This is a genomic window from Nocardia sp. NPDC058114, from assembly GCF_042884695.1.
Taxonomy (GTDB): Bacteria; Actinomycetota; Actinomycetes; order Mycobacteriales; family Mycobacteriaceae; genus Nocardia.
In genome coordinates this window covers 57,672-147,300 of record NZ_JBHVTK010000012.1, presented here as the reverse complement: position 1 = coordinate 147,300, position 89,629 = coordinate 57,672, and the positions used below count along the sequence as shown (strand labels likewise).

The window sequence follows — 89,629 nt, the reverse complement described above, 5'->3', positions numbered from 1 at the left end:
GGCGGCCCGGCCGCGGACCGGCCACTTCGTGGCCGTCCCTCCCTAGGGGTCGGGAGTGCGGTGGCTGGGTTGGGTGGGTTGTTGAAGACGGGGACGGGCTGGGTGTGGGCGGTGGGTTGTTGAAGAGGGGGACGGTTGGGTGTGGGCGGTGGGTTGTTGAGGAGGGGGACTGGCTGGGTGTGGGCGGTGGGTTGTTGAAGACGGGGGCGGGCTGGGTGTGAGGTGTGGTTGGTGGGGAGGGGGACTGGTTGGGTGTGGGCGGTGGGTTGTTGGGGAGGGGGACTGGCTGGGTGTGAGGTGTGGCCGGTGGGGAGGGGACTGGCTGGGTGTGGGGTGTGGGGAATGCGGTGGGTGGCTCGTAATAGTCGTTTGCGGGGCGGGTAATCAACGAGACGGTTGCCACGTGGGGACTTCGCTGCCGGGATCGGCGTGGGCGGCTACCGTCTATACATGACTGGACCGGCGCCCCTTGACCTTGCTTCGATCCGACGCGCACCGAAGGCCTTGCTGCATGATCACCTCGATGGTGGTCTGCGGCCCTCGACGGTGCTAGAGCTGGCCGCTGATTGCGGTTATGACGAATTACCCGCTGCCGACGCCGAGAGTTTGGGGGCGTGGTTTCGTGACGCCGCCGACAGCGGATCGCTCGAGCGGTATCTGGAGACGTTCGCGCACACGGTCGCGGTGATGCAGACCCCGGAGGGGCTGCGCAGGGTGGCGCGGGAGTGCGCGATCGACCTCGCCGCTGACGGAGTGGTGTACGCGGAGGTGCGGTTCGCGCCCGAGCAGCACCTCGAAAAGGGCCTCACGCTCGACGAGGTGGTCGAGCACACCCTCGCGGGGTTCCGGGAGGGCGAGGCGATCGCGGCGGAACAGGGCAACGTCGTTCGGGTGACGTGTCTGCTCACGGCGATGCGGCACGCGGCGAGGTCGCGGGAGATCGCGGAGCTGACCGTGCGGTTCCGGGATGCCGGGGTGGGCGGGTTCGACATCGCGGGCGCCGAGGCGGGATTTCCTCCCACCCGGCACCTGGACGCGTTCGAGTATCTGCGAGCCAATCACGCGCACTTCACGATTCACGCGGGTGAGGCGTTCGGCCTGCCGTCGATTCACGAGGCGCTGGCGTTCTGTGGCTGCGATCGGCTGGGCCACGGAGTGCGCATCACCGACGACATCAGCGTCCCGGGCGACATCGAGGACGCCCAGCTCGGCCTGGTCGCGAACTACGTGCGCGATATGCGGGTGCCGCTGGAACTGTGTCCCTCGTCGAATGTGCAGACCGGCGCGGTGCCCTCGCTGGACAAGCATCCGTTCGACCTGCTGGCCCGCCTGCGCTTCCGGGTCACCGTCAACACCGACAACCGCCTGATGAGCGACACCTCCATGAGCGAGGAGATGCTCAAGCTGGTCGACACCTTCGGCTACGGCTGGAGCGACCTGGAACGCTTCACCATCAACGCCATGAAGTCGGCCTTCATCCCGTTCCCGGACCGGCTGAAGATCATCGACGAAGTCATCAAGCCGGGTTACGCGGTCCTGCTCGGTTGAGATGAATCAGGGGTGGCACCGTATCGGCGCCACCCCTGATCTGTCGAGAACTACTCGCTGACGAGTCGCGCTTCGAACGCACGCTGCAAGTCGCGGAACTGCTGGGCCTCCGACGCGTACGGCGGGTTCGGCGCCATCCGGTTCGGATCCGGGTTGAGCAGGTACGAGACGTACCAGCCCAGCGGGTTCGACTGTGCGAGAGCCGTTTCCACGCTGTCGTCATCGGCGTAGTCGGCCGCGTCGCTGAACAGTTCGACCGCGAGGTCGAGCTGTTCGATATCGACCGCCTCCGGTCCCTCGGCCAGATCGTCGACCAGACCGGTGAGCACGTAGACGTTCTCGTCGGTCACCTCGACCTCGAGCGAACCGTCCACCGCCGCGGTCTGCACCTCGGCGTAGGTCGACACCCGCGACAGCTCGTGCTCGTGATCGTCGGCCAGGTAGCGGGCCAGTGCGCGCTCGGAACCGAAGACGGTGATGGTGCTGCCGTCACCGAGGAAGATCGGCTCGTCGTCGAGGTAGCAGCGCAGGGTGAACTGCTCGCCGTCGGAGGTGACGATCTTGACGGGGTCGATGCCGACCTCGTCCCAGAAGGATTCCTCTTCGTCCTCGTCGGCCGCGGAGAGGTCGACGTTCTCGAATTCTTCCTCCTCCTCGGCGGCATCGTCGGCGTCGACCTCGTTCTCCTCGGCCGCCAGCAGCTCCGCCTCGGCGACGGCCACCGCGGCCGCGTCGACGTCGGGTGTGCTGACGACGCTGTCGATCGCGTCGAGCACGTCGTCCCAGCCCTTGACGATCGCGGCACCGACCTGGTCCCACAGCTCTTCACCGTCGCGGCCGACGAATGTGCTCGCCCCGCTGGCCAGCGCACCGAGCACCGGGTTGTTGCCGAAGAACTTGGTCACCACGTCGAGCTCGCACACCTCGGCGATATTGCGCACCATCGCCAGGGTGTCCTCGAGTTCGCCGACGACGTCGACGTCCGGGTCGCCCGCCGCCAGTTCCGGCACGGAGACCAGATCGAAGCTGAAATTCTCCTCCGGCTCCAGCTCAGCGGCCGAAAGTCCGGCGATGACCGCCCAGGACGGGTGGTCGACGAGGTCGTTGTCGGAGTTGGTGCGGATGAACGCCGCCAGCTCCGCAACGGACTCGAATCCGTAGAGGTCGTCCTCGTGACCGAGGAACGCCTCCCACTCGTCGTCACCGTCGCGCCAGCGCGGTGCCCACAGGGTGACGAGATCGCCATCGGTCAGACCGAGCTCGATCGGGACGATGTCTCCAGAAGCCATGACGCGAAGCCTAGCTAGCTCGAGCGCCGGGCACTATCCGGCCCGGGTGCTAATTGCCCGTCGGGCTGTGCACTCGGGCCGGCGAGCGATTCGTTCAGTGTCGCAATGATGTTGGAACGTGCCTCACCGGCGGTCTCGGTGGCCTGTTTGCAGGCCGACAGGATGAGTGCGGCGGCCTCGGTGGGCGCCAGCGTGGTGATGGCTTCGTCCAGCGTCAGGGCGACGAGGGCGCCGTCGCTGTTCACCTCGGCGGTGACCAGCCCGTCCTCGGTGGTGAACCGCCCGTTGACCTGCTTCAACCCGTACAGCGCGGCCTCGAGCGCCTCGAGTTTTCCGGTGACGCCCGCGACCAGGGCATCCATTTCCGCACTCACAGTGGCCTCATCCAACTCGTCTGACCGGTGTCGGCGTCGTCGATGCGATCGAGCTCGTCGACCGCCTGACGCCGGGTGGGCAGGTTCATCTTGTCGAGCAGTTCGTCGGGGATCTGCGCCTGCTCGCTGTAGACCTCGCGCAGGCGAGCCGCGGCGGCGATGGTCGAGCGCCGGGTCAGGCGCAGGATCTCGTCGGCCAGCGCCTGTGCGCCGAACTGGTATTCACTGCGTTCGAACTTGAGCGCGATCGGCAGACCCATGCTGGTCGCGCGGACCGAGATCGTGCCGGAGCGGTTGGTGCTGACCGCGGACTCCACATTGGGGACCTCGGGGATCGGCGTGCCGCTCATTCGGTAGGCCTGTAGAAGCCGTAGAACTCCATGCCACTGTTCTCCGTTCGGATGGAACTGATCGAAACCGGATCGCCCGCCTCGACGAGCTGCCCGTTGCCGACGACCATGGCGACATGGCCGTCCCACACCGCCAGATCGCCCGGCATCAGGTCACCGGGGGATACCTGAGGATTGCCGATGTGCTGTTCCTGCGCCAGCCGTGGCAGTTCGACCCCGGCCTCGCCGTAGGCGTACTTGGTGAGCCCGCTGCAGTCGATGCCCGACTGGGGGTCGTTGCCGCCCCAGACGTACGGGGTGCCGACGGCGCCGATGGCCGAGCGGACCGCGGTCGCGGCCTTCTCGTTGGGCGCCTCGACGGTGCTGCCGTCGGGCAGGGTGATCTTGACGCCGGTACCGGACCCTGTCGACGAACCGGCCGATGACCCCGTCGATCCGCCCGTGCCCGCGGAGGTCCCACCCGTGGTGGTCGACTTCGAGGAGCTGCTGCTGCTGTTGCTGCCGCCCATCGCTGTCGACAGGCCGGAACCCATGGCGCTGAGCACTGTGCTGCCGGTGCTCGCCGCGGTCGAGAGCAGGCCGGAACTCGAGGCCGAGGACACGAGGTTGCTCGCGCCGGAGGAGACGCTCGCCAGCGACGTGCTCGACGGCGCGGGGGTGAGCTCCTGGATCGCGGAGGTCTGGGTGCCGAGTTCGTCCTGTACCCGGCCGACGACGCCCATGCCCTGACCGATGTGATCGATCGCCGAGCTCACCACGGCGGTCAGACCGGCCGGGGTGCCCAGGGTGGGGCTGAGCGCGGACACTTGCGACAGGAACGAGTTGACGATTCCGTCGAGCTCTTTCTGACCGGTCTCCACATAGGCGGCGGCCTGGTCGACGACGGTCGCCATCTCGGTGCCGTTGTCGCTCAGAGTCGCCGAGGAGGTCTGTACGCGCAGCGCCTTCGCGGTGGCCGCGTCGACGGCCTGGCCGTCCCACGCGGTGTTCACGTTGTTGATGCTGTTGCGGCCCTGTTGATAGATCTGGTCGAGGTTGGTCGAGGTCGAGCGCAAGCCGTCGGATGCGCCGCCGGTGCCGAGTACGCCGGTGCCGAAGCTCGACAGCAGATCGAGGAGGGGCTGAGCCAGGCCGCTGAGGTCGATCATGCTTCGGTACCGATGTCGCCCGCGGCGGCGCTGAGCCCGGCCGCGTTGTTCAGGTCGGTCTCGACGAGGGTGGTCGCGGCGCTGGCGGTGGCCACCCCCATGCTCCCCATGACCGCCGACAGCTGGGCGATCGACGCCACGTGACCGGCGTGCGCGGCGGAGTAAGCGGCGGTGAAATCGCCGCCGATGAGACCCATGATGGGGCCGAGCAGGGTGGGGTCGGAGGCAACCGAACCAGCCGCCGCCGTGGCCAGTTCCGTGGCCATCACCTCAGCAGCTGCGCTGTACGCGACGATGCCTTCGGCATCGGCCGACATTTTTTTCGTCATCGAACTTCCCCCAATCCTCGAGTTCCCGGGCAGAGTACGTCACTCAGTATCTTGGACGCACCGACGCCGCATTCGGTTCCCTACTACCGCGAAAATTTCCCCAGCGGTCGTAGGCGCGAAGCGCCAAGCGACCCTATCGTCTTTTCATGCGCACCGACACCGTCGATCATCCACTCGCCGCGGCCCTGCTCAGCACCATGCGGGACGCCCGGACCGACAACGCCACTTTCCGCAATGCTCTGGCCGATCTCACCGGCATCCTCATGTACGAGGCGCTGCGCGACGCGCCGGTGGTGCGCGAGCCCATCGACACGCCGGTCGCGGTCACCGAGGGCGTCCGTTTGGCGGCGCCCCCACTGCTCGTGCCGGTGCTGCGCGCCGGGCTCGGCATGGTCTACGCCGCAGCCGAACTCGTGCCCGAAGCCCGCGTCGGGTTCGTCGGCATCGCCCGCGACGAGCAGACCCACGAGCCGGTGCCGTACCTCGAGTCGCTGCCCGCCGACCTCACCGGCCTGCCCGTCTTCGTCCTCGATCCGATGCTGGCGACCGGCGGTTCCATGCGCCACACGATCGAACTGCTCGCCGCCCGCGGCGCGACCGACATCACCGCCATCTGCGTCGTCTCGGCACCCGAAGGCGTTGCCGCCCTCGCGGCCTCGGGCCTCCCGGTCCGCCTGATCACCGCCGCCATCGACGAGAAACTCAACGAGAACGCCTACATCGTCCCCGGCCTCGGCGACGCGGGCGACCGCCAGTTCGGCCCCCGCTGAACTATTGCTCGCCCGCTGTCAGCGACCGGCAGAACGTGGTGAGCTGGGAGAGGCGCTGGGCGGTGAGCTGTTTCGCGTCGTTCAGGTCGTCTCGGTCGGCGACCGGGGCGAATACCTCCAGGTAGCACTTGAGTTTGGGTTCGGTGCCCGAAGGGCGCACGACGATGCGGAAGTCGTCGGCGTCGAAGATCAGTGCGTCGGTGCGGAGCCGGCCGCGGACCTGCGCCTGGTCGGTGAATTTCACCGGGGTGCCTGCGATGTCGCTGGGTGGGTTCGCGCGCAGGGCGGCGACCAGCACGCTCGCGGCGGCCTGGTCGGGCAGGCGCAGGGATACCTGCCCGCCCGCGTGCAGGCCGAATTCGACAGCGTAGGAGTCGAGTTCGCCTTGCAGCGTGGTGCCCTGAGCCTTCAGTAGGGCGACGAGGTCGGCGGCGGCCACCGCGGCCGAGATGCCGTCCTTGTCGCGGACCTTGGCGGGGTCGACGCAGTGCCCGATGGCCTCCTCGTAGGCGTAGACGAGTCCGTCGCCCGCCCTGGCCAGCCATTTGAAGCCGGTGAGGGTCTCGGCGTAGCGGGCCGAGCGCGCGGCGGCCAGCTTCGACAGCAGGCGTGAGGACACGATGGTCGTGGCGACCAGCGGGTCGGTGGGGTGCGTGCGCAGCACGTAGTCGGCCAGCAGTACACCGGTTTCGTCGCCGCGCAGCATGTGCCAACCATCCGGGCCGGGCACTCCGAGCGCGCACCGATCGGCATCGGGATCGAGGGCGATCGCCACGTCGGCATCGACCCGCTCGGCCAGCGCGAGCAACAGATCGGCGGCGCCCGGCTCTTCCGGATTGGGGAAGGAGACGGTGGGGAAGTCGGGGTCGGGGGCGAACTGCTCCTCGACCACCCGCACATCGGTGAACCCGGCCGCGGCCAGTGCGCGCACCGCGAGTTCACCGCCGACCCCGTGCAGCGCGGTCAGCGCGATCCGCACATCCGCCCGTTCGCCGGGACCGCCGAGCAGCCGGGGCAATTCCGCGACCCGCTCGAGATAGCGATCGACCAGATCGGCACCGGAGGTCGAAACAGCTTCCCGTGCAACAGGTTCGACAACCGCCTCGATGCGCTTCTCGATCTCGCTGTCGGCGGGCGCGATCAATTGCGACCCGCCGTCGAGGTACACCTTGTAACCGTTGTCGGCAGGCGGATTGTGCGAGGCGGTGATCTGCACCCCCGCCACCGCACCCAGCTCACGCACCGCGAACGCCACCACCGGAGTCGGCACCGGGTCCGGCAGCACCGTGACGGGAAAGCCTGCGGCAGTGAAGATCTCAGCGGTCGCCGTGGCGAACTCCGCCGACCCGTGCCGCGCGTCCCGCCCGACCACCACGGCGCCACCGCCGAGGCAACGTTCGCGCAGCCAGTCGGCCAGCCCGGCGGTGGCCCGTGACACCGTCGTCACGTTCATCCCGTCCGGGCCCTCACGCAACGGTCCACGCAGGCCGGCGGTCCCGAAGCGCAGCATCTACACGCGCTCCAGAATGCCGCGCAGCAGCTTGCCCAGCCGGGGCGCCGCGGCTTGCCCCTCGGCCAGCACCTCCGCGTGCGAAAGATGTTCGCCGGTAACGCCCGCGGCCAGATTGGTGACCAGCGAGATGCCGAGCACCTTAGCGCCCAGTGAACGCGCCTCGATCGCCTCGAGCACCGTCGACATACCGACCAGGTCGGCGCCGATGGTCGCGAGCATGCGGATCTCGGCAGGCGTCTCGTACTGCGGACCGATGAGCCCGGCGTACACACCCTCGGTCAGACTCGGGTCGATTTCCCGTGTCAGCGCCCGCAATTCGGGATCCCAGGCATCGACCAGGTCGACGAATCGCGCGCCTAGCAGCGGGGTGCGCGCGGTGAGGTTGATGTGGTCGGCGATCAGCACCGGCTCACCCACCCGCAGGCCCGCCCTGAGCCCACCCGCGGCATTGGTGAGCAGCACGATCTCGGCGCCCGCCGCGATCGCCGCGGTCACCGGGTGCACCACCTGCTGCGGTGTGTAGCCCTCGTACAGGTGCTGGCGGCCCATCAGCAGCAGCACGTTGTTGTCGTTCACGGTGACCGAATGCACCGTGCCGCCGTGCCCCTGCGCACTGGGTTTGCCGAAGCCGGGTAACTCCGTCATGGGGATCGAGGCGCGCGGCGCGCCGATCTCGGCTGCTGCCTCCTGCCACCCCGATCCCAGCACCACGGCCACGCGATGACGCGGCACTCCCGTACGTTCGGCAATCGCCGCAGCGGCCTGTTCGGCAGTCATGGGCTGAGTTTATTGGAGCGCTGGCGCTCTCGAGTTCGCGGCCACGGGTGTCCCGACGATCAGGTGCCGTTGCTTGCTCCTTCGTCGCCTACGCAACGGCACCTGATCGTCGGGACGGCCGCGAACCGCCGCTGCGCGGCGGACCCTCCTCGAGGTCGGGTCGTGCGGGGCCGGGAAGGTTCCTACCCGCGAGTAGGACAGGGTTCAGGTGCGGGCTATTCTCCCCTGCATGCCGTATTTGGAGCGCTCTGGTGATGTTTTCGTCCTGTACCTCGGCAACGAGGGTGAGACAGACAACGAGAACCGTTTCTCGCCGGACTGGATCGATGCCTTCCACGCCGCACTCGACGAGGTCGAGGCGTCCGAGGGTGCGGCCGCGCTGGTCACCGTCGCGACCGGTAAGTACTACAGCAACGGTCTCGACACCGATTACGTCTTCGGCAACCTGGACAAGATCCACGGCTACCTCGACCGGGTGCACTCGCTCTACACCCGCCTGCTGACCTTCCCGATGCCCACGATCGCCGCAGTCAACGGCCACGCGTTCGGCGCGGGCGCCATGCTGGCCACCTCCCACGATTTCCGCGTGATGCGCGGTGACCGCGGCTTCTGGTCGCTACCCGAGGTGCATCTGGGCATGCCGTTCACGATCGGCATGAACGGCTTGCTGAAGGGTCGCCTGAGCAACCAGGTGTGCGTCCAGGCGATGACCACCGGGCACCGTTTCGGTGCCGACGAGGCCATCGCCGCCGGCATCGCCGATGCCAAGGCCGACGCCGACGAGGTGCTGCCCGCCGCGATCGCCCGCGCCGCCGCGCTCACCAGCCTGCGCAAGCCGATCACCCCGATCATCAAGACCGCGCTGCACGCCGAGACGCTCGCCGCGCTGGCCACGCCGGTCACCCCGGAGAACCTTCCCTTCGGCAACTGACCTCGCTCGCCGGTGCGCCGCTGTCGGGCACTGATGCAAGACTGGGGGTATGGCACCCTCGCGCACCGGCGAACTCACAGCCACCGCCTCCGACGCCGCGATTGTCGCTGCCTCGGACGAGCTGATCGGGCTCTCGCACGCGATTCACGCCGAACCGGAGCTGGCCTTCGCCGAAACGCGTAGCGTCGCGAAGGTCCTCGCGCCGCTGGTCGAGCGCGGATTCGCCGTCACGACGGGCGTCGCCGGGCTGTCGACGGCGTTTCGCGCGGTGTACGGCAGTGGCCCGCTCACCGTCGGCATCTGCGCCGAATACGACGCGCTGCCCGAGATCGGGCACGCCTGCGGGCACAACATCATCGCCGCGTCCGCTGTCGGCGCGGCCATCGGGCTGGCCACCGTGGCCGACGCGCTCGGCCTGACCGTGGTGGTGCTCGGTACGCCCGCGGAGGAGAGCGGCGGCGGCAAGGTGCTCATGCTGGAAGCGGGCGCCTTCGACGACATCGCGATGGCGATGATGGTCCACCCTGGGCCTGCCGACATCGTCGGCGCGCGCTCACTGGCATTGGCCGACCTCGCCATCGTCTTCCACGGCCGCGAGGCGCATGCCAGCGCCGCGCCCGAACTGGGCCGCAACGCCGGCGACGCGGTGACCCTGACCCAGGTTGCTGTCGGCTTGCTACGTCAGCATTTGCGACCCGGCCAGCAGCTGCACGGTATAGTGTCCGACGGTGGCGTAGCCCCCAACATCGTGCCCGGACGCGCGGAGTTGCTGTACTACCTCCGCGCGGCGGATTCCGGCTCCCTCGACGACCTGATGCGGCGAGCGAAGGCGTGTTTCGAAGCGGGCGCCCTGGCGACCGGCTGCACCCACGACATACGGACGCTCGCGCCCACCTATACCGAGCTCACCCCCGATCCGGTTCTTTCCGCTGCCTACCGCGCGCAGATCACCGGACTGGGACGGGTGCCGATCGCGCCCGAGTTCGAGGTGTTGCGGCCGCTCGGGAGCACCGACATGGGCAACGTCACCAACGTCGTCCCCGGTATCCACCCGGTGATCGGCATCGACGCGGGCGGTGCGGCAACCCACCAGCCCGCGTTCGCCGCCGCCGCGGTGAACGCCTCGGCGGACCGGGCGGTGCTCGACGGCGCGCTGGCGCTGGCGCGTACCGCTGTCGCTATCGCGGGCGATGAAGTACACAGGGACAGGTTGTTGCAACGGCTGATCGAACGACAGGAGGACATTCGGTGACCATTTCCGGCCATCCGGGCACCGCACGCGCAGGCTCCGACGCGCTATCGATGGGTGTGGGTACCCACTCGATGGCGCGCGAGACCGCAGCGTGTCCGACCACGCCGGACACCGAACCAACTCTGATGTCGGGAACCGAGATCGTTGACGCATGGCTGGCCGAGCACACCGGCGACCTGGTGCAATGGCGCAGACATATCCACGCCAACCCCGAGTTGTCGCGGGCGGAGTTCACCACCACCGAGTTCGTATCGGGCTGGCTCACCAAGGCCGGGCTGACCTGGGAGGTGCTGCCGGGCGGCACCGGGTTGATCTGCGACTTCGGCCCCACCGATCGGCCGCGGATCGCCTTGCGCGCCGACATGGACGCGCTGCCGATGCAGGAGTTCACCGGTCTGACCTTCGCCTCGACGGTGCCCGGCGTGTCGCATGCCTGCGGGCACGACGCGCACACCACGGTGCTGCTCGGTGCCGGTCTCGCGCTGGCCGAGGCACAGGACAAGCTGCCGGTCGGGGTGCGGTTGGTGTTCCAGCCCGCCGAGGAAGTGATGCCCGGTGGTGCGCTCGATGTGGTCGCGGCCGGTGGGATGACCGGGGTCGACCGGGTCTTCGCGCTGCACTGCGATCCGCGTCTGGAGGTCGGCAAGGTCGGGGTGCGGACCGGGGCCATCACGTCGGCGGCCGACACGGTCGAGTTGGTGCTCGATTCGCCCGGTGGGCATACCTCGCGCCCGCATCTGACCAGCGACCTGGTCTACGCGATCGGCACCGTCATCACGGGGTTGCCCGGATTGCTGAGCCGCCGCGTCGATCCTCGAACCAGCACGATCATGGTCTGGGGTGCGGTGAGCGCGGGCAAGGCGCCCAACGCGATTCCGCAGACGGGCATGCTCACGGGCACCGTGCGTACCGGTGATCACGCCACCTGGCTGCTGCTGGAACCGCTGGTCCGCGAGATCGTCGACGGGTTGCTCGCGCCGACGGGCGTGCGCTACCAGCTCAACTACAAGCGTGGTGTGCCGCCGGTGGTCAACGATCCGACGTCGGCACTGATGTTCGAGAACGCGATCCTGGGGATGGGCGAGGACGCGTTGGCCGACACCCCGCAGTCGGGCGGCGGCGAGGACTTCTCCTGGTACCTGGAGGAAGTGCCCGGCGCGATGGCCAGGCTGGGTGTCTGGTCCGGCGTCGGCGAACAGCTGGACCTGCACCAGCCGACCTTCGACATCGACGAGCGCGCTTTGGCCGTGGGTGTTCGGACGTTGACGAACATCGTCCTGCAGGCATAGCAGTACGGGCCGACCCAGTCGGCTCACGACCGCCGGCCGCCGACACGACGTCAGCGGTCGGCGGGTCCGGCTTTACTATTCGGGGCGGCGGAACAGCTCAGGCGCCGGGCCCGACGTTCTTGCTGTTGCGGGTGCGCAGGGCGTGGACGTAGTCCTCTGGGGCGCCTGCCTTTTCGGCCGCGTCGGCGATGACGCCGATGTAGCGGGCCGAGGGGAGGCCGCCTTCGTAGGCGTCCAGGACGTAGAGCCAGGCCAGGCGGGACTCGCCCTGGGTGCCGGTGACCCGGATCCGGATCTTCTTGTGGATGCCGAAGTCGGAGCCCTCCCAGCGGTCGAGGCTGTCCTCGTCCTCGGGGGAGACGTCGTAGAGCACGACGAACACCCGGGAGCCGGGATCCTCGACGACGGTGGCCAACGGCCCTTCCCAGCCGATGTCGTCACCGGCGAAGGTCAGGCGCCAACCCTCCAGCCACCCGGTCCCGGACATGGGCGAATGCGGGCAGCGTTCCAGCATCTGCGTCGAGTCCATGTTGGACCCGTAGGCGGCATAGATCGGCACCATCGAACTGTAGCCAATAACCACGGTGGAATTCCTGTCTCCCACCCAGATCGGCTGACGGTCACACTTGCCGGTGGTGCCGAACGTGGCACAGAACACGCGCACCGTTGTTCACCGATCCGACCCGGGCACGTCACAGAGCACCTGAAATGATGGGGCGACAGCACGGACGAGCCCTCACAAGGGGCAGGTCCGATCAGGCGAGCACAAGGAGCGTGACTGGTGGCACGGATTGCGATCATCGGCGGTGGACCGGCCGGATACGAGGCGGCGCTGGTAGCCGCTCAGCACGGGGCCACGGTGACCCTGGTCGACGCCGACGGTATCGGTGGCGCCTGTGTGCTGTGGGATTGCGTGCCGTCGAAAACCTTCATCGCCTCGACGGGCCTGCGCACCGACCTGCGTCGCGCGCGCGACCTCGGCATCAATATCGATGCCGATCAGGCCAAGGTGCATCTGCCCGAGGTGAACGCGCGCGTCAAGGCGCTCGCGCTGGCACAGTCCTCCGATATCCGCGCCAAATTGCAGGCCGCGGGTGTGCAACTACTTCCTGGCTATGGCGAATTGGTCGGGCCCGCACCGGGTTTGGCCCATCGCGTGCGCGCGAACCTGGCCGACGGGAGCTCCGAGGAGTTCGAGGCCGAGGTCGTGTTGATCGCGACCGGCGCGAGCCCGCGGGTGCTCCCCGGCGCCGAGCCCGACGGTGAGCGGATCCTGAACTGGCGCCAGCTCTACGACCTGCCGGAACTGCCCGAGACGCTGGTCGTCGTCGGATCCGGTGTCACCGGCGCCGAATTCGTGTCCGCCTACACCGAGATGGGTGTGCGGGTGAAGCTCGTGTCGAGCCGCGACCGCGTGCTGCCCGGCGAGGACGCCGACGCTGCCCTCGTGCTCGAGGAAGCCCTCGCCGAACGCGGCGTCGAGCTGGTCAAGCACGCTCGCGCCGACGCGGTGGAGCGCACCGCCGACGGCATCGTGGTGAAGCTGTCCGACGGCCGTACCGTCACCGGTTCGCACGCCCTGATGACCGTCGGTTCCACCCCGAACACCGAGAACCTGGGCCTGGACCGGGTCGGTATCGAACTCGACCGCGGCGGATACCTTCGTGTCGACCGGGTTTCGCGCACGTCGGTGCCCGGCATCTACGCCGCGGGCGACTGCACGGGTCTGCTGCCGCTGGCTTCGGTGGCCGCCATGCAGGGCCGGATCGCGATGTATCACTCGCTCGGCGAGGGGGTGAGCCCGATCAGGCTGAAGACGGTGGCCTCGGCGGTGTTCACCCGCCCGGAGATCGCGACCGTCGGTGTCAGCCAGACCGCCATCGACAACGGTGAGGTCCCCGCGCGCACAGTGATGTTGCCGCTCAACACCAATCCGCGCGCGAAGATGTCGGGGCTGCGGCGCGGCTTCGTCAAGATCTTCTGCCGCCCGGCGACCGGTGTGGTGATCGGCGGTGTGGTGGTCGCGCCGATCGCGTCGGAGCTGATCCTGCCGATCGCGCTGGCGGTACAGAACAATCTGACGGTCACCGATCTCGCGCAGACGTTCTCGGTGTACCCCTCGCTCACCGGCTCGCTCACCGAAGCCGGACGTTTGCTGATGCGCCACGACGACCTCGACTGAGCCCCTGACACCGTATTGTGAAACGAATCACAATGCGTTTCAGGTTTCGAATTGTGTTGTTCGCCAACGGCGCTCGTCGCTTCCGGGCAACCGCCACACCAGGTGTTTGCGCAGGCGGAACCGGGTGAAAGCGAAACCTGGTGCTGCGTTGCCTGTCCCGCGCTCATGTGGTTGACTCACCGCCGAGGCGCGATCAGTTGTGATCGCGTGGTGGAGCAGTGGGGGATTCCCTCCGGGAAAGGGATTACGAAAAGTGAAGCATCGTAAGCCGAGTCGGGCGCAGCGAGCGATGGCAAGCACGTCGTTGCCTTTGGCCGCCGCGGCAGCCGTGGCAACCCTCCTCGCGGCTCCGGCCGGCGCGGTCCCCAGTGACCAGCCGACCACGCCCGCGACTCCGGCTCCTGCGCAGCCGGGCCAGCCTTCGGGCGAAGTAGAAGCTCCGGAGACCCCGGAAACGGAAACCCCGGAGAACGTCAAGCCGGGTCAGACGAAGCCGGGCGAGACCAAGCCCACGCCGGCCCAGCCGGGTGTCACCAGCCCCGCGCCCGGTCAGCCGGAGCAGGGCACCCCCGCCAAGCCGACGCCGAGCCAGCCGGGTGTCACCAGCCCCCGTGTCGCGCCGCTGCCGGTCCCCGGTCAGGCGCAGCCTGCGGTCCAGCCGGAGCGCGCGGGCGCGACGCCCGACCAGCCGGGCACCACCAAGCCGGAGACGGGCACCACGCCGAGCCAGCCGGGCGCCACGCCGGGCCAGCAGCAGACGCAGCCCACCGTGCCGTCCGATCAGGGCACCGGGACCGGCACCCAGGCCGAGGTCGAGTCTCCGGACACCCTCGTCCAGGAGCCGAAGGAGCCGGCCTGGCAGGCGCCGCGCCTGGCCAACGCGCCCGCCGCGCCCGTCGTCGAGATGGAGGGCCCGCGTCAGGAAATCGGCGTCACCGTCGACGGTGCCGGAATCCTGGCGAACACCCACCACTACAACAACGCCTCGGGCTACGTCGGCACGGTCGGCTACCGGACGCCGGGTGGCGGTTTCGGTGACGCCGGTATCTCGGTGGAGTACGTCGGCGCGAACGAGGTCAAGGTCACCACCTTCAACGGTGGCGACGGCCGCAGCGACAACACCACCGTGACGGTGCTCGACACCACGCAGGCCAACCTGGCCAAGGCCGCGGTGGAGAACTGGATCAAGGCGCAGCCGGGCGGCAACGCCGCGCTCGATGCGGCCGCGAAGGCTACACTGCCCGTGCCGGGGGAGCTGCTTCAGACGGTGAACGTCGCGGGTGTGAACACCCAGTGGGGTGGCTCGATCCAGTACTGACACGCAGTTTGTCGTGTGGGGCGGTCGCCTTCGACCGCCCCACACGTGTGTCCCGGGAAAGGATTGGACTTGGGCACCGAGGGCGACGAGAACGAACGCGGCGATCGACAACGAGCGGCCGCGGATTTCGGCTCTCCCGTAGGAGATTTCGGGCCGCCGGTCGATGACGCCGGCTTCGGTGGGCCCGTTCCCGCCACGCCTCCGCCCGCGCCGTCCGGGGTTCCGGAGCGGGGTTGGCGACCGGCCGAACCGCCTGTCGGCGCACCGCCCGGCCCGTTCGGTCCGCCGGCCGGTGCGCCCGCGCCGGGTCCGTTCGGTGGGCCTGTCGCCGGTCAGCCGCCCGTTGCTCCGCCGCCTGCCGGTCCGTTCGCCGGCTCGGTGCCGCCCGGTCCGCCCGCGCGGCTCTCGGCTCCGCCTTCGGGGTCCACGCCGACAGATCAAGGCTCGGCGCCGGGCAGCGGTCAAGCGCCGCCTCGGTTGCCCGACGGTCGCCGTTCCGCGCCGACTTCGGTCTTCGGTGACGCGGTAGCGACGCCGCCGCCCGCTCGTCCGGGTCCCCCCGCGCCGTTCGGCGGACCCACTCCCGGTGGTCCGCCCGCTGCCGACCCGACTGTGCGTTTCGGTGGTGAGCCGCCGCGCGGTGAGAGTTCGGTCTTCGGCGACTCGGTCTTCGGTGATTCCGTGCCGGTGACGTCCGGTCGCGAACTCACCGAGGTGATCCGTCGCGGTCGCCCCGGCCCCAAAGATCCTGCGCCGCAGCCGCCGTCACGCGAGAGCGGGCCCGCCGCGGACACCGTGCGGCCGCCCGAGGGCTCCCGCACTCCGCTGGTTCCCGACAAGCCGAGGCCCGCCGCCGACAAGGCGTGGTGGGACAACCCCGACGATGACGGCGGGATTCCCAAGCCGCCATCCGAACCCGGCCTGTCGTGGGCCGACGACCCGATCGCGCGCCGTCTCGCGCCGAAGACGCCGGCTACCCCGGCGCCGGTGGAGACGGAACCCGACAACAAGCGCCTGCGCTGGATCATCGGCGGTGTGGCCGCGGCGGTTCTGCTCGTGGTGGCGCTGGTCCTGACGATCGGGCTGGTCAAGCGTGGTGGCGGCGCCGATCCCGGTGTCACGGCCGCGCCGGTTCCCTCGGTCGCGTCGGGCACCGAGTGCCAGTCCGTCGCCGAACAGTCGGTGACCGTCGGCAACGGACCGGGCGACACCAGCACCGGTGCCAGGGCCATCCTCGGCTTCCAGTACGCCTTCTACACCGACCGCTCCGGGGCGAAGGTGCGTGAGTTCGTGGCGCCCGACGCCGAGAACATCTCACCTGCCGAGACCATCCAGCAGGCGATCGACGGTCAGATCCCCGCGGGCACCACTCACTGCGTGAAGATGCGCGAAACCAGCGCTGGCCGCTACGACGTCGAACTGCGCGAAATGCACCCCGATGGCTCGGCCGTGGTCTACAAGCAGGAGATCATCACCACGAACACCGACGGAAAGTGGCAGGTCAAGTCCATCACCGCTCGGTAGCGTCTCATTGTATGAGACAACAATTTCATATTCTGGTGGGCGATATGCAATCGTAGGATGATTGCTTCTCTCGGCGTCCCCGGAGGTTCCCATGTCGCTGACAATTCCAGCATTGGCGGGCAAGCTCGCCGGTCTACAGAGCTCGGCGATCAGGGATCTGCTCAAACTCACCGCCCGCGACGACATCATCAGCCTCGCGGGCGGGCTGCCCGACGCCGCCCTGATGCCGCGCGAACGCATCGCCCTCGCCGCCGAGACCGCGCTGCGTGACCCCGCCGTGCTCCAGTACACGGAGTCGTCCGGCTGGCCTGCGCTGCGCGAGGTGATCGCGGCCCGGGAATCGGCCGAGATCGGCCGCGCAGTTCCCGTCGACGAAGTCTTCATCACCCACGGCTCGCAGCAAGCGCTCTCGCTCCTGGCCGAAGTGCTCCTCGATCCCGGTGCCCTCGTCATCGTCGAAGACCCCGCGTATGTCGGTGCGCTGCAAGTGTTTCGAGCCGCGGGTGCCCGAATCGTCGCCGTTCCCTTGGATTCCGACGGCATGCGCCTCGACATCCTCGAAGACCTGCTGGCCGCGGGCGAACGCCCTGCGCTCGTCCACACCGTCTCGAACTTCCACAACCCCGGCGGCGTCACCCTCGCGCCGCAACGCCGCCGCCGGCTCGCGGAACTCGCTGAGGCGCACGGCTTCTGGGTCATCGAAGACGACCCTTACGGCGAACTGTGGTTCGACCAGCCCGCCCCCGCACCGGTGGCCTCGTACTCGCCTCAGGTGATCCGCCTCTCCAGCGTCTCCAAGATCCTGTCTCCCGCCCTGCGCGTCGGCTGGATGATCGCCCCCGAAAGAGTCTCGCGCGCAGTGGAACTCCTCAAACAAGGCGCCGACCTCTGCGGCTCCTCGCTCACCCAGCAGATCACCACCGACCTGCTGACCGACACCACCTGGCTGGCAGCCCACATCGATGCGATCCGCGCCACCTACGGCACCCGAGCCCGCGCCCTGACCACCGCCCTGCGCACCACCTTCGCCGACCGCCTCCACTGCACCGACCCCACCGGCGGCATGTTCATCTGGGCCGAATTCACCGACAACACCAACACCGCCACCCTCCTCCCCACCGCCCTGGACTCCGGCGTCGCCTACGTCCCCGGCGCAGCCTTCGCCGTCTCCAACACCGCCGACAACTCCCTGCGCCTGTGCTTCACCACCTCCGACGAGGCCACCCTGACCGAAGCGGTCGACAGACTGTCGTCGGCGATCGGCTAGCGACCGGCGCGCTGCTCAGACCCAGTTGTAGGTGCGTTCTACGGCCTTGTTCCAGTCGGCGTAGCGGTGGGTGCGTTCCTCTTCGGACATGGAAGGGGTCCAGGTCTGGTCGGCTATCCAGTTGGCTCGGAGGTCTTCGAGGTCGGACCAGTAGCCCACGGCCAGGCCGGCGGCGTAGGCGGCGCCGAGGGCGGTGGTTTCGCGGACTACGGGGCGGACTACGGGGACGTCGAGGATGTCGGCTTGGAATTGCATGAGGAGGTTGTTGCCGGTCATGCCGCCGTCGACCTTGAGGGTGGTGAGTTCCAGGTCGAGGTGTTGGGCGGCGGCGTCGGCGCGCATGGCGTCTACAACCTCGCGGGTTTGGAAGGCGGTGGATTCCAGTGCCGCCCTGGCCAAGTGGGCCTTGGTGACGAAGCGGGTCAGGCCCGCGATGACGCCGCGGGCGTCGGGGCGCCAGCGGGGGGCGAACAGGCCGGAGAAGGCGGGGACGAAGTGGGCGCCACCGTTGTCGTCGACGCTGCGGGCCAGGGGTTCCACTTCTTCGGCGGAGGAGATGATGCCGAGATTGTCGCGCAGCCATTGGACCAGCGAGCCCGTGACGGCGATCGAGCCTTCGAGCGCGTACACCGCCGGCGTGTCACCGAGTTGGTAGCAGGCGGTGGTGAGCAGGCCGTGCTTGCTGAACACCGGCGTGGTGCCGGTGTTGAGCAACATGAAATTGCCCGTGCCGTAGGTGTTCTTGGCCTCGCCGGGGGACAGGCACGCTTGGCCGAAGGTGGCCGCCTGCTGGTCGCCGAGAATGCCGGCGACCGGAATGCCCTCGAACGGCCCGGAGGTGATGTCGGCGTAGACCTCCGACGAGCTGCGGATCTGCGGGAGCAGCGACATCGGAATGCCGAAATCCGCGCAGATCTGTGGATCCCATTGCAGGGTGCGAAGATCCATCAGCATGGTGCGTGAGGCGTTGGTGACATCGGTGAGGTGTTCACCGGTCAGCTTCCACAGCACCCAGCTGTCCATGGTGCCGAAACACAGGTCGCCTGCCTCGGCGCGCGCCCGCACGCCGTCGACATTGTCGAGGATCCAGCGCAGTTTCGGCCCGGCGAAATAGGTCGACAGCGGCAGACCGGTGCGGTCCGCATAGCGTTGCGGCCCTTGATCACCCGCGAGCTCGGTGCACAGCTGATCGGTGCGCGTGTCCTGCCACACGATCGCGTTGTACACGGGATCGCCGGTCGTCCGATCCCACACCACGGTGGTCTCACGCTGATTGGTGATGCCGACCGCGGCCAGATCCCCGGCCGAACACCGGCTGGTGCCCAGCGCCGCACCGAGCACCGACTCGGTATTGCGCCATACCTCCGCCGGATCGTGCTCCACCCAGCCGGGCTTGGGAAAGATCTGCCGATGCTCGCGCTGCGCGGTTCCGACGATCCGACCCTGCCGATCGAAGATGATGCACCGACTCGAAGTCGTGCCCTGATCGATGGCAGCCACATAGCGACGCATTGATGCAGGTTACCGAAAGTGGAGCCGGCGACCGCAAGATTTGTGGTCGGCGACGAATTTCGGACCCACGCCTCGCCGCGCACGTCCCCAGCGACGAGTGCGGACTACGTTTAGCCTGTACGCAGCGGCGCCGGGAACGCGGCGTTTGCCCCAACTGTCGGCTGGGACCGGCCGGAATCGGTCGGCGGCGAGGAGTCGAGCATGTCGCAGACACCGGAGTTTCCGTTCCTGCACCCGGGAGAGTTGGTTGCGGGCGGGAAAAGGGATCGGCTCGGACCCGGCGATCTGGGGCCGGAACATCGGCGGACCGCCTGGGAACGGCTGGGCAAGGATCAGTTCGACGTCCTGGTGGTCGGCGGCGGCGTCGTGGGCGCCGGTATCGCGCTCGATGCCGCGACACGGGGGCTGTCGGTCGCGCTGGTCGAGGCCCGCGATCTCGCGTCGGGCACGTCGAGCCGCTCGTCCAAGATGTTCCACGGTGGCCTGCGCTACCTCGAACAGCTCGAATTCGGCCTGGTCAGGGAAGCGCTGAAGGAACGTGAGCTGGCGTTGTCGACGCTCGCGCCGCACCTGGTGAAGCCGCTGCGGTTCCTCTATCCGCTGACCCACCGCGTGTGGGAGCGGCCCTACGTTGCCGCGGGCCTGACCCTGTACGACACCATGGGTGGCTCGAAATCCGTTCCAGGACAGCATCATCTGACCCGGCACGGCGCGATGCGGCTCGCCCCCGGCCTGCGCCGGGACTCGATGATCGGCGGGGTCACCTACTACGACACCGTCGTCGACGACGCCCGCCACACCATGACGGTTGCCCGCACCGCCGCGCACTACGGCGCGGTCATCCGCACCTCCACGCAGGTCGTCGGATTCCTGCGCGAAGCCGACCGGGTCGTGGGGGTGAAGCTGCGCGACACCGAGGACGGGCGTACCGGCGAGGCGCGGGCGAATGTGGTGATCAACGCGACCGGCGTGTGGACCGATGAGGTGCAGAGTCTGTCGCGGCAACGCGGCCGATTCCATGTGCGCGCGTCCAAAGGTGTGCACATCGTGGTGCCGCGCGACCGCATCGTCAGCGATGCCGCGATCATCCTGCGCACCACCACCTCGGTGCTGTTCATCATCCCGTGGGGCGCGCACTGGATCGTCGGCACCACCGACACCGACTGGAATCTCGACCTCGCCCATCCCGCGGCGACCAAGGCCGATATCGACTACCTGCTCGACCGGGTCAACGAGGTGCTGATCACCCCGCTCACGCACGCCGATATCGACGGCGTCTACGCGGGCCTGCGCCCACTGCTGGCGGGGGAGAACGACGACACGTCCAAGCTCTCGCGCGAGCACGCTGTGGCCAGGGTCGCGCCCGGACTGGTGAGCATCGCGGGCGGCAAGTACACCACCTACCGGGTGATGGCGGCGGACGCGATGGACGAAGCCGCACAAGATATTCCGGCGCGCGTCTCGCCGTCGATCACCGAGAAGGTGGCGCTGCTCGGCGCCGACGGCTACTTCGCGCTGGTCAACCAGACCGTGCAGCTCGCCGAGCACTACGGCGTCCACCCGTACCGGATGACGCACCTGCTCGACCGCTACGGCTCGCTGGTCGACGAGGTGCTCGCGATGGCAGCGGGCAAACCCGAACTCCTGCAACCGATTACCGACGCACCGGCCTACCTCCAGGTCGAGGCGGTCTACGCCGCGGCCGCGGAAGGCGCGCTGCACCTCGACGACATCCTGGCCCGTCGCACCCGCATCTCGATCGAGTATTCCGATCGCGGCGCGAACTGCGCCGAGCAGGTCGCCCACCTCGTGGCACCCGTTCTCGGTTGGGACTCCGACGATATCGACCGCGAGGTGTCCACCTACCAGGCGCGCGTACGGGCCGAGATCGAATCGCAGACCCAACCCGACGACACGTCGGCCGACGCGTTGCGGGCCGCCGCTCCGGAACCGCGTCCGCAGTTGCTGGAACCGGTGCCGCAGGACCGCTGAGCCATCAGACCGGGGCGCTGCGGGCTGTGAGCACACACGGGCGAGGTGATCTCACGGGCTCGGCTGGCAGCGTGGGCAGAAGTAGATGCCGCGTTCGCGTTGAGTGATGCGGTCACCGGGGTCGTCTTCGCCGAGTAACTGGGAAGCGATCGGGGTGCCGCAGCGGGGGCAGGAACGGCGAGTGCGGCCGTAGACCATGGCGCGCCAAGGTGGTTGGTGTGCGGCTTTGCCGAGAACACGGTGAGCTTCGTCGACGAGCGCTACGAGATCGGGGATGTCGCCGACCGGGGTAACGGGGTGGACCCTGCGCAGGAAACAGATCTCGCTGCGGTAGATGTTGCCGATGCCTGCCAGATTGCGCTGGTCGAGCAGGGCGAGACCGACGGCGCGACGCGGGTACTCGGTGAGCCTGCGCAACGCCTCCGCCGCATCCCAATCCTGGCCGAGGAGATCGGGGCCGAGGTGGTCGATGACCGTGTGTTCGTCGGCGCGCAGCAGCACCTGAACCTTGCCGAGCGAGAAGCCGACGGCCTCGACCTCGTCGTTGGCGAGCACCACTCGCGCGGTGACCGCGGGTTTGGTCCAGCGCTGGCCGCGGTGGAACACCCGCCACACACCTTCCATCTTCAGATGGGTGTGGATGCTCACGCGGTCGGTGCGGATGAACAGGTGCTTGCCGTAGCTGACGACCTCCTCGACACGTTCGCCGACCAGATCCACGGTGGCGTACCGCGGAACCCGGAAATCGCTGCGGGTGAGCGTTTTACCGGCCAACGCCGTACGTAGGCGCTGTGCGGCGCGGAAGACGGTATCGCCCTCGGGCATTCGGCTACACCTGCCTGCGCAGCCGCAGACCGCTCGGGGTCATCGAGAAACCGGCTTCGATCAGGACTTCGGCGAAGAGGTTGCCGTGCACAGTGTCTCCGTTGATCTTGTCGATCACCAAGCTGTCGACCCGGCGATCGCGCACCAGCCCGGCCAGCGCGAACGCTGCCGCCCGGCGCAGGCCGACGTCCTCGGTGAAACTGAGCAGAGTTTTGCCGCCGCGCTCGGAGTAGAGCACCAGTTCGCCACCGACCAGAACCACCAACGCGCCCGCTTTGCGACCGGGCCGATGACCGCCCTCGGCGTCGCCCTTCGGCCACGGTAGCGCGGCGCCGTAGGGGTTGGCGGGGTCGCATGCCGCGAGGGCGAGCGCGACGCCCGCTCTGGTGGTGTCACGGTCGGTGTCGAACGAGCGCAGACGGTCGACGGTGTCGGTGGTGGAGAACTGGGCGCCGCCGAGCGTGTCGACGAAATAGCCGCGCCTGCACCGGCCGCGATCCTCGAACTCGGTGAGCACCCGGTACATCAGCTGGAAACCGCCGGATATCCCTTCGTTCTGCACCGAACCGCGAGTGAGCACGCCGTAGCGTTCGATCAGTTGATCGGCGGTGGCATGGGCGCGAACGGTGTTGTCCTGCACGCGTTCGGGCAGGATCGACCAGCGTCCCGCCAGTGTGGGCGGACCGGACCGGGTCGGCATCGCCGGTCGCGGCAGATACGCGCGGCCCCGGGGCGAGCGGCGCGGGGTGCGGTGCGCGGTGGTGGCGCGGGCGGTGCCGGACAGCAGGGCGCGCACCGGGGCGAAGGTGTCACCGGAGACATAGCCCGCCCAAACCAGCTGCCACAGAGCCTCCCCGGCGGCTTTGTCGTCGAGCAGGCCCGCGGAGTCGGCGAGTTGGCGAAAGAAATAGGCGCCGCCGCCGCGCAAGGTGGATGGCAGTTGCTGGACACGGTTCGCGGCGACGGGATCGGGTGCGTCGAGATCGACCGCCGGCCACGGTTCCAGATTCGCGCCGAGTGCGGCCAGGAGACCGAGCTGGAGGTCGGTGGGGTCGATCTCGTCGGCGGGAGGCAGGGTGAAGGGTGCCTGGTCGGCCAGGTGCAGGGCGACCCACCCGTCGCGGGCGGTGATCGCGCCGTGGCCCGACCACACCACCTCGCCGGTCGCCATCAGCTCGTCCAGCATGGCGGGTGAGTAGTCGCGCACTCGGGTGGGCAGAATCAGCGATTCCCAGGCCGAGGCCGGGATCGGTACGCCCGCAAGCTGTTCCACCACTGTCGCCACGCCGTCGACACCGCGTAGCTCGCCGGATCCGACGTGTTGCCAGGACGGCAGGAACCGAGCGAACGCGGCGGTGGACACCGGCTCGACCTCGTGCCGCGCGGCAGCCAGTGAACGGCGGCGCAATCGGCGAAGGACCTGGGCGTCACACCACTCGCCACCAGCAGTGTCCGGCGTGAATTCACCTTCCACCACGCGTTTCTCGGCGAGCAATCGGTGCAGCGCCGTCACGGCGACGGCCGTTCCGAGGCCGAAGCGGTCGGCGACCGCGGTGGTGGTGAACGGTGCGTGGGTGCGCGCGTAGCGCCCGACGAGGTCGCCGAGCGGATCGGGGACCGGTTCGATGAACGCCGCGGGTACTCCGATCGGCAAGGGCACTCCGAGCGCGTCCCGCAGCCGAGCGGCATCCTCCACCGCCACCCACCAGGTACGACCTGCGAACGAAACTTCCAGCGCCCGCCGCGAATCCCGCAGTTCCGCGAACCACGCCGGTGCATCGGAATCGGCGAGCAGGTTGCCGCGGGCAGAATCGAGTCCCTCATCCGGCGTGCTGTGTGCGGGTTCGTCGGGTGAGTGGGTGCCGGTGTCCATCGCTTCGGCGTGGCGCGCGGCGGACGCGGTGCCGGGGCGGGGAACGCAGCGTGCTGCGGCTTCGGTGGGCGTGAGGGGACCGAGGAGACGGAGCAGGTCGGCCAGACCTTCAGCGTCGCGGGCCAGGCGCTCGGGGGCGAGGCGTTGGAGTTCTTGCTCGGTCAGGGTGATGACGGCGGGGTCGAGGAGTTCGCGCAGCTCGACGCGGCCGAGGAGTTCGGCGAGCAGGCTGGAGTCCAAAGCCAGCGCGGCTGCCCGGCGTTCGGCCAGTGGGCTGTCGCCGTCGTAGAGGAATTGCCCGATGTAGGAGAACAGCAGGGCGCCGGCGAAGGGCGACGGGCTCGCGGTCTCGACCTCGATCAGGCGGATCTCGCGGCGGGCCACCTTGGTGAGCAGGTCGCGCAGGGCGGGCAGGTCGTATACGTCGCGCAGACATTCGCGGACGGTCTCCAGCAGGATCGGGAACTGCGGGAATTTGCGTGCCACGTCCAGCAATTGGGCCGAGCGCTGCCGCTGCTGCCACAGCGGTGCGCGCTTGCCGGGGTCGCGGCGCGGCAGGAGCAGCGCTCTGGCGGCGCATTCGCGGAAGCGGGATGCGAAAAGGGCGGAGCCGCCCACCTGTTCGGTGACGATGTCGTCGATCTCGTCGGGTTCGAAGGCGAACAGTTCGGCGCCGGGCGGTTGGTCGGTCGTATCGGGCAGGCGCACCACGATGCCGTCGTCGGAGGCGGTCGGGGCGGCATCGATACCGAACTGTTCCTGCAGACGCGCCCCCACCGCCAGCGCCCACGGTGCGTGCACCGGGGTGCCGAAGGGCGAGTGCAGCACCAGGCGCCAGTCGCCGAGTTCGTCGCGGAACCGTTCCACGACCAGGGTCCGATCGGTCGGCAATTGGCCGGTGGCACTGCGCTGTTCCTCGAGCAGGCCGACCAGGTTGGCTGTCGCGTTCTGATCGAGTCCGGCGGTGCGCACCAACTGCGCGAGCCGTACCGCGGGCTTGCTCCGCTCGGCGGGTGTCTTCGTCCTCCTCGCGGTGGCGGTCTGCCCGTCGGCGGCTCCGGTGGGGCCGTCGACGCCGGTCGTCGCAGTACGCCCCGCCTTCTTCGAGCCCCGGGTTGTCGTGGTGGGTTCGGTCAGCGGGCCGGGAACTCCCGGCATGGCGTCGGCCGAGGTGAGCACCGCACCGGAGCCCATGTCGGCCACGATCCGGGACAACTCGTCGGCTGGTACCTGACCGGCCGTGCGAACGAATTCACCCAGCGCGGCGCCCAATTCGGCGGGACGGCCCAATCCGTCACCGTGCCAGAACGGCAACCGGCCGGGCAGTCCGAACGCCGGTGACACCAGGACCCGATCGAAGGTGATCTCCTCGATCCGCCAACTGGTCGCACCGAGCGCGAACACATCGCCCACGCGCGACTCGTAGACCATCTCCTCGTCGAGTTCACCCACCCGCGAAGCCTTTTCGCCCACCATGAACACCGCGAACATCCCACGGTCGGGGATCGCGCCACCGGAGGTCACCGCCAGGCGCTGGGCGCCGGGACGGCCGGTGATGGTGCCCGCGTCGCGGTCCCACACCACGCGCGGACGTAGTTCGGCGAACTCGTCGGACGGATAGCGTCCGGCCAGCAGGTCGAGCACCGATTCGTAGGCCGAGCGGGGCAGGTTCGCGTAGCTGCCGGTGGAACGGACGAGATCGAACCAGGCGTCGACATCGATGGGTTCGAGCGCGCAGGCCGCCACCGTCTGCTGGGCGAGGATATCGAGCGGGTGCGCGGGGATCTGGAGCTTCTCGATCTCACCGGTGAGCATGCGCTGGGCGGCGACGGTGCAGTGGATCACGTCGGTGCGGTGTTTGGGGAACAGCACGCCCCGCGAGATCTCACCCACCTGGTGCCCGGCCCGCCCGACCCGTTGCAGCCCACTGGCCACCGAGGGCGGCGCCTCCACCTGGACCACCAGGTCCACCGCGCCCATATCGATGCCGAGCTCGAGGCTGCTGGTGGCCACCACGCAGCGCAGCCGACCGGTCTTGAGGTCGTCCTCGATGATGGCGCGCTGTTCCTTGCTGACCGACCCGTGATGGGCGCGCGCCAACAGGTGCTCGGCCCCGTGGATCACCTCGGTGGACGGCCCGAGCTGGGCGGGTGGCTTGTGCTCGGTCTCCACCGGCTCGCCGAGGCGGGCGGCATAGGTCTCGTTGAGCCGCGCCGTGAGCCGTTCGGCGAGCCGCCGGGAGTTGGCGAACACGATCGAGGACCGATGCTCGAGCACCAGGTCGACGATGGCCTCGTCGACATGCGGCCAGATCGAACCCGGCTGATCGGAGTCGCCGCCCGGATCGGTCATATCGGCCACCGGCACCCGCACCGACAGGTCGAAGGTCTTCGGTGCGGGCGGCCGCACAATGGTGATCGGCGCGTTGCCGACCAGGAATCGCCCGACCTCCTCGGGCGGGCGCACCGTCGCCGACAACCCGATTCGTTGCGCGGGCTTGTCGGTGAGTTGATCCAGCCGGGCCAGCGACAAGGCCAGGTGCGCACCACGCTTCGACCCGGCGATGGCGTGCACTTCGTCGACGATCACCGTGTTGACCTCGGCCAGCGTCTCGCGCGCGGCCGAGGTCAACAGCAAGAACAACGACTCGGGGGTCGTGATCAGAATGTCCGGTGGGGTGCGCAACATCGCCCGGCGCTGGGCGGGCGGGGTGTCACCGGAGCGCACCCCCACCGAGATATCCGGTGGGTCGAGCCCCAGCCGTTTCGCCGTCTGCGTGACTCCTACCAGGGGTGCCCGTAGATTGCGTTCCACATCCACAGCCAGCGCCTTCAACGGCGACACGTAGAGCACCGACGTGCCCCGGGACGCTCCCGGCTCGGGTGGGTCCCGGTGAGCCAGCTGATCGATGGCCCACAGGAACGCGGACAGAGTCTTGCCCGATCCCGTCGGCGCGATCACCAGTGTGTTCTCGCCCGCAGCGATCGCATCCCACGCGCCGAGCTGGGCCGACGTCGCGCCGGGGAAGGCGCCGTCGAACCACTGTGCCGTCGCGGGGGAGAACCGATCCATAGCACCAAGTGTGCACCGACCCACCGACAACTTCGTCGCCGTCATGCACCCCGACCAGCGCGAACACGCCGATGACCGGGGAGGGGCCCAGCCCGGGTTGTGGCGTGGATCGCATTCGTCGCTACCCTCGACTCTCGTGCAAACGGTGCTGAGAGTCGACCTTGTCGGCCATGGCCTTACCGAGGCGGTACGTAAGGCGCGATTTCCTGTCGATGAACCCCTTGACGAGTCGGGGCGGGCCGCGGTGCGTGCCTGCGTGCCGCTCGATGAAGCGTTGGTGCGGACAGGGCCGGAGCGGCGGGTTCGCGAGACGGCGGAGGAATTGGGCCTGGTCGGCGAACAGGACGTGCGATTACGGGACCTCGATGCCGGGTCGTGGCGGGGCAGTGAGATGGGCAAACTCGCTCAGGACCAGTTGTTCGCCTGGCTCACCGACCCCGAATTCCGCGGGCACGGTGGGGAATCCATCACCGATCTGGTCGAGCGGGTGCGCTTCTGGCTGGCCGAGATCGCCTCGTCGGGTCGTAACACCGTGGCGGTGACGCACCCCGCCGTGGTGCGCGCCGCGCTGCTCGTGGTGCTCGACGCACCGGCGAAGTCGTTCTGGCGCATGGATGTTCCGCCCGCGAGCGTCACCCGGCTGCACTACCGGGGGAACTGGACCCTGCGACTCGGCAACGGATAACGAAGAAGGCCCCGGAGTCGAAACTCCGGGGCCTTCTTCGTAGTAGCGGGAACAGGATTTGAACCTGCGACCTCTGGGTTATGAGCCCAGCGAGCTACCGAGCTGCTCCATCCCGCGTTGCAAATACCACTTTACACGGGGTGGGGTGGAAGGCGAAATCGCTGGCCTGATCAGCCGAAATGGATGCCTTGCGCGAGCGGGAGTTCGGTGGAGTAGTTGACGGTGTTGGTGGCCCGGCGCATGTAGGCCTTCCAGGAGTCGGAGCCCGACTCCCGGCCGCCGCCGGTGTTCTTCTCCCCGCCGAACGCGCCGCCGATCTCCGCGCCCGATGTCCCGATGTTGACATTGGCGATGCCGCAGTCGGAACCGGCGAGAAACTGTTCGGCCTCGCGCTGGTCGAGAGTGAAGATCGACGAGGAAAGTCCCTGGGTCACACCGTTGTTCAAGGCGATGGCTTCGTCGAGTTCGTCGTAGGTCAGCACGTACAGAATCGGCGCGAAGGTTTCCTCGCGCACGAGTTCGGTCTGCGCGGGCATGCGGACGAGGGCGGGCCGCACGTAGTAGGCGTCGGGTCCGAGCGTCTCGACGCGCTCACCGCCGCAGATGATGTCGCCGCCCTCGGCCACCGACCCGACCAGCGCCTTCTGCATCCCGGCGAAGGCGCGCTCGTTGATCAGCGGCCCGACCAGGATGCCGTCGTCGAGTGGATTGCCCACGGGCAGTTGGCCGTACGCCGCGGCGAGCCGTTCGACCAGCTGGTCGGCGATCGAACGATGCGCGATCAACCGTCGCAGACTCGTACACCGCTGGCCTGCTGTCCCCGCCGCGGAGAAGACGATGCCACGCACCGCCAGTTCCAGATCGGCACTCGGCGCGACGATCGCGGCGTTGTTTCCACCCAGCTCGAGCAGGCATCGACCGAAACGCCCGGCCACCCGCGGGGCGACGGTGGCGCCCATCCGCACCGAGCCCGTCGCGCTCACCAGGGCGACCCGGCCATCGTCGACCAACGCCGAGCCGACGGTCGCGTCCCCTTGGATCAGCTGGTGCACTTCGGGATCCGCGCCCACATCCACCGCCGCGCGACGCAGCAGCGTGTGGCAGGCCAGCGCCGTCAACGGTGTGGTCTCCGACGGCTTCCAGACCACCGTGTCGCCGCACACCAGGGCGATCGCGGTATTCCAAGCCCACACCGCGACAGGGAAATTGAACGCCGAGATCACCCCGACTACGCCGAGTGGATGCCATGTCTCCATGAGGCGATGGCCGGGACGTTCGGAAGGCATGGTGGCGCCGTAGAGTTGGCGCGAGAGCCCGATCGCGAACTCGCAGACGTCGATCATCTCCTGCACTTCGCCCAGCGCCTCGGGGCCGATCTTGCCCGCCTCCAGGGTCACCAGCTCCGCCAGCTCGTCCTGATGGGTCACCAGCAACTGGGCCAGCCTGCGCACCAGGCCCGCTCGCACCGGCGCGGGGACCGTGCGCCAGGCCTCGAACGCGGTTGCGGCGCGGCCGATCGCGGCGTCCACGTCGGCGGGGGCGTCGACGGCCAGCGGCAACAGGACACCGCCGGAGATCGGCGTGCGCGCCAGCAGCGGGCCGGGCTCCGGCACCGCGGCGCCGAGGCCGTGCAGGAGCGCCCTGGCTCGCAGCGAGAGCTGCTCGGAGAAGTTCACGGTCTGGGTCATCGGTACTCTGCTCACCTTCTGCTGTTTGGTACGACTCACGGAAAAGTTCGGGAGAATTCGGTGGGGAACGGAAAGAAGTTTTCCCCGCGCGAGCCCCACGCTGCGTTAGCCTTCGCTGATGGCGGATACACCGGCTCGACCCCAGCTCGATGACATCGATCGACTATTGATCAAAGAACTGATGGCAGACGGCCGCGCCACATTGTCGAATCTGGCGGAGAAGGCCAGTCTCTCGGTCTCCGCGGTGCAATCGCGGGTGCGCAGGCTCGAAGCGCGCGGCGTGATCCGCGGATACGCGGCGCAGGTGGACCCCGAAGCGCTCGGGCACTTGTTGTCGGCGTTCGTCGCGATCACTCCTCTCGACCCGTCCCAGCCCGATGACGCGCCCGCCTTGCTGCAGCACATCCCCGGCATCGAGGGGTGCCACTCGGTAGCGGGCGAGGAGAGCTACGTCCTGCTGGTTCGGGTGGCCTCGCCTCGGCATCTGGAACATCTGCTGCAGGAGATCAGGGCCACGGCAAATGTGCACACCCGCAGCACCATCATCCTGCAGACATTCTATGACAGGTAGTGATCTTCCGTAATTTGATTCGTGATTCCGTAGAACTTCCGTAAATATTTGCGTATCGTCGGTTTCATGACCATCGAACTGGAGCGCCCTGGCGCGGCGGTCATCCCCGCCGACCGGGTCCACGAAATCCTGTCCTCGCACATCCTCGCGGACGGTTTCGAGCTTGTGCTCGACCTACACGAATCGCGCGGTCGCACGCTCGTCGACGAACGTGACGGCACCAGCTATCTCGACATGTTCGGCTTCTTCGCCTCCAACGCGCTGGGAATGAATCATCCCGCGCTGGCCGGCGACGAGAGCTTTCTCGCCGAGCTGGCCAACGCCGCACTGAACAAGCCGAGCAACTCCGATATCTATACCGTCGAGATGGCCCGCTTCGTCGACACCTTCGCCCGCGTGCTCGGTGATCCGCGCCTGCCGCACCTGTTCTTCGTCGACGGTGGTGCGCTCGCGGTGGAGAACGCGCTGAAAGTCGCTTTCGACTGGAAGAGCAGGCACAACGAATCGCACGGTCGCGCACCGGAACTCGGTACCAAGGTGCTGCACCTGACCGGCGCCTTCCACGGGCGCAGCGGTTATACGTTGTCGCTCACCAACACCGACCCGGTCAAGACCGCGCGATTCCCGAAATTCGATTGGCCGCGCATCGACACACCGCACACTTTCGCGGGCCCCGACATCGCCGCCCTCGAAACGCGGGCGCTGGCCCAGGCCGAACAGGCCTTCGCCGACAACCCGCACGACATCGCCTGCTTCATCGCCGAACCGATCCAGGGCGAAGGCGGTGACCGTCATCTGCGGCCGGAATTCCTCGCCGCCATGCAGCGGCTGTGCCACGCCAACGACGCGCTGTTCATCCTCGACGAGGTGCAGACCGGCGTCGGCCTGACCGGAACCACCTGGGCCTTCCAGCAATTGGATGTCGCGCCCGATGTGGTGGCCTTCGGCAAGAAGACCCAGATCTGCGGAATCATGGCGGGCGGCCGGGTCGACGAGGTGGTCGACAATGTCTTCCGGGTGAGCTCACGGCTCAACTCCACCTGGGGCGGCAACCTCACCGACATGGTGCGCACCCGGCGCATTCTCGAAGTGCTGGAACGGGATCGGCTGATCGAGGGCGTGGCACCGCTCGGCGCGTTCCTGCTCGACCGGCTCGGCAAGCTGGCCGCCGCGCACCCGGACGTGGTCAGCGAGGCGCGTGGGCGTGGGCTGATGTGCGCGGTGACGCTGGCGACGCCGCAGCTGCGTGACCGGGTGGTGACGGAACTGCGCGAACGTGAGCATGTGCTGCTGCTCGGCACGGGGGAGCGCGGCATCCGCTTCCGTCCGCCGCTGACGGTCACCGAGGACGAGCTGCGTCAGGCCGTCGACGCGCTGGACGCGGTACTCACGCGAGAACACGGGTAACTCGTCGGGCACCGGCTGACTTGACCGACATCTCACCGCCAGCCGCGTAACCGAGCCTCCCCGCGCCTCAATCCGGCCGAGATACGCGGGGAGGCGGAACAGTCAGTCCGAGTGCGCCCGCGACGAAACGGTGGACCGAGGCCAGACCGGCGGCCAGTGCCTCGTCCTCGCCGGGACGAGCCCAGCCGGTGACCGCCGCGGTGGCGTCGGGGCCGGGCGTCACGCCGATCTCAGCGACCATCTCGGCCGTCGTCGGAACGCAGACCGCCCAGGAGAAGTGCGACTCGTCCGCCCACTGCGCCGACCGGGCGGCCACGTAGCCGGGATCGGTGATGCCGCCGTCGGCCAGCGCGGGTCGGTCGTCGATGCGCTCGTCGGCGCGCAGCGCGCGCAGATACCAGGACCCTGCGTTGATCTCGATCGGTTCCACGCGAGCAGCCTAGTGTTCGACCGCTGGGCCACGGCCGCCGACCGCTGCCGAAGCCGCACGCGGGCGGCGGCTCCGGACACGGGCCCAGGTGTCGTCGGCCGAGCCGGAATCAGGCTGTGCGGAGGGTGCCGCCACCGAGCAGGGAGTGAACCGCGGTGCGGCCGATGTCGAGCGCGCGGGTGAGCAGGTCGGTGTCGCGGGCCGCGCTGTCGATGGCGGGGGAACCGGCGGGTGGGTGGACTTGGAGGACATGATCGCCGAGGCCGTCGAGGTAGCTGTCCTCCATCGCCTGCTGACCCGGCCGCTTGCTCCACGCCCGGAACGCACCGGGCGCGATGGCACGCATGTAGCCGCCGCCGACCACCCGGTGCAGCAGGGGCGCGGGCGGGCGGACTTCATCGGTCCGGCGGGTGCGCAGGACCAGGGCGTGGGTGGTGCCCGCGGCCACGGCGGTGCGGATCGGGACGGTTTCGGTGAGGCCGCCGTCGAAGTAGCTGCCACCCGCGAGGGCGACCGGTGGTCCAGCCAGCAGCGGAAGGCCCGCAGAGGCCCGCAGCGCCGTCATGAGGCTCTGTTTGTCGGTGATGTAGGGCCCGAGGTCCACCGACTGCCCGGTGCGGATATCGGTCGCGATGGGGTGGAAGGTGGTGGGGTTGGCCAGAATCGCGGGGAAGTCCATCGGTTCGATGCCGTCGTACACGCGATGCACGAGATAGTGCAGATCGAACACGGGGCGACCGCGGAAGATGCGTACCGGATCGACCACACGGCGCATGATCGCCGGATCGGTCCACGACCGCATCCCCGTCGCCGCGCGCCCGCACAGCAACCAGGCGCCGTTGATCGCCCCGGCCGACGTGCCGTACACGGCGTCGAACACCTTCGCCAGGCCCAGCTCCTCGAGCGCCTGCACCATGCCGCTGGAATACACACCGCGGCTGCCACCGCCCTCGATCACCAGCGCGAGACGATTGCCGTCAGTACGGCTACCGGTTTCCCGGCGAGCCTGGATGACCTCGGCCACCGTTGCCGAACCCGGCGTCGAGAGCGGGTCCAGATCGGTGTGCGCAGTACTGGTCACCCGACCCACGATACGACAGAAGCAGGCCACCCAGCCGGGCGAGACGCATGATCTTCCGCGCCCGTTCACCGATCCGTCTCCGCGGTGCCGGACACGAATCCGTCAGCGCGGTTCCTCGCGGCCGCTCGGCGAACGACAACGGGCGCCGGTCCGTGGAGACCGACGCCCGTTGTGGACAGCTAGCTGTTGTCTACTTGATCTCCGCCAGGACCGTGCCCTGGGTGATCGCCGCACCCGCAGCGACGGCGAGCCCGGTGACGACACCGGCCTTGTGCGCGTTGACCGGGTTCTCCATCTTCATGGCCTCGAGCACCGCGATCAGGTCACCCGCCTCGACGGTCTGGCCCTCTTCGACCGCGACCTTCACGACGGTGCCCTGCATCGGCGCGGTGACCGCGTCACCCGACGCGGCACCGGCACCGGCGCCGCCACGCTTGCGCGCCTTCGGCTTCTTGCGCACCACACCGTTGCCCGCCGAACCGGCCGCACCGCCACCGAGGGTGAACTGACCGGGCAGCGACACCTCGACGCGACGTCCGCCGACCTCGACGACAACCTTCTGCCGGGGCAGATCGTCGTCGTCATCGTCGGACACGCCACCGGCGGTGTACGGCTCGACGGTGTTCTTCCACTCGTTCTCGATCCACTTGGTGTAGATGTCGAACTTCTCGCCGTCGCCGATGAAGGCCGGATCCTCGATGACCGCGCGGTGGAACGGGATCACCGTCGCCAGACCCTCGACCTCGAACTCGGCCAGCGCGCGGCGGGCACGCTGCAGCGCCTGCTCACGGTTCTCGCCGGTGACGATCAGCTTGGCCAGCATCGAGTCGAACTGACCGCCGATGACGCTGCCCTGGACCACACCGGAGTCGACGCGCACACCGGGGCCGGTGGGCTCGCGGTAGACGTTCACCGGGCCGGGAGCGGGCAGGAAGCCGCGACCGGCGTCCTCACCGTTGATCCGGAACTCGAACGAGTGGCCACGCGGGGTGGGGTCTTCCTTGATCGACAGTTCCTCGCCGTTGGCGATCGCGAACTGCTGACGCACCAGGTCGATGCCCGCGGTCTCCTCGGTGACCGGGTGCTCCACCTGCAGGCGGGTGTTCACCTCGAGGAACGACACGGTCTCGCCCTGCACCAGGTACTCCACGGTGCCCGCACCGTAGTAGCCCGCCTCGCGGCAGATGCGCTTGGCCGACTCGTGGATCGCGGCGCGCACCTTGTCGGACAGGAACGGCGCGGGCGCCTCCTCGACGAGCTTCTGGAACCGGCGCTGCAGCGAGCAGTCGCGGGTACCGGCGACGACCACGTTGCCGTGCTGGTCGGCGATGACCTGGGCTTCGACGTGGCGGGCCTTGTCGAGGTACTGCTCGACGAAGCATTCGCCGCGACCGAAGGCGGCGATGGCCTCACGGGTCGCCGACTCGAACAGCTCGGGGATCTCCTCGATGGTGTGGGCGACCTTCATGCCGCGGCCACCGCCACCGAACGCGGCCTTGATGGCCACCGGGACGCCGTATTCCTTGGCGAACGCGACGACCTCGTCGGCGTTCTTGACCGGGTCCTTGGTGCCCGCGGCCATCGGCGCCTTCGCCTTCTCGGCGATGTGGCGCGCGGTGACCTTGTCACCGAGGTCGCGGATGGACTGCGGCGACGGGCCGATCCAGATCAGCCCGGCGTCGATGACGGCCTGGGCGAAGTCGGCGTTCTCGGAGAGGAAACCGTAACCGGGGTGGATCGCGTCGGCGCCGGACTTGGCCGCCGCGTCGAGGATCTTGTCGAACACGAGGTACGACTCGGCAGAGGTCTGACCGCCGAGGGCGAACGCCTCGTCGGCGAGCTTCACGAAGGGAGCGTCGGCATCGGGCTCGGCGTACACCGCGACGCTGGTGATTCCCGCGTCCTTGGCAGCCCGGATCACGCGAACCGCGATCTCGCCGCGGTTAGCTACGAGTACCTTCGTGATCCGTGCGCTGGCATGGCTGGGCACTGAGCCTCCTGTGTGCAATCTTTGGTCGCGTCGGGGAACGGGTCGCCGGTTAGGCCCCGTGCCCGGTATCGACAACTTTCGTCTCGGGCGAGTGTAGGCAGTGTGCCAACCCTGCTCGAACTCGGCTAGCCCTACTGTCGAGTAGGTCGCAGGTCACACTACGCGGCGTCCAGTGATGTGAACATGTTTCAAATGATCCGATTCGCGACACCTGGTTCGGTGCCCGTGACGATCGGTACCCGCACCGAGTTGCCCCATTCGATCCACGATCCGTCGTAATTGCGCACCGACCTGCGGCCGAGCAGGAAGGTCAGGACGAACCAGGTGTGGCTGGACCGCTCGCCCACCCCGCTGTAGACAACCAGGTCGTCGGCGGGAAGCGTGCCGTAGACCTCGTCCAGGTCGGCGCGGGAGCGGAAGCGGCCGTCGATCGTGGCGGCCTCGGTCCACGGGATGTTCACCGCCGTCGGCACGTGCCCGCCGCGCAGGGCGGCGTACTCCTGGTTGCGCGGTTTGTCCTCGAGCTCGCCGGAGTACTCCTGCGCCGAGCGCACATCGACGAGGGGTTCGCCGAGTCTGGCGAGTACGTCCTCGCGGAACGCGCGGGCGGTCGTGTCGTCGCGCGTGACCTCGGGGTAGTCGCTGGGCGTGGGGTAGGGCTGGTCGAATGTGGTGTCGCGTTCCTCGGAGATCCAGGCGTCGCGGCCGCCGTCGAGCAGGCGCACGTCCTCGTGGCCGAACAGGGTGAAGATCCAGGCGGTGTGCGCGGCCTGGGCGTTGCCGCGGTCGCCGTAGATCACGATCGTGTCGTCGCGCTCGATGCCCTTGGCGCGCATCAGCTCGGTGAAGCGCTTGCCGTCGACATAATCGCGGGTCACCGGGTCGCTCAGGTCGCCGCGCCAGTCGATCTTGACCGCGCCTGGGACATGGCCGATGTCATAGAGCAGGATGTCATCGTTGGACTCGATGATTCGTAAACCACGCACGCCGATGTTTGCGGACAGCCATTCTGTGGTTACCAATCGATGCGGGACTGCGTAGGAACCGAAGGCGGGGTGCGGATCCGGGGCGACGGGCACGGTGTGGTCCTTCACGCGAGTTGGGTGGGTGCGACCACTGTGTGGTCGCAGCCGATGGTAAGTGTGTGGTGGCACATCACGAATCGACACAATGGGCGAATAAAGCGCACGGATGTCCGATAAAGTCTCTGGAGAGGAGGGGTGAGCTATGTCCGATTCTTGGCCGCGACGGCGACTGCTCGCGATCCTACGTGGCGCCACCGAGCCCCTCGATGCCCAGGAACTGGCCCGCATCACCGGACAGCACGTCACCACCGTCCGATTCCACCTCGACGTCCTCACCCGCGAATCGCTGGTTCGCCAGTTCCAGCAACCGCCACGCGGCCGCGGCCGCCCGCGCATCGGCTATCGCGCGGTGCAGCGCTCGGTGGGATATCAGGAGCTCGCGCAGGTACTGGCAGACCATCTCGGCCCCGATCCGATCGCCCGTTCCGCCGCCGCCGTGGCCGCTGGTCGCGCCTGGGGTGCCCGGATGGACATCGGCACCCAGCCGGTGGAAACCCTCGCCGACGCCAGGGACATCACCATGTCGCTGATGTCGGAGCTCGGGTTCGCACCCGAGAAGGAACCCGCCGGTGAGACCTCCGAGCACGTCCAGATCAACCTGACGGCCTGCCCGCTGCGGGAACTGGCCCGCTCACACGCCGAAGTGGTGTGCGGCGTGCACATGGGGCTCATGCGGGAGGTTCTCGAACGCAACGGCGCCCGCGGCCGGGTGGACGTGCAGCTGCACCCCTTCGTCGAGCCCGAGCTGTGTACGGCCCGGCTCGATCTGACGATGACCGCGCCCGACCGCACCCCGGCCGTGGAGCCGGGGGATGAGCACGTGATCGCGCCGTCAGTCCCGCGGATCCCGCCACAGTTGCGTGACACCGACACCGACGTCTTCGAGCAGCCGGCGCAACAGCGGTAGTCCGATCCCGATGACGCTGGACGGATCGCCTTCGATCCGGTCGACGAACCAGCCGCCCAGCCCGTCCAGGGTGAACGCCCCCGCGACCTTCAGCGGCTCGCCCGACGCGATATAGGTATCGAGCTCATCCGGCGTCGGCTTCGCGAAATGCACCGTGGTACTGCTGCATTCGGCCGACTCGGCGACGATTTCGCCGTCGTGCAGCCGCAGCACGCAGTGCCCGGTGATCAGATCCGCGCTGCGGCCCGCCATCGTGGCCCAGCGCTCGCGCGCCACCTCCGGGGTGTGCGGTTTGCCTTGGAGCTGCCCGTCGACGAGCAGCATCGAATCGCAGCCGACGACGACACAGTCGGCACCGAATTCGGGAATCGACGCGGCGACGTCGGCCGCCTTGGCACGAGCCAGGGCGACGACGACATCGTGCGAGGAGGTACCGGCGGGCAGAGCCGCCGACACCGCGTCCTCGTCTACGCCCGAGACCCGCACCACGGGATCGATGCCCGCGGTGCGCAGGATCCCGAGCCGGGCAGGCGACGCCGACGCCAGCACCAGCCTGGTCACCGCAGCAGCGGCTCCGGTGACCGCCGCACCAGCTTCGGTCACCTCAGCGCAGGTGCGACAGCATCGGGTACACGTACGGCGAGAACGGGTTCGTGCCCCGATGCATCATCGTCGATGTGCCCCATGCGTCGGCCGGTCCGTTCGATCCGCCGACGGGTGCGTCGGCCGTCGCCGCGCTCAGGACGGCGACCAGAGCCGCGATGTCCTGATCGGTGGGCGAGCCCTTGAGAATGCGGAACAGTGGTTCGCCCGCGGCGTCGACGGTGGCCTGCGCCACCGTGCCCGCCGGCAGGTCGACCTCTTCGACGAGTGGTTCGACGACGAGCTCGAGCTCGGCGACTGTCAGCACGTCTTCTTCTGCCACAGTTGTCACAGTGCCAGATCCTTCCTGCACTTACTTCGCTTCACAGCGCGGTTGACGCGATCATTCCCGGTGTAGCCGCGCCGATCAATAGTTGTCTTCCACAACAAGTGTGCGCGGCCTATCCGGGATATCGCGTTTTCAGAGCGGAATGTTGCCGTGTTTCTTCGGCGGCATGGTCACCATTTTGCGCTCGAGGAGCCGCAGCGCCGACACGATCTGGCCACGGGTGTGTGAGGGCGGGATGACCGCGTCCACGTAGCCGCGCTCGGCGGCGACGTACGGGTTCACGAGAGTGTCCTCGTACTCGTTCTGCAGCTCGAGGCGCAGCGCATCGACGTCGTCGCCGTTCTTGGCGGCTTCGAGCAGCTGCTTGCGGTAGACGAATCCGACAGCGCCGGAGGCGCCCATCACGGCGATCTGGGCGGTGGGCCATGCCAGGTTCACATCGGCGCCCATGTGCTTGGAACCCATGACGTCGTAGGCGCCGCCGTAGGCCTTGCGAGTGATGATCGTGATCTTGCCCACAGTGGCCTCGCCATAGGCGTAGAGCAGCTTCGCACCGCGGCGGATGATGCCGTTGTATTCCTGGCCGGTGCCTGGCAGGAAGCCGGGCACGTCCACCAGGGTGATGATCGGGATGTTGAAGGCGTCGCAGGTGCGCACGAAGCGCGCGGCCTTCTCCGAGGCGTCGATGTCGAGGCAGCCGGCGAACTGGGTCGGCTGGTTGGCGACGATGCCGACGCTGCGCCCGTCCACCCGGCCGAAGCCGCAGATGATGTTCATCGCGCGCTCGGCCTGGACCTCGAGGAACTCGTCGTCGTCGAGCAGCCGGCGGATGACCTCGTGCATGTCGTAGGGCTGGTTCGGCGAGTCCGGGATGATCGTGTCGAGCTCGATGTCCTCGTCGGTGAGGGCATCCTCGATCGCACCGTTGATCGGGTCGGTCGGAGCGTGGCGCGGGGCCTCTGCGCGGTTGTTGCTCGGCAGGTAGCTCAGCAGGTCCTTGACGTAGTCGAGGGCATCCTGCTCACCGGAGGCCACGTAGTGGGCCACGCCGGACTTCACCATGTGGGTGTGCGCGCCACCCAGGTCCTCCATCGAGACCTCTTCACCGGTGACGGTCTTGATCACGTCGGGCCCGGTGACGAACATCTGCGAGGTCTGATCGACCATCACCACGAAGTCGGTGAGCGCGGGGGAGTACACGTGACCACCGGCGGCGGCGCCCATGATCAGCGAGATCTGCGGGATCACGCCGGAGGCCTGCACGTTGCGGTGGAAGATCTCGCCGTAGAGCCCGAGGGAGACGACACCCTCCTGGATACGCGCGCCCGCGCCCTCGTTGATGCCGACCAGCGGACGGCCGGTCTTGATCGCCAGGTCCATCACCTTGACGATCTTCTCGCCGTAGACCTCGCCGAGCGAGCCACCGAACACGGTGACGTCCTGCGAGAAGATACACACGTCGCGGCCGTCGATGGTGCCGTAGCCGGTGACGACGCCGTCACCGAGCGGGCGGTTGTGCTCCAGGCCGAAATTCACGCTGCGGTGCTTGGCGAGGGCATCGAGTTCGACGAAGGAGCCTTCGTCGACCAGGGCGAGGATGCGCTCACGCGCGGTCATCTTGCCCTTGGCGTGCACCTTGTCGACCGCGGTCTCACCCATCGGGTGTTGCGCTTCTTCCAGCCGATTCCGCAGATCAGCCAGCTTCCCGGCGGTGGTGTGGATATCGGGGGCGCCCGCCGATTCCGATGCGGGCTGCTGCTGGACACTCGTCATGGGTTGCGAGTGTAACGAGTGACACCTCCGCGCACCACGGCAGTCTCGCTTACCGGCCAGTAGAGAAACCCCAGCTAGCTACGGTCATGACCGTTCACAGAGAACTCCAGTAACCTGCCGGGAATGAACAGGGCACCCATCGACGTACAGGGTCTGCGCAGCTCGCCGGGCCTGTCGTTCTACGACCGGATCGATGTAGTCGAATCGACCGGATCGACCAACGCCGACCTGGTTGCTCGCGCCGCCGACCCGTCCGCCGATCGTCAGGCTCTGCTCGCCGAGGAGCAGGTGAGCGGTCGCGGCAGACATGCCCGCGCGTGGGTGAGTCCGCCCCGCGCGCAGATCTCGCTGTCGATCCTGGTGCGCCTGCCCGGCATCGACCCCGCCGCGCTCGGCTGGTTGCCGTTGCTCACCGGCATCGCGGTGGTCGACGCGCTGCGCGGCACCGCCGGTGTCGCACCGGAATTGAAGTGGCCCAACGATGTTCTGCTCGACGGCCGCAAACTCGCGGGCATCCTGGCCGAGGTCGCCGCGACCGGCATCGCGCCCGCGGTGGTGGTCGGCATCGGAATGAACGTCGACCTCGCCGAATCGGAACTGCCTGTCGCCCATGCGACTTCGCTGAGCTTGGCCGGTGCGACCGACGTCGACCGCACCGCGCTGGTCGCGGCGATCCTGGCGGAGTTCTCGCGCCGCTTCACCGCGTGGGAGCGGTCGGGCTGGAACACCGTCGATCTGGTGGCCGAATACCGTGAGCGATGCGCCACCATCGGCATGGAAGTGCGTGCCGAACTGCCCGGCGGGACGGTGCTCACCGGGGTGGCGAGCGATGTCGACGACACCGGGCGGCTGCTCATCGGTGAGCGGGCGGTATCGGCCGGCGACGTTTCCCACCTGCGCGGACAGTACTGACGACGGGCCCGGAGCCGGGCCCGTCGCCGAGACGGATCAGTGTGCGGCCGCACCCGCGGTCGCGCGCTCGGCCACCTCGCGCTCGCGCGCCAGCAGCCGGTCGCGCTGCTCCTCGAACCGCAACACATCCTTCTCCAGCTTGTCGATGAACAGCGCGAGTTCATCGCGCGCTGTCTCACCGCGCGCACCGAAGTCGTTGCGGTCGAAGACGTTCCACTGCTTGAGCACCGGCCGCACCACCTCGTCGAGGTGCTGGCGCAGGTCGTAGATCCCGTGCTTGGCCATCAGCACGCCGTTGCGCCGCCAGTTGGGCATGCCCGCGCCCGGCATCTGGAAATTGGTGAGCACCTTGGTGATCGCGGGCATCGCCTGGTCGGGGGCCAGGTCGAGCGCCGCCGCGCACAGGTTGCGGTAGAAGATCATGTGCAGGTTCTCGTCGGTGGCGACGCGGGCCAGCATCTTGTCGGCGATCGGGTCGTCGCAGACCCGACCGGTATTGCGGTGGCTCACCCGGGTGGCCAGCTCCTGGAACGTCACATACGCGACGTTGACCAGGAATCCACCCCAGTTCGCCGGTGCGTGCGCGCCCTGGGTCATGTGGACCATCCGCGCTTCCTCCAGCGCCACCGGGTCGACGCCGCGGGTGACGACGAGGTAGTCGCGGATCACGATGCCGTGGCGGTTCTCCTCGGCGGTCCAGCGGCCCACCCAGGTGCCCCACGCGCCGTCGAGGGAGAAGTTCTCGGCGATCTCACGGTGGTAGGACGGCAGGTTGTCCTCGGTGAGCAGATTGGTGATCATCGCCGCCTTGGCGACATCGGTGAGCCTGGATTGTGATGGCTCCCAATCGCTTCCGCCCATCGCGGCGAAATTGCGGCCTTCCTCCCACGGCACGTAATCGTGCGGATTCCAGTCCTTGGCGATGGAAAGGTGCCGGTTGAGGTTCTGTTCGGCCACTGGTTCGAGGGCCGTGAGGATTTCGAGCTGAGTCAGATCTTCGGTCACGCGTGCCTCCACTGTCGGTATCGAGCAAGCAGATAAGGGCAAAACCTGGCATCTAGCGTGTAATCCACAGTATCGCCTCGGCCGTGGCATCGAGAAATGCGGTGCGACTGTCGCAGAACCCGACGTCCCAGCGCGGTACTGTTCGGTCATGGGTTACCCGGAGGATGTCCTCGCGCCCGACGAGCAGTTGATCCTGCACCGCCACCCACACTGGAAGATGTTGGTGTGGCCCATCGTCACTCTCATCGTCGTGACCGCGATCGCCGGATTCCTCGGCGGCCTGGCCTGGCGCAACACCACCGGTCACGTGCGCACGGTGTTGCTGATCCTGATCGGGCTGGCCTGGCTCGGGCTGGTCGCGTGGCGGGTCGTCGCGCGCGTGATCGCCTGGAAGTCGACGCATTTCATCGTCACCGGTCGGCGGGTGCTGGTGCGCCAGGGCGTGCTCACCCATACCGGCATCGATATCCCGCTCAGTCGGATCTCCAGTGTGCAGTTCCGCCACGGTCTGCTGGACCGGGCGCTCGGCACCGGCACCCTGATCATCGGCTCCTCCTCGGAGGAGCCGCTCGAGTACGACGACGTGCCCCAGGTTCAGCAGGTCCATTCGCTGCTCTACCACCAGGTCTTCGAGGCGGGACGGTCCGCCAACGAGCAGCACTGGGGCGGCGGCTACCGGTGAGCTGCCCGTCCTCGCTGATCAGAAACATTTAACCTGTGCAGATGACCGCTGTTCTGCTGGCCGAAGACGACGAGGCGATCGCCGCACCCCTGTCGCGTGCACTGGGGCGTGAGGGCTACACCGTCACCGTCGAACGCTTCGGCCCGGCGGTGTTGCGCCGCGCCCTCGAGGGCAACCACGACCTGCTGATCCTCGATCTGGGCCTGCCCGGCATGGACGGGCTGGAGGTGTGTCGGCAGGTGCGTGCGAGCGGGGCCGATCTGGCCGTGCTGATGCTCACCGCCCGCACCGACGAGGTCGACTTCGTCGTCGGCCTCGACGCGGGCGCCGACGACTACGTGGGCAAACCGTTCCGGCTGGCCGAACTCCTCGCCCGCGTGCGAGCCCTGTTGCGGCGCAGCGGAATCGGGGACGACGCGGTGGAGGTAGGCGCGATCCGGCTCGAACCCGCGGCGCGGCGGGTGCTGGTCAACGGGGCCGAGGTGAACCTGGCCAACAAGGAGTACGAGCTGCTCAAGGTCCTCATCGACCGGGCGGGCCAGGTGGTGGCGCGCGAGACCATCCTGCGCGAGGTCTGGGGCGACGCCGACCTGCGCGGCTCCAAGACGCTCGACATGCACATGTCCTGGTTGCGTCGCAAGATCGGCGACGAGGGCCCGATGGCGGAGCGTCGCATCGTCACCGTGCGCGGTGTGGGGTTCCGGCTCAATACCGACGGCCCCACCTCGCACCGAGGCTGACGCCGCAGTGCGCCGTCGCATCCTGCGCTCGATCCTGACCGTGCTGACCATCACCACGGTGGTGCTCGGCGTGCCGCTGATCTACACCGCGTGGCTGTGGGTCGAAGACATCACCCGCAACGATCTGCAGAGTCGCCTCGACCGGATCTCGACCGAGGTGATCGCCCAGGAACGGGTCGACGGGACCGTCCACGACGGTCTCGACGTGCGCGCCATGAGCGCGCTGGTCCCCGAGGGCGGCAAGCTCACCATCGTCTATCCGGCCCCGCACGACAATGCCGCGCGCACCGATATCGGCGTCGCGGAGGTCGCGGATCCGCTGGTCGAATCGCTGTCGATGGGCACGTCCGGTTCGCTGCGGCTCGAGGTGCCCGCCGGGCCGATGCATTCCCGGCAGGAGCAGGCGGTCGCCGCGGTGGCGCTGGCCGTGCTCGCCTCGCTGGGTGCGGCGTTCTCGGTCGCGGTGGTGACCGCGCGCCGCGTCGCCGACCCGCTGCGCGACGTGGCCGCCAGGGCGGCCCGGCTGGCGATGGGTGACTTCCGGCCCGATCCGCGCCGCCACGGCATCGCCGAACTGGACCGGGTCTCCGATGTGCTCGATTCGGCGACCGTCGAGATCGCCGGCCGCCTGCAACGCGAGCACGCGCTGGTGGCCGACGTTTCCCACCAGCTACGCAGCCGCCTGACCGCTGTTCGCCTGCGCCTGGACGAGTTGTCCACCCACGCCGACCCCGAGGTGGTGCACGAGGCCGAGGAAGCGATGGCGCAGGTCGACCGGCTCACCGACGCCATCGACGACCTGGTCCGCGCCTCCCGCGACGAAGACGCCACCGACCGCGATCCGGTGCCGGTGATGGCGGAACTGCGCGGTGTGGTCACCGAGTGGACCCACCCGTTCCACGAGACCGGGCGCGAACTGCTGCTGCTCGGCGACGAGTCCCTCCAGGCCCCGATCACCGGTTCGCGGCTGCGCGAGGCGGTCGCGGTGCTGGTCGACAATGCCCTGATGCACGGCGGCGGCACCTGCACGATCTCGGTGCGCACGGTCCCGACGATGAGCTCTCGCGACCCGCTGATCTGCGTGGAGGTGTCCGACGAGGGCGAGGGTGTGCGCGACGAACTGGCGCCCCACATCTTCGATCGTGGGTTCTCCGCGGGCGGGTCGACCGGTGTCGGTCTCGCGCTGGCCCGCGCGCTGGTCGAGGCCGACGGCGGCCGGCTCGAGCTGCAGCGGCGCCGTCCGGCCCTGTTCGCGGTGTTCCTGGGTTCCAAGCTCAACCGCCCGCAGAACGCGACCCTGACCGAGCCGCGCTGACTCAGGCTCGGCCGAGGTGCTCTTCTTCGACCAGTTCCTCGAACTCGGCCACGATCTCGTCGATCTCGTCGGGGAACACCCAGCGCCGCATCGCCCAGAAACGGAACGCCATCTGCAGCAGGTTGCCGATGATGAACGCGCTGAAGAAATCGGCCACGTTCGCGACGACGAAGCTCACATGGGGTTCGCGCAGATCGAGCCCGTAGATCGAGATCCACAGCGGGATATTGGCCAGGACCACCCCGATCCCGCTCACCGCGAAGAACAGCAGCGCCTCGTGATGCTTCTCCCTGCCGCCCCGATTCTTGAACGACCATTCTCGGTTGAGGATGTAGGAAGCGATCACCGCCACCACGCCCGAGATGATCTTGGCGGTGAGCGGCTTGTCGGCGAGAATCGTCCATTTCAGGAGGTAGTACAGGCCGCTGTCGATCACGAACGTCGTGGCGCCGACGAGGGCGAATTTGATCAGCTCTTTATGCCTGATCGCGATTTCTCGCAGGCGCGGGGGAAGGACGCTGACCACGTCGTCGACGATTGACACGAGTTCTGAGTGTACCGGTCGCAAACATTCGCATTCGACATGACAACATTGCACGACGTGAGTGCACGTTCATTCGATCCGTCAGCCATGCCCACCGTCACGATGGTCGGTGGGGGTCAGCTCGCGCGTATGACGCACCAGGCCGCGGTAGCCCTGGGCCAGCGTCTACGGGTGCTCGCCGAGCGGCCGGACGACCCCGCCGCCCAGGTCACCCCCGACGTCGTGCTCGGCAGCCACGACGACCTGTCCGCGCTGCGAAAGGCAGCGCGCGGTTCGCACGCGCTCACCTTCGATCACGAGCACGTGCCGACCGAGCACCTCGACGTGCTGGTCGCCGAGGGCGTGAACGTGGCGCCGCCCCCGCAGGCGCTGATCTTCGCCCAGGACAAGCTGGCCATGCGCACGAAGCTGTCCGCGCTGGGTCTGCCGGTTCCGGCGTTCGTCGAGGTCGCCGCGCCCGCGGACGCGGTGGCCTTCGGTGACGAGCACGGCTGGCCGTTCGTGCTGAAGGCCGTGCGCGGCGGGTACGACGGTCGTGGCGTGTGGATGCCCGCCGACGCGGCCGAGGCCACCCGGTTGGTCACCGACCAGCTCGCGCACGGTGTGCAGTTGCTGGCCGAGTCGAAGGTCTCGTTGAAGCGGGAGCTGTCGGCGATGGTCGCGCGGTCGCCGTTCGGGCAGGCCGCGACCTGGCCGGTCGTGGAGACCGTGCAGCGCAACGGTCAGTGCGCCGTGGTGATCGCCCCCGCCCAGGATCTGGACGAGGACCTCGCCGCGCGCGCCGAGACCATGGCGCTGGAGCTCGCCGCGGGTCTGGGTGTGGTGGGCGTCATGGCCGTCGAACTGTTCGAGACCCACGACGGCGAGCTCCTGGTGAACGAGCTCGCGATGCGCCCGCACAACTCGGGCCACTGGGGCATGGACGGTGCCTGCACCGGCCAGTTCGAGCAGCACCTGCGCGCGGTCCTGGACTACCCGCTCGGTGATACGACGCCGCTCGCCCCGGTGACGGTGATGGCGAACATCCTCGGTGCGGCCGAGGCTCCCGAGATGTCGATGGACGAGCGCCTGCACCACCTGTTCGCCCGCCTGCCCGAGGCCAAAGTGCACCTCTACGGCAAGGGCGAACGGCCCGACCGCAAGATCGGTCACCTCAACGTCCTCGGTGACGACGCCGTCGAGGTCCGGGAAAAGGCCGAGCGGGCGGCGCACTGGATGTCGCACGCCGTCTGGACCGACGGCTGGGACCCGCACGGCGCGTGACACCACTTCTGCCACCACAGTTTTCGACCCCTAAGGAACCCACGTGAGCACCAACGGACCCCAGGTCGGCCTGATCATGGGCAGCGACTCCGACTGGCCCACCATGGAAGCCGCCGCCGAGGCCCTCGCCGAATTCGGCATCCGCTTCGAAGTAGGCGTCGTCTCCGCCCACCGCACCCCCCAGCGCATGCTCGACTACGCCCGTGAGGCCGCGGGCCGCGGCCTGAAGGTGATCATCGCGGGCGCGGGCGGCGCCGCCCATCTCCCCGGCATGGTCGCCTCGGCCACCCCCCTGCCCGTCATCGGTGTCCCCGTCCCCCTCAAATACCTCGACGGCATGGACTCCCTGCTCTCCATCGTGCAAATGCCCGCAGGCGTCCCGGTAGCCACCGTCTCTATCGGCGGCGCCCGCAACGCAGGCCTGCTCGCCGCCCGCATCCTCGGCACCTCCGACGACTCCCTGCGCACCCGCATGGAACAGTTCCAGGCCGGCCTCGAGAAAATGGTCCTCGACAAAGACGAAGCCCTGCGCACCAAGCTCCTGGGCTGACGAGGTTCGTCGACGTCGGGTGAGGCGCTTGCGGAGCAGTGACTACGGTTGACGTCCGTGGCACACGATGATGCGGCGCAGTTTCGGCTTACGGTGGTTGATCAGGCGTTGCGGTTGTTCGCCGAGCGGGGGTACGAGGCGACGACGGTGGATGAGATCGCGGTGGCGGCGGGGATCTCGCGGCGGACCTTCTTTCGGCAGTTCCGGTCCAAAGAGGATGTGATCTTCGCTGATCACGAGTTCCAGCTGGCCTCGGCGCAGGAATTCCTGGAAGGGGTCGACGGGGATCCGTGGGAAGCGGTGTGCGAGGCCGTGATCGGGGTGTTCGAGCGGTTCACGCAGTGGCGCGACATCGCGGCGCGGCGGTATCAGGTGGTGCGGCGGGTGCCCGCGTTGCGCGAGCGCGAGATCGTGACGGTGTTCCGGTACGAGCGGCTGTTCACCGAGTTCCTGCGCGGCCGGTTGCCGGAAGTGCCCGATCTGGTCCGGGTGCAGTACACGGCCGCCGTCACCGCCACGCACAACTACTTGCTGCGGCGGATGGTGCGCGGCGAATCGGGGGCTGCGGTCGCCGATCTGCGCACTGAACTGGCCATGATCCCGCGCGGGCGCAGGGCGCCGAGCGAGTCCGACGACCTGGTGCTCGCCGTGTTCCCCCGCGACATGCCGCCACGCAAGGTGGCCGATCTGCTCACCGCGCGCCTCGGTAACCTGTGAGCGCCACCCCGAGCCGAAGCGCTCAGCGGTGACACTGAGTGCCACCCATATATCCGCATGTAGCGATAGAGTGTCGCGCGTATAATCCTCGGTAGATTGGCACTGCGTGCCGACGCCACACGCGCTGTGAGACCGCAGCGATCACGACCACGACCAGGAGTGTGCCCCCGATGGCTGGTAACCCCGACTTCGATCTGTTCAAGCTCGAGGACTTCCACGACGAGCTGCGCGGCGCCATCCGCGGCCTCGCCGAGAAGGAAATCGCTCCTTACGCCAAGGACGTCGACGGCAACGCCCGCTTCCCGGAGGAGGCGCTCACCGCGCTGAACGCCGCGGGCTTCAACGCCGTGCACGTGCCGGAGGCCTACGGCGGCCAGGGTGCCGACTCGGTCGCCACTTGTATCGTGATCGAGGAAGTCGCCCGCGTCTGTGGCTCGTCCTCGCTGATCCCCGCCGTGAACAAGCTCGGCACCATGGGCCTGATCCTCAACGGCTCCGAAGAGCTCAAGACCAAGGTCCTGGCCGACATCGTCAACGGCGAGATGGCCTCCTACGCGCTGTCCGAGCGTGAGGCCGGTTCCGACGCCGCCGCGATGCGCACCCGCGCCAAGGCCGACGGCGACGACTGGATCCTCAACGGCTCCAAGTGCTGGATCACCAACGGCGGCAAGTCCTCCTGGTACACCGTGATGGCGGTGACCGACGCCGACAAGGGTGCCAACGGCATCTCCTCGTTCCTGGTCCACAAGGACGACGAGGGCTTCGTGGTCGGCCCGCTCGAGCACAAGCTGGGCATCAAGGGTTCGCCCACCGCCGAGCTGTACTTCGAGAACTGCCGCATCCCCGGCGACCGCATCGTCGGCGAGCCCGGCACCGGTTTCAAGACCGCGCTGCAGACCCTCGACCACACCCGCCCGACCATCGGCGCGCAGGCCGTCGGCCTGGCCCAGGGCGCGCTCGACGCCGCGATCGCCTACACCAAGGATCGCAAGCAGTTCGGCAAGACCATCGCCAGCTTCCAGAACACCGAGTTCATGCTGGCCGACATGGCCATGAAGATCGAGGCCGCCCGCCTGATGGTCTACACCTCGGCCGCCCGCGCCGAGCGTGGCGAGAAGAACCTCGGCTTCATCTCCGCCGCCGCCAAGTGCTTCGCCTCGGACGTGGCCATGGAGGTCACCACCAACGCCGTCCAGCTCTTCGGTGGCGCCGGCTACACCACCGACTTCCCGGTCGAGCGCATGATGCGCGACGCGAAGATCACCCAGATCTACGAGGGCACCAACCAGATCCAGCGTCTGGTGATGGCTCGTAACCTGCTCAAGGGCTGATTCCCCGCACCGACCGGGTGTTCCACACCGCCTACTCTTCCTCGTGCAGGCCGTTTGCGAGGAGTAGGCCGGAGCACCCGGTCGATTGCTGTGTGGGCACGCGGATTCGGGCCGCCGGCAGAGGGCGTACGTATGTTGGGACGATGACTGTTGATGCACCTGGCGCGCGCCCGAAGGCTGCCGTAGCCGTCCAGGATCAGGACGTCGCACTAGCCGCGATCACCGGCGTGTTCGGAACTCTCGAAGCCGCACTCGCGGCAAAAGACGCAGACGCCTTCGACAATGTCTTCACCGCCGATGTGGCTTTCATCAATCCGGCGGGCTCTGTCTTTCTGAGCTGGGATGAACTGCATGCCTATCACCGGACCGCACTGCGGAACAGCCCGGACGCCGAAGCGAATTACACGATTCTCGCCGTGCGCTTCCTTTCCGGTGGGCACGCGATCGTCACTGTCGAGCAGACACTACGCACCCCGAGTTTCTCGGTAACCAACCGCGGCACATGGGTTTTCACCGAACGCAACGACACCTGGTGGGTCAGTTCGGTACACAACACGAATGTGGCGGGCAGTGCCGGATAGCTGTTACGGGACGAGGTCGGCGTATTCGGGATGTTCGGCGATGTATTTTTCGACGTACCAGCAGGTGGGGATGATCTGGTAGCCGTGTTCGCGGGAGTCGTCGAGCCCGTATTTCACGACTTCGGCCGCTACTCCTCGGCCCCGGAACTCCGGAAACGTCATGGTGTGGTGGAAGTCGCGAACCCTGGGGTCTTCGCGTTCGGCGTAGTCGGCGTATCCCGCGAGGACATCGTCGTGGTAGATCTCGTAGCGGGTGTCGGCGACGTTGTGCTCGAGCCTGGTGGTCATGCCTCGGATGCTAACCCGGTCAGAGGACCGCGCCGGGGTTGAGGATGCCTTCGGGGTCGAGTGCGTCCTTGATGCGGCGGGTCAGGGCCATGACGTCGGGGCCGACCTGGTCGGGCAGCCAGGCCTTTTTCAAGCGGCCGACGCCGTGTTCGCCGGTGATGGTGCCGCCGAGGGCGATGGCCAGGTCCATGATCTCGCCGAAGGCGCGGTGGGCGCGTGCGGTGTTGTCGGGGTCGGTGGGGTCGTGCACGATCAGCGGGTGGGTGTTGCCGTCGCCCGCGTGCGCGATGAGCGAGACGAGCACGTCGTTGCGTTCGCCGATGGCGGTGACGCCGGCGATCAGGTCGCCGAGCCGGGGCAACGGCACGCCGACGTCTTCGAGCAGCAACGGCCCGATCTTCTCCACGGCGGGAATCGCGAATCGTCGTGCGGCGGTGAAGGCCTCACCTTCGGTGGCATCGGCGGTATGGAAAACCTCCGTCGCGCCGGCCTTCTCGCACAGGCCCACCATCACTTGCGCTTCGTGCGCGGCGAATTCGCCGGGGGCGTCGGAGCGGGCGACCAGCAGCGCGGCGGCGGTGCGGTCCAACCCCATCCGCATCTCGTCCTCGACGGCGTTGATCGCGACGGTGTCCATGAATTCGAGCATGGCCGGGCGCAGGGTCGAGGTGATCGCCAGGATCGCGTCGGTCGCCGCGGTGAGCGAGCCGAAACTGGCCACGACGGTCGACTGCGGAGGCTGTGCGGGCAACAGGCGCAGGGTGAGTTCGGTGATCACGCCGAGCGTGCCCTCGCTCCCGACGAACAGTTTCGTCAGCGACAACCCGGCCGAGTCCTTGAGTCGCGGCCCGCCGAGCCGCACCACGGTCCCGTCGGCCAGCACCACTTCCATGCCGAGCACGTAGTCGGTGGTCACGCCGTACTTCACACAGCACAGCCCGCCCGCGTTGGTCGCCGCGTTGCCGCCGATCGAGCAGATCTCGAACGAGGACGGGTCCGGCGGATACCACAGCCCCTCCGCGGCGACAGCCCGCTTCACCTCGGCGTTGAGCAGTCCGGGTTGCGCCACCGCGATCCGGGTCACCGCGTCGACGCTGATCTCCCGCATCAGCTCGGTGCTGAGCACGATTCCGCCGTCCACCGCGGTCGCCCCACCGGACAGGCCGGTCCCGGCCCCGCGCGGCACCACCGGGATCTTGTTCGCGTGCGCCCACCGCAGCGTGGCGGCGACATCGGCGGTACCGCGCGCCCGCACCACCGCCAGCGGCGTGCCGGCATCGGGATCGCGCGCCCAGTCCTGTCGGTAGCCCGCCAGCAGATCGGGGTCGATGACGACCGCCCCGTCCGGCAACGCCGAAATCAACGAATCGAGGTCACCGCTGCGCTCGTCCACCTGTTCACGCTAACCCGCGCACCCCGTCCGTCGCGGGCAGTTCGTCCTGGTCGATCGCGCACCGGGCGCGCACGTGAACCACGCCGGGGCAGAAGAATGCCTGGTGATCGACCGGATGTGATGTGGGTCCGAACAAGGAAATCCGCGCATCGATGTGATCTGGCGCGCCCCGTTGGTATATACGCCGTCCAATCCGTCACAATGCCCTGACAGGGTGTGTTCGACGGTGAATCGCCTCGCCGCCCAGCGTGTTTCGAGTTCTGCTCCACGGGTGCGCGCCGCGCGCATCGATCATGCGACGTTGTTGCGCCGCACCGCTTTTCGTAGGGAGGACTGGCGATGATGAAGGAACCGCAGGACCGCGGCGAGCTGGTGGGTGCTCTGCTGGCCGCGGAGTTCGCCGACGCGGGCATCGACACCGAGGTGATGCGTCGTGTGCACACCGGCGCACATCACGAATGGCTGTCCGCGCTGGAGTCGACCGGGATGTTCGATGTCCGTGCGCTGGCCGAGATCGCCGCACGCTGGGCGGCCGACCCCGCGTTGCTGCGTGACGCTCTGCTCGCCGAGGCCGATGAGCTCACCCGCCGTCGCTGCCTCGCCGCGTGGGCGTCGTTCGATACTCGCCCGATCGCGGCGGTCAGCCGCTAGCCGCTCGGCCCACCCGTTTGCCGGTTGCTCACCCTGACTTCATCTGCCGCTGGCAGGCTGGCCGCGTGCAGCATCAGGCGAGTGTCACCGAATCGGTGGCCGACCGGTTCACCCGTTGGTGTGCGGCGGTCGTCGCCCGGCTGCCGTGGGGGCTCGACCGGTATGTGCCCGCGACGTTCCTCGGCTTCGCGCTGATCAACAGCTTCACCTTCGGTGTCGACCTGCTGTTGCTCACACTGCTGCACGGCGGTTTCGGCTTGCCCGTCTGGCTGTCGATCACCCTCGCCTACATCGTGGCGTTCGGGCTGAGCTTCCTGCTCAATCGCACCTTCAACTTCCACTCCCACGCGCCGATGGGCAAGCAAGCCGCGGTGTATGTGGTGGTGGTCGTGGTGAACTACCTGGCGTTCATCCTCGGCGTCGGCTCGGGTCTCACCGCGCTCGGCCTGGAGTATCACCTGGCCAGGTTGCTCGCGGGCGGTTGTGAGGCCGTGTACATGTACTGCGCGATGCGCTGGCTCGTCTTCCGCCGCCGGTCGGCGGTGACGGCGACGACCGCCGCGTGATCGCGCGTCGGTGTGCCGGCGGCGTCAACCCCGGAGCACCTCGGTGCGATCGCTGTCGACGAGGACGACGTCGTCGTCGGTGAGCGCCCAGTGCGGGATGTCCTCGGCGACGCAGTGGGCCAGCATCGCGGCGGAGTCGCCATCCGGGTCGGTGGGGGAGTCGAGGTGGACGATCAGGCGACGATCGACCATACCCAGTCCGTCCCACTGTGGTTCGATGCCGGTGGTGGGTAGCACCTCGGCGGGGTCGTCCATGGTTTCCAGCCCGTGCAGGTCGGGTCCGAGCAGGCACGCGCCTGCGCTGTAGCCCGCGTAGACCAGCGCGTCCTCGCGCAACAACGCGGGTAGCACGGAATCGGCTCCGCTGCGGGCGAATTGGGCGCGGAGAACGAACGTGTTGCCGCCGCGCACCCAGACCATCGGGAACCCGCGCAGGTGCCGTTCCAGCCGCTCCGGTTGCCCGGCGTACTCGCGCAGATCCAGCACGTCCGGCGAATAGCCCTGTTGCTCCAGCGGTTTCACATCGCTCGTCACCGCCGCCGACCAGGCATCGGGCCACGCGTCACACGCGTTCGGAATCACCGCGACGCGTCCCGGCGCACCGACGAGCCCGACGAGCCGATCGGCGAAACCGCCGAATCTGTACGACGCCAGGAAGAGTCGCATCAGATAGTGAACGCCAGATTCTGTACGAGTCGCTCACCGAGCGCGGTATCACCCTCGACGACGACTTCGCCGGGGTGCCGGTCGGCGGTGGTGCGCCCGCCGCGTAGTCGCGCGAAAAGCCCGGAGTCCACACGGATCACGGTGGTCGGCTCGTCGGAAACCTCGTCGAGAACCGACCCGCGTCCACCGGCGACCGACAGGTGTACCTGCCGGGTCACCGGACCGGTCAGGTCCAGCGTGATCAGCGAACCATCCGGCGCCTTGGCGCCTTTCACCACCGTACGGCCGAGACCGAGGGTCAGTTCGGTGAACGCAGCCTCGGCCCGCGCGCCACCCTCGGGCACGCTGCGCCCGATCCCGTCGGCGAGGTCGAGTTCGTGCATCCAGCAATCGAACAGCCGCACCCGCATGAACCGCCCGTAGGGGACCTGCCCCACCGGTGAGACCGTCGGCGCCTGCCAGGCGTCGTCGTCCATGGCGGCCAGTGCCGCCCGGCGACGTTCGGTGGTCTCGTCGAACAGCGCGAGCAGCCGTTTGCCGGAGAGTGGGCGCAACCGGTCGACCCAGATCTCGTTGAGCACGGCCACTTCGTTGCGCACATGCGGCAGGGTTCGCACGTCGGTCTTGGGACGCAGGGGATCGTGCGGCGGCGGTGTCTCGCCGAGTAACCACGACTCGGTGCCGATCACGTGCGCGACCACGTCGAACAGGGTCCAGCCGGGCAGCGGAGACGTTCGGCGCCAAGCCTTTTCGTCGAGGTCGGTGACCAGCAGCGCGATGGCTTCCCACTGCTCGGCGAGCAGGTCGGTGAGTTGTTCGCGCCCCGGCGTCTCGATCATCCCTGTGCTCCTTCTGCTTCGCTCTGGTCGAGCGCGGTGAGGCCGGCGCGGATCGCCGCTGCGGTCGAATTCGGTTCGTGCGGGCGACGCAAGAGGAAACCCTTGGCGAAGGTGAGTTTGTCACCGTGCTTGCGCGGGACCACGTGCAGGTGGACGTGGCCGACGGTCTGGAACGCGGCGGTGCCGTCGTTGAGGATGAGGTTGGCACCGTCGCTCGCGAGCCCGCTCAGGCGCAGGGCACGGGCCAGACGGTGGCCGGTGCGGAAGATCCGGGCGCCGAGGTCGGGGTCGAGATCGTCGAGTTCGGTCGCGTGGACCTTGGGAACGATCAGGGTATGGCCACGGGTGATGGGACGGATGTCGAGGAACGCGCAGACCGCGTCATCGGAGTAGACCATGGTTGCCGGTGCGGCACCCGCCACGATCCGACAGAAGGCGCAGTCGTTCACGGCCTCGACCCTACGGTGTGATCTGGGTCGCGCAACAGCCCGAACCGGTCGCTACCATGACGCGCATCACGTCTCGCCGGATACGCGGGTGCCCGGCCTCGAGCCGGACGTCGAGGTCAGTAACCGACGTGGATGTGCGCTCTTGCATGTCCCCACCTGCGGTGACGAATCTCGGTGTGGGCACCGGCCGGTGTCCGCCGGGCCGGGAGCTGGTTGTCACTGCTGACGAGGGCCGCGGTGTCCGTTTTGTGGTCGTCAGTCCAGTTCTCCGTTGTGACGGGCATCTCCGCTAGGCTCACCGCGAGCCGAGTACAGTTGCCAGGATTTCAGTCGAACTTACTCACAGGTAACTTCGGCGCCCCGTTGTTCCCAGGCTCGAAGCCAGCACGAAAAGGAAGTCTGACTAGTGGAGACAACGCAAAACGTGGGCGAGGGTTCGCCGCGCGGAGCGCGTGTCGGAGTCGTTCGCGAGTCCGGCCCGGGTGAGCGGCGAGTCGCATTGGTGCCCAAGATCATCCCCGCCCTGTCCAAGCAGGGTGTCGAGGTGATCGTGGAAGCCGGTGCCGGCCTCGGCGCTCTCATTCCCGACGCTGCCTATGTAGAGGCAGGCGCGACCATCGGTGACCCCTGGTCGGCCGAGGTCGTCGTCAAGGTCGCCCCGCCCAGTGATGCCGAGGTGGGCAAGCTGTCCTCCGGGCAGACCCTGATCGGTTTCCTGGCGCCGCGCAATGCCGAGAATCAGATCGGCGCGCTGAAGTCCGCCGGTGTGCAGGCGTTCGCCGTCGAGGCGATTCCGCGTATCTCGCGCGCGCAGGTGATGGACGCGTTGTCCTCGCAGGCGAACGTGGCCGGGTACAAGGCCGTGCTGCTCGCCGCGTCGGAGTCGACCCGGTTCTTCCCGATGCTCACCACCGCCGCGGGCACTGTGAAGCCGGCCACCGTGCTGGTGCTCGGTGTCGGCGTCGCCGGTCTGCAGGCGCTGGCCACGGCCAAGCGTCTCGGTGGGCGGACCACCGGTTACGACGTGCGTCCCGAGGTCGCCGATCAGGTGCGCTCGGTCGGTGCGCAGTGGCTGGATCTGGGGATCGACGCCGCCGGTGAGGGTGGGTACGCCCGCGAACTCACCGACGAGGAGAAGGCTCAGCAGCAGCAGGCGCTCGAAGACGCCATCAAGGGCTTCGACGTCGTGATCACCACCGCGCTGGTGCCGGGTCGCCCCGCGCCCCGCCTGGTCACCGCGGCCGCTGTCGAGGGCATGAAGCCCGGCAGCGTGATCGTCGACCTGGCCGGGGAGACCGGTGGCAACTGTGAGCTCACCGAGCCCGGCGAGGTCGTGGTCAAGCACGAGGTGACCATCGCCTCGCCGCTGAACCTGCCCGCGACCATGCCCGAGCACGCTTCCGAGCTGTACTCGAAGAACATTTCGGCGCTGCTGGAACTGATGCTGGTCGACGGCAAGCTCGCCCCCGACTTCGAAGATCAGGTCCTGGCGGATTCCTGCGTCACCCGTGAGGTGGAAGCCTGATGTACACCGAATTGCTCGCCAATATCGCGATCCTCGTGCTGTCCGGCTTCGTCGGCTTCGCGGTGATCTCGAAGGTCCCCAACACCCTGCACACCCCGCTGATGTCGGGCACCAACGCCATTCACGGCATCGTCGTGCTCGGTGCGCTGGTGACCCTGGGCAATGTGAAGGACCCCTCGCTGCTCGTACAGGTGATCCTGTTCGTCGCGGTGGTGTTCGGAACACTGAACGTCATCGGTGGCTTCGTGGTCACCGACCGCATGCTCGGCATGTTCAAGGGTAAGAAGAAGGCGGCCGAGTGATGCACGCAGTCGACAACATGACCTACCTGGTCAACGGCCTCTACATCGTGGCCTTCTCCATGTTCATCTACGGCCTGATGGGCCTGACCGGCCCGAAGACCGCGGTGCGCGGCAACCAGATCGCCGCTGTCGGTATGGGTATCGCGGTGGTCGCCACCTTGATCTCGGTGCGCCACGCCGCCCTGCTCAACTGGATTCTCATCGCCGCCGGTCTGATCGTCGGTGTGGCACTGGGTGTTCCGCCCGCCATCCGCACCAAGATGACCGAGATGCCGCAGCTGGTCGCGGCGTTCAACGGTGTCGGTGGTGGCACCGTCGCGTTGATCGCGTGGGCCGAATTCGTCGACAGCGCGGGCTTTTCGCAGCTGCACGAGGAACCGACCATCCACATCATCATCGGTTCGCTGTTCGCCGCGGTGATCGGCTCGATCTCCTTCTGGGGCTCGATCATCGCCTTCGCCAAGCTGCAGGAACTGCTGTCCGGCAAGCCGATCAGCGTCGGCCGCCTGCAGCAGCCGCTGAACTTGATCCTGCTCGTCGGCGCGATCGTGTGCGCCGTCGTGATCGGCCTCGGCGCCGACAACGGTGGCGTCTCGCAGCTGTGGATGATCGGCTTGCTCGTGCTCGCCGGTGTGCTCGGCCTGATGGTCGTGCTGCCCATCGGCGGCGCGGACATGCCGGTCGTGATCTCGCTGCTCAACGCTCTCACCGGTCTGTCGGCCGCGGCCGCGGGTCTGGCGCTGAACAACACCGCGATGATCGTCGCGGGCATGATCGTCGGCGCCTCGGGCACCATCCTCACCAACCTGATGGCCAAGGCCATGAACCGCTCCATCCCCGCGATCGTGGCCGGTGGCTTCGGTGGCGGCGGCGCGGTCGGGGGTTCGGGTGACGGTGAGGCCAAGACGGCGAAGGCCACCTCCGCCGCCGACGCCGCGATCCAGATGGCCTACGCCAACCAGGTGATCGTGGTCCCGGGCTACGGCATGGCCGTGGCGCAGGCCCAGCACGCGGTCAAGGAGATGGCGCTGCTGCTCGAGGGCAAGGGTGTCGAGGTCAAGTACGCGATCCACCCGGTCGCCGGTCGCATGCCCGGTCACATGAACGTGCTGCTGGCCGAGGCCGAGGTGTCCTACGACGCGATGAAGGAAATGGACGACATCAACGGTGAGTTCAACCGTACCGATGTGGTCCTGGTCATCGGCGCCAACGACGTCACCAACCCGGCGGCCCGCGACGACAAGTCGAGCCCGATCTACGGCATGCCGGTACTCAATGTCGACCAGGCCAAGAGCGTCATCGTGCTCAAGCGCTCGATGAACTCCGGCTTCGCCGGTATCGACAACCCGCTGTTCTACGCCGACCACACCTCGATGCTGTTCGGTGATGCGAAGAAGTCCGTCGGTGCGGTCACCGAGGAACTGAAAGCGCTGTAAGACAGCCGAAGACAACCGCAAGAGGCTCCGCTGTTCGCGCCGAACAGCGGAGCCTCTTGTCGTTGTGCCGACTCCACGACTCGCAATCAGACGGTCATGTCTGTGGCCGGCGGGTGTGGGTATGCCGCAGCTGAGGCAAGCCGACAACGGGAGGAGTTCGATCTCGTGGAGGAGATATTACGGCCGATCATCGTGCTGCTCGCTACGGCGGCGATCACGGTGTCGGTGGGTTTGCTGGTAGAGCGTGTGCTGCGTTACGCGGCGCGCCGCAGTCCCAGCGTCCATCTGCCATCGCTGCGGCGACTGCAACTGCCACTGCAGATTCTGCTCGGGACGGTCACCTTGCACGCGGTCTATCCGCTCGCCGAGCTCGACCTGCGCCAGGACGTGGTGATCCGGAGCTTCCTGGCGACGGCGGCCATCATCGCCGCGGTGTGGTTGGTCATCCGGGCCACCGATGTGGTGGCCGAAAGCCTGCTGGGCCGCTATGCCCAACGCGCCAGCGAGGTTTCGCGCGTGCGCCAGTTGCGCACCCAGCTCGGGCTGGTGCGTCGCATCGTCACTTCGGTGCTGGTGGTCACCACCGCCGCGGTGGCCATCCTGCTGCTGTTCCCGAGTCTGCGGACCCTCGGCACGTCGATGCTGGCCTCGGCGGGCGTGATCGGCATCATCGTCGGTGTCGCCGCCCAGTCGACGTTGAGCAATCTCATGGCCGGGTTGCAGATCGCCTTCGGCGACTCGGTCAAGATCGGCGATACCGTTGTCGTGGAAGGGGAGTGGGGAACTGTCGAGGAGATCACCCTGGCCTTCCTGACCGTGCGGATCTGGGACGACCGCAGGCTCACCATGCCGGTGTCCTACTTCAACAGCCAGCCCTACGAGAACTGGTCGCGGGGCGGCTCGCAGGTCACCGGCACAGTGCTACTGCACCTCGACCACAGCACCCCGGTACCCGCGCTGCGCGAGCACCTGCACACCTACCTGCGCGAGTGCCGGGAATGGGACGGGCGCAACTGGAATCTGCTGGTGACCGACAGCACGCCGACCGACATCGTCGTCCGTGCGACGATGTCGGCCGCCGATGCCGACGACGCGTGGACCCTGCGCTGCGCGGTCCGTGAGGAGCTGCTCACCTGGATCGGGCGCCACCATGCCCACGCGTTTCCGAAGATCCCGACTTCGATCACCCACTCCGCCGAGCAGGCAGGTGATCGCGTCGACGACCAGACAGTGCTGGCTACCGAGCCCTGGGCTTCGTCGGCGCGCTAGGTCGGCCGGCCGCCGACGGCTGTCTCACTTGAAGCGCTCAGCCAACCGGTCGAGGGTCGCCATGGCAACCCGGTAGTCCGGCCGTTTGCTGTCCGCGGGCAGCTCGTAGACCTGACTCTTCTGGAAGGCAGGCAGTATCGCGAGCGCCGGATCTGCCTTCAGCTGGGCGATATCGCGCCCGTTGTCGACCGAGATCACGAACAGCACCGGAGCGTCGACGACAGTGCTCAGTAGTTCGGGGCTGAAGGTCACCCAGTCGGCTGCCGCGGGCCGGGGCGGGTTGCCTGCCTTCGCTTCGATCTTGTCGTCGATGGTGAATCCGACCTCGGCGAGCAGTGTGGCCAGCGGGGTGTTGGGGGCCAGCAGGATGGGCTTGCCGTCCGATTGGGACTGCATCACGGCCGTCGCGCCTTGTGGCAGCTTCATGCCGGACTTCACCTTCGCGACCTTGTCGTTGTAGGTGGTGATCATGCTGTCCACCTTGTCGGGGCGGTTCACGATGTGGGCCACCGACTTCAACTGGTCCTGCCAGTTGGCGGCGTCGGAGGGTACGAGCGCGGTGGGCGCGACGGCCGTGAGCTTGTCGTAGTTCTTGATCGACTGCATGCCGGGGTATCCGGGCCCGCCGCCGATGATCAGGTCCGGCCGCTGGGCGGCGATGAACTCCAGGTTCAGGTCGTCACCGGAGGGCACTGCCTCGGTGCCCTGTTCCGCGGCATCCGCCGCCCAGGACGGGGGGAACTCGCCGGGCTTCAGCGTGATGCCCAGAATGCGCGGATCCGCGGCTTTCACCTTGGCGTCCAGGTCGAAGAGGTATCCGGCGAGAGCGCCGTTGAGGACCACGATGCGCTGCGGGTCGGCGGGCACGGTGACGAGGCCCTTGGCGGTTTCCACCTGGCGAGTGCCGGTGCCAGCGGCCTGGTCGGCAGTGGAGCTGCCGCAGCCCGCTGCCGTCGCGGCCACCGCGACGATCAGGAGCGCGACGGCGGCACGCATGCGCGCCGTCATTCGATGAACTGACATGAACGGTGTTCCTTCTTCTTTGGGGCAGGTTCAGGGGTGACTCGGCGGGCAAAAGGCCCTGCCGTTCATCGCAACGGCAGGGCCCTTGGTCGGTACCGATCAGGCGGATCGGCGTTCGGTGGATTCCACGTTCGTGGTGTCGAGCTGACGGATCAGCTCGTCGGTGCTGGTGACGGCACCGCAACGGCGAGCGACGTAGTTCAGCGCCATGATGTGTTCGTCGCGGCTGAAGTCGGCGGTGGCATCGTGGACGAGGAAGGGGCGCACGTCGCCCATGAACGCCTCCGCGGCACTGAGCATGCAGCCCATGTGGGTGTAGACGCCGGTGATGAGGAGCTGATCGCGACCGTAGTAGCCGAGTAGCTCACGCAGATCGGTGCGCTGGAAGGCGGAGTAGCGCCACTTGGTGACCTGGATGTCCTGTGGGTCGGGGGCGATGGCGTTGATCACCTCGGTATCGGCGCCCTCGGACATGCCGGTGCCCCAGAAGTCGGCGAGTATCCCGCGCCGTGACGGATGCTGGTCGCCGGGTTGCATCGTGTAGATGACCGGGATGTCGAACCGGTGGCAGTGATCGCGCAGGGTGGCGATGTTGGCGATGAGGGTGCGCGCGGGATCGCGGTAGAGGTCGTAGGCGTCGAGGAAGTACTGCTGCATGTCGTGGATCAGCAGTGCGCTGCGGCCGGCCTCGGCGGTCCAGTCGACCTGGTCGGCGGTGAACTCGTCCGCGGTCGGCATGGGATAGGGCGCGATCGGGGGAATGGGCATGGGGAGTCTCCGTTGAGCGTTGGGTCGGCGGGGTCAGCCGACGGTGACGGGCAGGTCGGCGATACCGAGCGGCCCGAGGATGCGCTGGAATTTGCCGGTGGTCTCGGCCAATTCGGCGGCAGGGTCGGAGGCGGCGACGATCCCGCCGCCCGCGTGCGCGAGCAGGGTGGTGCCGTCGGCGGACAGCTCGGCACAGCGGATGCTCACCATCCACTCACCGTTGCCGTCGGCGTCGCACCAGCCGACCGCACCGGCGTAGAAGCCGCGTTCGCCCTCGAGTTCGGCGATCACCCGGGCGGCCGCCGCGGTGGGCGTGCCGCAGATCGCGGGGGTCGGGTGCAGTGCTACTGCCAGCTCCAGCGCCGACGGTCCGGCGAGCGGGACTGTCGCGGTGATCGGCGTGCCCAGATGCCACATCGCCGGTGTGGCCGTGAGTTCCGGTGCGGGAGTCTGTACTTCGGCGCACCGGTCACGCAGCACGGCGGAAACCTGGTCGGTCACGAAGCGGTGCTCGGCATGGTCTTTGGTGGAGGCGAGCAGTGCGTCGGCGGCGGTGCGGTCGGCGCCGCTGTCGTCGAGGATTCGCCGGGCCGAGCCTGCCAGTGGGTGGCTCAGGATCTGACTTCCGTTGCGGCGTACCAGGATCTCGGGGCTGGAGCCGACCAGGTGTCGGCCGGGATAGCGTCCGCCCGCGGCGGAGAGGTCGACCAGGAACCCGTTGGACATCGGGTCCGAGGCGACCATCAGGTCCAGGATATCCAGTGCTCGAACAGGTTTCGCCGTTCGAGCGCGAACAGCGCGGGCCAGCACCACCTTTCGCAACGGATGCGCGGGATTGCCGAGCAGTTCGACTGCGGTGGCGACGCGCTGGCGGTGTTCCTCCGGCGCGGGCAGCGCGGCATCGAGTTCGAAGCGGGGCAGCGCCCGCGAACCGGGTTGGTGCGGCGCCTCGGTGATTGTCACCGAATTCGGCGCCCACAGCGCGGTCGGAGCGCCGGGGGTGAACGGTAGCGCGCCGACGATGTGGCTGATCCGGCCGCTGCGCAGCGCGGTGATCGCGTCGTGTGCCGAGCGGAAGACGGTCCCGCCCGCGGTGGCGGACACGGTCCGCTGCGGACGGGACAGCAGGAAAGCGGGGTCTGAGCTGTCGGTACTGATGGTGATCATTCCTCTCGGTCACATGTCGAGCGTTGCGCCACCGTCGACCCGCAGGTCGTGCATCGTGATGTGGCGGGCGTCCTCGGACGCCAGGAAGTGGACTGAGCCCGCGATATCGGCGGGAGTGGCGATGCGGCGCAACGGAATTCCGAGGCGGTAGACACTCGGATCGCCGTCGAGCAGCGCATGCTCGGCCGCGTCGTCGACGGTGCCGCCGAACATCTCACGCAGCATCGGGGTATCGGTGGAACCGGGCGAGACCAGGTTCACCCGCACGCCGAGCGGCGCGACTTGCAGGGCCAGCGAGCGGGTGAACGCGGTGGCGGCGGCCTTGGCGGCGCCGTAGGCGGCCATGGCGACGCGTGGCGTGGCGGCCGCGTTCGAGGAGACGACCACGATCGCGCCACGACCGGCGCGGACCATCTCGGCGGCTGCGCGCTGGGTGATCAGCATCGTGCCGGTGGCGTTGACGGTCAGGCAGCGTGCCCACTCCTGTGGGTCGAGTTCGAGTGCGGAGCCGCCGACCATGAGCCCGGCCGCGTGCACGACGACATCGGGTGTTCCGAATTCCGTGGTGAGACGGTCGAAGGCGGCCTGTACTTCGGCGCCGTCGCTGATATCCAGTTCGACGCCATGAGCGGATCGTGCCGTGAGTTCGGCGGCGACCTTGTGGACGGCGGGGTCGCGGTCCCACAGCGAGAGAACTCCCGCTTCGCCGGCGAAACGGGCGGCGACCGCGGCGCCGATTCCTCCGGCGGCGCCGGTCACGACGACGATTCGCCCTCTGGACTCACCACTATGCATGAGGTTAGCCTAACCTGATTTCATCGTCGGTTGGTTAGCTTCCCTTACAGCTTCCGGCGAGGAACTTCGAAGATCCGCTGGAAAGAGGTGCTCGACTTGACCGATCCCGTGCTCCCCGGATTCACTCCGTGGCCCGCTGAGCTGGCACAACGATATCGAGAGCAGAACTGTTGGACCGGTGAGACATTCGGCGACGTGCTCACCGCGCGCGCGGTCGCGGCGCCGGACCGGATCGCGGTCCTGGACGACGCGAACAGCTGGACCTACGCCGAACTCGAGCATCGTTCCCGCTCGCTCGCCACCGGCTTGGCCCGCCTCGGCATCGCGCCCGGTGACCGGGTGCTGGTGCAGCTGCCCAACCGCGCGGAATTCGTCGAGGCGATCTTCGCGCTGTTCAAGCTCGGTGCGCTGCCGGTGTTCTGTCTGCCCGCCCATCGCAAGGCCGAGCTGGTGCCGATCGCCGAGGCCGCCGGGGCGAAGGCCATGATCACCTGCGGCACGCACCAGCGTTTCGACTACGCGGCGCTGGCCGCCGAGGTGCGCGGCGAGGTCGGGAGTCTGCGCCACCTGGTGCTGGTCGACTGTCCGTCGCTGCCCGGTGACGCGCACGACATCGAGGAATTCCGGGACACCCCTACCGAATTGGCGGGCCCGTCGCCGAGCGATGTGGCGTTCCTGCAACTGTCCGGCGGGAGTACGGGTATCCCGAAGCTCATCGCGCGTACCCACGACGACTACCTGTACAGCGTGCGCCGCAGCGCCGAGATCTGTGAGCTCGACAGCGCCACTGTCTATCTCGCGACGCTGCCGGTCGCGCACAACTTCCCGATGAGTTCGCCGGGCATCCTCGGTGCGCTGTGGGCCGGTGGCGCGGTGGCGATGACGCCGGATCCGACTCCGGCGACGGCCTTTCCGCTGATCGAGCGATTCGGCGTCACCATCACGGGTCTGGTCCCCCCGCTGGCGCGGCTGTGGACCGAGCGTGCCGAGGCGGGCGAGACCGCGGATCTGTCCAGTCTGCGGGTACTCCAGGTGGGTGGGGCGCGGTGCCAGGACGAGCTCGCCCGCCGGATCGGTCCCGCGCTCGGTGTGACCCTGCAGCAGGTGTTCGGCATGGCAGAGGGGCTGGTCTGCTACACGCGGCTCGACGACCCGATCGACGTGGTGGTCAGCACGCAGGGTCGCCCGATGTCGGAGTACGACCAGCTCGCCGTCGTCGACGACAACGGCGCCGAGGTGGCGCCGGGGTCCACCGGCAACCTGATCACGCAGGGCCCGTACACCATTCGCGGCTACTACGACAATCCCGACGCCGATGCCCGCAGCTTCACCGCCGACGGCTGGTACCGCACCGGCGACATCGTGTCCGTGCGCCCGGACGGCAATCTCGTGGTCGCGGGCCGCGCGGGTGACTGGGTGAACCGGGGCGGCGAGAAGGTATCGGCCGAAGAGCTCGAGGCGCACCTGCTCGAACATCCCGCGGTCCGCGACGCTGTCATCGTCGGCACGCCGGATCCGGTTCTGGGTCAACGGATTTGCGCGTTCGTTCAGCCGATCGACCCGGCGCAGCGGCCCACGCTGATCTCGGTGCGCAAGTTCGTCCGCTCGCGCGGCGTGGCGGCGTGGAAGATGCCCGACACGGTCGTGGTCGTCGACGAATTCCCGGAAACCGGCGTCGGCAAGACCAGCCGCAAGGATCTGCGGCAGGCGCTCGCCGATGGTGCGCACGGCAGCTGACAGGCACCGGCCTCGCGCGGGTGGAGGGTTCTCGCTGACGAGGCGCACGACATCGCGCCGGGCCCGCGGTGGCACAGCCGTACTGCCACCGCGGGCCCGGATCCGGACAGCGCGATCAGGCCAGCAGTTCGATCCACGACCCGAGCACGGGATCACCTGCGAGTGTGGGGAAGTCGATGTCTGCATGTCCGGCCGACCGCCATTTCTCCACGAGCGACATGATGCGAACCGAGTCCAGGCCCGCATCGAGCAGGTCGGTGTCGGTGGCCAGTTCCGAGCGGTCGACGCCGAGCGCCGTTGCCACATCCGTGATGATTTGTTCGTCGGTCATCGCTCATTCCTCTCGATCGAAGTCGGCGACGCCGCGCTTCCAGTAGCCGGCGATCAGTGAGTCCTTCGGCCCGATCCCGAGTTCGCCGCGCACTACCTTGCGAATGCCGCGCAGACAGCCGGCCTCACCGGCGACCCAGGCGTAGACCCGCTGTCCGGCAGCCACTTCCACGCCACGTACGGCCTTCTCCAGTGCGTCACCGGTGCCCGGCTCGAGGTCGCCGCGGTGCAGCCAGCGCACCTCGATACCCGCGGGCGCATCGATCTCGATCTCTTCCTCTGGTCCGGTCACCTCGATGAACGCCCAGCCCTGCGCGGTCCGCCGCAGTCGTTCCAGCCAGCGCGCGATGGCGGGCAGCGCGGTGATGTCACCGACGAAGAGGAACCGGTCGTAGGACTCCGGGACGACGACGCCACCGGGAGGGCCCGCGATGTGGATCTTGGTGCCCGGGGTCGCCGCGCTCGCCCACTCCGAGGCCAAGCCGCCGGGGTGGATCGCGAAATCGATGTCGAGTTCGTTGTCGGCGACGCTGTGGCGGCGCACGGTGTACTCGCGCGACACCGGGCGCGGGTTGCCCCACTCGAGTGACTGACCGTCGCGCGCGGGCAGCCGCAGTACCCCGTCCTCGCACGGAAAGACCAGGCGCACATGCTCATCCGGCACATAGCTGTGGAAGGACGCGATATCAGGCCCGCCGAAGGTGATCCGGAGCAGCCCGGCCCCGACCGCGACCGTGCGGATCACCTCCACTTCCTGCAATCCGATCGGATACGGGACCTTCGCGCCGTGCTCACTGGCGAGCACCTCGGCGATGCGCGCGGCGTAGCCACTGCGATCTGTCACTGCTGTTCCTTTCCGTGCAGCGGCCCGGCGGCAAGCGCCACCACGCCGGTGAGAACCAGGACCGCGACGCCGTAGAACACGAGCGCGGAACCCGGTGCGAAGAATTGGCCGACGAATCCGGCGGCCATCGAACCGATCGCGGTGCCGGTCACCGACTGCACCATGAGAAGTCCGGCCATCCGGCCGCGCAGTTCCTCGGGTGCCTGCTGTTGCAGCAGGGTGTAGCGCAGCACGATGTTCACCGCCCTGGCCAGGCCGAATCCGGCCAGTCCGAGGAACACCAGCGCCGCGTGTGACCACAGCCCGGCGGCGATCACGCCCAGCGGCATGAGGGCCAGCGAGATCAGCAGGGCGAGCCCGTTGTAGCGGGTGCGGCTCATCCAGCCGCTGGTGAGCGAGCCGATCACGGCACCAGCGCCCGGCGCGGCGTAGAGCAGGCCGAGGGTGCCGGGGCCTGCGCCGAGTTCGACTTCGGCGAAGGCGGGTAGCAGCACCAGCGGGCCGCTGACCAGCATGGCGAGCAAGCCGGTGAGCAGGATGATGCGAATGGTTTTGTGCTGCACCGCGAATCGAATGCCGATCGCCAGCTCGCGCACCGGGTTCTGCAGGTCGCGGGCCGGCGGCGGCGCGGGCCCGATCGCGGTGATCAACCCGACCGTGGCGACGGTGGCGCCCGCGCACAGGAAGAACGCGACCGACACCCCCGCCTGTGCGACGAGCACACCGGCGATCGCGGGCGTGATCATGGTTCCGAGGTCAGTGGTGAGCGCGGTCAAAGCGCCTGCCGCCGCGATCTTCTCGCGACCGACCAGCATCGGGACAAGAGCCATCAACGCGGAGCCGCTGACGCCGCCCGCGAGTCCGTCGATGACGGCGGCCAGATAGATCACCGACAGCATCGGATCCGGCAGCACCGCGTTGATACCGAGGATCAGGAAACCGAAACCGGCTGCGCTGCGCGACCATTGGATTACGTTGCGCCGGTCATAACGGTCGGCGATCACACCGCCCGCGAGGCTGCCGACGAACAACGCGGCCGCGGTGGTCGTCGCGATGCCGGCGACCTGCAGGGTCGACCCGGTCAGTTGATAGACCTGCAACGGCAGGGCCACCATGAGCAGCCCGAGCCCCAGCACCGACACCAGCCGCGCCGCGAACGCGCACCGGAACGGACGCGAGGTCCGCAGCGGGCTGATGTCGATGAGCAGGCCGCCGACCGCTGTCACTTGAAGCGTTCCACGAGCAGATCGAGCGTGGTCATGACCGTGCGGTAGTCAGGACGTGAGCTGGTCGCGGGCAGCTCGAAGACGGTGTTCGCCTTGAACGAGGGCAGCGACGCGTACATCGGGTCGGCCCGTAGCTCGGCCAGGCTCCGGCCGCCGTTGAGCGGGATCATGAACAGCACGGGCGCGTCGACGGCGGTGTTCAGCAGCTCCGGGCTGAAGCTGATGAAGTCGGCGCTGCCTTCACGAGCGGGGTTGCCCGCCTTGGCTTCGAGCTGCTGGTCCAGGGTGAACCCGACCTCCGACAGCAGCGTGGGCAGTGCGGCGGTGGGCACGAACGCGGTCGGCTTCTGGCTCTTGAGCGACTGCATGATGACGGTGTTGCCCGCGGGCGCCTTGATGGCGGCCTTGGCCTTGGCCAGCTTGTCCTTGTAGTTGGTGATCAGCTGGTCGACCTTGGACGGCTTGCCGACCACGTCGGCGATCACCCGCAGCTGGTCCTGCCAGTAGGTGGTCTCGGTCGGCACCAGCACGGTCGGGGCGATCGCGCTGAGCTGGTCGTAGGCGTTCACCGACTGCTGCGCCGGGTAGCCCTGGCCGCCGCCGATGATCAGGTCGGGGCGCTGGGCGGCGATGAACTCCAGGTTGATGTTCTCGCCGGTGGGCAGGGCCTTGGTGCCCTGCTTCGCCGCGTCCTCGGCCCAGCCGGACGGGAACTCACCCGGCTTGCTGGCGACGCCGAGCAGCCGCGGGTCGGCGGCGACGACCGGCGCCTCGAGGTCGTAGAGGTAGCCGGCCAGGGTGCCGTTGAGCACCACGATGCGCTGCGGATCCGCGGGGACGGAGACCGGGCCCTTCGGAGTCTGGACCTCGCGGGGGCCGCTGGGTGCGGCGGTGTCGCCCGACGAGGTGCTGCAGCCGGTGAGCGCTGCGATCAGCGCGAGAACCAGCAGGGCGAGGGTGGCGCGGAGCCTGCCCGATGATCGTGTGGTGAACATGGAAGGGGTTGTCCTCATCTTTCTTTTCGAACGGTGAAAAGCAGTGCGCTGCATGCTCAGCCGCCGATCACCGGGTCTGTGTCGAGAAGTGCTGCGACCTCGGCCCAGCCGGTGGGCGACACGATCTCGAAGTGGGAGTAGGGCAGTCGGCGCACCACGAGCCGGGCCTGTGCGGACTGCCAGCCCGCGAGTTGCGCCTCGGTGCGGCCGGGTGCGGTTTCGGTGTCGGCGGCGTAGAGCGCCATCGGGCCGTCGTAGCCGGCCGCGGTGGACGCGGTGACCAGGCCGAGCAGGGTGCTCGCGGCGGCGCGCAGCTTGGTAGCCAGTTCTGGTGCGTCATCCGGGATTTCGGGGAGCAGCTGGTCCAGATCGGCGGGGTCGGTGAGTGCGCGGGTGGCCTGTTCGGTGAGATCGGACAGGGCGAAGGCGTCGACCAATCCCGTGAACGCGACTTGCTCGCCCGCCGCCGTCAGCGCGGCGGCCATGGCGTGGGCGATGGTGCCGCCGAGGGAGTAGCCGAGCAGGTGGTAGGGGCCGTGCGGTTGGATTCGGCGGATGGTCGACACGTAGTGGGCGGCCAGGTCGTCGATGGTCTCGGCACGGAAGGTGTTGTCGCTCAGGGTCGGTAGCTGCAGGCCGATGATCGGGCGGTCGGCTCGCAGGAGTTTCGCGAGCGGGCCGAACTGCCAGGCGGTCCCGCCGACGGGGTGAACGCAGAACAGCGGATCGCGTGAACCGGTGGTGCGGAGTTCGAGGACATGGTCGAGTCGCGAACCCCAGGCATCCGTGTTTTCCGCATCGCCCGTTCGAGAGTTGTTGTTGTTCTCAGCGATCCGGTTGGCGAGTGCTCGTGGTGTCGGTGCTTCGAAGACATCGTCGAGGACGACCGCGAGCCCTGCGCGCCGGAGCCTGCCCATCACCCGAACGGCGGTGAGCGAGTGGCCGCCCGCCTCGAAGAAATCGGCGTCGGCAGCGATGTCGGTGGTGGAGAGCACGGCGGCCATCGCCGTGCGGATGGTGCGGACCAGGTCGGTGGCTTGGCTATGGCCGGTGCTGGTCGCGGTGGAGATCACGCTGCGGTGATCAGTTGCCGCGCGGTGTGCCCGCTCAGCGTGCGCGGAGTCGCTGCCTGGCTCGCGGGTCGTGGAGGTGTCGGCGATCAGATCGCGGGCGCTCGGCGAATCCTGCGGGTCGTGTGGGGCAGCCGCCGGCACGGGGATGTCAGAAGCCGACCCGGCGTTACTCGATGTGGCCGTGGGGTTCTCGGCAGCGTTGACCGCGTAGTTCGGGACCGGCAGGGCCTTGCGATCGATCTTCTCGCTCGTCGTGCGGGGGATGTGGTCGAGGACGACGAACGCGGCGGGGACCATGTAGGCGGGCACCCGTGCTCGTAGGCCGGAACGGACGGTGGCGATGTCGATGTCGGTGTCCGCCTTGGCGACCAGGTAGGCCGCGAGGCGTTGATCGCCCGGGGTGTCCTCGCGCAGGATCACCGCGGAGTGGGCCACGCCCGGGCAACTCAGCAGGGCCGCTTCGATTTCGCCGAGTTCGATGCGTTGCCCGCGCAGCTTCACCTGACTGTCGGCGCGGCCCACGTAGTCGAGTTCGCCGTGCGGGCCCCAGCTCACGAGATCGCCGGTGCGGTACATGCGTTCGCCGTGTCCCAGCGGGTCGGCGACGAACGAACCCGCGGTCCGGGCCGGGCGGGCGAGGTATCCGCGCGCCAATTGCGTTCCCGTGAGATACAACTCGCCGATCACACCGACCGCGACCGGGCGCAGCTCGGTGTCGAGAACACGCACATCGGCACCGCCGGCGGGCAGACCGATCGGGACATTGCCGCGGTCGGCGCCGGAGGTCTCGTGGTGGGTGATGCACACCGCGGCCTCGGTGGGCCCGTACAGGTTGTGGACGCGGGCGCCGGTGAGTGCTCTGATCCGCGCCGCGGTCGGCGGCGGTAGCGGTTCGCCGCCGGTGATCACGCAGCGCAGCGCGGTGCAGCCGCTCAGGTCGGCTTCCTCGGCGAGCACGGTGAGCATCGACGAGGTGAGCTGGACCATGCCGACCCGCTCGGTCGCCATCAGGTCGGCCAGGTAGTGCGGGTCGCGGTCGAGTCGACCCGACACCGGTGCCGCCACGACGCGCGCACCGACCAGCAGCGGCAGGAACAGCTCGAGCAGGGAGGCGTCGAACGTCGCCGCGGTGCGGTACAAGACGGTGTCGCCCGCGCCGAACCGGTGCCGTCGCTGCATCCACTCGAAGGTGCTGGTGATGGCCTCGTGGGAAACGCTCACGCCCTTGGGTTCGCCGGTGGAGCCCGAGGTGAACAGCAGGTACGCGGCATTGCGGGGGAGCAGGGGCGCGAGTCGGTCGAGGTCGGAGACCGAGGTATCGGCGAAACCGGACAGATCCAATGCTTCGACCTGTGCCACGGATGCGCGATCGGTCGTGAAGTTGTCGGCCGCGGTGGTGAGAACCAGCGCCGCGCGCGATGTTGCGAGGATCCTGTCGGCGCGCTGCGCGGGACTGTGGGGATCCAGCGGCAGGTAGACCCCGCCGGCCCGGCACACCGCGTGCGCGGTGACGATCGACTCGATTCCCCGCGTCATCGCCACCGCGACCACAGTTTCGGGCCGAACGCCCTCGTCGATGAGCCAGCGCGCGAGCCGATGGACCCGGCTGTCGAATGCGCCGAACGAGAGCGTCACGCCGTTCGCGGTGACGGCCGGCGCGTCGGCGGAGATCGTCGCCGTCACCGACCAGTCGGCCAGCGTGCTGCCGTGTGTTTCCGACGGCATCGCGGCAGCCATGGCTTCCTCGACGGAACCGTCGAGATCGGCGGCCAGCGTGGACAATACGGCGCCGAGTCGATCACTGAGCCGCGTGGCGACCGGGCCGGGCACTGCGGCCACATCGTGGTGCAACATCAGCGCGAACTCGGCGCCGGGCAACGCGGTCACCGTGACCGGGAAGTCGGTCAGCCCGTCGACATCGACGTCCACCACCTGAACCCCACCGGGATCGGGCTGCAACAGACCGGCTTTCGGGAAGTTCTGGAACACGACGAGCGAATCGAACAGCCGCCCGAATCCCAGCGCCCGCTCGATGGTGGCCAACCCGAGGTATCCCCGGGCCTGGCCGTCGAACGAGGTCTGCTGCAACTCCCCGAACTGCTCGGTCACCGGCCGACCAGCCCCGAGCGACACCCGCACGGGCACGGTATTGCTGAACAATCCGACCATTCCGCCGACTCCGTCGAGATCAGCGGGACGCCCGGAAACCACGGTCCCGAACACCACATCGGTGCGCCCGAAGTGATCCGCGAGCACCATCGCCCACGCGCCCTGCAGCACGGTGTTCACGGTCAGCCCGTGCCGCCGGGCGTTCTCGGCCAAGGCCGTCGCCACGTCGGCGGCGAGCGGAACCCGCAGGCCGACCGGACGCTGTCGCTGGGCCGTCGCCGAATCCGCCGGGCGCGGTGCTCCTCCGCCGTTCGTGGTCGGCTCCGGCGTCGAGACGGCGGGCGCCGGTGCGCCGGCACCGCCCGGTGCGAACGCGGCCGGATCGGTTGCGGATGTAGGGGTGGCGGCGAGCAGGGTCGGTGCGCGCAGGCCGGTGAGGTTTTCGGTCCACCAGTGCAGGGTCGCGGTGGTGTCGCGGGTAGTGAGCCAGGTGAGGTAGTCGCCGAAGTAGGCGGGGGCCGAGAGGGTCTCGCCGGTGTAGAGGGCGAGGGTTTCCCGGACCATCGTCGGTACCGACCAGCCGTCGGCCAGGAGGTGATGGGCGATCAGAACCAGCCAGTGCGAGGTGTCGGTGAGGCGGATCAGGAGGCCGCGGATCAGCGGCGGTCGATCGATGTCGAACGGTGCGGCGCCGACGCGCCGCACCGAAAGCCGTGCTTGCGCTGCGGGATCAGGTGACTCGCGCAGATCCTCGACCTGCCACGAGACGCCCGGTGCCCGCGGAACGATCTGCACCGGCTGGTCGAACTGTTCATAACTGAACGCCGCGCCGAGGTTCGGATGCCGCCGCAGCATGCTCGCGAACGCCGCACCCATGCGCTCCGGATCGACGATGCCGTCGAGGGTGAAGCGGGCCGTCATCGTGTACACGTCGTCGGCGCCGTCGCGCAGTGCGTGGAACAGCAATCCTTCCTGCAGGGGGGACAGCGGGAGCACGTCGGCGACCGGTCCGTAGGTAGCGCCGAACTCGTCCAGGTCGCTCTGCGTGAGCGCTGCGATCAGGCGACCGGGCGCTGTCGGGAGCGGCGACGAGACAGCGGCCGGCGACTCGAATCCCACGGCGGTCGTGGGATGTTGCGGCTCGGGGGCCGCCTCCGCGGCCAGCGCGGCGAGGCTGCGCCGGGTCAGTAGTTGCTGGGGCAGGAGGGTGAGGCCCCCGGCGCGCAGGCCGCTGCTGACGGTGATGGCGGTGATGCTGTCGCCGCCGACGGCGAAGAAGTCGTCGTCCATGCTGACGGTGTCGAGGCCGAGGGTCCTCGAGATCGCCTGGTGGACGGCATGTTCAGCGTCGGTGGCCGGTGCGCGTCCGGACTCGTCGGTCGCGGGGTCCGGTAGCGCCGTGCGGTCGAGTTTGCCGTTGACGGTGGTGGGCAGGGCGTCGAGGACGACGAGTCGAGCCGGCACCATGTGCTCGGGGACCAGGTCGGCCAGGCGGGTACGTGCGGCCGAGGTATCGAGGTCGCCGGTCGCGGCGACGACGTAGCCGATCAGGGTGGGGCGCCCGGCGATGTCCCGGATATCGGCTGCCGCGGTACGGATCTCGGTCAGACCTTCGAGTGCCGCTGCCACATCACCGAGTTCGACGCGGTGGCCGCGGATCTTCACCTGATTGTCGACCCGGCCCAGGTATTCGTAGCCGAGCCCGGCCACCCAGCGCGCCCGGTCGCCGGTGCGGTACATCCGCGCTCCCGGCGGGCCGTACGGATCGGCGACGAAAGACTGTGCGGTGGTGGCGAACCGGCCGAGATAGCCCCGCGCGATCTGCGGACCGGCCAGATACAGCTCGCCGACCTGACCGTCGGCGACGATCTGCAATCCGTTGTCCAACAGGTGAGCCCGCGAGCCTGCGACCGGCATCCCGATCCGTGGACCAGCGCCGTCGATCGGTGCCCCGATCACATCCACCGTCGCCTCGGTCGGGCCGTACAGATTGACCGCCGCGAACCCGCCACGATCGATCGCGCCCCATAGCTCCGCCGAGCACGCATCGCCGCCGATCACCAGCGTCAGCGGCGGGCGCGCTGTCTCATCGGCGCTGTCGGCGCTCGCGAGATCCGTCGCTGTCGTGATCTTCCCGATCGCCTCGGTGCTCGCTGTCGCCGACTTCCGGCCGACCGGGCTCGACTGTGCCGGCGACGGTAGTTCGCTGGTCAAGCCGTGTTCGAGCAGGGCGGCGACCAACGACGGAGTGCCGTCGACGACGTCGATGCCGTCCCGGGCGAAAGCCTCGACCAGGGCGGCCGGGTCACGCCGGGTATCGCTGTCGTACACGCGGATCCGATGTCCGGCGGTCATCCACAGCAGTGGGTCGAGCGAGGCGTCGAAGGCGAAGGAGGTGGTGTGCGCGATGGTCAGCTGACGGTTGCCCGCACGGCCGGCGGCGGCGCTGTGGATCCCGGCGCGGTGCGCGGCGACGAGCGCGGCCAGGGAGCCGTGCTGTACGACGACACCTTTCGGCTGACCGGTCGAGCCCGAGGTGTAGATGACGTAGGCCGCGTGCTCGGGCCTCACTGAGAGCGCGAAGTCGGTGTCCGCGTGGTCGTCGAGCCGCGCACGGAAGCCGGCGTCGTCGATCGCGACGGCGTCGGCACCGAGCTGGGCCGCCAACTCACCGGCGCTGAGCACCACAGCGGGGCCCGCGTCCGCGATCGTCGCCCGCAGCCGGGCGACCGGGTGTTCCGGATCCAGGGGCAGATAGGCGCCACCGGCGCGCCAGACGGCGAGCAACGCGACCACGAATTCCACATCGCGGGGTAGCGCGAGGCCGACGATCGCATCCGGCCCGACCCCGGCCCCGCGCAGGAACCGCGCAAGCCGGTTCACCCGGAGTCGAAGTTCGGCGGCGGTGTACTCGGTTTGAGCCGAACTCAGCACCACGGCATCCGGTTGCTCGGCGAGGACGTGTTCGAGAAGGTCGGGGATCGTCGCGACCGACGGCTCGTCGTGAAGGGCACGAGTTTCGTTGTCCGGGAGCTGCATTGCCGTCGAGCGCGCGGCCAGCAGCCGCGTGCGCTCGGCGGGATCGAGCAGTTCGAGCGCACCCACCGCGATCTTGTCCGACCCGGTGAAAGACTCGATCACCCGGACCAACCCGGCGACCCGCCCGCACACCGTGTCCGCGTCGTTGGTTCGCGCGTCGGATTCGAATCCGAGCAGCACCGTGCCGTCGGGCAGCGGAGTGACGGTCAGCCCCAGGTCCTCCGGGGGCCCGCCCGCCACATTGCGCAGCACGCCACGCGCACCGTCGAAATCGAGGGTGAAGTCGAAGACCTTGAGGTTGATGCCGATTCCGTGCAGGAGTTCGCCCGCGCCGTGGCCGTGGAAGTCGCGGGCGAGGTCGTCGCCGCTGTAGCGCTGGTGCTTGCGGACCTCGCGCAGGATGTCGGCGATGCGGGGGCCCAGCTCACCGAGCCGGTCGCCCGCGCTCACCGTGACCCGCAGGGGCAGCACGTTCACCGCCATGGCCGGTGTGCGCAGGGCGGCGCGGCCGACCCGGCCCATCAGCAGCATCGAGACCACCACATCGGCGGTGCCGAGTTGGCGGTGCAGGAACGCGGCGTAGCAGGCGACGAGCGCGTCGGCCCACGTGATGCCGTGCCGTTCGGCGCTCTCGCGCAGTGCCGCGAGCAGTTCGGTGGACAGGATGGCCTCGGCGCGGATTGTTCGCTCGACCGCACCGCCCAGGTGGCGACCGCGGCCGTCGAGATCGGGCCACGGTGTGAGCTGGTCGCGCCAGTAGGCGCGGTCGGCCTCGAATTCGGGGCCTGCCCGATAGGCCTGCTCCTCGGCGACCAGTTCGGCGATGGTTCCGAAAGTTTGTTTCGGCGAGGGTGTTCCGCGTCGGAGGGAGGTGTAGTGGGCGGCGACTCGGCGCGAGAGCAGCGCCGCGCTGTAACCGTCGACGATGAGGTGGTGGTAGAGCTGCACGCACCAGACCACGCAGTCGGAGATCCGGATCAGCGTGTAGTTGTACAGCTGCCGGTCGACCATGCCTCGGCACCGTTGCGCGGCCTGCTCGCGCTCCAGCGCGACAGCCTCGTAGGCCAGAGCCATCGGCTCCGCAGCCGCCCGTAGATCGACGGTCGGTCGCAGCACCGCTTCGGCATCGCTCACGAATTGCCTTGGCCCGTCGGCTGTTTCGGTGAACCGCAGCCGCATATTCTCGGCCTCGGTGACGGTGCGACGGATCGCCTCGCTCAGCAGGTCGACATCGATCGGCGCGTCCCCGGTGATCTCCAGGACCTCGCCGACCAGGTAGCGCCCGGACTCGGGATCGAAGCGCTGGGCGTTCCAGATGCCGAGCTGCGGTCCGGTCAGCGGCAATTCGAGACCATCTGTCACGGCAACTCCCTCCCTCGTCACATTCACAATCAGTTAGGTTAGCCTAACTTAACTAATTGTGGAATACCTATGTTCGGCTGCCGCATCGCCGCAGCTCTAGCGCACCTTGGCGGCATCCTGCGCCAGCGGAATCACCAGTGGCGTACCGGTTTCCGGGTCGTCGACGATGCGGCACCGCAACGAGAAGACCTCGTCGACGAGCTCGGCGGTCACGATGTCGGCGGGCGCACCCGTCGCGACCACCCGCCCGTCGCGCATGGCTACGAGGTGATCGGCGTAGCGGAAGGCATGGTTGAGGTCGTGCAACACGGCCACGACGGTCCGCCCGGATTCGCGGTTCAGTGACCGGCACAGATCGAGCAACTGGATCTGATAGGCGATGTCGAGGTAGGTCGTCGGCTCGTCGAGCAGGATCAGCGGGGTGTCCTGGGCGAGCACCATCGCGATCCACACCCGCTGGCGCTGACCGCCCGACAGTTCGTCGACCATCCGCGCCGACAACTCGGTGACACCGGTCGCCGCCATCGCCGAGGTGACGGCTTCCTCATCGGCCTTCGACCACTGCCGCAGCAGCGTCTGATGCGGATAGCGGCCGCGGGCAACGAGATCGGCGACCCGGATGCCGTCCGGCGCGGTGGAGGTCTGGGGCAGCAGACCGATCTGCCTGGCCACCTGCTTCGCCGGGTAGGAACTGATCGGTTTGCCGTCGAGCAGCACGGTCCCCGACTCGGGGGTGAGCAGCCGGGCCAGCGCGCGCAGCAGCGTGGACTTGCCGCACGCGTTCGGGCCGATGATCACCGTGAACTTGCCGTCCGGGATATCCACCGACAGCTGGTCGCTGATCGTGGTGCCCTTGTAGCCGAGGCGGACCCGGTCGGCGCGCAGGCGTGAAGTGTCGTTCATCTTTTCGCTTTCCTAGTTCCGTCGCGCCTCGGCGACCAGCAGATACGCCAGGTACAGGCCACCGACCGAGACGGTGACGAGGCCGACCGGCACGGTCGTCGGGGCGAACGCGTGCTGGGCGATCCAGTCGCAGGTGATCAGCAACATCGCTCCCATCGCCGCCGAGGGCGCGAGCGCGATCGACGGTGTGCGGGCCAGCTTGCGCGCCAGATGCGGTGCGGCGAGGGCGACGAACGCGATCGGGCCCGCGACCGCCGTCGCCACCGCCGTGAACGCGACGCTGAGCACGATCAGCCACAGCATCGCCCGGCTGACGTCGAGGCCGAACGCCCGGGCGGTGTCGTCACCGAGTTCGAGGATCTGTAAGCGGGGAGCCGCGGGGATGAGCGCGATCGCCAGCAGCGCGAGGATCACCACCGCGGGACCGACCTGCGGCCACGAGAGTCCGTTGAGCGTGCCAGCGCCCCAGGCCGCCGCCGACATCGCCGCGTCCAGGTCGGCGCGCAGGATCAGCCAGGTGTTGATCGAGGCGAGCATGGCGCTGACGCCGATGCCGACGATGATCAGCCGGAACCCGGCTACGTTGTGCCGGAACGCGAGGAGGTGGATCACCAGCGCGGCGCCGAGCCCGCCGATCACCGCACCGGTCGCGGTCTGCAGGTGCCCACCACCCAGGGTCAGGATGGCGATCAGCGCGCCGGTGTAGGCGCCGGTGTTGAACCCGACGATGTCCGGGCTGCCCAGCGGATTCCTGGTCACCGATTGCAGAATGGCGCCGCTCACGCCCAGCGCGGCGCCGAGGATCAGCGCGAGCAGGATGCGCGGCAGCCGCCAGTCCCACACCACCAGCCGGTCGAACCGCTCGTCGCCGATCACCAGCGCGCGGAGCACCCGCAGGGGCGGGATCAGGTAGTCACCGCTGCCGAGGGCCAGCACCGCTGTCACCACCGAGATCGTGAGCAGGACAGCGCAAACCACCAGGGTGCGCACGCCGATCCGGGCGGAGAAGCGTGTTCCGCGCGGCCGGACCACCAGCATCGCGCGGCCGAAATCGATCGTCGAACTCATGCGGCGGCACCTACTCTTGCGCGACGGGCCAGCCAGATCAGTACCGGCGCCCCGAGGAACGCGGTGACCAGGCCTGCGGGAACTTCATCGGGACGAATGACGAGGCGGCCCACGATGTCGGCCGACAGCACCAGGATCGGCGCCAGCACCAGCGAATAGGCGAAGATCCAGCGTTGGTCGGGTCCGATCAGCCACCGGGCCACATGCGGAACAGCGAGGCCGACGAACGCGATCGGGCCCACCGCGGCGGTCGCGGTGCCGCACAGCAGCACCACCGCCAGCGCGGTGAACAGGCGTGTGCGCCCCACGTGCACACCCAGCGAGTGCGCCAGATCGTCGCCGAGCGCGACCGCGTTGAGCGAGCGCGCGCACAGCGCCGCGATGATCAGGCCCGCGGCGATGAACGGGGTCGCGCCGTAGAGGATCTCGAATCCGCGTCCGGTGAGTCCGCCGGAATCCCATTGACGCATTTCGTCGAAAGCCTTGGGGTGCATCAGGATCAAGCCCCTGGTCAGGCCGCCGAGAACCGCGGTGGCGGCGACGCCTGCCAGTGTCAGCCGCACCGGGTCGGTGCCGGATCGTCCGGCGGTGCCCACGCGGTAGACGACCACCGACACCAGGGCGGCGCCGAGAAACCCGAACCAGACGTACGAGGTGATCTCGCTCACGCCGAACATCGCGACGGCGATGGTGATCGCGAAGGCCGCTCCCGCGTTGACGCCGAGCAGGCCGGGGTCTGCCAGCGGGTTGCGGGTCAGGCCCTGCATCAAGCAGCCCGCGACGCCGAGCGCGAGCCCGACCAGTAGCCCGAGCAGGGTGCGTGGCACGCGGTACTCGGTGACGGTCACGTGATCGGGAGTGGTGCTCACGCCGAACAGTGCCTGCCAGACATCGCCGATCGCAATGGCTTTCGTGCCGACCAGCAGGCTGAGAGCACAGACTGCGACCAGCGCGAATGCGGCAAGAAGCCACCCGCACCAACGCGGATTTCTCATCAGGGTTCTCTCTCGCGGCGAAACTGGGTCGTCTTGGAGGTTAGCCTAAGCAAGGTCTTGATAGGTGAGGCTTACCTCGCTATGGTCACATCTCGCCCGGACCGCAGCTTGTGCGCCGCGCATCTCACCACGAGGAACACGAAAGGTTCACCCCCGTGAAAATCACCAAGTTCGCCCTGCTGGCCTCCAGCGTGAGCGTTGCCCTCGGCATCGCTGCCGGAACCAGCCACGCAGCACCTGCCGCGGATGAGCCGATCAACTACACGTCCACCACCACCGAGACCTCGACGATCATCGGCACCGACGCGGGCTCGATGGTGGTCGAGGACGGCGTCTTCAAGATCAAGGCCGCCAACGGCACCACCGTCGCGGGTACCGAATTGGCCTTCCGCGTAGACGAATTCGTGTTCCCGATCGCCGCCGACATCTCCGGCCGCACCGCCACGCTGACCCCGCAGTTCGACCTGGCGCACGCCACCTACAAGCCGGTCGCGCTGCCCTACGAGAACGTGGCTCCGTGGAAGAGCGAGTACGACCGTGAGCAGGCCGCCTGGAGCCGCATGACCGGCACCATCTCCCTGGGCGCCAGCATCGCCACCCTGGTCGGCGGCCTCGGCGGCGGCGCGATCGGTTGTGTGCTCGGCGGCATCGCGGGCGCCACCATCGCCTCGGCCACCATCGTCGGCATGTTCGGCCCGTTCATTCCGGCCGCGGCCGTCGGCTGCATCGCCGGCATCATGGCCATCGGCGCGCTCGGCACCCTCGCGGGCCAGATCTTCATCACTGCCCCCGTCGCGATCATGGCCGCGGTGCAGTACTTCACCACCATCAACTCCCCGATGCCGAACAACCCCGCCCCGGCCACCAAGTAGCGGTCAGGGCCTCGGCCGAATCGGCCGACTACGAACCTCGCGGAGGGGACAACTCAGCGAGAGACGAATCCCGCCCGGTCAGCATCGGGCGGGATTTGTTGTGTCCGAACCACCTCGGTCAGTCGATGTCGGATGTCTTCTCGTTCGGCGCGGGGATGTGCCGGAGCAGCCCCATGACCAGCCCGGCGGCGACGGCGGTGAGCCCGATGCCGACCACCGAGTTCACCTGCAGCGCTTGGGTGTAGGCCTCGCGGGCGACGGTGGACAACTCGGCGCCCAGCGTTTCGGGCAGTGTCGTCGCGACGTGCAGGGCGCCCGCGAGGGTGTCCTCGGCCACCTGCGCGACCTCCGGCGGGAGTCCGGCGGGCAGCTGCTCCGACATCTGCCCGCGGTAGACGGCGGTACCGATGCTGCCGATCACCGCCACGCCCAGCGCCGCCGACAATTCCTGACCGGTTTCGGAGATGGCGGAGGCGGCACCGGCGCGCGCCGGGTCGACCGCGCCGACGATCAGGTCGAGGCCGAGAACGAACATCGGGCTCAGGCCGAGGGAGAACACCACCATGCCGGTGACGATCAGTGCCAGGTCGTCGGCGCCGGCGAGCTGAGTGAACAGCGCGTACCCGGCCATGGCGATGATCAGGCCGCCGGTCATCAGGTACGCGGGCCTGATCTTGGGCGCGAGCGCGCTCACCACCCCGGCAGCCACGACCATCGCCGCCGCCTGCGGCACGGTCCACAGACCGGCCTCGAACGCCGAAAGGCCCAGCACCAGTTGCAGATACTGTGCGAGCAGCAGGAACAGCCCACCCATCGCCAGCATGGCGACCATCAACGCGATCAGTGATCCGCTGAACCGGACATTGCCGAACAGGCGCAGGTCGATCAGCGGATCGGTCAGGCGTTGCTGACGCAGGACGAACGCCGTGCCGAGTACCAGTCCGCCGACCAGCACGCCGACGGCCTCGATCGACCAGCCGTCCTTGGCGAGCTCCTTGATGCCGTAGATGACGCCCATCACCGACAGCAGTGACAGGACCGCGCTGAGAATGTCGAGCTTGCCCGGATTCGGGTCCTTGTACTCGGGCAGCAGGAACGGGCCGGTCGCCAGCAGCAGCACCATCGCGGGCACCGCCACCAGGAATACCGAACCCCACCAGAAGTTCTCGAGCATCGCGCCACCGACGAGCGGTCCGATCACCATGCCGACCATGAAACTGGTCATCCACACGCTGATCGCGGCGGTGCGCTGGCGGTCGTCGTGGAACATGTTGCGGATCAGCGCCAGCGTGGACGGCATCAGCGTCGCGCCCGCGATGCCGAGCAGCGCGCGGGTGCCGATCAGCATGTTGGCGCTGGTCGAGTACGCGGCGATCACGGAGGCAACGCCGAAGGCCAATGCGCCGATCATCAGGAGTTTGCGCCGGCCGATGCGGTCGCCGAGGGTGCCCATGGTGATGAGGAAGCCGGCGACCAGGAAGCCGTAGATGTCGAGGATCCACAGCAATTGGGAGCTGCTGGGTTCGAGTGCTTCGCTGATGCGCGGGATCGCCAGGTACAGCACGCTCAGGTCCATCGAGATGAGCAGCGTCGGCAGGGCGAGGACGGCCAGTCCGATCCACTCCTTGATCCCGGCCGTCGTGGTGGATTCCGGCGGGGACTGGTCGCGCTGAGTGGACGTCACCCTACGACCGTACCGACGCCTTCGCCTACGGTGCCAGCGAGTTTTCGCGCCGGTGCGCGCCGTAAGTCATTGGACATTCCGGGCCGGGGGCCACGATCATGGGCTCGGTGTCCACACGTAATGAACAGCTCAGGCTCGTCGATTCGCCGCGTCAGCCGCAGGATCAGGGCGAGCCGTTTCCGTGGTCGGCGACCATCGACTCCACCTATTCGACCCGCGACGCGATCGACGCGCTAGCCCTTGCCCCGTTCCTGCGCGGCGACCAGCCGTTCGCCCGCCAGGCCCACCTCGACCGGGTGCGCCCCGACGCGGCGCTGCGGCCCACCGACTCGCGGATCGTGCGCTCGGTCGCCGACGACGACAGCAGCGCCTTGCTCGCCGCCGGTGACGGCTGGGCATTGCGGGCCGTGCGGTGGGCGAGCGGTTCGGCCACGATCGAAGTGACCGCGGTGAGCGACGAACTCGCCGTCGACGTGCTGGCGCAGGCCACCGATGGGGCAGCACTGTCACGCGACAGTGCGGCCACGGTCGAGATGGGATTCTGGCACATGGACGTCCGGCGCCCCGCGCGCAGACGGCGCCAGATCGCGGCCCCCGCGTGGGCGGAGATCCGTGGCAACTACACCGGCTCGGTGTCCGCGAGCATGGAGCGATTGATGGGGCTCGGCGTCGCCGATATCAAGGGACGGCTGGTACTGCTGCACGGTGAGCCCGGCACCGGCAAGACCACCGCGCTGCGTGCGCTCGCGCGGTCGTGGGCGCCGTGGTGTCAGGTCGACTGTGTCGTCGATCCGGAAGAACTGTTCAGCAATCCCGGCTACCTGATGGAAGTCGCGGCGGGCGCCGACGGCGACGACGAGGACGGCCGCTGGCGGCTGCTGGTGCTGGAGGACTGCGACGAACTGATCCGTGGCGAGGCGAAAGAAGCCGCGGGGCAGAAGCTTTCGCGTCTGCTCAATCTCACCGACGGCATGCTGGGCCAGGGCCGCAACGTGCTGATCGCGATCACCACCAACGAAGACCTCTCCCGGCTGCACCCCGCCGTGGTGCGGCCGGGCCGCTGCCTGGCCCAACTCGAGGTCGGCCGGCTCTCGGCGACGGAAGCCGAAGAGTGGCTGGCCCGCCAGGACGGCGTTCCCGCCGAGTCGAGCTTTCCCGACGGCGCGACCCTGGCCGAACTGGTCGCCCACCGCGACGGCGGGATCCAGATCCGATCCACCATCGACCACTCGACCGACGTCGGCATGTACCTCTAGCGTTTCCGTGCGCAGACGGCCTTTCCGGCCTCGGCCGGAGAGCCGTCGGGCGTGCGGGTCAGGGTGTGCCGACGGGGCGGATGTGCGCCCTGACCAGCTCGGTGAGGTGACGGCCGACGCGGTCGAGCGGCTCGGTGCTGTGCTTGGCCAGCGACATCACCACCGCGCCCTCGATCGTGGCGATGACGGTCGTCGCCAAGGAGCTGGCGGTGTCGGGGTCGATGTTCTCCGCGCGGAGCCGGGTCTCCAGTGTCCGCTCCCAGTCGTCGAACGCCTCGCCTGCCGCGTCGGCCGCCGCGGGTGACTCCGAGCGTCCGAGTGCCGCGGCCACGATCGGGCAGCCGGCGAGGAAGTCGCTGGACTCGACGACCTGTTTCCACGCGTCGGCGAACGACGCGATGGTTTCCTCCGGCTTGGTGTTCTTGCTGAAGGTCTCGATCAGCGTGGTCATCGCCCGGCCCGCGACTCGGGTGGCCTCGGTGATCAACTCGGACTTGCCGCCGGGGAAGTTCAGGTAGATAGTCCGGCGGGAGAGCCCGCTGTGGTCGAGCAGGTTCGCGACACCGGTCCCGGCTACGCCGTTGCGGCGCACCAGGTCGATCGTGCTCTGGACGAGTCCGTCGCGCGCTGCCATCGACATCCTTTCGATCGGTCCGATTGAAGTATACCGATCGGTGTACTACCGTCGAGTAAGTACACCGATCGGTGTACTCGACGTGATCCGCGGAGGAGCCGACGATGACAGCCCTGAGCGATCCGCTCGCCCTGCCGTGCGGCCAAGTGCTGCCCAACCGGCTGATGAAGGCCGCGCTCAGCGAGGGGCTCGGTACCGCCGCCGGTGCGCCGGACGAACGGCTCGAGCGGCTCTACAGCCGGTGGGGCACCGGCGGTTTCGGTCTGGTGGTCACCGGCAACGTGATGGTCGACCACGACCACCTCGGTGAGCCGGGCAATGTCGTGATCGCCGACGAACGCCACCTCGACGACCTGCGTCGCTGGGCACGAACCGCCAAGGACGGTGGCGCCCGGCTCTGGATGCAGATCAATCACCCCGGCAGGCAGGCGAATCCGCTCGCGACCCGGTCGCAGCCGGTAGCGCCCTCGGCGATCGGGCTCGGTCTGCCCGGCATCCCGGCGCCGCGCGCGCTCACCGACGCCGAGATCGTCGACATCGTGCGCCGATTCGCCGCCACCGCGCGGATCGCCGAGCGCGCGGGCTTCGACGGCGTGCAGATCCACGGCGCGCACGGCTACCTCGTCTCGCAGTTCCTCTCGCCGCTGGCCAATCAGCGCGACGACCGCTGGGGTGGTGACCCGCAACGGCGGGCGCGATTCGTGCTGGAGGTGGTGCGCGCGATCAGGGCCGAGGTATCGACGTCGTTCGCCGTCGCGATCAAGCTCAATTCCGCGGACTTCCAGCGCGGCGGCTTCACCGAGGACGAGTCGCGCGAGGTGGTGCGCCGCCTCGCCGCCGAGCAACTGGATCTGATCGAGATCAGCGGCGGCAGTTACGAATCGCCGGCGATGATGGGCAGGCCGGCGGCGCGTTCGGCGAGCACCGTCGCGCGCGAGGCGTACTTCCTCGAGTACGCCGAGTCGGTCCGGGCGGCCGCCGGGTCGGTGCCGCTGGCCGTTACCGGCGGATTCCGGTCCCGCGTGGCCATGGTCGACGCGGTCGAGTCGGGAGAGTGCGATGTGGTCGGCCTCGGCAGGCCGAGTGCGGTGGCACCGAATGCCGCGGGTGACATCCTGCACGAGCGCACCGCGCGACTGCATTCCCCGCAGATCTCGCTGCGCCTGCCCGCGCGCGTATCCACACTGTCCAATGTCAAGAGCCTCGAAGGTGCCCTCGACCTGCAGTGGCACACTGATCAGCTGCATCTGCTCGGGGCGGGCGACGAGCCCGACCCCGACCGCACACCGTGGCTCACGGTAGCGGCCATGCTGAAGCATCACGGCGTCGACGCGTTCCGAAGCAGAAGGGGATCGACCATGAACAACAAGGACCCGAAGCGGCGCAAGTTCGAGGTCGAGCGGGCGGTGGGTCGCTACGTCGCCAACCCGGCGGTCCGCGCGCTGAGCCGGATCGGCATCCGCACCTCGTTCGCGACCGAGCTCGAGACGATCGGACGCAAGTCCGGGCAGGCCAGGGTGGTGCCGGTCTCGGTGGCGTTCGACGACAGCGGCGCGTGGGTGATCAGCCAGCACGGGACCAGGTCGGGGTGGGCCGCCAATATCGGCGCGGAACCGACAGTGCGGGTCCGCCAGGGGAAGCGGTGGCGAACCGGGACCGCTGAGCTGCGCCCGGCCGACGATGTCGTCGCGCGGGCTCGCACCTTCGCACCCAATCCGGTGTTCGCCGGGCTGACCGCGGCCACCTTCCGCGCATTGCAGAGCACGCCGGTCTCGGTCCGGATCACCTTCACCGACTGACGACGTTCGCCGTGGCCGCGCAGGCCAGGGTGAGGACCAGCGGAACGGTCAGCGCCGCGGTGAGCGGGATCACGGCGGTGAGCCAGCCGATCATCGCGGGGCCCGCGAGCAGGCCGAGGTAGCCGATGGTGAAGACGCGCGACATGTCCGTGGCTGCTGTCGTGCCGCCGAGATTGCCCGCGGTGGAGAAGATCTGGGGGACGCCGCCCGCCAGGCCGAGGCCGCACATCGCCCAGCCGAGCAGGGTGAGTGGCAACCACGGCGATCCGATGACCACCGCGAATCCCGCTGCGGCGAGCAGACTTCCGTAGCGAACGATGGCGACCGGGCCGATCGCACCGGTCACCCTGTCCGCGAGGAATCGTCCGAGGGTCATCGTCGCGGAGAAGGCGCCGAAGGCAAGGGCGGCATCGGCTTCGGAAGTATCGAGGCGCTCGCGCACCTGGAGCGCGCTCCAGTCGGCCGCCACGCCCTCCGCGAGTAGCAGCACGAACGCGACGGCCCCGAGCGAGAGCACTTTTCGGGCCCGCTGGTGTCGTTCGCCGTGCTGGTCGGTGCGATTCTCGGCGCGGGGCCGAACAGAAGCGGCGGGACCGGAGGTTGCGGTCAGTGAACCTGTCGAGTTGCTCGCGTCGGTGCAGTGTCGCAGGTCCGCCGGTTCGCTTGCGTCGGCTGTCGGCCGCTCTCGCGCGCTGTTCGCGGATCGCGCACCCTCGTTGTCGTAATCTTCGAGGTGCGAGGGTGATTCGGGCTGTTGACGGCCGAGCAGGTGCGGCACCAGGGCAGCGGTGACGACCAATCCCGCGATCCCGGCGCACGTCAACGTCAGCTGCGGCGGCCACTGCGCGTACTGCGCGGCCGCGCCCGCCAGCGACCCGACGAACCCGCCCGCCGAGAACATCGCATGGAAGGCGGACATGATCGGCCGGTGATACGCCCGTTCGACGTACACCGCCTGGGTGTTCATCGACACGTCGAGGGCGCCCATGCCGAACCCGAAGCACGCCACAGCGATCGCCAAGGTGATCGGGCTGGTCGCCAGTCCTGGGCCGAGCACGGTCACCGAGATCGCCGACGCGGCCGTGGCGACCAGTGTGCGGCTGCCGAACCGGTCGGCGGCCGGGCCCGCGAGCCGCATGCCGACGAGCGCGGCGCCGGCCATCAGTAGCACGAGCACGCTGAGCATCGAGGCCGACACCCCGGCTCGGTCGGTGATCGCCGGAATGTGGACCACCCACATCGCGAGCAGTACCCCGTTCAGCGTGAAGGCCGCGAACACGGCGGCGCGGGCCGTCCGGAACTTGCGGTCGATCGTCGCTGAACCCACCACTTCGACGGTACCGCCTCGGCGCGGGGGTTCCCGGCAATTCAAGATCACCAGGCCCTACGAGTTCGCCGTTCGGGCGCTGTCTCGGTGCGGGCCTGGTGATCAACTGTCCGACTACTGCCGAGGCGTCCAGGCGCCGGTGGCGGCGGTTTCCTTGGCGTAGTCGGTGAAATCGCGCGCCTCGCGCCCGAGAGCGCGGCGGACACCGTCGGCGGTGGCGGTGTTGCGGCCGTCGAGGATGGTGCCGAACAGGTAGTCGAGCAGGCTGATCACGTCATCGGGGACCTGGTATTCGCTCAGGGCCGCAACGAATTCCGGCCGGGAGACGGGAACGAAGGCGATCTCGCGACCGGTGGCCGCGGCGATCTCGCCGACCGCGTCGGCGAAGGTCAGGGCGCGGGGGCCGGTGAGTTCGTAGAGCTGACCCGCGTGGCGCGCGTCGGTGAGCGCGGCCGCCGCCACCTCGGCGATGTCGTCGACGTGCACGAACGGTTCCGGCACATCGCCGTTGGGCAGCGCCACCGCACCGGCGAGCACGTCGTCGACGAAGGCGCTTTCGCTGAAGTTGTGCGCGAAGAAGGCGCAGCGCACGATGGTCCAGCTCAGACCCGAATTCCGCACGATCTCCTCGCATTCCAGCGCTTCGGGTTCGCCGCGACCGGACAGCAGCACCACCGAGCGCGCGCCCGCGGCTCGGGCGGCGGCGGTGAACGCGCGGATGGTGTCCGGGGCCCCGGGTACCGCGAGGTCGGGCTGGAAGGCGAGGTAGACGGAGTCGACGCCGGCGAGCGCGGGCGCCCAGGTCTGCCGGTCGGTCCAATCGAAGGGGATCGCCGCGGTGCGTGAGCCGTGGCGGACCGGTCGGCCCGCGGCTTCGAGGAGGGCCGCCACCCGGCTGCCGGTCTTGCCGGTAGCGCCGGTGATGAGGGAAAGCTGCTGGTGAGAAGCGGTGTTTGTCATAAGACAAGTACACCGTCGCGCGGCCCGCGGCGACATCGTCGTGCCGCTCACGAACATGCGTTGTCGTCTACGGGTTGTCGTCTACTGTGGAGTGGTGGATGCGTTAGCCGGTCTGCTCGAAGGTCCACGCGCCCGCGGTGCGTTCCTCATGTGTTCGCTGCTGAACCCACCGTGGTCGCTGCGCGTGCAGGACGAAGCCCCGCTCACGGTGCTCGCGATGATCCGCGGAAAGGCTTGGGTCAGCACCGATTCCATGCCGCCGCGGCAGCTCGGCGCGGGCGACGTCGCGGTTTTCCGTGGGCCGCAGCCGTATACGGTGGCCGACGATCCGGCGACCGAACCCCAGGTCGTCATCCAGCCGGGGCAGGTCACCACGACGCCCGAGGGCGAGATCCTGTGCGAGACACTGAGTCTGGGCGTGCGCCAGTGGGGCACCGATATCGACGGTGAGACGCTGATGGTCACCGGAACCTACGAATCCGCGGGCGCGGTGAGCAGACGGTTGCTGCGTGCGCTGCCGCAGGTCGCGGTGCTGCCGCGCGGTGAGCTCGATACCCGCCTGCTCGATCTGCTCGTCGACGAAGCGACCAAGGACCTGCCCGCGCAAACCGCGGTTCTCGACCGCCTGCTCGACCTGCTGCTCATCGCCGCCCTGCGTGCCTGGTTCGCCCGCGACGACGCCCCCGCCTGGTACCACGCCTACAGCGATCCGCTGGTCGGCAAGGCCCTGCGCCTGCTCCAGCACAATCCGGCCCATCCGTGGACGGTGGTCGCCCTGGCCGAAGCGGTCGGTATGTCCCGGGCCGCGCTGGCCCGCCGGTTCAGCGAGCTGGTCGGGGAACCACCGATGAGCTTTCTGACCGAATGGCGGCTCTCGCTCGCCGCCGATCTGCTCGCCGAATCCGACGCGACGGTGGAATCCATCGCTCACCAGGTCGGATACGGCAGCGCCTTCGCCCTCAGCACCGCCTTCAAACGGCACTTCGGGGTGAGCCCGCGCGACCACCGGCAGGGGAGCGCGGCATGATGGCCCGATGAGCTATCCCGTCCTGTGGCCGATGCCGACCCGGTGGGCCGACAACGACCAGTACGGCCACGTGAACAACGTGACCTACTACTCCTACTTCGACACCGCGGTGAACGCCTGGCTGATGCGCGCCACCGGTACCGACATCACCGAGCTGCCCGCGCTCGGCGTCGTCGCGCAGACGTCGTGCCGATTCCACGGCTCGGTCAGCTTTCCCGACCAGCTCCAGGTTGGCCTGCGGATCGCCCGCCTCGGCACCTCGAGCATCACCTACGACCTGGCGATCTTCCGCGCGGGCGACGGCGGGCTCGAGCTCGCCGCCACCGGCGAATTCGTCCACGTCTATGTCGACGCCGACACCCGCAAACCGGTGGCGATCCCCGAGGTGGTGCGGACAGCGGCCGCGGAGCTCGTCACCGAGTAGCGTTTACGAGGCTATGACGCCGACCTCGGGGCGATGTCGACTCTGAAGCCCGTCGTGGCACAGCCTTCAGGATGCAATGACGCCGACCTCGGGCCATTCGCTGCCGCGGCGGGCGCGCAGGATGATCTGGCCCGCGGGCGAGTCGGGTGGTCCGGGGAGGGCGGCGAAGGTCTTCTTGTCGATGACCAGGGACGAGTCGAGTTGTTCTCGGCTCGGCCCCCATAGGTACTCGACCTCGGTGAGCTCGTCGCGAATCTTCTTGAAATACATCAGGTGCGCCATCGCCGGATCTCCGCGTAGACCTCCACCGATCAGCGGATCGTGACCGGCGGCTTGGAGACTATCGTGGCAGGAATCGAGCGATCTCGCCGCTACCTCGCCGAATTTTTTCGGGCGCACCCTCCGCTGTTCACGCGCGCAGCATGGTCTGGAACCGGCGCATACCGGAAATCCACCGGTCGTAGTCCGAACCCTTGTTGCGGTACATCTGCAGTACCTCGGGGTGCGGCAGGATCAGGAAGTGTTCGGCGGCCATCGCCTCGACGACAGTTTCGGCGACTTCTTCGGGGGAGAGCACCGCGCCCGCGGTCTTCACGGCCTTGATCGCCAGCGCGCCCGCCTCCGGGTTGTCGGGGATGAGCGCACCGGTGAGCAGCTGGGTGTCCACACCCATCGGACACAGGCAGCTCACGCGAATGCCCTTGTCGCCGTAGGTCACCGAGAGCCATTCGGCGAAGCCCACCGCAGCGTGTTTGGTCACCGAATAAGGGGCGGAACCGATTTGGGTGAGCAGCCCCGCGGCGGAGGCGGTGGAGACGAAGTAGCCACTGCCACGCTCGAGCCAACCGGGAACGAGTAGTTTCGCAGCCCGCACGTGGGCCATCACATTCACCTCGATGGTGCTCGCCCACTGGGCCTCCGTGCTGTCCAGGCCGGGACCGCCGCCGATGCCCGCGTTCGCGAAATACAGGTCCACCGGACCGAATTCGCGTTCGGCGGTGGCGATCGATTCCGCCACGACCTGCTCGTCGGCCACATCGCCGCCGACCGCGATCGCGTTGTCACCGAGGTCGGCCGCTACCTTCGCCGCGCTGTCCGCATCGAGATCGGCGACGACGACCTTCGCGTCGCCGGCGACGAGGCGATAGGCGAGTGCGGCACCGATACCCGCACCCGCGCCGGTGACGATCGCGACCTTGCCTGCTATCTCCATCCCCGCACAGTAACTTTTGGAGCGCTGGCGCGCTCGAGTTCGCGCCCCCGACGGGACGGGCGCGAACCGCCGACTTCGTCGGCGATCCCTCCTCGAGGTCGGGATGTGCGGGGCTGGGAGTGCGGTCATGGCGGTGCCGCGGTGTGGTTGCTCGATCAGGTGGCGACGGCGGGGCTCGGGGTGGTGGTCGTCGGTTCGTCTTCGGTGGCGGGTTCTTCCGTATCGGCCGGTGTGACGATCGCGGCGCGGGCCATCGCGCCGAGGGGGGTGTGGTTGAAGACCAGGTTCAGCA

80 protein-coding genes and 1 tRNA gene (1 of these 81 running past the window's edge) are annotated in these 89,629 nt (G+C 68.4%); 35 read left to right on the top strand and 46 right to left on the bottom strand.

Going from position 1 to position 89,629, the window contains the following annotated elements; translation table 11 throughout:
- Positions 1-450: 450 nt before the first annotated feature.
- Positions 451-1,548: an adenosine deaminase gene (locus ACFVVI_RS31580; protein WP_378995355.1), complete on the top strand. Its 1,098-nt coding sequence runs from the start codon at positions 451-453 to the stop codon at positions 1,546-1,548.
- A gap of 50 nt (positions 1,549-1,598) precedes the next feature.
- Here the strand turns inward: ACFVVI_RS31580 and ACFVVI_RS31575 are convergent, their stop codons facing one another.
- From ACFVVI_RS31575 to ACFVVI_RS31555, 5 genes are read right to left on the bottom strand one after another with little or no spacing between them, the layout of a single operon-like run.
- A complete protein-coding gene (locus ACFVVI_RS31575; RefSeq protein ID WP_378995357.1) occupies positions 1,599-2,837 on the bottom strand; it encodes a primosomal protein in 1,239 nt (412 codons plus the stop codon).
- A 14-nt stretch (positions 2,838-2,851) separates the two neighbouring features.
- Positions 2,852-3,211, bottom strand: a complete 360-nt coding sequence (locus tag ACFVVI_RS31570; RefSeq protein WP_378635517.1) for a YbaB/EbfC family nucleoid-associated protein — start codon at positions 3,209-3,211, stop codon at positions 2,852-2,854.
- A complete protein-coding gene (locus ACFVVI_RS31565; protein ID WP_101464284.1) occupies positions 3,208-3,561 on the bottom strand; it encodes a hypothetical protein in 354 nt (117 codons plus the stop codon). Before ACFVVI_RS31565 ends, ACFVVI_RS31570 begins: the two co-directional genes overlap by 4 nt.
- Positions 3,558-4,709, bottom strand: a complete 1,152-nt coding sequence (locus tag ACFVVI_RS31560; protein WP_378995359.1) for an NlpC/P60 family protein — start codon at positions 4,707-4,709, stop codon at positions 3,558-3,560. The genes ACFVVI_RS31565 and ACFVVI_RS31560 overlap by 4 nt, the downstream gene beginning before the upstream one ends.
- Positions 4,706-5,038, bottom strand: coding sequence for a hypothetical protein (locus ACFVVI_RS31555; protein WP_378995362.1), 333 nt, complete (start codon positions 5,036-5,038; stop codon positions 4,706-4,708). Before ACFVVI_RS31555 ends, ACFVVI_RS31560 begins: the two co-directional genes overlap by 4 nt.
- A 146-nt stretch (positions 5,039-5,184) precedes the next feature.
- Between ACFVVI_RS31555 and upp the strand changes: the two genes are divergently transcribed.
- Entirely contained in the window at positions 5,185-5,808 is a 624-nt protein-coding gene (upp, locus tag ACFVVI_RS31550; RefSeq protein WP_378995364.1) for a uracil phosphoribosyltransferase, read from the top strand.
- A gap of 1 nt (position 5,809) precedes the next feature.
- Here the strand turns inward: upp and ACFVVI_RS31545 are convergent, their stop codons facing one another.
- Together ACFVVI_RS31545 and ACFVVI_RS31540 are read right to left on the bottom strand one after the other, a co-directional pair.
- Positions 5,810-7,318, bottom strand: coding sequence for a phospho-sugar mutase (locus ACFVVI_RS31545; protein WP_387448060.1), 1,509 nt, complete (start codon positions 7,316-7,318; stop codon positions 5,810-5,812).
- Complete coding sequence (locus tag ACFVVI_RS31540; protein ID WP_379318145.1) at positions 7,319-8,098, bottom strand: purine-nucleoside phosphorylase; 780 nt, start codon at positions 8,096-8,098, stop codon at positions 7,319-7,321.
- 229 nt (positions 8,099-8,327) lie between these two features.
- Between ACFVVI_RS31540 and ACFVVI_RS31535 the strand changes: the two genes are divergently transcribed.
- The 3 genes from ACFVVI_RS31535 (at position 8,328) to ACFVVI_RS31525 (ending at position 11,570) form a co-directional block, all read left to right on the top strand.
- The gene (locus ACFVVI_RS31535) at positions 8,328-9,029 is read left to right on the top strand and encodes an enoyl-CoA hydratase-related protein (RefSeq protein WP_378995370.1); all 702 of its coding nucleotides are present in this window, start codon (positions 8,328-8,330) and stop codon (positions 9,027-9,029) included.
- A 49-nt stretch (positions 9,030-9,078) separates the two neighbouring features.
- A complete protein-coding gene (locus tag ACFVVI_RS31530; protein ID WP_387448058.1) occupies positions 9,079-10,281 on the top strand; it encodes a M20 family metallopeptidase in 1,203 nt (400 codons plus the stop codon).
- Positions 10,282-10,406: 125 nt separating this feature from the next.
- Positions 10,407-11,570, top strand: coding sequence for a M20 family metallopeptidase (locus tag ACFVVI_RS31525; protein WP_387448069.1), 1,164 nt, complete (start codon positions 10,407-10,409; stop codon positions 11,568-11,570).
- Between the two features lie 97 nt (positions 11,571-11,667).
- Here the strand turns inward: ACFVVI_RS31525 and ACFVVI_RS31520 are convergent, their stop codons facing one another.
- Positions 11,668-12,129 (bottom strand): gamma-glutamylcyclotransferase, encoded by a 462-nt coding sequence (locus ACFVVI_RS31520; RefSeq protein ID WP_056819179.1) that lies wholly within the window; start codon positions 12,127-12,129, stop codon positions 11,668-11,670.
- Between the two features lie 222 nt (positions 12,130-12,351).
- Between ACFVVI_RS31520 and ACFVVI_RS31515 the strand changes: the two genes are divergently transcribed.
- The 4 genes from ACFVVI_RS31515 (at position 12,352) to ACFVVI_RS31500 (ending at position 17,861) form a co-directional block, all read left to right on the top strand.
- A complete protein-coding gene (locus ACFVVI_RS31515; protein WP_378995374.1) occupies positions 12,352-13,752 on the top strand; it encodes an NAD(P)H-quinone dehydrogenase in 1,401 nt (466 codons plus the stop codon).
- Between the two features lie 289 nt (positions 13,753-14,041).
- The gene (locus ACFVVI_RS31510; RefSeq protein ID WP_378995376.1) at positions 14,042-15,070 is read left to right on the top strand and encodes a hypothetical protein; all 1,029 of its coding nucleotides are present in this window, start codon (positions 14,042-14,044) and stop codon (positions 15,068-15,070) included.
- 69 nt (positions 15,071-15,139) lie between these two features.
- Entirely contained in the window at positions 15,140-16,594 is a 1,455-nt protein-coding gene (locus ACFVVI_RS31505; protein ID WP_387448055.1) for a hypothetical protein, read from the top strand.
- Positions 16,595-16,685: 91 nt separating this feature from the next.
- Entirely contained in the window at positions 16,686-17,861 is a 1,176-nt protein-coding gene (locus ACFVVI_RS31500; RefSeq protein WP_387448053.1) for a PLP-dependent aminotransferase family protein, read from the top strand.
- Positions 17,862-17,876: 15 nt separating this feature from the next.
- Here ACFVVI_RS31500 and glpK read toward each other — a convergent pair whose 3' ends face one another.
- Positions 17,877-19,373 carry a glycerol kinase GlpK gene (gene glpK, locus ACFVVI_RS31495; RefSeq protein ID WP_387448051.1) on the bottom strand — a complete coding sequence of 499 codons (1,497 nt, stop codon included), beginning with the start codon at positions 19,371-19,373 and terminating at the stop codon, positions 17,877-17,879.
- 201 nt (positions 19,374-19,574) lie between these two features.
- On the opposite strand from glpK, the gene glpD reads away from it, so the two are divergent.
- Complete coding sequence (gene glpD / locus ACFVVI_RS31490) at positions 19,575-21,365, top strand: glycerol-3-phosphate dehydrogenase (RefSeq protein WP_379314764.1); 1,791 nt, start codon at positions 19,575-19,577, stop codon at positions 21,363-21,365.
- Positions 21,366-21,416: 51 nt separating this feature from the next.
- Here the strand turns inward: glpD and ACFVVI_RS31485 are convergent, their stop codons facing one another.
- Together ACFVVI_RS31485 and ACFVVI_RS31480 are read right to left on the bottom strand one after the other, a co-directional pair.
- Positions 21,417-22,190: an Fpg/Nei family DNA glycosylase gene (locus ACFVVI_RS31485; RefSeq protein ID WP_378995393.1), complete on the bottom strand. Its 774-nt coding sequence runs from the start codon at positions 22,188-22,190 to the stop codon at positions 21,417-21,419.
- A 4-nt stretch (positions 22,191-22,194) separates the two neighbouring features.
- Positions 22,195-27,135, bottom strand: coding sequence for a DEAD/DEAH box helicase (locus tag ACFVVI_RS31480; protein ID WP_387448049.1), 4,941 nt, complete (start codon positions 27,133-27,135; stop codon positions 22,195-22,197).
- Positions 27,136-27,178: 43 nt separating this feature from the next.
- Here ACFVVI_RS31480 and ACFVVI_RS31475 point away from each other — a divergent pair, with 43 nt between their 5' ends.
- A complete protein-coding gene (locus ACFVVI_RS31475; protein WP_378995496.1) occupies positions 27,179-27,820 on the top strand; it encodes a histidine phosphatase family protein in 642 nt (213 codons plus the stop codon).
- A gap of 43 nt (positions 27,821-27,863) precedes the next feature.
- On the opposite strand, the gene ACFVVI_RS31470 is transcribed toward ACFVVI_RS31475, so the two are convergent.
- Together ACFVVI_RS31470 and ACFVVI_RS31465 are read right to left on the bottom strand one after the other, a co-directional pair.
- Positions 27,864-27,937: transfer RNA gene (locus tag ACFVVI_RS31470), tRNA-Met, on the bottom strand.
- A gap of 53 nt (positions 27,938-27,990) precedes the next feature.
- Positions 27,991-29,508 carry an aldehyde dehydrogenase family protein gene (locus tag ACFVVI_RS31465; RefSeq protein ID WP_387448047.1) on the bottom strand — a complete coding sequence of 506 codons (1,518 nt, stop codon included), beginning with the start codon at positions 29,506-29,508 and terminating at the stop codon, positions 27,991-27,993.
- Between the two features lie 118 nt (positions 29,509-29,626).
- Here ACFVVI_RS31465 and ACFVVI_RS31460 point away from each other — a divergent pair, with 118 nt between their 5' ends.
- Positions 29,627-30,079, top strand: coding sequence for an Lrp/AsnC family transcriptional regulator (locus ACFVVI_RS31460; protein ID WP_056818059.1), 453 nt, complete (start codon positions 29,627-29,629; stop codon positions 30,077-30,079).
- Positions 30,080-30,145: 66 nt separating this feature from the next.
- Entirely contained in the window at positions 30,146-31,486 is a 1,341-nt protein-coding gene (lat, locus tag ACFVVI_RS31455) for an L-lysine 6-transaminase (protein ID WP_387448045.1), read from the top strand.
- 67 nt (positions 31,487-31,553) lie between these two features.
- On the opposite strand, the gene ACFVVI_RS31450 is transcribed toward lat, so the two are convergent.
- The 4 genes from ACFVVI_RS31450 to ACFVVI_RS31435 form a co-directional block, all read right to left on the bottom strand.
- Entirely contained in the window at positions 31,554-31,916 is a 363-nt protein-coding gene (locus ACFVVI_RS31450) for a hypothetical protein (protein ID WP_387448043.1), read from the bottom strand.
- Between the two features lie 109 nt (positions 31,917-32,025).
- Entirely contained in the window at positions 32,026-32,997 is a 972-nt protein-coding gene (locus ACFVVI_RS31445) for a patatin family protein (protein ID WP_378995403.1), read from the bottom strand.
- A gap of 190 nt (positions 32,998-33,187) precedes the next feature.
- Entirely contained in the window at positions 33,188-34,987 is a 1,800-nt protein-coding gene (locus tag ACFVVI_RS31440; protein ID WP_387448041.1) for an acetyl/propionyl/methylcrotonyl-CoA carboxylase subunit alpha, read from the bottom strand.
- A 188-nt stretch (positions 34,988-35,175) separates the two neighbouring features.
- Positions 35,176-36,066: a sulfurtransferase gene (locus ACFVVI_RS31435; RefSeq protein ID WP_379314442.1), complete on the bottom strand. Its 891-nt coding sequence runs from the start codon at positions 36,064-36,066 to the stop codon at positions 35,176-35,178.
- A 148-nt stretch (positions 36,067-36,214) separates the two neighbouring features.
- On the opposite strand from ACFVVI_RS31435, the gene ACFVVI_RS31430 reads away from it, so the two are divergent.
- Entirely contained in the window at positions 36,215-36,979 is a 765-nt protein-coding gene (locus ACFVVI_RS31430) for a helix-turn-helix transcriptional regulator (RefSeq protein WP_378995408.1), read from the top strand.
- Here ACFVVI_RS31430 and ACFVVI_RS31425 read toward each other — a convergent pair.
- The 3 genes from ACFVVI_RS31425 to ACFVVI_RS31415 all read right to left on the bottom strand — a co-directional run bounded on the left by ACFVVI_RS31425 (position 36,905) and on the right by ACFVVI_RS31415 (position 39,683).
- Positions 36,905-37,540, bottom strand: a complete 636-nt coding sequence (locus ACFVVI_RS31425) for a Maf family protein (RefSeq protein WP_379314441.1) — start codon at positions 37,538-37,540, stop codon at positions 36,905-36,907. The genes ACFVVI_RS31430 and ACFVVI_RS31425 overlap by 75 nt on opposite strands.
- 43 nt (positions 37,541-37,583) lie before the next feature.
- Positions 37,584-37,913, bottom strand: a complete 330-nt coding sequence (locus ACFVVI_RS31420) for an acyl-CoA carboxylase epsilon subunit (protein WP_378995411.1) — start codon at positions 37,911-37,913, stop codon at positions 37,584-37,586.
- Between the two features lie 129 nt (positions 37,914-38,042).
- Positions 38,043-39,683 carry an acyl-CoA carboxylase subunit beta gene (locus ACFVVI_RS31415; protein ID WP_378995413.1) on the bottom strand — a complete coding sequence of 547 codons (1,641 nt, stop codon included), beginning with the start codon at positions 39,681-39,683 and terminating at the stop codon, positions 38,043-38,045.
- Positions 39,684-39,806: 123 nt separating this feature from the next.
- Here ACFVVI_RS31415 and ACFVVI_RS31410 point away from each other — a divergent pair, with 123 nt between their 5' ends.
- Positions 39,807-40,595, top strand: coding sequence for a biotin--[acetyl-CoA-carboxylase] ligase (locus ACFVVI_RS31410; protein WP_387448039.1), 789 nt, complete (start codon positions 39,807-39,809; stop codon positions 40,593-40,595).
- Positions 40,596-40,631: 36 nt separating this feature from the next.
- Here ACFVVI_RS31410 and ACFVVI_RS31405 read toward each other — a convergent pair whose 3' ends face one another.
- Positions 40,632-41,600 (bottom strand): acyl-ACP desaturase, encoded by a 969-nt coding sequence (locus ACFVVI_RS31405; protein ID WP_378995419.1) that lies wholly within the window; start codon positions 41,598-41,600, stop codon positions 40,632-40,634.
- Between the two features lie 148 nt (positions 41,601-41,748).
- On the opposite strand from ACFVVI_RS31405, the gene ACFVVI_RS31400 reads away from it, so the two are divergent.
- From ACFVVI_RS31400 to ACFVVI_RS31390, 3 genes are read left to right on the top strand one after another with little or no spacing between them, the layout of a single operon-like run.
- Positions 41,749-42,282 carry a PH domain-containing protein gene (locus ACFVVI_RS31400; protein WP_378635591.1) on the top strand — a complete coding sequence of 178 codons (534 nt, stop codon included), beginning with the start codon at positions 41,749-41,751 and terminating at the stop codon, positions 42,280-42,282.
- Positions 42,283-42,323: 41 nt separating this feature from the next.
- Complete coding sequence (locus ACFVVI_RS31395) at positions 42,324-43,022, top strand: response regulator transcription factor (RefSeq protein WP_056818039.1); 699 nt, start codon at positions 42,324-42,326, stop codon at positions 43,020-43,022.
- A 7-nt stretch (positions 43,023-43,029) separates the two neighbouring features.
- The gene (locus ACFVVI_RS31390) at positions 43,030-44,337 is read left to right on the top strand and encodes a sensor histidine kinase (protein ID WP_378995421.1); all 1,308 of its coding nucleotides are present in this window, start codon (positions 43,030-43,032) and stop codon (positions 44,335-44,337) included.
- A gap of 1 nt (position 44,338) precedes the next feature.
- On the opposite strand, the gene ACFVVI_RS31385 is transcribed toward ACFVVI_RS31390, so the two are convergent.
- A complete protein-coding gene (locus tag ACFVVI_RS31385; protein ID WP_378995423.1) occupies positions 44,339-44,881 on the bottom strand; it encodes a GtrA family protein in 543 nt (180 codons plus the stop codon).
- A gap of 39 nt (positions 44,882-44,920) precedes the next feature.
- Between ACFVVI_RS31385 and ACFVVI_RS31380 the strand changes: the two genes are divergently transcribed.
- From ACFVVI_RS31380 to ACFVVI_RS31360, 5 genes are all read left to right on the top strand, one after another.
- Positions 44,921-46,144 (top strand): 5-(carboxyamino)imidazole ribonucleotide synthase, encoded by a 1,224-nt coding sequence (locus ACFVVI_RS31380; RefSeq protein WP_387448035.1) that lies wholly within the window; start codon positions 44,921-44,923, stop codon positions 46,142-46,144.
- Between the two features lie 43 nt (positions 46,145-46,187).
- Positions 46,188-46,694: a 5-(carboxyamino)imidazole ribonucleotide mutase gene (purE, locus tag ACFVVI_RS31375; RefSeq protein WP_378635602.1), complete on the top strand. Its 507-nt coding sequence runs from the start codon at positions 46,188-46,190 to the stop codon at positions 46,692-46,694.
- A gap of 57 nt (positions 46,695-46,751) precedes the next feature.
- The gene (locus ACFVVI_RS31370; RefSeq protein ID WP_387448033.1) at positions 46,752-47,411 is read left to right on the top strand and encodes a TetR family transcriptional regulator; all 660 of its coding nucleotides are present in this window, start codon (positions 46,752-46,754) and stop codon (positions 47,409-47,411) included.
- 170 nt (positions 47,412-47,581) lie between these two features.
- The gene (locus ACFVVI_RS31365; RefSeq protein WP_067447997.1) at positions 47,582-48,742 is read left to right on the top strand and encodes an acyl-CoA dehydrogenase; all 1,161 of its coding nucleotides are present in this window, start codon (positions 47,582-47,584) and stop codon (positions 48,740-48,742) included.
- Positions 48,743-48,885: 143 nt separating this feature from the next.
- A complete protein-coding gene (locus ACFVVI_RS31360; protein WP_387448031.1) occupies positions 48,886-49,323 on the top strand; it encodes an SgcJ/EcaC family oxidoreductase in 438 nt (145 codons plus the stop codon).
- A gap of 3 nt (positions 49,324-49,326) precedes the next feature.
- Here ACFVVI_RS31360 and ACFVVI_RS31355 read toward each other — a convergent pair whose 3' ends face one another.
- Positions 49,327-49,611 (bottom strand): GNAT family N-acetyltransferase, encoded by a 285-nt coding sequence (locus ACFVVI_RS31355; RefSeq protein WP_378995434.1) that lies wholly within the window; start codon positions 49,609-49,611, stop codon positions 49,327-49,329.
- Positions 49,612-49,630: 19 nt separating this feature from the next.
- The gene (locus ACFVVI_RS31350; RefSeq protein WP_387448029.1) at positions 49,631-51,004 is read right to left on the bottom strand and encodes an FAD-binding oxidoreductase; all 1,374 of its coding nucleotides are present in this window, start codon (positions 51,002-51,004) and stop codon (positions 49,631-49,633) included.
- A 339-nt stretch (positions 51,005-51,343) separates the two neighbouring features.
- Between ACFVVI_RS31350 and ACFVVI_RS31345 the strand changes: the two genes are divergently transcribed.
- Together ACFVVI_RS31345 and ACFVVI_RS31340 are read left to right on the top strand one after the other, a co-directional pair.
- Positions 51,344-51,655 carry a hypothetical protein gene (locus ACFVVI_RS31345; protein ID WP_378995438.1) on the top strand — a complete coding sequence of 104 codons (312 nt, stop codon included), beginning with the start codon at positions 51,344-51,346 and terminating at the stop codon, positions 51,653-51,655.
- 65 nt (positions 51,656-51,720) lie between these two features.
- Positions 51,721-52,221: a GtrA family protein gene (locus tag ACFVVI_RS31340; RefSeq protein ID WP_378995440.1), complete on the top strand. Its 501-nt coding sequence runs from the start codon at positions 51,721-51,723 to the stop codon at positions 52,219-52,221.
- Positions 52,222-52,245: 24 nt separating this feature from the next.
- Here the strand turns inward: ACFVVI_RS31340 and ACFVVI_RS31335 are convergent, their stop codons facing one another.
- The 3 genes from ACFVVI_RS31335 to ACFVVI_RS31325 are packed head-to-tail and all read right to left on the bottom strand — an operon-like array spanning position 52,246 to position 54,175.
- Positions 52,246-52,887, bottom strand: coding sequence for a Type 1 glutamine amidotransferase-like domain-containing protein (locus ACFVVI_RS31335; RefSeq protein WP_387448026.1), 642 nt, complete (start codon positions 52,885-52,887; stop codon positions 52,246-52,248).
- Complete coding sequence (locus ACFVVI_RS31330; protein WP_387448025.1) at positions 52,887-53,726, bottom strand: maleylpyruvate isomerase N-terminal domain-containing protein; 840 nt, start codon at positions 53,724-53,726, stop codon at positions 52,887-52,889. The genes ACFVVI_RS31335 and ACFVVI_RS31330 overlap by 1 nt, the downstream gene beginning before the upstream one ends.
- Positions 53,723-54,175: an HIT family protein gene (locus ACFVVI_RS31325; RefSeq protein ID WP_378995446.1), complete on the bottom strand. Its 453-nt coding sequence runs from the start codon at positions 54,173-54,175 to the stop codon at positions 53,723-53,725. Before ACFVVI_RS31325 ends, ACFVVI_RS31330 begins: the two co-directional genes overlap by 4 nt.
- A gap of 406 nt (positions 54,176-54,581) precedes the next feature.
- Here ACFVVI_RS31325 and ACFVVI_RS31320 point away from each other — a divergent pair, with 406 nt between their 5' ends.
- The 4 genes from ACFVVI_RS31320 (at position 54,582) to ACFVVI_RS31305 (ending at position 58,707) form a co-directional block, all read left to right on the top strand.
- On the top strand, positions 54,582-55,700 hold the full coding sequence (locus ACFVVI_RS31320; RefSeq protein ID WP_387448023.1) for a Re/Si-specific NAD(P)(+) transhydrogenase subunit alpha: 1,119 nt from the start codon (positions 54,582-54,584) through the stop codon (positions 55,698-55,700).
- On the top strand, positions 55,700-56,002 hold the full coding sequence (locus ACFVVI_RS31315; protein WP_056818017.1) for an NAD(P) transhydrogenase subunit alpha: 303 nt from the start codon (positions 55,700-55,702) through the stop codon (positions 56,000-56,002). The genes ACFVVI_RS31320 and ACFVVI_RS31315 overlap by 1 nt, the downstream gene beginning before the upstream one ends.
- Before the next feature lie 17 nt (positions 56,003-56,019).
- Entirely contained in the window at positions 56,020-57,438 is a 1,419-nt protein-coding gene (locus ACFVVI_RS31310; RefSeq protein ID WP_387448066.1) for an NAD(P)(+) transhydrogenase (Re/Si-specific) subunit beta, read from the top strand.
- A gap of 165 nt (positions 57,439-57,603) precedes the next feature.
- A complete protein-coding gene (locus ACFVVI_RS31305) occupies positions 57,604-58,707 on the top strand; it encodes a mechanosensitive ion channel family protein (RefSeq protein WP_378995450.1) in 1,104 nt (367 codons plus the stop codon).
- 24 nt (positions 58,708-58,731) lie between these two features.
- Here the strand turns inward: ACFVVI_RS31305 and ACFVVI_RS31300 are convergent, their stop codons facing one another.
- From ACFVVI_RS31300 to ACFVVI_RS31285, 4 genes are all read right to left on the bottom strand, one after another.
- Entirely contained in the window at positions 58,732-59,730 is a 999-nt protein-coding gene (locus tag ACFVVI_RS31300) for an ABC transporter substrate-binding protein (RefSeq protein WP_387448020.1), read from the bottom strand.
- Between the two features lie 99 nt (positions 59,731-59,829).
- Positions 59,830-60,498, bottom strand: coding sequence for an isochorismatase family protein (locus ACFVVI_RS31295; RefSeq protein WP_378995455.1), 669 nt, complete (start codon positions 60,496-60,498; stop codon positions 59,830-59,832).
- Between the two features lie 33 nt (positions 60,499-60,531).
- Entirely contained in the window at positions 60,532-61,665 is a 1,134-nt protein-coding gene (locus ACFVVI_RS31290) for an isochorismate synthase MenF (RefSeq protein WP_387448018.1), read from the bottom strand.
- A 9-nt stretch (positions 61,666-61,674) separates the two neighbouring features.
- On the bottom strand, positions 61,675-62,460 hold the full coding sequence (locus ACFVVI_RS31285; RefSeq protein WP_379312305.1) for an SDR family oxidoreductase: 786 nt from the start codon (positions 62,458-62,460) through the stop codon (positions 61,675-61,677).
- 87 nt (positions 62,461-62,547) lie between these two features.
- On the opposite strand from ACFVVI_RS31285, the gene ACFVVI_RS31280 reads away from it, so the two are divergent.
- Positions 62,548-64,197: a (2,3-dihydroxybenzoyl)adenylate synthase gene (locus ACFVVI_RS31280; RefSeq protein ID WP_387448016.1), complete on the top strand. Its 1,650-nt coding sequence runs from the start codon at positions 62,548-62,550 to the stop codon at positions 64,195-64,197.
- A 115-nt stretch (positions 64,198-64,312) separates the two neighbouring features.
- Here the strand turns inward: ACFVVI_RS31280 and ACFVVI_RS31275 are convergent, their stop codons facing one another.
- The 8 genes from ACFVVI_RS31275 to ACFVVI_RS31240 form a co-directional block, all read right to left on the bottom strand.
- Positions 64,313-64,528, bottom strand: coding sequence for a phosphopantetheine-binding protein (locus ACFVVI_RS31275; RefSeq protein ID WP_387448014.1), 216 nt, complete (start codon positions 64,526-64,528; stop codon positions 64,313-64,315).
- 3 nt (positions 64,529-64,531) lie between these two features.
- A complete protein-coding gene (locus tag ACFVVI_RS31270; RefSeq protein ID WP_378995464.1) occupies positions 64,532-65,371 on the bottom strand; it encodes a siderophore-interacting protein in 840 nt (279 codons plus the stop codon).
- Positions 65,368-66,597, bottom strand: coding sequence for an enterobactin transporter EntS (gene entS / locus ACFVVI_RS31265; protein ID WP_387448012.1), 1,230 nt, complete (start codon positions 66,595-66,597; stop codon positions 65,368-65,370). The genes ACFVVI_RS31270 and entS overlap by 4 nt, the downstream gene beginning before the upstream one ends.
- Positions 66,594-67,592: an ABC transporter substrate-binding protein gene (locus ACFVVI_RS31260; RefSeq protein ID WP_378635651.1), complete on the bottom strand. Its 999-nt coding sequence runs from the start codon at positions 67,590-67,592 to the stop codon at positions 66,594-66,596. The genes entS and ACFVVI_RS31260 overlap by 4 nt, the downstream gene beginning before the upstream one ends.
- 56 nt (positions 67,593-67,648) lie before the next feature.
- Entirely contained in the window at positions 67,649-75,175 is a 7,527-nt protein-coding gene (locus ACFVVI_RS31255) for an amino acid adenylation domain-containing protein (RefSeq protein ID WP_387448011.1), read from the bottom strand.
- 96 nt (positions 75,176-75,271) lie between these two features.
- Positions 75,272-76,078, bottom strand: a complete 807-nt coding sequence (locus ACFVVI_RS31250) for an ABC transporter ATP-binding protein (RefSeq protein ID WP_378635655.1) — start codon at positions 76,076-76,078, stop codon at positions 75,272-75,274.
- A 12-nt stretch (positions 76,079-76,090) separates the two neighbouring features.
- Entirely contained in the window at positions 76,091-77,146 is a 1,056-nt protein-coding gene (locus ACFVVI_RS31245; protein WP_378995472.1) for a FecCD family ABC transporter permease, read from the bottom strand.
- Positions 77,143-78,141 (bottom strand): iron chelate uptake ABC transporter family permease subunit, encoded by a 999-nt coding sequence (locus ACFVVI_RS31240; RefSeq protein WP_378662344.1) that lies wholly within the window; start codon positions 78,139-78,141, stop codon positions 77,143-77,145. Before ACFVVI_RS31240 ends, ACFVVI_RS31245 begins: the two co-directional genes overlap by 4 nt.
- A gap of 155 nt (positions 78,142-78,296) precedes the next feature.
- On the opposite strand from ACFVVI_RS31240, the gene ACFVVI_RS31235 reads away from it, so the two are divergent.
- Positions 78,297-79,013: a hypothetical protein gene (locus ACFVVI_RS31235; protein ID WP_379314198.1), complete on the top strand. Its 717-nt coding sequence runs from the start codon at positions 78,297-78,299 to the stop codon at positions 79,011-79,013.
- 118 nt (positions 79,014-79,131) lie between these two features.
- Here ACFVVI_RS31235 and ACFVVI_RS31230 read toward each other — a convergent pair whose 3' ends face one another.
- Complete coding sequence (locus tag ACFVVI_RS31230; protein ID WP_387448008.1) at positions 79,132-80,697, bottom strand: MFS transporter; 1,566 nt, start codon at positions 80,695-80,697, stop codon at positions 79,132-79,134.
- A 98-nt stretch (positions 80,698-80,795) separates the two neighbouring features.
- On the opposite strand from ACFVVI_RS31230, the gene ACFVVI_RS31225 reads away from it, so the two are divergent.
- A complete protein-coding gene (locus ACFVVI_RS31225) occupies positions 80,796-81,953 on the top strand; it encodes a DUF5925 domain-containing protein (protein WP_387448006.1) in 1,158 nt (385 codons plus the stop codon).
- Positions 81,954-82,011: 58 nt separating this feature from the next.
- On the opposite strand, the gene ACFVVI_RS31220 is transcribed toward ACFVVI_RS31225, so the two are convergent.
- Positions 82,012-82,587 (bottom strand): TetR/AcrR family transcriptional regulator, encoded by a 576-nt coding sequence (locus tag ACFVVI_RS31220; protein WP_378635667.1) that lies wholly within the window; start codon positions 82,585-82,587, stop codon positions 82,012-82,014.
- 104 nt (positions 82,588-82,691) lie between these two features.
- On the opposite strand from ACFVVI_RS31220, the gene ACFVVI_RS31215 reads away from it, so the two are divergent.
- Positions 82,692-84,386 (top strand): nitroreductase family deazaflavin-dependent oxidoreductase, encoded by a 1,695-nt coding sequence (locus ACFVVI_RS31215; protein WP_387448004.1) that lies wholly within the window; start codon positions 82,692-82,694, stop codon positions 84,384-84,386.
- Here ACFVVI_RS31215 and ACFVVI_RS31210 read toward each other — a convergent pair.
- Both ACFVVI_RS31210 and ACFVVI_RS31205 read right to left on the bottom strand, forming a co-directional pair.
- Entirely contained in the window at positions 84,376-85,713 is a 1,338-nt protein-coding gene (locus ACFVVI_RS31210; protein ID WP_387448002.1) for an MFS transporter, read from the bottom strand. The genes ACFVVI_RS31215 and ACFVVI_RS31210 overlap by 11 nt on opposite strands.
- A gap of 114 nt (positions 85,714-85,827) precedes the next feature.
- Positions 85,828-86,673 (bottom strand): NAD(P)H-binding protein, encoded by an 846-nt coding sequence (locus ACFVVI_RS31205; RefSeq protein ID WP_387448000.1) that lies wholly within the window; start codon positions 86,671-86,673, stop codon positions 85,828-85,830.
- Positions 86,674-86,767: 94 nt separating this feature from the next.
- On the opposite strand from ACFVVI_RS31205, the gene ACFVVI_RS31200 reads away from it, so the two are divergent.
- A complete protein-coding gene (locus ACFVVI_RS31200; protein ID WP_378995486.1) occupies positions 86,768-87,700 on the top strand; it encodes an AraC family transcriptional regulator in 933 nt (310 codons plus the stop codon).
- Positions 87,701-87,707: 7 nt separating this feature from the next.
- On the top strand, positions 87,708-88,124 hold the full coding sequence (locus ACFVVI_RS31195) for an acyl-CoA thioesterase (protein WP_378995488.1): 417 nt from the start codon (positions 87,708-87,710) through the stop codon (positions 88,122-88,124).
- Between the two features lie 66 nt (positions 88,125-88,190).
- Here ACFVVI_RS31195 and ACFVVI_RS31190 read toward each other — a convergent pair whose 3' ends face one another.
- From ACFVVI_RS31190 to ACFVVI_RS31180, 3 genes are all read right to left on the bottom strand, one after another.
- Positions 88,191-88,406, bottom strand: coding sequence for a hypothetical protein (locus ACFVVI_RS31190; protein WP_378995490.1), 216 nt, complete (start codon positions 88,404-88,406; stop codon positions 88,191-88,193).
- A gap of 127 nt (positions 88,407-88,533) precedes the next feature.
- Positions 88,534-89,337: an SDR family oxidoreductase gene (locus ACFVVI_RS31185; RefSeq protein ID WP_387447997.1), complete on the bottom strand. Its 804-nt coding sequence runs from the start codon at positions 89,335-89,337 to the stop codon at positions 88,534-88,536.
- Positions 89,338-89,492: 155 nt separating this feature from the next.
- A protein-coding gene (locus ACFVVI_RS31180; RefSeq protein WP_387447995.1) for a nucleobase:cation symporter-2 family protein crosses the window boundary here: on the bottom strand, positions 89,493-89,629 show its end. 1,261 nt of this gene lie beyond the right edge of the window; only the last 137 of its 1,398 coding nucleotides appear in the window; its start codon lies off the right edge, out of view; the stop codon is at positions 89,493-89,495.

What these genes read in the sequence shown, in the direction of transcription:
- ACFVVI_RS31355 (WP_378995434.1), bottom strand. Translation starts at nt 49,611, where the DNA reads ATGACCACCAGGCTCGAGCACAACGTCGCCGACACCCGCTACGAGATC.
- ACFVVI_RS31560 (WP_378995359.1), bottom strand. Translation starts at nt 4,709, where the DNA reads ATGATCGACCTCAGCGGCCTGGCTCAGCCCCTCCTCGATCTGCTGTCG.
- ACFVVI_RS31245 (WP_378995472.1), bottom strand. Translation starts at nt 77,146, where the DNA reads ATGAGTTCGACGATCGATTTCGGCCGCGCGATGCTGGTGGTCCGGCCG.
- ACFVVI_RS31525 (WP_387448069.1), top strand. Translation starts at nt 10,407, where the DNA reads ATGTCGGGAACCGAGATCGTTGACGCATGGCTGGCCGAGCACACCGGC.
- ACFVVI_RS31500 (WP_387448053.1), top strand. Translation starts at nt 16,686, where the DNA reads ATGTCGCTGACAATTCCAGCATTGGCGGGCAAGCTCGCCGGTCTACAG.
- ACFVVI_RS31555 (WP_378995362.1), bottom strand. Translation starts at nt 5,038, where the DNA reads ATGACGAAAAAAATGTCGGCCGATGCCGAAGGCATCGTCGCGTACAGC.
- ACFVVI_RS31485 (WP_378995393.1), bottom strand. Translation starts at nt 22,190, where the DNA reads ATGCCCGAGGGCGATACCGTCTTCCGCGCCGCACAGCGCCTACGTACG.
- ACFVVI_RS31250 (WP_378635655.1), bottom strand. Translation starts at nt 76,078, where the DNA reads ATGAACGACACTTCACGCCTGCGCGCCGACCGGGTCCGCCTCGGCTAC.
- ACFVVI_RS31575 (WP_378995357.1), bottom strand. Translation starts at nt 2,837, where the DNA reads ATGGCTTCTGGAGACATCGTCCCGATCGAGCTCGGTCTGACCGATGGC.
- ACFVVI_RS31565 (WP_101464284.1), bottom strand. Translation starts at nt 3,561, where the DNA reads ATGAGCGGCACGCCGATCCCCGAGGTCCCCAATGTGGAGTCCGCGGTC.
- ACFVVI_RS31365 (WP_067447997.1), top strand. Translation starts at nt 47,582, where the DNA reads ATGGCTGGTAACCCCGACTTCGATCTGTTCAAGCTCGAGGACTTCCAC.
- ACFVVI_RS31315 (WP_056818017.1), top strand. Translation starts at nt 55,700, where the DNA reads ATGTACACCGAATTGCTCGCCAATATCGCGATCCTCGTGCTGTCCGGC.
- glpD (WP_379314764.1), top strand. Translation starts at nt 19,575, where the DNA reads ATGTCGCAGACACCGGAGTTTCCGTTCCTGCACCCGGGAGAGTTGGTT.
- ACFVVI_RS31540 (WP_379318145.1), bottom strand. Translation starts at nt 8,098, where the DNA reads ATGACTGCCGAACAGGCCGCTGCGGCGATTGCCGAACGTACGGGAGTG.
- ACFVVI_RS31580 (WP_378995355.1), top strand. Translation starts at nt 451, where the DNA reads ATGACTGGACCGGCGCCCCTTGACCTTGCTTCGATCCGACGCGCACCG.
- ACFVVI_RS31260 (WP_378635651.1), bottom strand. Translation starts at nt 67,592, where the DNA reads ATGTTCACCACACGATCATCGGGCAGGCTCCGCGCCACCCTCGCCCTG.
- ACFVVI_RS31510 (WP_378995376.1), top strand. Translation starts at nt 14,042, where the DNA reads ATGGCAAGCACGTCGTTGCCTTTGGCCGCCGCGGCAGCCGTGGCAACC.
- ACFVVI_RS31330 (WP_387448025.1), bottom strand. Translation starts at nt 53,726, where the DNA reads ATGATCGAGACGCCGGGGCGCGAACAACTCACCGACCTGCTCGCCGAG.
- ACFVVI_RS31410 (WP_387448039.1), top strand. Translation starts at nt 39,807, where the DNA reads ATGAACAGGGCACCCATCGACGTACAGGGTCTGCGCAGCTCGCCGGGC.
- ACFVVI_RS31360 (WP_387448031.1), top strand. Translation starts at nt 48,886, where the DNA reads ATGACTGTTGATGCACCTGGCGCGCGCCCGAAGGCTGCCGTAGCCGTC.
- lat (WP_387448045.1), top strand. Translation starts at nt 30,146, where the DNA reads ATGACCATCGAACTGGAGCGCCCTGGCGCGGCGGTCATCCCCGCCGAC.
- ACFVVI_RS31400 (WP_378635591.1), top strand. Translation starts at nt 41,749, where the DNA reads ATGGGTTACCCGGAGGATGTCCTCGCGCCCGACGAGCAGTTGATCCTG.
- ACFVVI_RS31475 (WP_378995496.1), top strand. Translation starts at nt 27,179, where the DNA reads ATGCACCCCGACCAGCGCGAACACGCCGATGACCGGGGAGGGGCCCAG.
- ACFVVI_RS31300 (WP_387448020.1), bottom strand. Translation starts at nt 59,730, where the DNA reads ATGTCAGTTCATCGAATGACGGCGCGCATGCGTGCCGCCGTCGCGCTC.
- ACFVVI_RS31530 (WP_387448058.1), top strand. Translation starts at nt 9,079, where the DNA reads ATGGCACCCTCGCGCACCGGCGAACTCACAGCCACCGCCTCCGACGCC.
- ACFVVI_RS31185 (WP_387447997.1), bottom strand. Translation starts at nt 89,337, where the DNA reads ATGGAGATAGCAGGCAAGGTCGCGATCGTCACCGGCGCGGGTGCGGGT.
- ACFVVI_RS31460 (WP_056818059.1), top strand. Translation starts at nt 29,627, where the DNA reads ATGGCGGATACACCGGCTCGACCCCAGCTCGATGACATCGATCGACTA.
- ACFVVI_RS31295 (WP_378995455.1), bottom strand. Translation starts at nt 60,498, where the DNA reads ATGCCCATTCCCCCGATCGCGCCCTATCCCATGCCGACCGCGGACGAG.
- ACFVVI_RS31240 (WP_378662344.1), bottom strand. Translation starts at nt 78,141, where the DNA reads ATGAGAAATCCGCGTTGGTGCGGGTGGCTTCTTGCCGCATTCGCGCTG.
- ACFVVI_RS31190 (WP_378995490.1), bottom strand. Translation starts at nt 88,406, where the DNA reads ATGGCGCACCTGATGTATTTCAAGAAGATTCGCGACGAGCTCACCGAG.
- ACFVVI_RS31220 (WP_378635667.1), bottom strand. Translation starts at nt 82,587, where the DNA reads ATGGCAGCGCGCGACGGACTCGTCCAGAGCACGATCGACCTGGTGCGC.
- ACFVVI_RS31395 (WP_056818039.1), top strand. Translation starts at nt 42,324, where the DNA reads ATGACCGCTGTTCTGCTGGCCGAAGACGACGAGGCGATCGCCGCACCC.
- ACFVVI_RS31275 (WP_387448014.1), bottom strand. Translation starts at nt 64,528, where the DNA reads ATGACCGACGAACAAATCATCACGGATGTGGCAACGGCGCTCGGCGTC.
- ACFVVI_RS31545 (WP_387448060.1), bottom strand. Translation starts at nt 7,318, where the DNA reads ATGCTGCGCTTCGGGACCGCCGGCCTGCGTGGACCGTTGCGTGAGGGC.
- ACFVVI_RS31205 (WP_387448000.1), bottom strand. Translation starts at nt 86,673, where the DNA reads ATGACAAACACCGCTTCTCACCAGCAGCTTTCCCTCATCACCGGCGCT.
- ACFVVI_RS31195 (WP_378995488.1), top strand. Translation starts at nt 87,708, where the DNA reads ATGAGCTATCCCGTCCTGTGGCCGATGCCGACCCGGTGGGCCGACAAC.
- ACFVVI_RS31480 (WP_387448049.1), bottom strand. Translation starts at nt 27,135, where the DNA reads ATGGATCGGTTCTCCCCCGCGACGGCACAGTGGTTCGACGGCGCCTTC.
- ACFVVI_RS31225 (WP_387448006.1), top strand. Translation starts at nt 80,796, where the DNA reads ATGGGCTCGGTGTCCACACGTAATGAACAGCTCAGGCTCGTCGATTCG.
- ACFVVI_RS31310 (WP_387448066.1), top strand. Translation starts at nt 56,020, where the DNA reads ATGACCTACCTGGTCAACGGCCTCTACATCGTGGCCTTCTCCATGTTC.
- ACFVVI_RS31290 (WP_387448018.1), bottom strand. Translation starts at nt 61,665, where the DNA reads ATGATCACCATCAGTACCGACAGCTCAGACCCCGCTTTCCTGCTGTCC.
- ACFVVI_RS31430 (WP_378995408.1), top strand. Translation starts at nt 36,215, where the DNA reads ATGTCCGATTCTTGGCCGCGACGGCGACTGCTCGCGATCCTACGTGGC.
- ACFVVI_RS31465 (WP_387448047.1), bottom strand. Translation starts at nt 29,508, where the DNA reads ATGACCCAGACCGTGAACTTCTCCGAGCAGCTCTCGCTGCGAGCCAGG.
- glpK (WP_387448051.1), bottom strand. Translation starts at nt 19,373, where the DNA reads ATGCGTCGCTATGTGGCTGCCATCGATCAGGGCACGACTTCGAGTCGG.
- ACFVVI_RS31285 (WP_379312305.1), bottom strand. Translation starts at nt 62,460, where the DNA reads ATGCATAGTGGTGAGTCCAGAGGGCGAATCGTCGTCGTGACCGGCGCC.
- ACFVVI_RS31535 (WP_378995370.1), top strand. Translation starts at nt 8,328, where the DNA reads ATGCCGTATTTGGAGCGCTCTGGTGATGTTTTCGTCCTGTACCTCGGC.
- ACFVVI_RS31335 (WP_387448026.1), bottom strand. Translation starts at nt 52,887, where the DNA reads ATGCGACTCTTCCTGGCGTCGTACAGATTCGGCGGTTTCGCCGATCGG.
- ACFVVI_RS31215 (WP_387448004.1), top strand. Translation starts at nt 82,692, where the DNA reads ATGACAGCCCTGAGCGATCCGCTCGCCCTGCCGTGCGGCCAAGTGCTG.
- ACFVVI_RS31345 (WP_378995438.1), top strand. Translation starts at nt 51,344, where the DNA reads ATGATGAAGGAACCGCAGGACCGCGGCGAGCTGGTGGGTGCTCTGCTG.
- ACFVVI_RS31380 (WP_387448035.1), top strand. Translation starts at nt 44,921, where the DNA reads ATGACAACATTGCACGACGTGAGTGCACGTTCATTCGATCCGTCAGCC.
- upp (WP_378995364.1), top strand. Translation starts at nt 5,185, where the DNA reads ATGCGCACCGACACCGTCGATCATCCACTCGCCGCGGCCCTGCTCAGC.
- ACFVVI_RS31415 (WP_378995413.1), bottom strand. Translation starts at nt 39,683, where the DNA reads ATGACGAGTGTCCAGCAGCAGCCCGCATCGGAATCGGCGGGCGCCCCC.